We start from the raw sequence: 99,036 nt of genomic DNA on the forward strand, positions 1-99,036 counted from the left end.
TGATCGATCTGCACTACAGCCTGTCCGATCGGATCCGCTATTACTGGCCTGAAGCGCGCATCAGCGCGGCCATTGACAAGCTGGTGGCAAACCTGAGCGGAGTAGCCATTCCGTTGGGTATGCTGAGCCAGTATTTCCCGCTGCAATTCCCACGCCTGATGGCTGGCGAGTGTGCCGGTGACCCACTTAGCCTGATTATCGACAAGATCCAGGAGGTTTTGCGGGCGTATGCTTATGGGTGCGATACCCCTCACCCCAACCCTCTCCCACAGGGAGAGGGAGCTGTCCGGAGTTCTTGATTGGCCCGTGCTGTTTCGGAATCAAGGTGAGTCAGCCGGTGCTAATGATGAATCACTACACTTTCAGCCTAACTCGATCGGTCCCCTCGCCCTCCCACAGGGAGAGGGAGCTGTCCGGAGTTCTTGATTGGCCCGTGCTGTTTCGGAATCAAGGTGAGTCAGCCGGTGCTAATGATGAATCACTACATTTTCAGCCTAACTCGATCGGTCCCCTCGCCCTTTGGGAGAGGGTTAGGGTGAGGGGCAAAATCCCTCTCTCCATTAAATAAAAAAACACCGCAGAAGTTCTCATGCGGTGTTTTTTATTAGCCCAATATCGTTAACCGATAATCAGGTTTCCTGCAGACCCAGCTTCTTCTCCAGATAGTGGATGTTGGTGCCACCATGCTGGAAGTTTTCGTCGGTCATGATCTTCTGCTGCAGTTCAACGTTGGTTTTGATGCCATCGATGATCAGCTCAGCCAGGGCGTTCTTCATGCGGGCAATCGCCACGTCACGGTTTTCACCGTAGGTGATCAGCTTGCCAATCATGGAGTCATAGTACGGCGGAACGGTATAGCCAGCGTAGATATGAGATTCCCAACGCACGCCGAAACCACCAGGAGCGTGGAAGCGGGTGATCTTGCCTGGGCTTGGCAGGAAGGTGTTCGGGTCTTCGGCGTTGATACGGCATTCCACCGCATGGCCTTGCACCTTCACTTCGTCCTGTTTGATCGACAGCGGCTGACCGGCAGCGATACGCAGCTGCTCTTTGATCAGATCCACGCCGGTGATCATTTCGGTAACCGGATGTTCTACCTGGATACGGGTGTTCATTTCAATGAAATAGAACTCGCCGTTCTCATACAGGAACTCAAAGGTACCTGCACCGCGGTAGCCGATTTCCACACAGGCTTTTGAACAGCGTTCACCGATGTAGCGGCGCAGCTCTGGGGTGATCCCCGGTGCTGGTGCCTCTTCGACCACTTTCTGGTGGCGGCGCTGCATGGAGCAGTCACGTTCAGCCAGATAGATGGCGTTGCCCTGGCCGTCTGCCAACACCTGAATTTCGATGTGGCGAGGGTTTTCCAGGTACTTCTCCATATACACCATGTCGTTGTTGAAAGCCGCTTTGGCTTCCGCTTTGGTCATGGAGATGGATTGTTCGAGATCTTTGTCGCCGCGCACAACGCGCATGCCGCGACCGCCGCCGCCGCCGGAAGCCTTGATGATCACCGGATAACCGATGCGCTTGGCGAAGGCACGGTTTTTGTCCATGTCATCGGTCAGCGGGCCGTCGGAGCCTGGTACGCAAGGTACGCCGGCTTTTTTCATCGCGCTGATGGCAGAAACCTTGTCACCCATCAGGCGAATGGTTTCGGCGCGTGGGCCGATGAAGATAAAGCCAGAGCGCTCTACCTGCTCGGCAAAGTCGGCATTCTCGGACAAGAAGCCATAACCCGGGTGGATCGCCACGGCGCCGGTAATTTCGGCGGCGGAGATGATGGCCGGGATGTTCAGATAGCTTTTAACTGACGGGGCAGGGCCGATACAAACGGTCTCATCCGCCAGCAGAACGTGTTTCAGATCGCGGTCGGCACTTGAGTGAACGGCAACGGTTTTGATGCCCAGTTCTTTACAAGCGCGCAGGATACGTAGCGCAATCTCGCCACGGTTGGCGATAACAATTTTATCTAGCATGGTGCGCCTCGTTATTCGATGACGACCAGTGGCTCGTCAAATTCAACCGGTTGGCCGTTTTCTACCAGGATCGCTTTAACCACACCGGATTTGTCCGCTTCAATCTGGTTCATCATTTTCATGGCTTCAACGATGCACAGAGTATCACCGGCGTTCACTTTCTGGCCCACTTCCACGAAGGCTTTCGCGTCCGGGCTTGGGGTGCGGTAGAAGGTCCCTACCATTGGTGAACGAACGATATGGCCACTCATGGCCGCTGGTGCTGCTGGGGTTTCTGCGGCAGCAGGGGCAACGGCGGTGGCCAGAGCAGGTTGCTGCTGCTGGGCTGGCATTGCGTACTGCTGCATCATTGGGTAAGCCTGCACCGGTGCGGCACGGCTGATGCGAACCGACTCTTCGCCTTCAGAGATTTCCAGTTCAGAAATGCCTGATTCTTCAACCAGTTCGATCAGTTTCTTGATTTTACGAATATCCATGAGTGTGATTCCGTACTCTTTTTGTGTAGCAATTAGTGGGTTTTTGACAAACGGCGAACCGCTGCCTGTAAAGCAAATGTGTAGCCATCCGCGCCGAGGCCACAGATCACGCCTACCGCGATATCAGACAGGTAGGAGTGATGACGGAAAGGCTCACGAGCGTACACGTTGGACAGGTGGATCTCGATAAACGGGATCTCTACTGCCAACAGTGCATCGCGCAACGCCACGCTGGTGTGCGTGAACGCGGCGGCGTTAATCAGGATAAAATCCGTATTGCCGCGTGCCTGATGAATGCGATCGATGAGCGCATGCTCGGCGTTGGACTGCAGATGGCTCAGGGTGATATCTAGCGCGAGCGCCTGGTTTTCCAATCCGTTAACAATCTCTGCCAGCGTAGCGCTGCCGTACTTTTCCGGCTCACGCGTCCCCAGCAGATTGAGATTGGGGCCGTTCAGAAGCAAAATGTGAAACTTATCCGCCATTGTGCTGGTATCTCCGGCAATAAAACCATCATCGTAGAAAATAACCCGATGTCACCGATTTGTCACCTGTTACGCGCAGATTTTGCTGCAGCGACAGGCTCAAGGTCGGGCATTATAACGATATCGTGGCAATTCGCAGCTAAATACTGGTCTTATCAGCGAAGATATTCAACCCTAAATCAGCAAACACCCAGTGCCGCTATTGGATTATGAGGGGTAGAACACAGAAAAGTTCCGCGCCCCGGTAGGGGATTTTTACCGTCAATCTTGCCGGTTTTAGCGTGGTTTACGCCACCACGAGCGGAATTTCTTGTAACGCAGAGCTAACAACAGCAGCGCCAGCGAGGCATAAATAAAAGGCTGCGGTGACAACGTTTTTACCGACCAAAGGTAGTGGATCGGTGCCAGGATCGCCACCAGATAGACGAAGTTATGCAGCTTCTGCCAGTTGGCCCCCAATTTACGCTGCGCCCATAGCGTTGAGGTGGCCGCCAGGGCCAACAAAATCAACCAGCAGAGGATACCTAGCGTCAGATAGGGGCGGGTTACCAGTTCGCGCCCCAGCAGGCCTATGTTGCTCAGCCCCAGTTCCAGCGTCGAGTAGCTTACCAGATGCAGCGTTCCCCAGGCAAAACACCACAAACCCAGCAGACGTCGGCAACGGATCAGCAGCGGCTGGCGCGCGTAGCGGGCCAATGGAGTGACGAGCAGGGTGGCCAGCAGTAACTTCAGCGTCATCCTGCCGGTAAAATGCTGGATATCTTTGGCCGGATCGGCACTGAACCAGCCCTGATCGACGGACAGCACCAGCCACAGAAAGGGCAGGAATGCTGCCAGGTAGATGGCAACTTTTAGCCAGGTGATCTGCTTGGGGGTTAAGCGCACTCAGAAGTTCTCCCGTAAATCGAGGCCGTGATACAGCGAAGCCACCTGATCGGCATAACCGTTGAACAGCAGCGTCGGCTGACGTTTCACATCCAGGATGCCGCCAGAACCGATAAAGCGCTCGGTGGCCTGCGACCAGCGCGGATGATCGACATGGGGATTCACGTTGGCGTAAAAACCATATTCGTTGGGAGCAGACAGATTCCAGGTGGTTGGCGGTTGTTCGCGGGTCAGGGTGATCTGCACAATAGACTTGATGCCTTTGAAGCCGTACTTCCATGGAGTGATCAGGCGCACCGGAGCACCGTTTTGCGGTGGCAGCATCTTGCCATACACGCCCACGGTCAACAGAGCCAGTGGGTGCATGGCTTCATCAAGGCGCAAACCTTCGACATAGGGATACTTGAGGCCACCCCCAATAAAGCGATCTTTCTGGCCGGGCATCTGTTCTGGATCGTACAGCGTTTGAAAAGCCACGTAGCGCGCGTTGCTGTTGGGCTCGGCCAGCTTAAGCAGTTTGCCCAGCTCAAAACCGATCCACGGCACCACCATCGACCAGGCTTCAACGCAACGCATGCGATAAATGCGTTGCTCCAGCGGGAATCGCTTGAGTAAATCGTCGATATCCAGCGTTATGGGTTTACCGACTTCGCCGTCGATTTTTACCTTCCAGTCCGTCGTTTTCAGATCGCCCGCGTTGGCGGCGGGATCGGCCTTGTCCAGACCAAACTCGTAGAAGTTATTGTAACCCGAGACTTTTTCTTCAGGCGTAAGCTCCAGTTTGGCTTGCCAGGCTTCGGGCTTGCTGAAGTCCAACGCTTTACCCGGCGGGGCTGGGGGCCGATCGTTACCTTTGAACCATGACAGCAAGTCGGCTTGTGCCTGGGTGGGCAAAGCCAGCGAGGCTGCCGTGATCCCTAACGCCTGGAGTACCTTGCGCCGCTGATAGAACACGCTTTCCGGCGTGACATCGGCTTCGGTCAGTTTTCGCTGTTGTTTCATCTTTTTTCTCCGCAAGTGATGGTGTAAGCATGGCGTGAAAGCCAACTTTCTGCGAGAGGGTGGATGTAAAGAGAGGTAAACGAGAGGTAATTTCTTGTGGTGAATAAGCAGGCGCCGGATGCGGCGCCCAACAGATTACGGGCGGATTTTTACCAGGGTGCGGCCAGTGATCTGATTGTTCATCAGCGCGGTAGCAGCGGCAGGCACGTCTTCCAACTGAATTTCCTGTGTGGCTTGTTCATAGAAGCTTTCTGGCAGAATACCGGCCAGACGTTCCCAGGCGGTTTGGCGACGATGCAGCGGCGTGAGCACCGAATCAACGCCTTGCAGACGCACGTTACGCAAGATAAACGGCATCACGGTAGTCGGCAACTTGTAGCCTCCCGCCAGGCCGCAGGCGGCAACGGTGCCGTTGTAATTCATCTGCGCCAGCACGCGAGCCAGCAATTTGTCACCGACGGTGTCGATGGCGCCAGCCCATAGCTGTTTCTCCAGCGGGCGCGGTGTTTCAATATACTCGCTACGGGGCAGGACGGTTTTGGCACCGAGGGATTTCAGATAGTCGGTATTGCTGTCGCGTCCGCTGATGGCGGTGACGCTATAGCCCAGTGCGGACAGTAGGGCGACCGCCGTGCTACCTACGCCACCGCTGGCTCCGGTGACCAGAACGTCGCCGTCCTCCGGTTTCACTCCACCTTCTTCCAGTGCCATCACGCACAGCATGGCGGTAAAGCCGGCAGTGCCGAGGATCATCGCTTTGCGTTCACACAGCCCTTGTGGCAGCGGGACCAGCCATTCGCCGCTAACGCGGGCCTGTTCGCCCAACCCGCCCCAGTGACTTTCGCCAACGCCCCAACCGGTGAGCACTACGCTCTGGCCTGGTTTAAAACGTGGATCTGTGCTGCTGTGTACCAGGCCGGCAAAATCGATACCTGGCACCATTGGGAAGTGACGAATAATTTTCCCCGTGCCGGTGATCGCCAGGGCATCCTTATAGTTGAGACTGGACCAGTTGACGTCGACCGTCACATCCCCTTCTGGCAACTGCTTACTATCAATATTCTTGACTTGTGCCAGGGTTTTTTCGCCATCTTGTTCCAATAATAATACTCGCATGCATCGCTCCACGTTTTTTCATATATCATATGAATGTATGGTTCAGTATTGTCTGACTATATGCATAATAAAAAAGCCTGTCCTGATAAAGGACAAAAAAATAGTGCTTAATGGTTTTCTTCGTCGGCCAGGCTTGATAGCTTTGTAAAGCTAACCTGATGCTTGGCAAAGAAATTGAAGTCGCTTCATGATTTTTAAATATCAGGGTATTGCGTTGTTTTCAATCGAGCAGGAACGGGGCCTTGGAACATCAAAAGGTGGCTCTTCATTTTATCATCGCGCAGAAGGCACAGGGATGAGATTTACAACCAAACTCTCTGCTCTAATCACCCTGCTCGTCGCATTGGCTATGTTCTTGATGCTGATGGGGTGTTCATACAGTTTCTTTTACGTGACTCAGGAACGCCTCGAGCGCCGTTTTGAAGCCCTGGCCACTTCCATCGATCAGGCAATGCTGCTCCAACCTCTGCAGGCTCAGGATAACTGGCTGCCCTTGGTGATGCGGCCGCTAGGTATCGTTGCGATTCATGTCGATACCGAAACCAGCAACCTTTTCTCCTACAGCCTGCCGACCATCAAAGCCCCTTGGGCATCGCTGGCTGGCTACCGCCAAACCTCGTTAAACATGATGCATCACCCCGGCACCCGGGTGAATGTCACCTACCTCGATCCGTTCGCCAGCGACGTGCGTTCATTACAGTCCACGGCGGCGGTCACGCTGTCGATTGTCATCATGGTGGTGATCCTGCTGTTCAGTTTACGCTGGCTGCGCGAACAAGCAGTAGGTGAAGATCGCCTTGAGCGACGGGCGCGGCGCATTCTCAACGGCGAGCGTGAACAGGTGCTGAAGGGAGACATTCGCGAATGGCCCGCCAGCGTCAGCGGCGCGTTGGATCGTCTGCTGGCCGATTTGGCCGAAGCACGTGAGGAGCGCAGCCGGGTAGATACCTTGATCCGTGCTTTTGCCGCGCAGGATGCGAAAACCGGCCTCAATAACCGGCTGTTCTTTGATAACCAGCTCACGACTCAACTGGAAGATGTCGGGTCACACGGCATCGTCATGATGGTGCGCCTGCCGGATTTCGATACCCTGCGTGAAATTCACGGCAACGCGGCGGTACAGGAGCTGATGTATTCATTGGTCAACCTGCTGTCCACTTTTGTCATGCGTTACCCTGCCGCCTTACTGGCCCGCTATTTCCACAGTGATTTTACCGTTCTGCTGCCACACCGCACGCTGAAAGAAGCGGACGGCATCGCGGCGCAGCTGGTCAACGCGATCGACTCCTTGCCCTCAACAGCGCTGATTGACCGCGAGGCGTTCTTGCATATTGGTATTGTTGCCTACCGCGGCGGGCAGACCACGGAAGAAATCATCGATTACGCCGAACAGGCAACCCGCCACGCCGTACTGCAAGGCGAAAACGGCTGGTACGTCTATGATAGCGATGTGCCAGAGAAAGGGCGCGGCAGCGTTAAATGGCGCACGCTGCTCGAACAGGTGCTGGCGCGTGGCGGCCCTCGTTTATATCAAAAACCGGCGGTGACGGTGGAAGGCGATGTGCATCACCGCGAAATCATGAGTCGGATTTATGATGGCGCACAGGAACTGTTGCCTGCCGAATATATGCCGCTGGTCAATCAGCTTGGGTTGGCGGAAAGCTATGACCGCCAGCAGATGAATCGGATTATTCCTTTATTGGCACTGTGGCCGGAAGAGACGCTGGCGTTTCCACTATGCGTTGATTCATTATTGCAGCGCAGTTTCCAACGTTGGCTGCGCGATACCCTGTTACAGTGTGAAAAAAGTCACCGCAGGCGAATTCTGATTGAACTTGCAGAGGCAGATGTGTGTCAACATATCGACCGTTTGCGTCCGGTGCTGCGATTGCTGACCGGATTGGGCTGTCGTCTGGCGGTTTCTCAGGCTGGGTTGACGGTGGTTAGTACCTCTTATATCAAGTCGTTACCGGTGGAGATCGTCAAGCTTCACCCAGGGTTGGTAAGGAGTATTGACCGGCGGGATGAGAATCAGCTGTTCGTTCAGAGCCTGACCGGTGCCTGCGAAGGCACTCAAGCGAAGGTTTTTGCCGCCAGCGTGCGTACGCGCAACGAATGGCAGACGCTGAAAGAGCGCGGGATCCTGGGTGGGCAGGGGGACTTTTTCGCTTCGCCAGAGCCGATCGATATAGCTCGCAAAAAATATTCGCGTCGATATCGTGTTTAACCTGATGACCGGGCAAAAATTAACGTAGAATGGCCCGTCTTTTCCTGTGGGCGTCAGTAGGTGCTTACCACCGGTGACAATCAGGAAAAATGTTAGATTTTATGAGCTGTGTTACTGCCGTTTGGTACGTTGATTTGGTGGCTAGCTGAGCCTTTGTTGAGGGATATCAGGCCCCATTCGCTTTCCGTGCATTCGGTCACAAATAACGCAGACTAATTTTCACCGAAGTAGGACGTTTTTGCGCCTTGTCGCTGCTTCGTGTGGTTGGTAAAGTAGGCGGATTTTATTTTCCGCCCCCAGCTTGCAGGATTATCCTTTCGTTATGTTTAAGAAATTTCGTGGCATGTTTTCTAATGACTTGTCCATCGACTTGGGTACCGCCAATACCCTGATTTATGTTAAAGGACAAGGCATTGTACTGAATGAACCGTCGGTGGTTGCCATTCGCCAGGATCGTGCCGGTTCACCCAAGAGCGTTGCGGCCGTAGGTCATGACGCCAAGCAGATGCTGGGGCGTACGCCTGGCAATATCGCGGCTATTCGCCCAATGAAAGACGGCGTGATCGCCGACTTCTTTGTCACCGAAAAAATGCTGCAGCATTTCATCAAGCAGGTTCATAGCAACAGCTTTATGCGCCCAAGCCCGCGCGTACTGGTTTGCGTACCTGTTGGTGCTACCCAGGTTGAACGCCGTGCGATCCGTGAGTCCGCTCAGGGTGCAGGCGCGCGTGAAGTCTTCCTGATTGAAGAGCCTATGGCTGCGGCGATCGGTGCGGGTCTGCCAGTATCGGAAGCCACCGGCTCCATGGTGGTTGATATCGGTGGTGGTACCACTGAAGTGGCGGTGATCTCGCTTAACGGCGTGGTGTACTCTTCTTCTGTGCGTATCGGCGGCGACCGCTTTGACGAAGCCATCATTAATTATGTGCGCCGTAACTACGGTTCACTGATCGGTGAAGCCACTGCAGAACGTATCAAGCACGGTATCGGCTCAGCCTATCCAGATGACGAAGTGCGTGAAATTGAAGTGCGTGGCCGTAACCTGGCTGAAGGTGTGCCGCGTGGGTTCACCATGAACTCCAATGAAATTCTCGAAGCTTTGCAGGAACCTCTGACCGGTATCGTCAGCGCGGTCATGGTTGCGCTGGAACAGTGCCCGCCGGAACTGGCTTCCGACATCTCCGAACGCGGTATGGTGCTGACCGGTGGTGGCGCATTGCTGCGTAACCTGGATCGCCTGCTGATGGAAGAGACCGGTATCCCGGTAGTGGTGGCTGAAGATCCTCTCACCTGTGTGGCTCGCGGTGGTGGCAAGGCGTTGGAAATGATCGACATGCATGGCGGCGATTTGTTCAGCGAAGAATAGTGAGCAGCCCCAGAATGGAGGGATCGTAGCGGATGACGGTATTAACCTGGCATCTGGTGCGTTCCCCTTTCTGTTGTCGAGGAACGTGCATAATTTATGAAGCCGATTTTTAGCAGGGGGCCTTCCCTGCAACTACGACTTTTCCTGGCAGTGATCGTGGCGATTGCACTGATCGTTGCCGACAGCCGGCTCGGTACGTTCGTTAAAATACGAAACTACATGGACACCGCCGTCAGCCCTTTTTACTTCTTGGCTAATGGGCCGCGTAAAGTTTTGGACAGCGTATCGGAAACGCTGGCTACCCGCCAACAGCTAGAGCTGGAAAACCGTGCTCTGCGGCAGGAACTGTTACTCAAAAACAGCGATAATCTTCTTCTTGGCCAATTCAAACAGGAAAATGCCCGTTTGCGTGAGCTGTTAGGCTCGCCGTTGCGCCAGGACGAACACAAAATGGTCACTCAGGTGATCTCCACCGGTTCAGACCCCTATAGCGATCAGGTCGTGATTGATAAAGGGTCGGACAACGGGGTGTATGAAGGCCAGCCGGTTATCAGTGATAAAGGCGTGGTCGGGCAGGTGGTGGCGGTGGCTAAAATGACCAGCCGCGTCCTGCTGATCTGTGATGCTTCCCATGCGTTGCCGATCCAGGTATTGCGCAATGATATCCGGGTGATTGCCGCAGGCAGTGGCTGTACGGATGACCTGCAGCTGGAACATCTGCCGGGCAATACCGATATCCGCGTCGGGGATGTGCTGGTCACCTCCGGTTTGGGCGGGCGCTTCCCGGAAGGCTATCCGGTAGCTGTGGTGTCTTCGGTAAAAGTGGATAACCAACGCGCGTATACCGTGATCCAGGCGCGGCCAACCGCTGGCCTGCAACGCTTGCGCTATCTGTTGTTACTGTGGGGCGCCGATCGCAACGGTACCATGCCGCTGCCGCCGGAAGAAGTTCACCGTGTTGCCAATGAACGCCTGATGCAGATGATGCCGCAGGTATTGCCACCGGCCGATGCCATGGGCCCACCGGCTCCGCTGCCCGCTCCTGCTACCGGTACCGTTCAGCCGCCACCGGTGGGGACAACCCGATGAATCGCTATCGCAGCAACGGGCGCTGGATTATCTGGCTGTCATTCCTGGTGGCATTAGTGCTGCAAATCATGCCGTGGCCGGAGCAAATCTACATGTTCCGGCCGTCCTGGCTGCTGCTTATCCTCACTTACTGGGTGATGGCGCTACCCCACCGGGTTAACGTCGGCACCGGGTTTATCCTGGGGCTGATCATGGATCTGATCCTGGGTTCCACGCTCGGCGTGCGTGCGCTAGCCATGGGCATCATCGCCTATCTCGTCGCGTTCAAATTCCAATTATTCCGCAATATGGCACTGTGGCAGCAAGCGCTGATCGTCGTGCTGCTATCATTGGCTATGGACGTGGTGGTGTTCTGGGCGGAGTTTTTAGTGATCAACGTTTCTTTCCGCCCCGAGGTGTTCTGGAGTAGTGTGGTCAACGGCGTGCTTTGGCCGTGGTTATTCCTGCTGATGCGCAAGATCCGCCGTCAGTTTGCCGTACAATGAGGTTATAACGATGTTTTCGCTCTATCTTGCTTCCGGTTCTCCCCGTCGTCATGAACTGCTGACTTTGCTCGGCGTACCGTTCGAAGTCATTCTGACGCATACTGAAGAGCAGCGGCAGGAAGGGGAAGCGGCGGAAAATTACGTTCGCCGTCTGGCGCAGGATAAGGCCAGAGCGGGTGTAACCCTGGCGCAACAGGATTGGCCCGTGCTGGGGGCAGATACGATCGTGGTGTTGAACGGCCAGGTGTTGGAAAAACCGCGGGATGAAGAGCATGCGGCGCAGATGCTGGCGGCCTTGTCCGGGAAGCAGCATCAGGTGATGACCGCCGTGGCGATCGCCGATAAACAGGGCGTTTTATGCCAGTTGGTGGTCACCGACGTGACGTTCCGCGATCTGTCACCACAGGATATCTGCGACTATATCGCCACGGGCGAACCGATGGATAAAGCGGGCGCTTACGGAATTCAAGGCAAGGGTGGTTGTTTCGTCAGAACGATAACCGGAAGTTATCATGCGGTGATGGGGTTGCCGCTGGTCGAAACACATGAGCTGCTCAGTCATTTTGTCGCATTACGAGAGGTAAGAACCGGTTGATGCCACCACTAGATTTCCCGTCGCCGCCATAGCGTGAGCGCAGGAAAGATAAGGGGCAGGCGCTACACCGGCTCTGAGGAGAAAGCATGACAGCTGAGCTACTGGTAAACATTACGCCGTCGGAAACGCGGGTTGCCTATATTGACGGCGGCATTCTGCAAGAGATCCATATAGAGCGCGAAGCCAAGCGTGGCATCGTGGGCAATATCTACAAAGGGCGTGTCAGCCGCGTGTTACCCGGCATGCAGGCGGCCTTTGTCGATATTGGCCTGGATAAAGCGGCCTTCCTGCACGCCTCCGATATCATGCCGCACACCGAGTGTGTTGCCGGTGATGAACAAAAGAATTTCTCTGTGCGTGATATCGCCGAACTGGTGCGCCAGGGGCAGGACCTGATGGTTCAGGTGGTGAAAGATCCGCTTGGCACCAAGGGCGCACGCCTCACTACCGATATCACCCTACCTTCGCGCTACCTGGTCTTTATGCCGGGCGCTGCGCACGTGGGGGTTTCCCAGCGTATTGAAAGTGAAGCCGAACGCGAGCGTCTTAAGCGCGCCGTGGCGGGATATTGCGACGATCTGGGCGGCTTTATCATCCGCACCGCGGCGGAAGGGATCGGCGAAGAAGAGCTGGCGCAGGATGCCGCCTTCCTCAAGCGCTTGTGGACCAAGGTCATGGAGCGTAAAAAGCGTAACCAGACCAAGTACAAACTGTATGGTGAACTGGCGTTGGCGCACCGTATCCTGCGCGACTTTGCCGGGGCGGCGCTGGATCGTATCCGCGTCGATTCACGCCTGACGCATGACCAACTGGTGGAATTTACCGGCGAGTACATCCCGGATATCACCAATAAGCTGGAGCTGTATACCGGCAGCCAGCCGATCTTCGATCTGTATGACGTCGAGAACGAGATCCAGCGAGCGCTGGAGCGCAAGGTTGAATTGAAGTCCGGCGGTTACCTGATCATCGATCAAACCGAAGCCATGACCACCGTGGATATCAACACCGGGGCCTTTGTCGGCCACCGCAATCTTGATGAGACCATCTTCAATACCAACATCGAAGCGACGCAGGCCATTGCCCGCCAGCTGCGGCTGCGCAACCTGGGCGGCATCATCATCATTGATTTCATCGATATGAACAATGATGAACACCGCCGCCGGGTATTGCACTCGTTGGAGCTGGCGCTGAGTAAAGATCGGGTAAAAACCACGATCAATGGTTTCTCTCAGCTAGGCTTAGTGGAGATGACGCGTAAACGCACGCGTGAAAGTATTGAGCATGTGCTGTGTAACGACTGCCCGACCTGCCAAGGGCGCGGAACGGTGAAAACGGTGGAAACTGTCTGTTATGAGATTATGCGTGAGATCGTGCGCGTGCATCATGCTTACGATTCCGATCGTTTCCTGGTCTATGCCTCTGCGGCAGTGGGTGAAGCGTTGAAAAGTGAAGAGTCTCACGCGCTGGCGGAAGTGGAAATCTTCGTTGGCAAACAGGTCAAGGTGCAGATCGAACCGTTATACAGCCAGGAACAGTTTGACGTTGTGATGATGTAATACCCCTCACCCCAACCCTCTCCCATGGGGAGAGGGAGCTGGTACGGTGTTGTGGTTAAGTATGGTGTTCTTGATGTGGCTTAATAATCTGTGATGGTCAGGTAAATTTCTGCAACTGATAACGAACTCTTTCGGTCCCCTCTCCCTGTGGGAGAGGGTTAGGGTGAGGGGCACAAGCGTTAGGTTATATATTTGGTCATTAAGGAGAAATGCGTGAGGCGACTGCCCGGGATCCTGTTAGCCACAGGCGCCATTTTGATTGTTGTTGTGGCGTTGCTGATCAGCGGGTTGCGTCTGGTGCTGCCTGAGCTTAACCACTATCGCCCGCAATTGCTGGAAAAGGTGCAGGCGATCGCTGGGGTGCCCATCGAAGCGGACTTTATCCAAGGCAGTTGGGAAACCTTTGGCCCAACGCTGGAAGCCCGCAATATCCGTTTGGCCCTACCAACAAGCACGCTCCAGATCGAGCGGGTCACGCTGGCGCTGGACGTGTGGCAATCCCTGCTGCATTGGCGCTGGCAGTTCCGCGATCTCACCTTCTACCAACTTCAGCTCGATCTTGACGCGACGCTCGGGGGGGAAGGCAGTAATGGTAATGGCCTTACTCCGAACGGGGTCAGCGATCTGTTCCTGTATCAGCTGGATCACTTTGATCTGCGCAATAGCCGTCTCTCGTTCCTGACCCCATCCGGTTCCCGCGCTGAATTCCACATCCCGCAAATGACCTGGCTCAACAGCTATAACCGCCATCGCGCGGAAGGTCAGATCAGCCTGACCAGCCTGAATGGCCAGCACGGTGCGGCACAGTTACGCCTGGATCTGCGGGATGAGCAGGGGTTACTCAATACCGGTACCATCTATATGCAGGCCGATGATATTGACATGAAGCCCTGGTTCAGCCGCTGGCTGCAAACCAATACCGGCCTGGAAAGCGCCGATTTCAGCCTGGCCGCCTGGCTCAATATCAAAAATGGTGCAATCTACAGCGGGAATGCCCTGCTTAATAAAGGTACCGCCAGTTGGTCGGCGGGTAGCGATCAACACCGGCTGGACGTCGATAACCTGGCGCTGGCACTGAGCCGTGAGGGCAACGGCTGGCAGGTGCATGTGCCGGCCCTGAACCTGAAAACCGATGGCCAAGCCTGGGCACCGGGAACCCTTACTGCGCTGTGGTTGCCGGAAAATACCCAATTTATCGGGCCAAATCAGAGTGAAGAACTCCGTATCCGCGCCACCGGCATCCAGTTGGAACGGTTGGAAGCGTTGCTGCCTACTTTTTCGTTCCTCAGCCCGGAAGTGCTGGAGCACTGGAAAGACTTACAACCTCGCGGCATGCTCAGGGCGCTGGCGCTGGATATCCCTCTGCAACAGCCGGAAAAAACCCGTTTTCAGGCGTGGTGGCAGGATCTGAGCTGGCAACACTGGAAACTGCTGCCGGGCGTTGATCACTTTTCTGGCGCATTAACCGGGGGCGTGGAAAATGGCCGCCTGACGCTGGGGCTGAACAACAGCACGCTGCCTTATGGCGATATGTTCCGGGCACCGTTGGAGATCGGCCGTGCGAGCGGGGCGTTGACCTGGCAAAACAACGCTCAAGGCTGGCAATTGGCAAGTCAAAGTCTGGATGTACAGGCCAAATCCTTGTGGATTAACGGTGATTTCCGCTATCAGCAACCGGCCAACGGCGAGCCTTGGCTGGATATTCTGGCTGGCATCCGTTTGTATGATGCCGCCGATGCCTGGCGTTATTTCCCTGAACCGCTGATGGGTAAACATTTGGTGGATTACCTCAGCGAAGCGATCCAGGGTGGGCAGGTTGATAATGCTTCCCTGATTTATGCGGGTGATCCGCAGCACTTCCCGTATGAAAAGAACGAAGGGCAGTTTCAGGTGTTTGTCCCACTACGCCACGCGACCTTCCAGTTCCAGCCGGAATGGCCAGCGCTGAACGATCTGGCGATCGACCTCGACTTTGCCAACAATGGCCTGTGGATGAACGCGCCGCAAACCAAACTGGGTGACGCGACGGGGAGAAATATTAGCGCCATCATTCCGGACTATCGCAAAGAACGCCTGTTGATTGATGCCGACGTTGCGGGCACCGGACAAGCTATCCACGACTATTTCATGCAGACGCCACTTGATGATTCTGTCGGGGCGGCATTAGATGAGCTGCAGGTAGGTGGTAATGTTAGTGGGCGCTTACATCTGAATATTCCGTTGGACGGTGAGCTGGTTAACGCCAGTGGTGAAGTGACGCTGAACAACAACTCGCTGCTGGTCAAGCCACTGGAGAGCCAGCTAGAGAGAGTGAGCGGCAAGTTCCGCTTCGACAACGGCAACCTGCAGAGCGATACCCTGACGGCCAACTGGTTTGGGCAGCCGCTGACGGTCAACTTCGATACGCTGGAAGGCAAACAGGATTATAAGGTTAACGTTGGGCTGAAAGGCGATTGGCAACCGGCCAAGGTTGAAGGCCTGCCGACAGAGTTTGCCAAAAAGCTGGCAGGCAGCGCCGCCTGGCAGGGTAAGGTGGCGATCAACCTGCCGCATAAAGGTGAGCCGAGCTATGAGATTGGTGTGAATGCCGATCTGAAAAAAGTAAGTAGTCACTTACCCTCTCCCCTGAATAAACCCGCAGGGGAAGCGTTACCCGTTAGCGTAAAAGTGAACGGCGGCCTGCAAGGATTTATGCTCAATGGCAGTGCGGGTAAGCAAAACCACTTCAACAGTGAATGGCTGCTGGCTAAACAACAGGTAACACTGGCACGTGCCGCCTGGCAAACCGGTGGTTCCTCTACCCCAACGTTACCCAAAGATAAATCCCTGGTGCTCAAGCTGCCCGCACTGGATGGCGAGCAATGGCTGGGGCTATTGGCACCGGCGATGAAGCAAAGCAGTGGCGCAGGCAAGGTGGGCAACTTTGTGTTCCCAACCAGCGTAACGCTCGAAACCCCGCAACTGACGCTGGGCGGACAGGCGTGGCATAACCTTCAGCTGGCGGTCTTGCAGCAGTTGGCGGGAACGACCGTCACCGCCAAGGGTAAAGAGATTGATGGTAGCCTGTCGATGCCGGATAGGGGCGTGTGGCGCGCGGATCTTGGCTATCTTTACTACAACCCGCAGTTTGCTAGCGGCGACGGCAGTGCTGGCGCTACCAACCCGTTGGACTCTAAGGAGCGGATCTCTTTCCAGGGCTGGTCTTCACTGATGTTGCGCTGTAAATCCTGCTGGATGATGGGGCAGAACCTTGGCACGGTTGAAGCCGACGTTAAACACGAGGGCGACTCGTTAGTGCTCAGTCATGGTCTGGTAGATACCGGCTATGGCCGTATGAGCGCCACCGGCCTGTGGAAACAGAATGCTCAGGAAGAACGTAGTGCGTTAAAAGGTAAACTGCTGGGCAGCAAAATCGATCGCACCGCCAGCTTCTTCGGCGTGATCATTCCATTAAAAGACGCACCCTACGATATTGATTTTGATCTGCACTGGCATGGGCAACCATGGAAACCGCAGATCAATACGCTCAATGGCACCATGAAGGTCGATCTGGGCAAAGGCGAGATCGACAACGTCGGCGGTGGCCGGGCTGGGCAGCTGTTACGCTTGGTCAGTTTCGATGCCCTGCTGCGCAAATTACAGTTCGACTTCCGTGATACCTTCGGTAATGGATTTTACTTTGACTCCATACGCGGCACTATCTGGGCGAAAGATGGCATAATGCATACAGATAACTTGTTGGTGGATGGGCTGGCGGCGGATATCGCCATGAGTGGCCAGATCGACCTGGTGAAGCGCCAGATTGATATGCAGGCCGTGATAGCGCCAGAGATCTCGGCGACGGTCGGCGTGGCGACCGCGTTTGTGATCAACCCGATTGTGGGGGCGGCGGTGTTTGCGGCCTCGAAAGTGCTGGGGCCGTTGTGGAGCAAGATCTCGTTTATCCGCTATGACATTACCGGCAGCCTGGACCACCCAAGTATTCATGAGGTGTTGCGTAAGCCAAAAGAGGATAAATCGCCATGAAAAATGCTAACGTTGCGTTATTACAGCTGTGTAGCGGTGAGCAGATACGGGACAACCTGGCCCAGATTGAGCAGCAGATCAAGCAGCTCAATCCCGGGATCAAGCTGGTGATGACTCCGGAGAACGCCTTACTGTTTGCCAACTCGGCTGCCTACCGTGAACATGCGGAAACGGAAGGTCACGGGCCGTTGCAGCAGGCGGTGCGCGATATGGCTCGCCGTTACGGGGTATGGTTGCTGGTGGGTTCTATGCCATTGATCAGCCGCGAAGATCCGACACGTATCACCACCAGCAGCCTGCTGTTTGACGATCAGGGGGAAATCCGTGGTCGTTATGACAAACTGCACATGTTCGATGTAGATATCAATGATATCCACGCTCATTATCGCGAGTCAGATACCTATCAGCATGGCCAGCAATTGACGGTGGTTGATACGCCGGTTGGCCGTTTGGGCATGACGATATGCTACGACCTGCGCTTCCCTGGCCTGTATCAGGCGCTGCGCGCGAAGGGGGCGGAGCTGATCTCGGTGCCCGCCGCATTTACCCGCGTTACCGGTGAGGCACACTGGGAGATTTTGCTGCGTGCCCGCGCTATCGAGAACCAGTGTGTGATCCTGGCTCCTGCGCAGGTTGGCCGTCACGGAGCTACCCGTCGCACCTGGGGCCATTCCATGGTGGTAGACAGCTGGGGCAATGTGCTGGCAGAAAACCCCGACGCGGTTTCCGCGCTGAAAGTGCGCGTGAATACCGGCAAGTTGCATACGGTGCGCAAGCAGATGCCGGTGATGCAGCACAACCGATTCCAGCCGACGCTGATTGCGCCGGTTGAAAACTCCTCCAATAAAGAGTGAAAAAATTATGAGCCTGTCGTTTGTCAGTGAGCAGTTACTCGCTGTGAATAAGCTGAGTCATCAAGACCTGTTCTCCGTATTGGGTCAACTGGCCGAACGCCGCCTCGATTACGCCGACCTCTATTTTCAGTCCAGCTACCACGAATCCTGGGTGATTGAGGATGGCATCATCAAAGATGGCTCGTACAATATCGACCAGGGCGTTGGTGTGCGCGCGGTCAGCGGTGAAAAAACCGGTTTTGCCTATGCGGACCAAATCACCCTGAACGCCCTCAACCAAAGCGCACTGGCCGCTCGCAGCATCGTGCGTGACAGCGGCAATGGCAAAGTCCATACGCTGGGTGAGATCGGCTATCAGGCGCTTTATCCTATGCTCGATCCGCTGCAAAGCCTGCCGCGGGAAGAGAAGATCGCGCTATTGCATCGGGTAGATAAGGTGGCACGTGCAGAAGACAAGCGCGTGCAGGAAGTGACGGCCAGCATCACCGGCGTGTATGAACAGATTCTGGTTGCGGCAACGGATGGCACCTTGGCGGCGGACGTTCGCCCGCTGGTGCGTTTTTCCGTCAGTGTGCTGGTGGAAGAAAATGGCAAGCGTGAGCGCGGAGCCAGCGGTGGCGGTGGCCGTTTTGGCTATGACTACTTCCTGGAAGTGGTGGATGGTGAAGTACGTGCCGATGCTTTTGCCAAAGAAGCGGTGCGTATGGCGCTGGTCAACCTCTCTGCCGTGGCTGCCCCAGCGGGCACCATGCCTGTGGTACTGGGCGCGGGTTGGCCGGGCGTATTGCTGCATGAAGCTGTCGGTCACGGGCTGGAAGGTGACTTCAACCGCCGTGGTACTTCAGTATTCAGCGGCCAGATGGGTCAGTTAGTGGCTTCTGAGCTGTGCACCGTGGTGGATGATGGCACCTTGCAAGGCCGCCGTGGATCGCTTGCGATCGATGACGAAGGCGTGCCGGGTCAATACAACGTGCTGATCGAGAACGGCATTCTGAAAGGCTACATGCAGGATAAACTCAACGCACGGCTGATGGGCGTTGCGCCTACCGGTAACGGCCGCCGCGAGTCTTATGCTCACCTGCCAATGCCGCGCATGACCAACACCTACATGCTGGCGGGCAAGTCGACGCCAGAAGATATTATCGCCAGCGTGGAGTATGGCCTGTATGCGCCAAACTTTGGCGGTGGTCAGGTTGATATCACCTCCGGGAAATTTGTCTTCTCCACCTCTGAAGCCTATCTGATCGAAAATGGCCGCGTTACCAAACCGGTGAAGGGGGCCACGTTGATCGGTTCAGGTATTGAGGCGATGCAGCAGATTTCGATGGTGGGCAACGACCTGGCGCTGGACAAGGGCGTGGGCGTGTGCGGTAAAGAAGGGCAGAGCCTGCCGGTAGGGGTTGGCCAACCTACGCTGAAGCTGGATTCACTGACCGTGGGCGGCACGGCGTAATAAGCGCGGTTTTATGTATCAAGCCCTGACCCTCGGTGGGTTGGGGCTAAAGCTAATTACAGCTGGCGCACGATTTATCAAAGAATCAATGTGAAGCCGGATAAGACCCAGCCTGGATTACATGTCTGTATACTCCATATCCTTATGGGGTATGCCATCATCAAGGTATTCGCCGGATACCGTTTTGAAACCGAATCCTTCATAGAATTTGACGAGGTGAGTTTGTGCTGAGAGCTTTATCGCCTTGCCTGGTTCGTCGCCGTGGATTAAGGACATGGTTTTTTCCATCAGCCTGACACCCAATTTCTGACCCCTGACGGAATCATCAACAATCACTCGCGTGATTTTGGCCGCATCCAGAGAATTACCCACATGCAACACTCTCGCGTAGGCGACAAGCTTGCCATCGCTGTATCCGGCAACGTGAAGGGTGCTATTAAGCAGATCCTGTCCATCAATATCCTGAAACGGGCACGTTTGCTCTACGACAAACACTGCCATGCGCAGCGCCAGAATATCATGCAACTGCTGCGCGCTGAGGCTGCTGCCCTTCAATGCCTGCCAGCTTATTTCCATCTTTAACCCCTACTTTGTTTCTTAACCATTAAATTACGGCCTTTCTGGCATTAACGCGTCCGGCTGATGACGGCCAGAATGGTAATGGTGATAACAGCTAGTCGTTCAGTCATCATCATATCATTCCATAACTTAATGAATATACTGAATTTTACGGTGCGATTATCCGGGTGAATAATGATGTTTTCTGACAAAGAGGGTGAGTCTGGGCCGTAGCAACCTGTCTAGACACATCGTTGGGGATCGTTGGTGCCAGCCGTCGCAATAGACAGCAACGTCCCCTGATGATAGTAAAGCGAAATCATCAGTTGGCTAAGCTCTTTGAAGTTAAACGGATCCAATGAGGTCGCTTCTTTGATCTGGTTAAGCCGGTAGGTGAGCGTGTTGCGATGTACCCCAAGTTCCCGCGCCGCGTTTGCCAGTTCGGCATTGTGCGCGATATAGGTACTCAAGGTATTGAGCAGCATTTGACCGGTGCCCAGCATCAGCAATTTATCAATTCTCTGTTTGAAATAAAGGGTGAATGAGCTGCTTCTGGCTTCATTCAACAATCCGCTAAAGGCAAACTGCTGGCCGTTAATGACTCGCGATAGTGGTAACGACTCACGAGCATGTTCTATCATCTCTTTGATCATAAATATCGATTGGCGGAAAATTCCGGCAGAGCCAGACTCTATCCCAATGCCAATAGTGTAATGGCTCAGCTGAGTTTCCATAAATGCGTTAATAGCTTTAACGGTGGCATCGGTCTGGTCGATAGCGGTGATAATTAACAGGATCTCATCATTGCTGAGCAATATTACCCGCTGGGATTTTAAAATATGTGAGAGTTTATTGAGGATGTGATCGATGGTTTGCCCCAATAAATGCCCTCCGGTTTCAATATTGATCAATACCGGCAGCAGGGGTTGAGACAGGTCGATTTCTTGCTGTACCAACTGGTGAAGTATTTCCTTTCCTTTCTCTGTGTCGCCCACTTCCAGATACTGTTTTAGCAGCAGATCCCTGATACGGTATTGCCAGTTCATTTCCCGGATAGCTAAAGACTGTTTAATCAACAGCTCCGCCGCCAGGATGGCCAGCTCGGCGTAACGCGCAATCGCGGCGGGATTGCCACTGATACCTATTACCATAACCACCTGATCATCCACGATAATCGGATGATTGATACCGGGTTGCACATTTTTGTACCGGGCGGCCTGCTGAGCATTTTCTATCGTCATACGCTGGCGGCTTTTTATCACCTCAAATGCCACTTCATGCCGTTCACCGATCCTATGTGGTTCGCCAGAAGCGATAATTATGCCCTGATGATCGATAACATTAACGTTATAATGGATAATACTCATCGCTCGTTTCACAATGGTATTAGCCAGCTCTAAGGTGATCAGCATACTCATACCTTTATGATATAAAACCTCTATTATAGTGAGGGGGGGGGAATATAATATTGAATGTTTCTTGCCAATTTCATGATAACCTTATTCACCCATCAACAGCGCTACGTAGTGAACTTAAAACAATTCAGGCAACTCAATGTGTAAGCCGATGTTTGCCATCCGACCCTCTCTTGGGCAGAGGGCCGGAAATATCTATTGCGCTAACTTAAGAGACTACCTTTCCCGCTCAAACAGCATAGAGATCCCTTGGCCTCCACCGATACACATAGTGGCTAAGCCGGTATTGACGCCACGGCGCTCCATCTCATACATCAGTTTTACAGCGATGATGGCCCCGCTGGCCCCAACAGGGTGCCCCAGCGCAATTGCTCCTCCATTGACGTTCACTTTCGCCGGATCCAACTCAAGATCGTTAATCACCGCCAATGATTGGGCAGCAAAGGCCTCATTTAGCTCAATAAGATCGATATCGTGCACCGACATATTCAACTTTTGCATCAGTTTACGAGTTGCCGGAGCCGGGCCAAAGCCCATGACTTCTGCCTCGCAACCTGCCACTGCCCAGCCTCGGATCACCATCCGAATTGGTAGCCCCAGTTTTTCCGCGTTGGCTCGGGTAGTGACAACTAACGCGGCAGCCCCATCATTGATACCTGATGACGTTGCTGCCGTGACCGTGCCGTCTTTTTTAAACGCCGGTTTCAGCTGCGCATACTTTTCTTTCGGCGTATCCCTTGGATGCTCATCGGTGGCAAACAGACGGCTGTTCTTGCCTTCACGAACCTCCAGCGGCAGGATTTGCGAGGTAAAATGCCCCTCTTTAATGGCTGCCAAGGCTTTTTGCTGACTGCACCAGGCAAACTCGTCCATCGCCTCACGGCTGATGTGAAAACGTTCCGCGACGAACTCGGCGGTCATACCGTTGTGATAAGGGCCTTCCGGCCAGGTTAAAATAGAGACGATGCCGTCTTCCAGCTCTCCGTGCCCAAGGCGATAACCGTAACGAGCCTTGCGAATATAGTGGGGCAGTTGAGTCATATTCTCTGTCCCACAGGCGACGGTGATCTCGGCGTTACCGGTTTGCAGTTCCAGCATGCAATCGACAATCGCTTGCAGACCCGAACCGCACTGGCGGTTTACCGAATAGGACGTCGTTTCGTTTGGTAAGCCCGCGCGCAGTTGGCAAATGCGGGCGATAAAGCCACTTTCCGCGATTTGCCCGACGTTACCTACCACCACCTCATCAATTTGTGCGGGTTGCAGCCCGGCACGGGCCACGGCCTCACGGATCACCGCAGCCCCCAAATCATGCTGGTGCGTATCTTTAAAGCTACCGCCCATGGTGCCGATCGCCGTGCGTACGCCGCTGACGACGACAATGTCATTTGCATTTTTCATTCGATTCTCCTTACAGCACCATGCCGCCGCCGACGTTGATCACTTCGCCATTGATATAGCGTGCCTCGTCGGACGCCAGGAAGGCCACACAATGGCCGACATCAACCGGATCGCCAGCATATCCAGCAGGAATTTTGCCGATCATGATGTCCCAGACTTTTTCCGGCACCCCGCGGGTCATATCGGTTTCGATAAATCCTGGGCAGATGGCGTTAACGGTCACCCCTTTTTTTGCCAGCTCCCGGCAGGCCGTTTTGGTCAGGCCGATCACCCCGGCTTTTGAAGCGGCATAGTTGGCTTGCCCAACATTGCCTAACCAGCTGGCCGAAGAGATATTAATGATGCGCCCGCTGGCACGCTCACGCATCCGCAGGGCGGCTTCCTGCATACAGTGGAAGGTTCCTTTCAGGTTGATATCCATCACCAGATCCCAATTCTCTTCCGTCAGCTTGTGCAACATGGCATCACGGTTAATCCCGGCGTTATTGACCAGAATATCTATCGGCCCCAGCTGCTGCTCGGCAGCAATAAATAACTGGTTAACCTCTTCGCGGTTGGCAATATTACAGGCGATGAAAATGGCTTTATGGCCCGCGCTCACCAATTCGGCAGCGGTTTTATTGCCGCCTTCCTGGTCGACATCACAAATGACTATGGCGGCCCCTTTCTCAGCCAATACCTGGGCAATGCCTCGCCCAAGACCACGGCTGGCCCCGGTGACGATAGCCACTTTATTCTTTAAACACATAGGGTACTCCTTATATTTTAATTCATGACCACACTGAATTAGCGCAGAGATAACAAATATGTTTTTACTGCCTGGCCAGCATTTCCTTCAGACCAAAAGGGGCATCGCAAAATAGTGCCGCGTCCATCTGTTTTAATGAGGGGGAAATAAGCGGCATAAATTCCATTTGTTGTAGGATGTCACGCTCAAGATCGACGCCGGGGGCGATTTCTATCAACATCGGGCCCTGCGCCGTCAGTTCAAACACCGCTCGCTCAGTCACCAAATGCATTTTTTGTTTTTTCTGGCGGGCTATTTCACCGTTATAGGAAATCTGGTTAATCGACCTCACCAGCTTTTTAACCGAGCCCTCCTGCAGGATGGTTAATTGCCCTTGCTGGAATGTCACCTCCAGCCCCTTGGCGGTAAAGGTGGAGCAAAACACCACGTGGTGTGCATTTTGGGTGATATCGATAAACCCTCCAGCCCCGGTACAGCGGTCCCCCATACGGGTGGCATTGATATGCCCGTTAGCGTCCATCTCGCCGGCCCCCATATAGGTAATATCCACACCGGCCCCGTTGTAATAAAGCATCTGCTCCTGATGGTTAATCATGGCGGTCAGGTTTTTGCCGATGCCAAAATCAACCCCGCCGGCCTGTACGCCGCCGTAGATACCTGATTCAACGGTGATGGTGACCGCTTCGCTCACTCCCTCTTCATGGATGATGGTGCCAATAACATCGTTGGGAATACCGGTGCCCAGATTGATCACGCAGTCTGGGGATAGGAATTGGCAAGCGCGGCGGCCAATCACCTTGCGGATGTTGAGCGGGAGCGTTTCCACTTCGCTGGCAGGGGTAATCAGATTGCCGCAATAGGCCGGATCATAGAACCAGGAAGAGGTTTGACGGTGGTCTTGTTCAGGGTCTTCACACACCACAATGGCATCAATAAAATTGCCCGGTACCACGATCTGTTTCGGGTGCAGACTCCCTTTTTCCGCCAGGTTTTTTACCTGGGCTATCACCTTGCCGCCAAAGCGTTTCGCCGCCAGCACGGCCTGCAGGATCTCCAGCTTCATGGCTTCTTCCTCACAGGTGAGGTTGCCAGCGGTATCCGCCGTAGTGCCACGGATGATCACCGTATCCAGCGGGATCGCCGGATAGAACAGATATTCCTCCTCGCGTAGGCTGACCACTTCCACCAAATCAGGCAGGGAGCGGGTCAACGCATTCATTTTGCCGCCTTCCAGCCGGGGATCGATAAAGGTCCCCAGCCCCACTTTGGATAAATACCCGGCCTGACCGGCCGCCATGGCCGTATACAGATGGACAATCTGCCCCTGCGGCAGACAGAAGGCTTCAACCTCATTGGCGGCAATCTTTTCCATCCACTTGGGTGCCAGCCCCCAGTGCGAACCAATAATGCGTTTTACCATGCCTGGCGGAGTAAAATGCTGGTTACCGCGTTCACGATTCGACTGTCCTGCAGAGTGAATATAGGTCAGCCCGTGCGGTGCCTTTGTTTCAAGAAAGCGCTTTTCCAGAGCCTTCAAGATCGACTCCGCAGCCCCAATCAATGTCATGCCGATGGTGCACAGGGTCGAACCGTTATTCACTAACTCTGCGGCCTGCTGAGCCGAAATGACTTTATTTCTCATTATTGCTACCTTACTTCTGTGCGGCGGTGCGCCATGGCACCGCGTTTAGGCTCTATTTCTCAATCACGCTATTCATTGCAGCCGGGGGGCATTGATTGGCCGGTTTATCTTTGCTGCCTGCGGGTTGTTTCACCCGTGCAGCCCCGATGATGGCAAGGGTCTGCAGCACGATGGCAAACCACAGGCCAGCGCTAGGTGACCCGGTTCTATCTTCGAGGAGACCGAACACATAAGGCCCGAAGAACCCACCGGTAATGCCAAGGCAAGCCAGTAATCCCAACCCGCCAGCGAGCATGGGGCCGCTCATCAGCGTGGCTGGGTAGGTAAAGATGATGGATTGCACGACGAAGAACATCGAGGCACCGATACAGAAGCCGATCAGCCCTAATACCGGGCCACCCAGTACGCCAATCAGGAAACCGACGGCCATCGACATAAAGCCGGACACCAGCATGATGCGTGAGCGAGAAGCGGTATTGGCATATTTGGGCAGGAAGAAGCCACCCAAGGCTGCTGCGATCCACGGAATGGCGGTTAGCAGGCCGAGCATCAGAGTGCTCATCTTGCCGTAGCTGTTGATAATGCTGGGCAGGAAATAGGTCAGGCTGTAGACCGAAATCTGATGGGTGAAATAAATCGCCACGATCAGCATGAAGGTCTTATTGGTAAACGCCGTTTTAAAGGAAAACTTCTGGTTCTTATCCACCCCGACCGGTTGCTCTGCAGCCAGCTTGTTTTCAATATACTCAATGTCGGTTTTGGTTAGCCATTTGGCATCGCGTGGTTTATTAGGGAGTACGGCATACACATAAAACGCCAGCAGCACTGCCGGGAGCCCTTCCACGATAAACATCCATTGCCAGCCGTGCAGTCCACCCAGACCATCCAGCATGAGCAATGCGCCGCCCAATGGTGCCCCGACAATATTGGCGATACAGACACCGAGCAGGAACATGCCTACGGCTCTGGCGCGATCTTCACGGCCAAACCAGTAGGTAAGATACAGGATGATACCGGGGTACAACCCCGCCTCTGCCGCCCCAAGCAACAGGCGCATGACATAGAAAGAGGTGGGGCCGGTGACGAAGGCCATACCTGCGGAAATCACACCCCAGGTGAACATGATGCGGGTGATCCAGAATCGGGCCCCGACCCGCGCCATGATCAGGTTGCTAGGGATCTCCATGGTGGAATAAGTCAGAAAGAACAGACCGGCTCCCAACCCGTAAGCGGTAGCGGAAAGCCCAAGATCGATGGACATCGAGGCTCGGGCAATGCCGATATTGGTTCTGTCGATAAAGCTGATGATATAAACAATGATCAGTAATGGCATCAGGTGTTTATATATTTTTGCATTCGTTATTGCCGCCTGGCTTTTCGATGCAATATCTAACGGCCGGTTTGACATGATAATGACTCCTCCTCGTGATGAGGCGATTAAATAGGGTTGCGTTTTCTGCGTTATTATTAGAGGTGCAGATGTTCTGTTATTCTCATGGTGCGCACGTTTCCTGGTGTTGGCGCACTTATTTGACTCAGTTGGATTTCACGTTGCCTGCGTCAATTTTTGTCGTAATGCTAATTTATCGATTTTGCCATTGGCGTTTTTCGGTAATTCCGCCGCAAAGACGATTTTTGATGGTATTTTAAATTTGGCAATCTTATTTGAGAGCCAATGAATAATATTGTCACTCACCAAGGGTTTATTCCTTTGTGCCACAATAAAGGCGACGGCTTCTTCTCCGTAGATTTCGCTGCTGCTGGGAACGATGGCAATCTCCTTGACGCCAGGATAATTCGAGATCAGGTTTTCCACTTCAATGCAGTATATTTTCTCACCACCGCGGTTGATCATGTCCTTGCTGCGATCTTTGATATACAGGTAGTTATCCTGATCGAGGCAGGCGATATCGCCGGTGTAGAACCAGCCGTCGTGGAAGAACTGCTGATTGGCCGCCGGATTCTTCCAGTACTGGCTCATGACCACCGGCCCTTTCAGCCATAGATGGCCAATCTCACCGGCAGCAAGCACCTGGTGATGATCGTCGCGAATTTGGCAACTCAGGCCGGGAATGGGTAAGCCAGAACTGCCTATCTTATCGCTGCTGCGCACATCGAGTGGGAAAATGCTGGCCGGTGAAGAAGTTTCTGTCAGTCCATAGATCGGTCTGATTTCCGTGGTTGGGAACAGTTGTGCGAGCCTTTCGATAATTCCCACGTTCAAATGCCCGGCACCGCAAGCGATCATCCGTAAGCTGGAGTAGTCGCCCGCTTGTGGATACTTTTCCGCTTCTTGCAACAGTAGGATAAACACCGTTGGCGAGCCATGCAGGAAGGTAATGTGATGGTTACTGACGGTTTTTAAAATCTCTTCTGCATTGAATCTTTGCTGCAAATGCAGCGTGCCGCCAAGATGAATAAATAGGCAGAGCAAAGCCGATAGGCCGGTAATATGGCAGATAGGGATCGGCAGGATGGCGCTGTCTTGTTCGGTTAACTTAAGAGCTTGTTGGTAAGCCGTGATAGCCGCAATAAAGTTACCGTGAGTGAGCGCCGCTCCTTTTGGGGAGCCAGTGGTGCCGGAAGTATAAATAATCGCGGCAATGTCATCCGCTACGATGGCGGCAGGCTCTACGGGTTGGATCACCTTTTGGTCATCTGCATTACTCAGCATCAGTTGCCAATCGGCCAGTGACACCACCTGGCTTTGTTGCACGGGTTCCAGCGTCGCCATCCACGGCTGACTGTTGGGATCGTAGAAAACCGCCTTGGCATTAACACTGGACAGGATGATATGGCTGTCTTGCGATTTTAACTTGGTGCTTAACGGCACCACGATAATCCCCAATGCCATTGCCGCATAAAACAGCGAGCAGAATTCAGGTCGGTTACCCAGAGCCAGAACGATCACATCGCCTTTGGTGAGGTTAAAACTCTCTTTCAGACAGGCGGATGATAAATTAACATTATGATTTAAATGGTTATAACTGTATTTATGGCCTTCAAAGAACAGGGCGGTATGCTCAGTTCGGCGCTTAACGCTCTGCTGTAAACTCTGATAGAGGTGTGTGATTTTTGCCTGCTGCATAGGTTGCCCCTTCACCGACATTTACTGATGGTGGTGAGTATAGGGAAAGGCAACGGTGCAAGAATGCGCAAAATTTCACATCTTTCTTCGGCAAACAAGGCTGACGCTTTGTATAAAATGCCAACCCAGGGAGGGCAAAAAAATCGATGTTATGACGAGCTGGTTAGCAAATGTTATCGAAAATGATAAAAATTATGATGAAAAAGGTGAGTTGCGGGTTTTGCTTTTATGCATCTGCATAAAAGAGGGGGATGACGCTCGGGCTAATCCCCAGCGTCAGGGTACCGGTTAGTTCAATATTGATTGGTGCCTTGCGCACCGCCATCACGTCACATGGGTAACCGCACAAGGATCGTATGCTGGTGGAGAAGTGCCCCCCTAAGCCTATTCATATCTATGGCCGAAAAACGCGAGCCGTTCGGCCACAAATCATGCGTACTTAATTAACCGCCAGCCGCAAAGCCAAATTATGCGGATAGGGGTCAAAGTATTTTTGCGTCAGCAGGTAGCTGTCTGGGTATTCGCCCAGATAATGCTTCAGCAGCGTCAACGGCGCGAGTATTGGCAGCAACCCCTCGCGATAGTGGAGGATCACGTTATTCAGCTCGCCGCGCTGACGTGAGTTCAGCTGGTTACGAAAATACCCTTGAATGTGCATCAGCACGTTGGTGTGGTTCTTGCGCGAAGCGGGTTTTCTTAAGATCGTCATCAGTTTTTCGCGATAAGCCACGAAGAATGCATCCAGGTCTTCCCACTCGTGCAACGAGGCGACAAACGGTCCAATTTCTCGATAGCCCGCTTGGTGGTGCGCCAGCAGTTGGAGCTTGTACCGGCTGTGGAAGTCCAGCAGCGCATGGCGGGTCAGGCCGTTGGCCTTCAGGGTGTTCAACTCGTGCAGAGCGAAGATGCGCTCGACAAAGTTTTCCCGCAGCACCGGGTCGTGCAGGCGGCCATCTTCTTCGACCGGTAACCACGAGTATTTCTCCAGCAGCGCCCTGGTAAAGACGCCCACGCCCTCTTTACGCCCGCGATTGCCCTTTTCATCGTACAACCGCACGCGTTCCATACCGCAGCTCGGCGATTTTGCGCAGACGATAAAGCCCGATAGTTCGTCCAGATGTGAGAGATAGGAATCCGTGAATTCGGCCATTTTCTCCGTCATATCGTCGTGTGGCGCTTGGCTGAAGTGCAGCCGGAAATCCCCTTCGGTGGTCTGGACCAGGCGCAGGGCAGGACGGGGAGAGGGCAAGCCGATGGCCATCTCCGGGCAGATGGGTTTGAAGGCCACCCACTGCGCCAGCCCGTCCATGACAAAGCTCATGCGTTTATGTCCGCCGTCAAACCGTACGGTCGAGCCGGTTAAACATCCGCTGATCCCAATGACGGGTTGCTTATTCATGTCGCGATCCTCTTACTGTTCTTTTCGGGTGAAGAAAAGCGTCACCTGCCCGACAGTGATACCGAATTTCTTCATCTCTGTTTTATTAAAAAGATGCGTGTCATCCTGCAGGTACATCCAGTCATCAAAGTGAAGCAGCCAGGTACTGCCATTGGCTTTCACGTTCATGCTGTAACGCCAGTTAAAGGCATTGCCCTCCGCCACGCCACTGGCCACACCTTCAATATCGCCTGCGGTGCCTTCGTAGCGATTGTTGCCGACGCGCCGGATATGCCACACCCGTTGCTGCTTCTCGCCATCGTCATAGACAAAGTGTTCATTTAGCGTCAGCGTGTCGCCGATGACGTTGCCAGTGATTTCCACATGGAAGCGGCGCAGCTGTTTTCCGCTGCGGTCCTGTACCATGCCCCATGCCTCGGTTTTCCCCTGGAAGTAGTGGAAGATATCGAGCGGCGGTTGTTGATGCCGGTAGTCGCTGATGTCTGTACTACAACCCACCAGAAGCATCATCAGCGCCAGGCCAAGTGTCAGAATGCGTTTCATTTTTCACCTCCGATCAACTGCTGACGTAGTTCGGGATATTGCGTGTGTGGATCGAGCCAGATGGCCAGAAAGTTGGTACTGAAGGCTGCAGACTGGCTGGAGCCGAGCGGGGTAAAGCTTTTTTCTGCCGCCGAGGCGCGATACCAGAACTGCCCCTGCTTACCTTTAAGAACAAAGGTAAGCTGTGAGCCCGGCGTGACGTCCGGCCAGAGTGACTGCAGCATGCGCAGCCAGGCTTCGCTTTGTGGTTCGCGCTCCAGGATACCCTGCGCCTGCCACTGGTCACGGGTGGCTTCGACCAACTGGTCGCGATCGATGTCGCGTTTGTAGGTAATAATCAGCGCCTGATCCTGCTCCGGCCCGTGATACCGACCATCCGGCGTGCTCAACTGGGAGGTATAAACGGTAAACGGCCCCCATGTGAGGCTGGCATCACCCACTTTGCGCCAGCTTAACCAGTCGGCGGCATGGGCGACGGGCGTGATAGCCGCCAACCACAGCAGCATCAGTAAAGAGGTTCTCATTGTCGCCTCCCCGTCAGAATATGGAACAACAGCATCAGAACCAGCCAACCCGGCGCCATCCAACTGACGACGATCCAGGTCGGCTCCCGGAAGGTCATGGCGCCCAGACGTTCGCCAATCACATACGCTACGGGACCGCCAACGGTTGCCAGCAGAGCCAGCATCCATCCCGGCAGCGTGGTCGTGAGGGTCAAGTGGGTCCAGACGGTGGCGAACATCAGCCACAGCGCCATCATCCACAGGGGTAACAGAGCATCGCTGTTAAAACCGATCAGCCCCGTCAGCACCCAGAGGGCATCCATACCGCAGCCCGCCGCGGCCAGCAGCAGGGCGTAAACACGGTGTGCAGGCGACAGCATCAGACAGGCCAGGATCGCCAGGGCGAGCCACAGAAACAGGCCGCGCTCGCGAAACAACACTACCAGCGTCCAGTAGAGATCGAACGCGAGAGCCATCAGTACGACCTGCACAGAGCGGTTCATACGCGCTCTGCGGTCAGTTGCACCACGCTGATGGTGCGTGCGTTAAAACCGGCTTCGCAGTAGCCAAAGTAGTAGAGCCACATACGGCGGAACCTTTCATCGAAACCGAGCTTTTCAATGTCTTGCCAGGCGTGCAGAAAACGCTGCCGCCAGTGCGTCAACGTGCGGGCATAGTCTGGCCCCATATCGAATAGATTACGGACGACAAAATCGGTATGACGCGTCATCAGTTCACTCATTGCCGTGATGCTAGGTAGGAACCCGCCGGGGAAGATGTAACGCTGGATAAAATCGACGCTTTTGCTGTAGTCGCGGTAGCGCTGATCCTGAATGGTGATGGCTTGAATCGCCATTTTTCCACCCGGACGCAGGCGCGCCTGACAGGTGCGGAAGAAGTCAGGCAGGTAGCGTTTACCCACGGCTTCAATCATCTCAACCGATACCAGTTTGTCGAACTCTCCGGTCAGGTCGCGGTAGTCGCACAGCAGAACCTGTACTCTGTCCTGCAATCCCGCGCGGCCTATCCGCTCTGAAGCCCAGATGTACTGCTCCCTCGACAGCGTCGTGGTGGTGACGCGGCAGCCGTAGTGACGGGCGGCGTATTCCGCCATCGCCCCCCAGCCGGTGCCAATTTCCAGCAGGTGATCGCTTGCGGTCAGCGCCAGCTGTTCGCACAGACGCGCCATTTTTGCCTGCTGGGCCTGGGAGAGAGCCTGGTCTTCGGTGGTGAACAGCGCACTGGAGTAGAGCAGATCTTCATCGAGAAAGTGCGCATAGAATTCGTTACCCAGATCGTAATGGGCAGCGATGTTTTCCCGCGCCTGTTTGCGGTAGTTACGCCGCGTCCAGTGGCGAAGCCGCTCCAGGGGCTTGCCCAGCAGGCGAAAGCCACTCTCCAGCCTTCCCAACACCTTGCCGTTGAGGGCCAGGATCTGCAACAGCGGGGTTAATTGATGCGTCTCCCACTCACCCTCCATCCAGGATTCGGCTGCGGCAAGGCTGCCGCCGGTGAGCAGACGCCAGTAAACACCCGGCGCGAGGATTTGCACTTCAGCACGCAGCGCGGAAGACTCATCGCCAAAATGGAGAGTCTGCCGTCCTTCACGCACGGTGAGCGAGCCCTCGCGGATACCGCTCAGCAAACGAAAGAGTAGCCAGCGCGCGATACGGGCGTTACGAGGGATATCGGATTCAAGCGCAAAGGCAGGATCGGTCATGAGCGCTAACTCCTTCTGACGGGATGGTTGTACAGCGGCACGCGTTTAAGCCACAGCCGTAACGCTTGCCAATAAATCGCCAGGACGGTTTTCAGGGTCATCAGCGGTATGCGCAGCAATATCGATCTCAGGGTCGCACGCGTAAGGTGCTCACGGCGAAGCGCAAGCGTGGCGTCGAACACCTTCGAGTCCTGATGATTTTCGATATGCATAAGCAGCGTTTTACCGGGGGCGTTGAAGCGCCAGTGATAGACCATATCCATCGGATTAAACGGGGAGACATGGAAGGCTTTCGGCTGCGGGCGAGCCGCCTGGCCATCCACCGCGTAATAATGGCGCTCGTTCCACGGGGTGTTGCGCACTTCGGCCAGTACCCAGCGCAGGATGCCCGTACTGTCATAGCAGTAGTAGAGATTGATCGGATTAAAATGGAAGCCGAAATAACGAAGCTGGGTCAGGAGCATGACGCGGCCATCGGGACGTTCCCCGGTCAGGGTTTGCAACTGGTCGAGGGCGTTCTCTTTAAGCGGTGTGCCGAGTGGGTAATCCGCATCATGGAAGGCGGCCGCGGCAAATCGATTACGGCGGATCCCCGCCGACGGTAGCGCATCCAGCTCGTCCAGATCGATCCAGGCCATAAACACGTTATAGCGAAAATGGTGTGATTTCGGCTGGAAGCGACGATGGCGTAACACACCCTGGTAAAGGCAGCTGTTCATCTTACAGGTTCTCCCCTGCAGCGATCCCTTTCACCACGTCCAACGCGCTGCGTACCCCATCCTCGTGAAAACCGTTGTACCAGTAAGCTCCACAGAACCAGCTCCGTTGGTGGCCGTTAATCTCGCCGCGGCGCGACTGGGCGCGCCAGCTTTTCGGGTTGAACATCGGGTGCTCATAGACAAAGCGTTTCCAGACGTAGCGCTCGTCCACCGGCGTTTCCGGGTTCAGGGTGACGCAGAACAGGGGGCTACCCTCAGGTAACCCTTGTAAGATATTCATGTTGTAGGTGACGCAGGCGCTGGCCTGGTCCCGTTCGCTCAGGCGATAGTTCCAGCTTGCCCAGGCACGCTCGCGCACCGGCAACCAGCGTGGATCGCTGTGCAAAACCACCTCATTATGCTGCCAGCCAATATCGCCCAGCACCTCGCTTTCCGCAGGAGTAGGATGAGCAAGCATCGCCAGCGCCTGTGAGGAATGGCAGGCGAAGATCACCTGGTCAAATGTGTGGCTCGATTGCGCAAGCTGGATTTCAACGCCCCCGTTGTTACGGATGACCTGCTGCACCGGTGCGTTGAGGTGTAGGGTCAGGCGGTCACCCAACTGGGCCAAAATGGCGCGTACGTACTCGCGAGATCCGCCGGGCACCACATACCACTGCGGACGTTGGGTAACGTCCAGCAGGCCGTGATGCTCAAAGAAGCGCAAAAACAGCGGAAGCGGGAAGCGGCGCATCTCCTGCAGCGACGAGGACCAGATGGCAGCCCCCATCGGCAGGATATAATGACGCGCGAAAAACGCGCTGAAGCCGTGCTGTTCGAGAAAAGTCTCCAGCGTGGCGTTTTCGTTAACATCGCCCGCCAACGCCTCTTTTGCCAGGCGGTTGAAGCGCACGATATCTCGCAGCAGCCCCCAGAACGCCGGATTAACCAGGTTACGACGCTGTGCAAACAGCGAGGTGAGGGTGTGGCCATTATACTCAAGCCCGCTTTGCGGATTATGCACGGAGAAGCTCATCTGCGTTTTTTGCCCGCTGATGCCCAGCTCGCTGAGCAGACCCATAAAGCGCGGATAGGTACGGTCATTGTAGACGATAAACCCAGTATCGATGGCATACGTGCCCTGCGGCGTGGTGACATCTACCGTGGCGGTATGCCCACCCACCGTGGGTTCCGCTTCGAAAAGTGTGACCTGATGATGTCCGGCCAACCGCCAGGCACAGGTGAGCCCTGCGATACCGCTACCGATAATGGCGATGTTCATGAGCGAACCATCCTGCGCAACAGCCTGCGCTGAAGGAAATTCGGGAGCCCTGAAAGCAGCTTCATGACCAGGCTGAATCCGTTGGGAAAGGCGATGTGCTTTTTCCCTTTCGCCAGCCCGCGACGGATCGCCTTTACGGCATCGTCGACGCTCACCTGGCCGGGCATGGCAAAATCATTTTTACGGGTAAGTGGTGTATCCACAAAGCCCGGTGAAACCACCGTGACGGCAATGCCTTTGGGTTCCCAGTCAAGGCGCAGGCTATTGGCAAACCAGGTGAGGGCGGCTTTTGACGCGCCATACGCCTCTGCTCGTGGGAACGGCAGCCAGTGTGCCATCGAACTGACCAGCGCCACGCGACTTCCTGGAAGGAGCTGGGCCTGCAGTGCGGCCAGACAGTTCACTGGCCCCAGGAAGTTGGTACTCATCACACGTTCCACCAGCGCGGCATCCACCACACCCTGCTCCAGGTATTCGCAGGTTCCCGCACAAAGAACGATCAGATCGGCAGTGCAATCTGCAAGCGCCAGACGGCAGGCCTCCCTGTCCGTCATATCGAACACGCGTAACGTGATATTCGAGCTGTACTGTTGCAGGGCTTCCAGCCTGGCCCGGTCTCGCCCGCAGGCAATGACGTGGCAGCCGTCATCGGCCCAGGACGTCGCGAGCCCGGCGCCAATGCCGGAGCTTGCGCCGGTGATGAGGACGGTCATCATGAGCGCATTCTCCTTTTTACACTTCGCACCGCCCAGCCAAGAAGGGGAAGATGCTCGTAAATCATCTCCCCGGCATCGTAGTAATCGCGCTGGAGAATAATCAGGTTGTCCTGCACCTCGACAATTGAGCATCCTGCGAGGACTAGTGTTTCTCCCCCTGAAATCCGCGGGTGAGACCAATGCATTGCCCAAGTTACGGCAAAACGATGGCCTTCGCAGAGGGGGGTATCGATGGTAAAGCTGCAATGCTTTACGTTGGCCAAGAGATGAGTGAAGTAACGCTGGATCGCCAAAAGACCCTGATGTTCACCAAACGGGTCGCTCAGCCTGGCATCAGCATGATAGATCTCCGCCAACGCAGATGGCGGCTGGTTATCCAGCTTGCTGTAGTAATCAACAAACCTGTTGATGATGGATGGCATAGAGCTCATGAGCCTCACCTGGAAGTGAACAACGTAGCGTTATTGCATAGTTAAAACTTACACAATTATTTCTATTTGTCCAACTTTGGGGGGGTGATAATTATTTTCTCAGTAGCGTCAACGTATTAAGTTTGCATGCTCATGCGGTTAACTGCGCAACATGAGCATGCTTTATCTTTAACTTCCTTTGTAGGTAGAGTATCCATACTGACTTAACAGCAGTGGGATGTGCAGTTTTTCATTGGTCTTGGTGACGGTGAACATCACCGGGATCTCTGGGAAGAACGACGTTTGCTTCTGTTGGTGGAAATAGTCACCGGTTTTGAAGGTCACTTTGTAAATTCCCGGCTGCATATCCTGGTCCTGTGGATATAGCGATTTAATGCGCCCGTCTTCGTCCGTTTTACCGCTAGCCAGCGTTACCCAGCTGTTTTGCTGCTCTTTTTCAAGCGTGACGGTGACATTCGGCGAGGGAATACCTGTCTGTTGGTTCAGAATATGGACGCTCAGCGTGCCAGATGGGGCACTGAATGCGGCAGGAGCCATTGCCAGAGAGGTTAACAGAATAAGACCGGTCGCTTTTTTCATCATGATTTCCTGTAGGGGTTAAAACAAACAGGAAAAAGGTAGCATCCCGGTAAAAAATTAATATTCAAACTTTTGTGATAATTAACCGAAGATCAACGTCAAAGTGTAATGACCTCGAGAGACATCACCTGTTGTTGCCACAATTCAATCTGTTGTTTGCGGGCGGGGGTGAGTTTGCCAGTCATGACCAGTAGCCATTTTCGTTCAGGAAACAGCTCCGGAGCCAGACTGGCAGGCGGAACGGGAAGGACATCAATGTGCTGTCCTTGACCCGTACGCTTGAGCGCTTCCAGCCAGATTTCACACGGGTCTGACAGGTACCAGCCGGTGATCAGATAGTTATCCCCTGCCGCTTTCTTGTCCCTTTCGAGGCAAAATGAGGTATAGGATATGATAATGCCATCCAGGATCTCGCGCAGGGTCATCATCGCCGGGATATTGGCAGAGACTTTACTGCGCAGCGGGCGCAGCACTTCCGTGACCAACTCCGGGCGAGGGTATTCGCGGCCAGAGGCGTAAATCTGCTGGCGCAGCGCTTCGATTTTTCCCTCTTTAAGCAACTGCAGCATTTTCTCCTGCAGAGTGAGCCAGTTGTTTGTAGGGCCTTCTGCTGGGCGAGCGAGCAGGGGTTTTACCTGGCTGATGGTGACCCCTTTTTTCACCCAGTCGAGAATTTTGAGTGCCTGCTGGACATCATCATCGCTGTACTGGCGATGCCCACCATCGGTGCGCATCGGTTTAAGCAGGCCGTAACGACGCTGCCAGGCGCGTAATGTGGTTGCGTTTATTCCGCAAAGCCGGGCAAATTCGCCGATAGAGTAAGCCATGAGAGACATCCGATAACAAAGAACACTTTCAATATACTACGCATAATGCCGGTTTGAATGAAGTGTCGGGCGTTTGCACGACACTTTACTCCCAACCGTGCCTCAAACCTCAACTTCACCAATTCTTTGCAACGCATCGACAATCAGATCCCAAAAGGCGGTTTCATCAAGCTTCACTGCCACCTGGGTATGGCAATCCGCCGGGGCCGGGAAGCGGAAGTCCGCGACCGTCATTCCCAGCGTCAGGGTACCGGTCAGCTCAATATCGATGGGCACCTTACGCACCGTCATCACGTTGGGGTTGATCACATAGGCGACCGCGCAGGGATCGTGTACCGGTGGCGAAGTGAAACCCTGCGCCTGCTTATACATATGGCCGAAGAACTCGAGCAGTTCGACGACAAATTTCGCAGGACCGGTGCCAATGGCAGCGATGCGCGCGCTAACTTCTGGCGTGGCCAGCGCCTGATGCGTCAGATCCAGCCCAACCATGGTTAACGGCCAGGGTTCGTTGAACACGATATGCGCGGCTTCCGGATCGATTTTGATATTGAATTCAGCCACTGCGCTCCAGTTACCTACGTGGTAACCGCCGCCCATCAGCACCACTTCCTTCACGCGTGTGGCAATGCGGGGCTCTTTGCGCACCGCCATGGCGATGTTGGTCAGGCCAGCGGTGGGCACCAGCGTTACGGTGCCTGGTGGGTGTGCCATGATGGTGTTAATGATCAGATCGACGGCATGGATATCGGCCAGTTGCAGCGTGGGTTCCGGTAGGACTGGCCCATCAAGGCCCGATTCGCCGTGGATGTCGGGGGCGACTTCAATTTGCCGTACCAGAGGCCGCGAACAGCCAGCGGCAAAGGGCACGCCGGTGATGTTGGCAATGCGAGCCACAGCCAGCGCATTCCGCGTGACCTTCTCCAGCGTCTGGTTGCCGACGACGGTGGTTACGGCCAGCAGTTCAATATCTGGGTTGCCCCATGCCAGCAACATCGCGATCGCATCGTCATGCCCCGGGTCGCAGTCCAGTATGATTTTCTTCATGATTTTTCCTGATGCAGGGGAATTTTTTCGAGCATAACCTAGAGGCGGGCAGAGGGGTATGACCAGCGGGCCGTTTTGTTAACGTCATCAAAGGATTGAATAAATCTGCCCCAGAAGGGGCAGATGGCTGGCTTAGTCCTCCAGCTTCAGCACTGGCTCTCTCTTCAGCACTACGCGCAGCACGAAGTAATACACGATGCCGATCGCCAGCCAGCTAAGGCCGAGGATCTTGGCTTCGATATCCATCTCGTACAATACAAAAGCGATGATAGACAGACCAACCAGTGGGAACAGCAGATGTTTTACCCAAGCCTTGGACTTCTGGCGGATGATGTAGTGGTTAATCACCGACAGGTGCAGGATCAAAAAGCCCATCAGCGCCCCGAAGTTGACCAACCGGCTCAGGTTGTCGATGCTGCCGTTGAAGTACAGCCCGGAACCGAGGGAGATCACCGCGACCAGCAGGGTGCTGACGTAAGGGGTTTTAAAGCGTGGATGCACCTTTGCCAGGATCTTCGGCAATTGGCGGTCACGCCCCATGGCGAACAGAATGCGGGAGATGGCGGCCTGCGCGACTAACGCATTGGCAATCCCCCAGGAGAGCGCCGTCGCCCAGATGGTGGCCTGCTTTAACCAGGAGCCGCCCGCCAGATTGGCGGTATCGTAGAACGCGGTATCCAGGTTAGTGAAGTTTTGGCCCGCAGCCAAATCGGCGGCAATCCAGGTTTGCAGGATAAACAGCGATCCTACCAACAGCAGCGCATACAGCGAGGCTTTCCCCACGGCATCGGCCCCGCCTTTGCTCTCTTCGGACAGCGTTGAAATACCGTCAAAACCCAGGAACGATAGCACTGCAATCGACACCGCACCCATCACCAAGGGTAGGCTGAATTTCTCGGCGTTGTAGAGCGGGTTCAATGTCAGACCACCGGCACCTTCACCGGAATAGAGTGCCGTCAGGCCCATCACCACAAAAATGGTCAGGATGACGATCTCTGCCACCAGGATGTAGCGGTTGGCCTTGGCGGTGAACTGGATCCCCACCAGATTGATCGCGCTGTTGATCACGATGAAGGTCACGATCCATACCCAGGCGGGTACTTCTGGCAGGATCGGACCGAGCGCCGCCGCGCTGACGATATACAGCAGCGAAGGCACCAGGATGTAATCGAGCAGGATCAGCCAGCCGGCAAAGAAGCCGACGGTTTCATGAATGCCGCGCTGGGCATAGGCATAGACCGAACCGGAGACCGGGAAAGCGCGGGACATTGACCAGTAACTCATGGCGGTGAAGAACATCGCCACCATGCCGATCAGATAGGCCAGCGCCACCATGCCCTGTGCACCTTCCCACACGTAGCCAAACACGCCAAACGGCGCAATCGGCACCATAAAGATCATGCCGTAAATCACCAGATCTTTCAGGGTGAGGGTGCGGTGCAGTTCCTGCTTATAACCAAATTGTTCTACAGACATGGCGCTATCCCTAATCCAGCTGGATGTTTAACTGCTCGGCAACGCTGCGTGGCAGCGCGAAACGGCAGGTTTTCAGCGGATCGACCACCTGACAGATTTGCAGATCGCCGGTGATGCTCAGCAGATTGATGGCGTCGGCCAGCGAGACCTGGCTATAGTCCGCTACGAAGTGTGCCATATTGCGCGTTGCCAATTCGGCCGCTTCGTCCAGCGTTTTGGCGGATGCCAAGGTATATAGCGTATCGGCGGTGCTCATCATCGGGGTTGGCAGCGCGCGGTTTTTGACTACGCTCAGGTTCACCACCACTTCGCCGGGAATTTCCAGCCCGCATACCGAGACTTCACCATCGCCCATGGCGGCATGCAGATCGCCGAGTGCAAACAGCGCACCGGGAACGTTAACCGGTAGCCACAGCGTGCAGCCTTCGGTGATGATTTTGCAGTCCATGTTGCCGCCGTGGGCATCTGGTGTGCCACAAGAGATAGGTTCTTCGGCCGGGGCGACGCCAATCACGCCGATCATCGGCTTTAACGGCCAACGCACGCCGCCGGGGAGCAGTGCGAAGCCGTCTTCCAGCGGCACAGTGCGGATCTGCGGTTGCTGCAACTCATCGCCAATGACGCCCAGGCCCGGAGCCGTGACCATGACTGCCTGATGGCTGGTTGGGGTAATACGCTTAATCTCTACCCGCAATACATCGCCGGGGTTCGCATCTTGCACGTAAACCGGCCCGGTAGCCGGGTTGATGCGGCTCCAGTCCAGTTCGGTGAAGGCGGCCTGTTCGGAGGCGATTTGATCTTCGAAGCAGTCACAGGTTTCAAAAAAAACGTCGCTGCCGCTGGCAACGGTAGCCACAGGGGCGTTATCGCGCGACATGGCATATACCAGGTGTGTGCGGGAGATCTTTTCCATGGTGATTCCTATAATGAATAATGGAGCCTGGTTTTTATTATTTATGGCAATAATGATAATTGGGCGAACCTGCGCCAATTCATCAATAAATCACACCCGCAGGGGCGTAAGCAAGCACGCGAAAGCGGTAGGAGAATGGGCACTTTTGTTGGATTGGCAGGATATGCTTCAAACAATTATCACGGTGGTTTATTACCCGCAACTATGGCGGAAACTTCCGCATAATCGATCGGTTACCCCGAATGAATACAGCAGAGTTCTCAGTAGAGAATGGGAATCAAATGAAGGTAAATACTTTCGATAATTGGCATTAATAAAATGAGCAATCGGTTTTATAGCAGTAAACGCTATATATCGGCTATAACAAACTTGTTACCCTGAAGTGAACTCCAGGGTAATGGTGAGCTTCAGCGATAGCCCTGATACACTTCCGCCACGCGTTTAAAGTATTCCGTCAGGTAATTGATACACACCTGCACCTTGAGCGGCAGTTTGTCCTTCTCGGTGTACAGTGCGTAAACCGGGCGGGGTTCTGAATGGTAACGCTTGAACAGGATCTCAATCTCGCCGCGTTTGATCTCTTCGATGACCCACATCAGTGGCGCATAGGCAATCCCGGCCCCGGCCTTGAGCCAGCGGATCATGGTTTGTGAATCGTTGGTCACGAAGCGCCCCTGAGGGGAAATGCGCGTGCTAATGCCTTCGGGAGCCATCAATTCAAACTCACTGTCTGGCCGTACGCTGTATTCCAACCAGGAAAAATTCACCATATCCGCCGGTTTTTGCGGTGTCCCGTGTTGAGTCAGGTAGCTTTTGGCGGCACAGACCACCATCGGCATCGAGCCCAGGCGTTTGGAAAACAGGCTGGAATCCTGCAGTTCGCCGGTGCGGATCACCACGTCCAGGCCGTCGGCAATCAGATCCGGGGCCGGAATGCCGGTGACCAGATTAACCGTCAAACCAGGATATTCTTGCAGCATGTCGGCGGTCATGGTTGCCAGAACGTTTTGCGCCATAGTGGAGGAACTGCCGATACGCAGTGTGCCTATGGGCGTATTGTTCAGCGCATAAAGCTGCTCATGGACCTCGGCGGCTTCCTGCAACATGCGGCGGCAGCCCTGATAGTAGATTTTACCGGCTTCGGTCAGGCCGATACTGCGCGTGCTGCGGTTAAGCAGCTTCACCTGTAGATCATTTTCCAGTTTGGACACTGTCTGGCTGATGGATGAAACGCTCATGTCGAGCTGGCGTGCCGCCGCGGTAAATGACCCACATTCAACGACTTTGGCAAACACGGACATCCGTTTTAGTCTTTCCATTGTTCACTCTGGCTTAAAAGTGATTTAGATCACAGATTGTAGATGAGTTGATAGTAAGCAGGCTAATATAACGCGTCGGGTGTAAAGATCTTCTGAACGCTTGAGCGTGGTCAGCCATGCCGCGGTATACTGCCGTGGCTGCGCGATCCCTCCGGTCATCCATACATTCCCTCTCGCGGAAGCCTGCTGTTAGCTTAACCCTTTTTCAGGTTTATGGCCTGGTCAACTACCAGATCATAACGTTTGGCGTCCGTGCGCTAGAATGTAAATAGAATGTGAAATCAGCAGGGAAAACCCCGGTGCAGTAAACAATTAAGGATAAAGTGATGAGTTTGCTTCCGGTTATGGTCATTTTTGGACTGTCGTTCCCACCGGTATTTTTTGAGCTGTTAGCGTCGTTGGCCCTGTTCTTCGTCATACGCCGCCTGTTGCAGCCGACCGGGATTTACGATTTTGTCTGGCATCCGGCGCTGTTCAATACCGCGCTGTATTGCTGTTTGTTTTATCTGATTTCGTGTCTTTTCGTTTGAGGCTGCTGTGAAAACTCTGTCATTAAAAATAATCCGCATTGCGATCACCTTGCTGCTGGTCCTGCTGGCAGCTATCGCCGTGTTCAAGGCTTGGGCGTTTTACACCGAGTCGCCGTGGACGCGTGATGCCAAATTCACCGCCGACGTGGTGGCGATTGCTCCGGACGTCAGCGGTTTGCTGACCGACGTGCCGATCACCGACAACCAACTGGTGAAACAGGGCCAGGTCCTGATGGTGATCGACCAGCCACGTTACCAACAGGCACTGGCCGAAGCCAACGCCGATGTGGCCTATTATCAGACGCTGGCGGCCGAGAAGAAGCGTGAAGCGGGCCGCCGTGTGCGCTTGGGGATCCAGGCGATGTCACAAGAAGAGATCGACCAATCCAATAACGTGCTGCAAACCGTGCAGCATCAGTTGGCCAAGGCGATCGCCGTGCGCGATCTGGCGCAGCTGGATCTGGAACGAACCACGGTGCGTGCGCCAGCAGACGGTTGGGTCACCAACCTGAACGTCCACGCGGGGGAATTTATCACCCGTGGTTCTACCGCGGTGGCGCTGGTGAAGAAAAACAGCTTCTATGTCATCGCCTATCTGGAAGAAACCAAGCTTGAAGGGCTGAGCAAAGGCGATCGTGCCGAGATCACCCCGCTGGGCAGCAACCGCATTATGCACGGCACCGTCGATAGCCTGGCCGCAGCGGTGAATAACAGCAGCAGCACTCCAAACAGCAAAGGTCTTGCATCGATCGACAGCAACCTGGAGTGGGTGCGTCTGGCACAGCGTGTGCCGGTGAAAATCATCCTCGATGAGAAAGATCAGCAGCACTCTTACCCGGCGGGCACCACCGCGACTGTGGTCATTACCGGCAAGAACGATCGTAGCATCGACAGCGGCTCGCCGTTTATCCGGCTGATGCATCGGTTGCGCGAGTTCGGCTAATGAACAACCCAACCTTTCTGCGGCTGCGGTTTGCCTGCAAGCTCAGCTTTGCGATCGTCTTTGCCCTGTTTGTCGGTTTCCACCTCAATCTGGAAACCCCGCGCTGGTCGGTGCTGACGGCGGCCATTGTGGCTGCCGGCCCGGCCTTTGCCGCCGGAGGGGAACCTTTCTCTGGTGCCATTCGCTATCGTGGCTGGCTGCGTATTATCGGCACCTTTATGGGCTGTTTTGTCGGTTTGCTGATTATCGTTACCTGTGCGCGTGCACCGGTGGTGATGCTGATGCTGTGCTGCGTCTGGCTGGGGGTCTGTACCTGGATCTCCTCGCTGGTGAAGGTCGAAAACTCCTACGCCTGGGGGCTGGCGGGCTACACGGCACTGATTATCATCGTCACCTCCGCAACCACCACCACTTCACTGCTGGCCGCGCCACAGTTCGCCGTAGAGCGCTGTAGCGAGATCGTACTCGGTATTCTCAGTGCGATACTGGCCGACCTGCTGTTTTCCCCACGTTCGATCAAACAGGATATCGATCGCGCGGTGGATCAGCTGTTGGTGGGGCAGTACAAACTGATGCAGATGTGTATCAGCGACGCCGGGAAAGAGGATATCGACCGTGCCTGGAGCGATCTGGTAAAAAGCACCACCGCCATCAACGGGATGCGCAGCAACCTGATGTTGGAGTCGTCACGTTGGCAGCGGGTCAACAGCCGCTTGCATGCGCTGCATACGCTTTCGCTGACGTTGATCACCCAGGCCTGTGAAACCTACCTGATTTTGCTCAATCATCCGGAGGCGGTGAAGGAGAATATCCGCGAGCTGCTGATGGTCCCGGCGGAAACCGCGCAAGAAGTGCATAAACGCCTAAAGCTGGTGCGCCAGGTGTTGGCAATCAACCGCAGTGATGAACATCTGCAAACGGTCACCAGTTGGGTTGGCGCGGCGACGCGCTATCTGTTGGTGGCAAAAGGTGTGCATACCAACAGCGGTATCAACGCGGTAGAAAACGAGATACTGGCCGGAGAAGTGGTGGTGAAAAGGCCCTCAGCGGAAGGCCACCATGCGATGATTAACGGGCTGCGAGCCTGGGCGGCGACCTCAATAGGTTGCCTGTTTTGGCTGTGGACCGGCTGGACGTCCGGCAGCGGCTGTATGGTGATGATCGCCGTCGTGACCGCATTGGCGATGCGTACGCCAAATCCGAAAATGACGGCACTCGACTTTATGTTGGGTGTACTTATGGCGTTGCCGCTCGGTGCGCTGTTTTACATGTTTATCTTGCCTGAAACCCAGCAAAGTATGTTCCTGCTGTGCCTGAGCTTGGGCATCATGTCCTTTGTCATCGGTATCGAAGTGCAGAAACGCCGTTTGGGATCGTTGGGCACCTTGGCGAGTACCATTAACATTATCGTGTTGAGCAACCCGATGAGTTTCCATGTCTCCTCGTTTATCGACAGCGCCATCGGCCAGATTATCGGCTGTTTTGTGGCGATGATCGTACTGTTCCTGATCCGTGATACCTCCCGTGAACGTACCGGCCGCACGTTGATGAATCAGTTGGTCAGCAGCGCCGTTTCGGCGTTGACCACCAAGGCGGCACGCCGTAAGGAAAACCATCTGCCCGCGCTCTATCAGCGCCTGAACCAACTGCTGATGATGTTCCCGAACGACATTGCCAAATACCGGCTGGCGCTCAACCTGATTATTGCCCACCAGCGGATGCAGATGACCGAGATCCCGGAACGGGAAGAGCTTTCGGTGTTCCACAAGCAGATCCGCAGCACCGCCGACCACGTGGTCACCGCCAAGAACGATGTGAAGCGGGCTTACTACTACGATCGGTTACTCAAAGAGATGAATGAATATCAACAAAAGCTGGTGGATAACCTCGCTCCGCTTAGCGTCACCGGGCCGGTAAAACGCCTGGCCGATATGCTGCATCGCTACCGTCACGCGCTGATTGATTGATATCTTCAGCTTCCCATCAAACCATCGGGTATATACTGAGCATGTTTACGTCCCCCGGCACGGGGGGCTAAAATGCACGCAGGAAGGCTTCATTACCCATAATAATTCCGTATCAATTGCGGCTTTTGCTCGGGCGTCAGGCCTTTTAGATGCGAAATGGTTACATCTTGGTCATCTTTGATTCATTAATTTTTGCTATATATGCAGGGACAGTATGAATAAACGTACGCTTATTGCGATGTTGATTGCTTTGGTGGTGGCGGGGTTCAGTGCGCTGCATAGGGATGGCGATCGGGCTATTACCAACGTTTCAACCCCAGCGGCAGAGAGCATTGAACAACTGACGCAGCAGCAGCGGGTGGTCAGCTATGTGCAACAGCATCAGCGCCTGCCGGACTACTACATCACCAAAAAACAGGCACGTGAACAGGGTTGGGATGCGGGCGACGGTAATCTGTGTAAAGTATTGCCGGGCAAGGCCATTGGCGGCGACCGTTTTTCCAACCGTGAGGGGCAGTTACCTACCGCCAACAACCGGGTATGGCGCGAAGCGGATATCAACTACCAATGCGGCCGACGCGGTGCCGATCGGCTGTTGTATTCCAGTGACGGTCTGATTTATGTCACGCGCGACCATTATAAGAACTTCATGCGGATGGAGTGAGCCGATGGGGAAAATAGAGTTCGATTTTAACCAGATAGCGGACTTGCCAGCGTTCTATCGCCACTTTGCCGAGCGGTTTGCATTGGGTGAAGGATTTGGCGCCAACCTGGACGCGCTGTGGGACGTGGTGACCGGCGACATCAGCCTGCCGGTCGAGATTGAATTTCTCAATCTCAACGCCCGCAGCAAACGCCGCTTTGGTGCCATTATTCTGTTGTTTGAAGAAGCGGAGGAAGAGCTGGAGGGCAACCTGCGGTTCAATATCCGTGAAACGAGCAGCGCAGCGATGCATCAGCGGGGATGAACGGGGTCCATCCCGCAGCGATGCCGCTGACGATCACTGTTGTGCCTCGGCCAGCTCTCGCAAGTACTGGAAGATTTGGCGGAATGATTTTGGCGGCTTGTTAGCGGCCTGCTCTTTCTGCGCGTTACGTATCAGGGCGCGTAACTGCTGGCGATCGGCCTGTGGATACAGATCCAGCACGGACGGGATCGCGTCATCACCCTCTGCCACCAAGCGATCGCGCAGCGCTTCCAGCTTGTGGAACAGCGAAACCTGTTGGTTATGGCGGTTCTTCAGCTTGTCGAGCGCGGTCTGGATTGGTTCGACATCGCGAGCACGCAGCATTTTGCCGATCAGTTGGATCTGGCGGCGGCGGCCTTCTTTCTTGATCTTCTGCGCCAGTTCGATGGCGGCACGCAGATCTTCATCCAACGGGATGCGTTCCAAGGCGTTTTTACCCAGTTCAACCAGTTCGGTTCCCAGGTCTTTCAGCGCTTCGGCATCACGTTTAATTTCACTTTTACTGACCCAGATAATCTCGTCATCGTCCTCGTTTTCGTTCTCCGGGACTTCGTCGAGCCAGTCTTCAGGCTGTTTGTTCATGGTAGGCTCCGTTAAAAAGAGGCTAATCCTAACAGGTTGCCGGCTTTATGCGAAATTCCACGCGGTTCCTGTTAGACTCAAAAGTACATCGGGCTGTGGCCAGCGGGCGCAGCCTGAAATTATTTTGGCGCGTTATTGCGCGCAAAACCATGCCGACACGGCACTTTTCTCAACGATTTTCTGATTAAGTATGGCCGATTGATGAAAGTAGTCACCCAAGTTGCAGAGCAGCGCAAAGCGCTGGAACAAGCCGTTTCACAGGCACTGGAGCTGGCACGCGCCGGTTCCGATGCGGCAGAAGTTGCCGTGAGCAAAACCACCGGTATCAGCGTCAGCACCCGTTTCGGTGAAGTGGAGAACGTCGAATTCAACAGCGACGGCGCATTAGGCATTACCGTCTATTATCAAAACCGTAAAGGCAGTGCCTCTTCCACCGATCTTAATCCGGATGCCATTGCCCGCACCGTGCAGGCGGCGCTGGATATCGCTCGTTACACTTCACCAGATCCCCATGCTGGCCCGGCGGAAAAAGATTTACTGGCGTTTGACGCGCCGGATCTGGACCTGTTCCATCCCACCGAGCTGGATGCCGAACGCGGTATCGAGTTGGCAGCCCGTGCCGAGCAGGCTTCGCTGGCAGCCGATAAGCGGATTACCAATACCGAAGGCGGCAGCTTCAACAGCCATTACGGTATCAAGGTCTTCGGCAACAGCCACGGCATGCTACAAAGCTATTGCTCCAGCCGTCACTCGCTCTCCAGCTGTGTGATTGCCGAGCATGATGGTGATATGGAACGGGATTACGCCTACACCATTGGCCGAGCTATGGGCGATATGGCCAGCCCTGAGTGGGTCGGCCAGGAATGTGCTCGCCGCACGCTGGCACGTCTTTCCCCACGCAAGCTGTCAACCATGAAAGCGCCGGTGCTGTTTGCCTCAGAAGTGGCAACCGGTCTGTTTGGCCACCTGGTTGGGGCTATCAGCGGCAGCAGCGTCTATCGCAAATCTACCTTCCTGCTGGATTCGTTGGGTAAACAGATCCTACCGGAGTGGATGACCATTGAAGAACATCCGCACTTGCTGAAAGGGCTGGCGTCCACGCCATTCGACAGTGAAGGCGTACGTACCCAACGCCGCGACATCGTCAAAGACGGCGTGCTGGAAACCTGGCTGCTGACCAGCTACGCGGCGCGTAAACTGGGGCTGCATAGCACCGGCCACGCGGGCGGGATCCATAACTGGCGCATTGCCGGTCAGGGCGATGACTTTGCCGGCATGCTCAAACAGTTGGGCACCGGTCTGGTGGTCACCGAACTGATGGGGCAGGGCGTCAGCGGTATTACCGGCGATTACTCACGCGGGGCTTCTGGCTTCTGGGTAGAAAACGGTGAGATCCAGTATCCAGTCAGCGAGATCACCATTGCTGGCAATCTGAAGGATATGCTGCGCAATATCGTCAGCATCGGCAGCGATATCGAACTGCGCAGCAATATCCAGTGCGGTTCCGTGCTGCTGCCGGAAATGAAGATCGCAGGGCAGTAATACCCCTCACCCAAACCCTCTCCCACAGGGAGAGGGAGCTGTCCAGAGTTCGTGGTTGGTCCGTACTGCTTCGGAAAGTCGGGAGTAAGAACAAAGAAAGCAAGGTATTACGCAGAGCAATCAATGAACTCGATTGGTTCCCTCTCCCTTTGGTAGAGGGTGAGGGCTGATATGCTCCTCCCAACTCCCCGCTTCAACCTTCCTTACAAATATCAGGTATCGGTTTTACCGTTCCATGCCTATGTTTATAACGGGTTAACTAAAACAATAACTGGAAGGTGAGCATGAAGAAGACATTGAAAGTGTTGGCAGCACTGACGCTGCTGGGAGCCAGTTCATGGGTGATGGCAGCCGAACTGGCCGATGACATGGATACCTTGGCCGCCAATTACAAAATTGTATTGAAAACCGACTCCACCGATACCTTCAAGCAGAGCCTGCAGAATATGCGTGCTGCGGCTATGGATGCCCAGAAGGGCACACCGCCGAAGCTGGAAAGTAAAGCGCCAGACAGCCCGGAGATGAAGGAGTTTCGTCAAGGGCTGGCGACGCTGATCGGGCAGATCGATCAGTCAATGGCGCTGGCGAATCAGGGCAAGCTGGAGGACGCGCGCAAGGTGGCTGAGGGCTTCAAGCAAACCCGCGATGCCAATCATAAGAAATTCCGCTAAACGTCAGTAATGCTTGGTGACCGCCGATGGCGGTCATTGCTATCACCCCAGATAAGAAGACGGCGCCAGCCCTAATACCCGACGGAACATCGCCGAAAAGGCCGCACTACTCTCATAACCCAACTCGATTGCCACCTAGGTAACGCTGTTGCCCGCCGCCAGACGTGCCAGCGCCAATACCACACAGGCTCGTTGACGCCACTGCGAAAACGACATCCCGGTCTGCTTGCGGAAAAAACGGCTAAAGGTGCGCAGGCTCATATACAGGCTGGCTGCCCAAAGCCCTGGTGGCGCGTGGGCGTCTGGCTGGCGTAAAAAGGCTTGGCACAGAGCGCTGAGCCGGGGATCTTCCGGCAGGGGAATATGCAGCGGCAATGCCTGCATCTGGGCAATCTCATGCAGCAGCAGCGCCACCAAAGCCCCATCCCGCCCTTCCTGCTGATACACCAGCGGCATATCAACGGCAGCCATCAGCAACTGACGCATCAGCGGGGTTACGCTCACCACTTGGCACACCTCGGCGATGGGCGCGATCAGCGCGTCCGGCTCGATATACAGGCTGCGAGTGCTCACTCCCATCATCCTGACTTCATGTGCGACCTGCGGCGGGATCCAGACGGCGCGCTGCGGTGGCACCACCCAATTTCCCTGCCGGGTAAATACCTGCATCACGCCGGTGGCACCATACAGTAGCTGCGCGCGCCGGTGGCTATGCAAGGGCAGTAGATAGTCCGGTGGATAGTCGGTGCCAATGACAATTACCGATCTTGGCGTGTGGTCGAGGGAATCAATGGCGATATTGCGCATAGCCTGCCTTATCATTTTGGCCGAAACGCTATGATAGTTGACCGATGATAGTGTGCAAGCCATAAGGAGGCCGCCTATCCTGCTAGCTGACCAACGACATTGAGGAGTTGCAGGGTGATGGCAGATATTTTACTGGTGCTGTTTACCGGCTTTTTGACCGGCATGACCACCATTCTGTTTGGTTTTGGCGGTGGTTTTGTGGTGGTGCCCTTCGTCTATCATGTGGTTTCCGCCTCCGGTAATCATGCCGATCAGGCGATGCATATTGCCGTGGCCACCTCGGCGGCGGTCATGATTTTAAACGCCAGCTATGCCAGCGTTACCCAGTGGCGCAGTGGCAATATCCTGAGTGAAACCATCACTCCGCTGATCTTTTATATCGGCGCGGGGGCGGTCATCGGTGCCTTTGCCGCGATGCAGCTTGCAGACTCCGCCATTCGCGGGCTGTTTATTCTCTATATGATGGCGACCATTGCCGATTGTCTGCTGCGCAAAGGGTTCCTGACCAAACCCGCCAAGACGGCGTTATCCAAGACGACGGTGTGGGTCGGTGGGCCATTAATTGGCGTGATTGCCGCTATGCTGGGGGTTGGGGGCAGCGTGATGACTGTTCCACTGTTACGCCGTCAGGGTTATGACATGAAGCACTGCGTCAGTGCGGCCAATCCGCTATCGATCCCGGTCGCGGTGGTGGCGACGGTTTTGTATAGCTATCTCGGCATGGGGAAGGTGAGCGGACCGCATTATTTCGGCTATGTGAATCTGTTGATTTTGGGGTTACTGCTGGTGGCGGGTATCGCGGGGATCGTGTTTGCCAAACGGGTGTTGCCCTGCGTAGATGACAGGCTACACGCCAGAATTTACGTGTTGCTGCTGGTGGTGGTGCTGATCGCGATTTGCCTGTAAAGAGGCAAACAGGGCGGCTGAATGGCCGCCCGGAAACCTGACTTAGCGGTGATACTCGCCCGCAGCCTCAGGTTGATACAGCAATTCCAGCACTTCAATGCGGGCTTCTTCGCCGTTTGGCAATTGCCAATTGATCTGTTTACCCACGTGCATTCCCAGCAGTGCTGCACCCAGAGGTGCCATCACCGACAGCTGTTCAGCGCTGTCTTTGAGAGAGGCAGGGTAAACCAGCGTGCGCACATGTTCTTCTGAAGTATGCAGATCGCGAAAACGTACGCGGCTGTTCATGGTGACGACGTGTGCAGGGATCTGCGATGCCGGCACAATGTCAGCGCGATCCAGTTCAGCGTTCAGCGCGGCGGCGACGTCAGTATTGGCAAAGGCTGGCTGTGCCAGTAGCGCATCCAGGCGTTCCGCATCCAGCTCATTAATGGTAATGGTTGGTTTGGTCATTCCACTCTCCAGTCCAATCAAAGGGCGCCCTTTCTGCGCCATAAATTCGGAAAACAACACAAAAGCAACACCCCCGCACCTTTGGGAGCGGGGGTGTGAAAAATGTCGGTTTGTCCTACTGATAGTAGGCTGTTAGGGCCGGAAAAGAAAGAGATCTCGATCACGAAGTTTTTTGCGCCGCGATGCTAACTGGCAACTCTGCGTTGCAAACTCTTTTTGCAATCTCATTTACTTAGCGTAAAAACCCTCGATTTTGCGAAATGGATCCCCTAGCGTCACTTAATTTCCAGTTCGAACTGGAAAAAAACGCGCTACACAAGCAATGCCCCAAGGGTTAGGGTAAAGACATCAAAGAAAGCGGGTAAAGGTAAAGCGCTTTACCGTTAACGGATAAATAGCTGGATCCAGAGGTGACTGCAAAGTGAATGACGGAACTGCTTCGGTAAGTAACAGGGAACAGACTGACATCAGTGAGGCCGCAGCGATTACCACTCAACTGCTGGCCGATATTACCACCATGTTGGGTGAAGAGAATATTTACACCAATGCGGTGCAACAACAAATGTTGGAATCCCATATCCGCGCGATGGTGTTGCGCTCAATAACGGGTGAACCCTTGCCGGAAGTTGATAAATCACTGTTTGATGAAATTTCTGCCGGCTCAATGCAACTGGCAGAGCGAGTGGTAAATAAGTTTGCCACGCTACCGATTGAAGAGGCGTATCTGCTTTCGGTTCATTTTGAAGTGGCTAAAGATAACGACCAATAACGTTTAATTATTTAACATTATTCAGGAGAAAAACCCCATGGGACAAATTACCGTAGTGATCGGCGATCGGCTGGGTAAAGGCCAGAAAGTAGGCCAAGGCGTTGAAAATGCAGGTGCCAAGGTGATTGTGATCCCTGGCATGGCGGCGGATATGAAGTTGGGTGACGTGATGAAAGCAGAGAATGCGCAACTGGGCATTTCTTTCTGCGGCAGCGGCGGCGCTGGGGCGATCACCGCACAAACCAAATATGGTTATAAATCCAGATATGGTATGCGTTCTATTGAAGAAGGCGTGACGGCAATTAACGAAGGCTGCAATGTATTAGGCTTTGGCTTTATGGATAAAGAAGAATTAGGCCAGCGGCTAGTGGAAGCGTATGTCAAAAAATACGGCAATCCGTAATGAAAGAGACTTATACCACCTCGGTTAACGTGGAGGGCAAAGGCGATAGTAAAGCTAAAGCCTTTGCCGGTGCATTAGCGAATGTACAGGGCGTGATTTTAAAATCCACCAATAATGTTCTGCTGCGTATCGAACCGCAGGATGTCAAAATAGTAAAGGCGGAAGAGAGAACCACCAAAGAAAAATTTCTTTTCTTCTTCCTGGCGCGTGAAAGAAAAAGCTATGCCGTTTCATTAGAAATAACCGTGAACGTGACGATCATCAATACCGAAAAGGTGGTCTTCACCCAGAAATAAAAACGTTATATCCGTCGTGTTTCAAGCTATAGCCGCTAGGGCTGCGTCTTGGGATCCACTGGGCATGACATAAGAAGGATATTCTGATGTTTTTAATCATCTTATTTAAGTCGATTATTATCGGCGGGCTGGTTGGCGTCGGTGTAGGGGCCGGTGCCGCACGTATGTTCCACGCACCGACGACGCAGGGTATGGGAGCGTTCCGTACCTTGGGTGAGCTGAACTCCTGCGAAGGCGATCCGGCTTCTCATTTCTCATTTGGTCTGGGCTTCTTCTTCAACGCCTGGGCGTCTTCTGTGGCGGCGGGGGCCTTCACGCAGGACGTTGACCATCGCATCATTCCTAACTGGGGCGCAGCAGCCCTGATGATCAAAAACCGCAACGTTGCGGAAACCATGCACGATCCAAAAAAGATGGCCATCGCGTGCGGGATCATCGGCATTTTGGTCGTGGCCTTCCTTAACACCACCGCTTCGGCAGTGCCTGCGGCCTTGCAGGTTACGGCCATCAAAGTCTTGGTTCCAGCGGCCAACCTGCTGGTGAACACCGTCATGCCGGTGATCTTCTGGCTGGCGGCGATTGAAGCGGGCAAACGTTCTGGCTTCTGGGGCACCATCTTCGGTGGTCTGGCACAGCTGATTATGGGTAACGCCGTACCGGGTCTGGTGCTGGGTATCCTGATTGGCAAGGGCGTTGAGGAAAGCGGCTGGAACAAAGTCACCAAAATCATGATGGTGGCGATTGTGCTGCTGTTCGTGCTGAGCGGCTTCTTCCGCGGCTTTGATATGAAAGTTCTCGAATCCTTCAGCCTGGGCGTGCCTGGCTGGCTGGATGCCATTCATAACACCCTGAGCGGAAAATAAGGAGCTGAATGATGGAAGCACAAGCAGACAAAGGCTTCTGGTATGCCGACTGGTCGTTCCCGATTTTTGTTGGCCTGCTCTCGTCCGGCGTGTTTGCCGGGACACACATGTATTACCTGTATGGCATAGGCGCGTTTAACGAAGTGGCTTTCGTTTCCATGCTGCGTGCCGGGATGGACACCGGGGTTTACGGTGCGGTGGCGGCGTTCGGTGCCAGCTTCCTGTTTGCCCGTATTATCGAAGGTTCTCTGGTAGGGATCCTGGATATTGGCGGGGCGATCCAGACCGGGGTTGGCCTTGGTGTTCCTGCGCTGTTGCTGGGGGCGGGGATTGTTTTCCCGGTAGCCAACTTTGCCGCCTCGCTGGTGACTGGCCTGGTCATTGGCCTGGCGATTGGTTACCTGATTATCCTGGCGCGTAAATTTACCATCAATCAGAGCAACTCCACCTACGGGGCGGACGTGATGATGGGGGCCGGTAACTCTTCTGGGCGTTTCCTTGGGCCGTTGATCATCCTGTCTGCCATGGCCGCGTCGATCCCGATCGGCCTGGGTTCCCTGCTGGGTGCGCTGCTGTTCTATATCTGGGGCAAGCCGATCACCGGCGGCGCGATCCTGGGGGCCATGATCTTGGGGGCATTCTTCCCGGTAGCCATTTCTTAATCAAGTCCCAAACCCTGGGTCACCGCCCAGGGTTTGGCAAGGAGTAGCGAAGCATGTATGACCTAATCATCCGGCGCGCCAGGCTGGTGGACGACACCCTGGCCGATGTGGCTATTGAGGCGGGTAAGATCGCCGTCGTCGGGCAGTTGGCGGCCGATGCCAGCGCCCACAAACAACTGGATCTGGAAGGAAACTACCGCCTGAGCGCTGGCTGGATCGACTCTCACGTACACTGTTATCCCTCTTCACCGATTTATCATGACGACCCGGACCTGGTGGGCGTGAGCAGCGGCGTCACCTCGGTGGTGGATGCTGGTAGCACCGGTACCGACGATATCGATGAATTCTATGCCCTGACGCGCAGCACCAAAACCAACGTCTTTGCCTTCCTCAATATCTCGCGTATCGGTCTGCTAAGGCAGAATGAACTGGCTGATATGGCGGATATCAATAAGCAGCAGGTCAAGCAGGCCATCGACGGCAAGCCGGGATTTGTCATTGGTATCAAGGCGCGTATGAGCAGCAGCGTCGTGGGCCAGAACGGCACCAAACCGTTGGTGTTGGCCAAAGAGATCCAGCAGGAAAACCAGCAACTGCCGCTGATGGTGCATATTGGCAACAACCCGCCGGATTTGGACGAGATCGCCGATCTGCTGACCCAGGGCGACATCATCACTCATTGCTACAACGGTAAACCGAACCGCATTCTGACCCCGGCAGGCACGCTGCGCGAGTCGATCCAACGCGCGTTAAAACGTGGCGTGTTACTTGATGTAGGCCACGGCTCGGCCAGCTTCAGCTTTGAGGTTGCCCGCCAGGCCATCGCGCTGGGGGTCTTCCCGCACACCATCAGTTCCGATATCTACTGCCGTAACCGTCTGGCTGGCCCCGTGCACAGCCTGGCGACGGTAATGTCCAAATTCTTTACCGTTGGGCTTTCTCTGGCGCAGGTCATTGGCTGCGTGACGGAAAATGCCGCTGCGGCGTTGCGCCTGACCACCAAGGGGCAGCTGAAACCCGGCTTTGATGCCGACCTGACCATTTTTGATCTCCGCCAGGGGCCGCAGGTGTTTGCCGACTCCGAAGGGGAGTCCGTGAATGGCGAACAACTGTTGGTGCCGCTGGCTGCTGTGGTGGCCGGGGAAGTCCTATTAACCGAACAAGGAAAAGCCGCTCATGTCTTCAGTCTATGAAAAATATAACTTAAAGCAGGTGATCAATACTTCCGGCCGCATGACCATTCTCGGCGTTTCTACGCCACGCCAGGAGGTGATTGATGCTGTGGATTACGGCCTGAATCATTACTTTGAAATCAAGGATCTGGTCAATAAGACCGGCACCTATATTGCTGGCCTGCTGAATGTGGAAGACGCGGTGATTGTTTCCTGCGCTTCTGCCGGTATTGCCCAGTCGGTGGCGGCGGTGATCGTCAAAGATAACGCCAACCTGTTGGTCAACCTGCATTCCGCTACGGTGAACGAGCCGCGCGAGATCGTGTTGCCGCGTGGCCATAACGTCAACTTTGGTGCGCCGGTGGATACCATGGTCGCCCTCGGCGGCGGCAAGGTGGTGGAAGCAGGTTATGCCAACGAATGTTCCCCTGAACAGATTGAAGCCTGCATCACCCCGCAGACCGCGGCCATTCTGTACGTCAAGTCTCACCACTGCGTGCAGAAAAGCATTCTCTCCGTCGAACAGGCGGCCGTGGTGGCACGTAAGCATAACCTGCCGCTGATCGTCGATGCCGCTGCCGAAGAAGATTTGATGTGTTACTACCAGATGGGGGCCGATCTGGTGATCTACAGCGGTGCCAAGGCTATTGAGGGGCCAACCAGCGGGCTGGTGATCGGCAAGAAGCAATACGTAGAGTGGGTGAAGCAGCAGTCAGGCGGTATTGGCCGGGCGATGAAAGTGGGCAAAGAGGGCATCCTCGGCCTTACGCAGGCTATCGAAAGCTACCTGACGTCGGAGAAAACCACCGGTGCGCAAATGGTAGAGCGCATGACGCCGTTTATCAGCCAACTGAATACCCTGAATGGCATCAGCGCCAAAACCGTCTGGGACAGCGCAGGGCGCGATATTGCCCGCGTTGAAATCACCTTTGATGAAGCGGTGTTGGGGATGTCGACTGTGGAAATCGTCCAGCGGCTGAAAACCGGTGATATCGCCATCTATTTCCGTGGCTACAAGGCCAACGAAGGCAAGATTGAGGTGGATGTCCGCAGCGTGAACGAGCAGCAACTGATGACCGTCTTTACCTGTATTAAAAATCTGTTTACGGAGAATCAAGCATGAAGCTGAAGCCTAATTACTATAAAGACCGCGTTTGCCTCAACGTGCTGGCTGGCTCAAAAGCCAACGCGCAGGACATCTATAATGCGGCACAGGGGCACGTGCTGGTGGGCGTTCTTTCCAAAAACTATCCAGACGTTGAGAGTGCCGTGGCGGATATGTCGCGTTATGCACGCCTGATCGAGAACGCGCTTTCCGTAGGCCTGGGGGCTGGCGATCCCAAGCAGTCGAATATGGTCAGCCTGATCTCCGAGCAAGTCCAACCGCAGCATGTGAACCAGGTGTTTACCGGCGTCGGTGCCAGCCGTGCATTGCTGAAGCAAAACCAAACTGTGGTGAACGGCCTGGTCTCCCCGACCGGCCGCGTGGGCTGGGTGAAGATTTCCACCGGGCCGCTCAGCGCTCATGCAGCGGATGGCATCGTGCCGGTAGAGACTGCCATTGCGTTGTTGAAGGATATGGGCGGCAGTTCGATTAAGTATTTCCCGATGGGCGGCCTGAAGCATCAGGACGAATATGAGTACGTGGCGAAAGCCTGTGCCGAGCATGACTTTATGCTGGAGCCGACCGGGGGCATCGATCTGGAAAACTTCGAGCCGATCCTGGAGATTGCGTTGAAAGCCGGTGTGAAGCAGGTGATCCCGCATATCTACAGCTCCATTATTGATTCCACCAGTGGCGATACTCGCCCGCAAGATGTCAAAACTCTGCTGGAAATCACCAAGCGGCTGGTGGGGTAAACCCGCGGCCCCTCACCCCAACCCTCTCCCACAGGGAGAGGGAGCTGGTACGGAGTTGTGGTTAGGTGTGGTGAAAACAGTGGCATGTTCGATTTGATGCGGCGGTTGGATACTGGAGTTAAGTTATGGCACGTTCGGTCCCTCTCCCACAGAGAGAGGGGGCTGGCACGGAGTTGTGGTTAGGTGTGGTGTAAAGCAGTGGCATGTTCGATTTGATGCGGCGGTTGGATACTGGAGTTAAGTTGTGGCACGTTCGGTCCCTCTCCCACAGAGAGAGGGGGGCTGGTACGGAGTTGTGGTTAGGTGTGGTGAAAACAGTGGCATGTTCGATTTAGTGGCATGTTCGATTTGATGTTGCGGTTGGATACTGGAGTTAAGTTGTGGCACGTTCAGTCCCCTCTCCCTTCGGGAGAGGGTTAGGGTGAGGGGCATCTTTTTGTCCCTATCTATCGGTCAAAAGGATAACTATGCGAAACTGGCAGGCTTCGAAATTACGAATCGCTCCGCTGTGGAGCGCGCTGTCCCTGGCGTTGTTGGCTATCGCCAGCCCGGCGTTACATGCTGAGGATGCAATGAAACCCACGTCGTCTCATTTTGCCTATATTGGTACCTATAACCCGAACGGTGAGGGGGTTTATCGCATGCAGGTGGATGCGAAAACCGGGGAGCTGAGTGCCAAGACGCTGGTCAGCAGCCTGCCTAATCCGGCCCAGTTGGTCACCGATGCCAAAGGACAGACGCTATACGTTGCCAGCGAGGTGGCAGATTTTAATGGCACCCAGCACGGGGGCATTGTCGCCTATCGCATCAACCCACAGGACGGCAGCCTGACGCCGCTTAATCAGGTGGATTCACAAGGTGCGGGGCCGGTTTACCTTTCTCTGACGCCGGATGGCCGTCATTTGCTGGTGGCTAACTATGTCAGCGGCAGCGTTGCGGCGTTCCCGATCGACAACGAAGGCAAGTTGGGTCCAGCCAGTTCTGTGCAACAAGATATTGGCCCTGCGGGCGCGGCCAAACCCGCCGCCGCGGTGGAAGGCAGCTTTGCCATCAGCGATCACAGTGGCCCGCATGCGCATATGATCGCCAGCGATCCGAGCGGCAAGTTTGTGTTCTCTACCGATCTGGGGCTGGATCGTATCTACCAGTGGCGTTTCGATGCCGCCAGCGGCAAGCTGACGCCGAACGATCCGCCGTGGATCGCCGCCTCTTCCGCCGGAGCCGGCCCGCGCCACTTCATATTTCATCCAAATGGTAAAATTGTCCTACTAATCAATGAGGAAGCATCTACACTAACCAGCTACCGCTTTGATAGCCAAAAGGGGACACTGAAACAGTTACATGCAGTTTCAACGCTGCCTGCCGATTATAAGGGGACCAGCTTTGCCGCTGGCATTGCCTTGGCTGCGGATGGTAAAAATCTGTATGTCGCCAATCGCTTGCACAACAGCATTGCGCAGTTCAGCGTAAGCGATGAGGGCGAGCTGAAACCGGTGGCAGAGACCTGGACGCGAGGTGATTATCCGCGCACCATCACCCTGGATCCGAGTGGCCGTTATCTGTATGCCATGAATCAGCGTAGCGATAACGTAACCCGCTTTAGCGTAGACCAGCTCAGCGGTAAGCTCAGTTTTGTTGAAGGCTACACCCCGGTGGGCAGCCCTTCACAAATGGTGTTCTTGCCAGCTGCGAAGTAACCAGTTGCCCGCCTGACCCCTTAGGCGGGCACGTTCATAACGGAAAGAGAATGGTGAGATTTCCCTACCCACGTTTGGCATCGCTGTTCGATGCCTTGCAGTCCGAAACGTTGCCGCAGGACGAGCTGGCAAAGCGTTTTGCCGTGTCTACCCGCACGGTACGCGCCGATATCACCGCGCTGAACGATATTCTGGAAAGTTATGGTGCGCAGTTTGTCCACAGCCGCGGGGCAGGATATCGCCTGCAGGTTGATGATGAGGCCCGGTTTAGCGCACTCCAGCATCGGGAACGTAAACAGCACGCCACGCCGCGCAGCGCGCAGGAGCGGGTGCATTATCTGTTGATTCGCTTTTTGACCTCAGCCTTCTCGATGAAGCTGGAAGATCTGGCCGATGAATGGTTTGTCAGCCGGGGTACGCTGCAAAACGACATGGCTGAGGTGAGGGAGCGTCTGGCGCATTACCAGTTAACCATCGAGACCAAGCCGCGCTACGGTATGAAGCTGTTTGGTGCGGAAATGGCGATCCGCTCCTGCCTGACCGATCTGTTGTTTCAACTGCATCTGGCGGATGCGGAAAACCCATTGCTGAACAATGACATCCTCCATCAGCCGCAGGTGCTGACCTTTGCCGGACTGCTGCACCCATTGCTGTCGCAATATGCCATTCGTCTGACCGATGAGGGTGAGCAATACCTGATCTTCTACTGTGCCGTGGCGCTGCGGCGTATCATGGACGGCTATCCGCTACAGGATTTTGACGTGGAAGACGGTGATGATGCGGTGCGCAAAGCGTCAACCTGGCTGGCGAGTGAATTGAGCAAGGCCACGGGCAAAGAGATTGCGGCGGCGGAAGAGGCCTATTTGCGGGTCAACATCGCTGCCAGAAGAGTGCAGGAAGTACAGCCGACCAAAATCAACGCCGATGACGAAGAGGCGCTGGTGGATTACATCCTGTCCTACATCAACTCGCACTATAACTACAACCTGCAGAACGACAAGCAGCTGCGGGCCGATCTGCTCACCCATATCAAAACCATGATCACCCGGGTGAAATACCAGATCAATATCCCGAACCCGCTGTTGGCCAATATCAAGCAGCATTATCCGATGGCCTATGATGTGACGCTGGCGGCGGTATCGAGCTGGGGTAAACACACGCCTTATACCCTGAGCGAGAACGAAATCGGCTACCTGGTGCTGCATATTGGCGTCGGCCTGGAGCGGCACTACAACATTGGCTATGAGCGCCATCCGCAGGTGATGCTGGTGTGCGATACCGGTAACTCTACGGTGCGGATGATCCAGGCCCAGATTGCGCGCAAGTATCCGCAACTGGTGGTGACGCGCATCGTTTCGCTGCGTGATTACGAAATTCTCGCCAGTATCGACGAAGATTTTATCATTTCCAATGCGCGTATCAGCGAGAAGAACAAGCCGATTGTGGTGATGTCGCCGTTCCCAACGGAGTATCAGCTAGAGCAGTTGGGCAAGCTGGTGCTGGTCGATCGTACCAAGCCGTATATGTTGGAAAAATTCTTTGATGCCAGCCACTTTATGATCGTCAACGAGCCGTTAACGCAGGAGCAGCTGTTTAGCAAAGTTTGCGCTCAGTTGGAGCAGGAAGGCTATGTGGGCAGTGATTTCTACCCTTCGGTCGTTGAGCGGGAGGACATCGTTTCTACCCTGCTGGGGGAGGGGATTGCTCTGCCGCACTCTCTGGGGCTGTTGGCGAAAAAGACCGTTGTGGTCACTCTGCTGGCACCACAGGGCATTCCGTGGGGAGAAGGTGAGGTGGCACACGTCATTTTCTTGCTGGCAATCAGCAAAAACGATTATGAGGAAGCGATGGCGATCTACGATCTGTTCGTCACCTTTGTGCGCGAACGTTCGATGACCCGCCTGCTGGGCAGTGACAATTTCGACAGCTTCAAAGCGGTAGCGTTGGACTGCCTGAGCCGCATTTAACGGCTTCCCCCTCTGAAGGCAGAGGGGGAGCACCGCATTAATCGTCTTTCTTCTTGCCGAATATCTTCATCAGCGCGCCGACGATCAGCCCCAGGGCGATGCCGCCTAAAATCCAGTCAACCAAACTCATTGTTGTGCTCCTGCGATCCTATAGTTCTGATTATATTATCATTCAATCAAGAACGCCCCATCGATCATTACTCTCCGTTGCTCGGTAGTGTAGCTGAGCCAGGAATTCTTGCTGTTGGACTTCTCCAGTACGATGGCCAGTTCCGCCTTGCTAAGGGATAGCTCGTCCTGCCAGAACGGGGCGATGGCGTGGCGGGTGATAAAGTCGATCAAAAAGCGCGCCGGGCTGTCCTGCTCTTCAGGGAATAGCCGCAGGGCCAGTTCGGTCATTAATGCACGTTGTTGCGGCTGCTCGCTTTCCCCCAGCAATTCAAGAAACGGCAGCAGCAGGCGGCCGCACACCTGGCCGTGGTGGTAATCACGCAATGCCCCTATCTCACCCGCGATGCCGTGGATCACACCTAAGCCAGCCATACTCAACGTCAGGCCACCCAGATAGGAAGCCTGCATAATCGCTTCGCGGGCCTCATCGCTCTGTTTCAGCACCGGCCAGGCGCAAAGGAAGTGATGGATACCGCTCAACGACATCTCGCGCGACAGGCTGCTGGCGGTCTTGGAAAGGTAGGCTTCAAACAGATGGGTGAAGGCATCGATAGCGCAATAGGCCAGTATGTGGTCTGGCGCTCCCTTCAGCAGGTCAGGATCGAGGATCGCCACCTGCGGCACAAAGTTATTATGCCGCAATGAGGCTTTCACCTTGGTGACCTGAGTATCGGTGATCACTGCGTTTTGCGTTACCTCGCTGCCGGTGCCTGCGGTGGTAGGAATGGCGATCAACGGCAGCGTTGCGCCACTGATTTTGCTGTCACCCACTTTTTCCATGTAACGCAGGGTTGGCAGCGGGTGTTCGATCAGGGCAGCGAACGCCTTGGCGGCATCCAGCACGCTACCTCCACCGATGGCGACCACTCTTTGCACTTGGCCTCGCCAGCGTGCCACCCATTGGTCGATTTCCTGCGGGGAGGCCTCATGGGCGACAATTTCTCTGCCCACCAGCAACGGCGTCAGCGCCGGGGCCAGTTCAGCATAGAGGGGACCGTTAAGAAACGATCGGCAGGTGAACAGCAGCGTAGTTTGCGACTCGGCCTGGAGCAGTGGGATCAGTTGTTGGATGCTGCCCTTGCCAAACCAGGCCTGCCGGTTGGCGATCATCAGACTAGTGGTCATGCTCTCTCCTTGGCGCATTTGGGCATCGAAACCACAGCATAATTCAGCCTGGCTAGGCGAACCAACGCTTTTCCGTCGCTTAACGCGAAATTGTTAAGATATTAATCAACTCTAATTGTGTGGTTAATCGTTGCAGGGGCCTAACTTGTGATTTGATTAACATGTAAACAGCAATACCCTTGCATTCTGGCCAATTGAATGCTTTTTATAGCTTATTGGCCCAATGTCGGTCGCTGATACGTTGCGAAAAGTTGATTGTTAATTTGTTAATGATTTCGGGGGCGAAATGAATATTCAGGTCGAAAGATTATCGGCGGTGATCGACGCAGTAGCGAGCCGCCAATTCTATGCCAGCCTCCTGGTTTATCTGGAGGGCTTCTTCGCCTTTGATAATGCCATCGTCTACGCCTTCGAATATGGTCAGGCACCGCGCTGTCTGATGAAAACCGAGAAAGAAAACAGCGATGCGGTAAACCAGATTTACCAGCAGGGTGCTTACCTTGAAGATCCCTTTTACCAGGCGCTGAACGGCGGCGGCCATGGCGATGTATTTACGCTGCGGCAACTGGCTCCCTGTGGTTTTTACCAAACGGATTACTACCGTAACTTTTACCGTAAAACCGGCTGGCACGACGAGGCAGGCGTATTGCTGCAACTGACGCCGGAACGCGGACTAGGCATCTTTTTCGGCTCGGCTCGGCAAACGGTCGGCGTGCGTTATCCCCAACTGGCTGACCTGCGTGGCGCGTTGACGCTGGTAAAAAGCGTGGCGCGGCTGCATGGGGAAGTGGTGGTTGCCGCTAATGTGCCCACTCCCTCCGCCCCACTGGTAGATAGCGCAGCCCAGGCGCGCTATGCGTTAAGCCCGCGTGAGCGTGAGATCGTCGATCTGATCCTGAGCGGCAACGGATCGCAGCAGATCGCCGAACGGCTGTTTATCAGCCTGGGCACGGTAAAAAATCATCGTAAGAATATTTACGGCAAGCTGAATATTGGTTCTCAGGCCGAGTTGTTCAGCCTGTTCTTGAGTACCCCCCTGCGCCGTACGGCATAATGTTAAAAAAGTGTTGCGAATATCCCTAAAGGGACATAGCCGCCTGCCCACGCTCTGCTGATAATCCAGGCTAAGGCAATGGGTAAAGGGAGTGCAGCAATGAATAATCAAATCGAATCGTTAACCTACTACGCGGCGACCAAGAAATACGATCTGCGCTTCCCCACGCTGGAAGAGGATCTGGATGTTGACGTGGTGATCATCGGCGGTGGCTTTTCTGGCATTAATACGGCGCTGGAACTGGTGGAAAAAGGCATCACCAATATTGCTATTCTGGAGGGTCGCCACCTGGGCTACGGCGGGACGGGCCGCAACGGTGGCCAGGTGATGGCCGGGATCGGCCACGATCTGGAGAAGATCAAACGTCACGTTGGCCCGGCAGGGTTAGAAACCATCTTCAAGATCAGCAACCTTGGTGCCGGGATTATCCGCGAGCGGATTAAAAAGTACGCCATCGACGCCGATTTCTGCTTTGGTTATGGCTATCTCGGCAGCAACGCCAGGCAGGAAAAGACCCTGCGTACCTGGCTCAAAGAGTTCAAAGCAGTCTCACCGGATGAAGAGATCGAACTCTATACCGGCTCCGAAGTGAAGCAGGTGGTGGGATCTGATGCTTATACCTGTGCGTTGAAACACATGGGGGGTGGCCACGTTCATTCGCTCAACCTGCTGTTAGGGGAGGCCCAGGCGCTAAGTGGTTACGGGGTGAAAATCTTCGAAAACAGCAACGTGCTGAATGTGGAATATGGCCCGCGCATTACCGTGCGTACCGCCATGGGATCGGTACGCGCCAACAAGATGCTGTGGGCATGCAACGGCTTCCTCAACGGCATGGATCCCTTTATCTACAAAAAGACCATCAATACCTACGCCTTCCAGTTAGCGACAGAACCGCTGTCTGACGAGCTGATCAACCAGATCAGCCCAATCCGTGGGGCTTACAGCGATATCCGGCCGGTGATCGACTATTACCGCGTCACCAACGAGAACCGCCTGCTGTTCGGCAGCGCTACCCGGCTGGTCGAATATATTCCTTCAGACCTGAAGGCCTGGAACCGCAACTTGATGCTGAAAGTGTTCCCGTATCTGAAGGACGTGAAGATCGACCTGGCCTGGGGCGGGCCGCTGTGTTGCAGCGCCAACCTGTTCCCGCAGATCGGCACCCTGCCGCAGCACGATAACGTGTTTTACGTGCAAGGCTATTCCGGCTTTGGGGTGACGCCGAGCCATATCGTTTGCAAGGTGTTGGCGGAAGGAATGAGTGAGGGATCCGATCGTTATGACCTGATGAGTTCGATCCCGCACGTGGATATTTTTGGCAAAGACAAGCTGCGCCGTGTGATGACCACCGCGGGTAAAGTTTGGCACCAGACTTCCGGCTACTGGAAGGGGCGTCGTTAGTTCTGACCCCCTTATTACTGATCTAAAAGGAAAAAACCATGAAACCATTACTGCTTAAGCAAGCGCTCCCAGAACTGCAACAGATTGGCAGCGTCAGCAACCTGGGGGCCACGGTGGTCGCCGGTGAACCTAACGTCGGCGTGGCGATGATTTTTGGCGCCCCAACGGACAACCTGAACTGTGGTGTCTTTAGCTGCACCCGTGGCACCTTCGTGATGGAATACCCGTTTGCGGAACATGCCACGGTGTGGGAAGGCACGGCAACGCTGACCAATGAGAACACCGGCGAGTCGGTAAAGTATCAGGCCGGGGATTCCTGGTTTGTTGAGAAGGGCACCCCGGTACGCTGGGAAATCACCTCCGATCGTTTTGTGAAGCATTATCTGGCGATTGTCGAAGGCTAACCCGCAAGGAGGGCGATGCGATGACGGATATTACACTATTGCCACAGGTCACGGCTTTTCTGGACCGCCAGCAGGGCCATTATATTCATGGGCAACCCGTAGCCGGGGCAGGCGTAGAAAGGTTTGCGGTGGTTAACCCGGCCACCGGGCTGGCTATCGCACAAGTGAATGAAGGCGGCCAGGCTGAAGTCGATGCGGCGATGCAGGCGGCCTTTGACGCTTTCCACGGTAGCTGGGCGCAGGTTTCGCCATTAGAGCGTGGAAACTGCCTGACGCGTCTGGCCGATCTGCTGCAAACCCATCGAGAGGAACTGGCGCAGCTGGAAAGCCTGTGTTCCGGCAAAACCATTCAGCTGTCTCGCGGGCTGGAAATCGATATGGCCTCGCAGTTCCTGCGTTATTTTGCCGGCTGGTCGAGCAAAATCAGCGGGGAAACGCTGAACGTTTCATTGCCTTCCTTCCAGGGTGAGCAATACAGCGCATTTACCCGGCGTGAGCCGTTGGGCGTGGTGGTCGGCATCATTCCGTGGAACTTCTCGATCATGATCGCCATCTGGAAGCTGGCTGCGGCGCTCACCTGCGGCTGTACGGTGGTGCTCAAGCCGAGTGAATACACGCCGCTAACCATGCTGCGGGTGGCTGAGCTGGCAACGCAAGCGGGCATCCCGGCTGGCGCACTCAACGTGATCAACGGTTCGGGCGCTCGTCTTGGCCCTATGCTTATCGCCCATCCACGCTGTGCCAAAGTGACCTTCACCGGCTCGGTGCCTACCGGGATCGCGGTGGGGAAAGCGGCGATGGAGCAAGGGATTGTGCGTACCACGCTGGAACTGGGGGGTAAGAATGCCGCCGCGTTTCTGGCGGACGTCTCGGTCGACAAGATGGTCGACGGGATTATCGAGGCGGGTTACCTGAATCAGGGCCAGATCTGTGCCGCAGCGGAACGTTTCTACCTGCCTGCCAGCCATATCGACGAGGTATTGGCAAAGCTGACGCAGCGCTTGGCAGCCATGAAGGTGGGCTCACCGCTGGATGAAAGCACGGAAGTGGGGCCGTTGGCCAACGAGGCACATTACCGCAAGGTACTGGCGCTGTTTGACAAGGCACGGGCTGATGGCAGCCAGATCGTCTGCGGCGGTCAGGCGTTGGCAGGTCCTGGCTTCTTTGTTGCGCCGACGGCGATCCGCGCTAATGGGCCGCATGATGCGTTAATGCGTGAGGAGACCTTTGGCCCGGTGGGCACTTTCCTGGCCTATGAGGATGAAGAGCAGATGATCGCCATGATCAATGATTCGCCTTATGGTCTGGCCGCCAGCCTGTGGACTAACGATCTCAGCAAGGCGATGCGCATGATCCCGCGGATTGAAGTGGGCACCTTGTGGATCAACATGCACACCTTCCTCGATCCGGCGTTGCCGTTCGGTGGGGTGAAATCGTCGGGGATGGGTAGAGAGTTCGGCAGTGCATTTATCGAACATTATACCGAGTTGAAATCGGTGATGATGAGATATTGACAGCTAGACGGGCGCAGCTTGCAGCGCCCTACAATAGTGAGGTTATTTGTCGGGGGATCAGTCTTCGTCGAAGCCTGAGTTGAACAGCTCAATCACTGCTGCCAGCGCCTGTTCTTCCTGCGGCCCGGTGGCTTCTATTTCGATCTGGCGGCCCTGGGCGGAATCCAGCATCAGCAGCGCAATTACGCTGCTGGCTTCCGCTTCGGTGCCGCTGTCATTACGCAGCAGCACTTCGGCGTCAAAACTCTGCACCAGTTCAAACAGCTTCATCGCCGGGCGTGCATGCATGCCCAGCTTGTTCTTGATCTCAACCGTCTGTTTGACCGTCATTGTTGTTTACGCTTTTCCAGTGTGCGGTGACGTGATTGCACGTTCTTGCCGCGTGAACGGAAATAATCTGCCAACTGTTCAGCCACGTACACCGAACGGTGCTTACCGCCGGTACAGCCAATGGCGACCGTCAGATAGCTGCGGTTGTTGGTCTCCAGCATCGGCAGCCACTGTTCCAGATAGCTACGGGTCTGGTAGATGAAGTTGTGCACTTCGGTGTGGCGATCGAGGAACGAGGCCACGGGCTTGTCCAGGCCGGTCATCGGGCGCAGTTTAGGATCCCAGTGCGGGTTGGGCAGGAAACGGACGTCGAACACGTAATCGGCATCAATAGGAATGCCGTGCTTGAAGCCGAAGGATTCGAACACCATCGTCAGCTCGCGTTCGCGTTTGCCCAACAGACGGGTACGCAGCATTTCCGCCAACTCGTGCACCGACATTTCCGAGGTATCGATGATCAGATCGGCACGGGAACGCAGTGGCTCAAGCAGATCGCTTTCTTCATCGATCGCGCTTTCCAGCGACAGGTTCTTGGCAGACAGAGGATGCAGGCGACGGGTGTCGCTGTAGCGGCGGATCAGGGTGTTGCGATCGGCATCAAGGAACAGCAGCTGCGGCGTGAAGCTCTCCGGCAGTTGGGTCATTGCATATTCAAACACTTCCGGCGATTCCGGCATGTTACGGACGTCGATGCTTACCGCAGCGGAGCTATTACGTTCGGCCAGCGTCTGGGCCAGCTGTGGCAACAACACCACGGGCAGGTTATCAACGCAGTAAAAACCCATGTCTTCCAGCGCCCGCAAGGCGACGGATTTCCCCGAACCGGAACGGCCGCTGACAATCATCAGCACCATGTGGTAACTCCCCTGGCATCTCAATGGCGCTCATCGCCACCGTTAGGATCTAGTATCCGGGCCACGGCCCGGATATATCGTGAGTAAAACAGTAGCGTTTTCATGGCGGAAAGTCACGCCAGCCGCTGGTTACTCGGTGATGATCTGATACAGCTCTTCGTCGCTCAGCGCTGCGCGCAGGCGGCGGCATACGGTTTTGTCGGCCAGCCGTTTGGCGACCAGCGACAGCGTATGCAAGTGAGTTTTACATTGATCGGCAGGTACCAGCAAGGCGAACAGCAGATCGACCGGTTGATTATCAATGGCATCAAAGGCGATAGGTTGCTCAAGGCGGATAAACACGCCAACGGCCCGCAAAGTGTCCTCTTCCAGTTTGCCGTGTGGGATCGCGATACCGTTGCCGATACCGGTACTGCCCATACGTTCCCGGGTGAGTACTGCGTCAAACACCACCTGTGAAGGCAGGTTAAGCTGCTTGGCCGCCAGCTCGCTGATAATTTCCAAAGCCCGTTTCTTGCTGGTGCAGTGTACCGAGCTTCTGGTGCACTCGATGTTTAACACCGAGCTTAATTGCATTATTTCGTTGTTCATCTCATCTTCACTTAAAACCGCGTCCTGTCGCTTTATTGCAAGCCTGCTTTACCATTGGAAAGTAGGCTTGCGCTGATAACCTTCATGAAACGGTTTTTCGCCTGTTTAACCCTGATGGCTTATCGGCGCATACCCATACAGGTGCTGCGCCGAGGGTTGCCGTGTAGCCAATACGACTACGATGCGGGCCATTACGCATTGCATAACGGTCCAGAATGTCAGTGTTGCTTTAGTTTGTCTTTATGTTTGTTCAATTGACGCGCCAGTTTGTCGATCAGGCAGTCAATTGCGGCATACATATCTTCTTTTTCCGAGGTGGCGTGCAACTCGCCGCCATTCACATGCACCGTTGCTTCCGCAATCTGCTGCACTTTTTCCACACTGAGTACGACATATACCTGGTTAATGCGGTCAAAATACTGCTCGAGTTTGGCAAACTTGGTGTTGACGAACTCACGCATTGGTTCGGTGATTTCGACGTGGTGTCCGGTAATGTTGAGCTGCATAATGTCTTCCTTCTCTATAGAGGTCAAACCAACTGTTTACGCTGGTTGGACGGCGGGATGGACAAAGACTCTCGGTACTTGGCAACGGTGCGCCGCGCCACCATGATCCCCTGATCGGAAAGCATCGTGGTCAGCTTGCTGTCGCTAAGCGGTTTGGCAGGGTTTTCCGCCGCGATCAATTTCTTCACTAACGCCCGGATCGCCGTAGAGGAGGCTTCGCCACCGCTGTCGGTATTCACATGGCTTGAGAAGAAATACTTCAATTCGAAAATACCACGCGGGCTGTGCAGGAACTTCTGCGTCGTCACGCGTGAGATTGTCGATTCATGCATTTCCACGGCCTGGGCGATATCCGCCAGCACCATGGGCTTCATAAATTCTGCACCCTGTTCAAAGAACGCCTCCTGCTGTTCGACAATACAGCGGGTCACCTTGAGCAGCGTGTCGTTCCGGCTTTCCAGGCTCTTGATCAGCCACTTCGCTTCCTGCAAGTTGCTGCGGATATACTGGCCGTCGGCATCGTTGCGCACCGTATTGCCCAGTGCCGCATATTGCTGGTTGATTTTCAGCCGTGGGATGCTGTCTGCATTAAGCTCCACCACCCACTTATCCTGCACCTTGCGCACCAGCACGTCCGGGATCACATACTCGGATTCCCCGGTATTGATCGACTGCCCAGGGCGCGGATCGAGCGAGTGGATCAACACCATCGCTTCTTTCAGTGTATCTTCTTTTAAGCGAGTTGTTCGCATCAGGCTGCGAAAGTCGTGGTTGGCCAGCAAATCCAGATGCTCGCTGACGATCAGGCGGGCTTCCGCCAGATAGGGCGTGTCTTTGGCGTACTGGGAAAGCTGGATCAACAGGCAGTCACGCAGATCGCGCGCCGCGACGCCGACCGGATCAAAACGCTGTACGCGCTTCAATACCGCTTCGACCTCGTCCATCGTCACATTATCGTCACCCATACTCTCCAGAATGTCTTCCAGCGGTACGGTGAGATAGCCGGTGTCATCGACGGCGTCGACGATCGAGGTGGCGATGGCGGCGTCGGTGTCAGAGAACGGCGTCAGATCCACTTGCCACATCAGATAGTCCTGCAGCGTTTGCGTGGTTTCGCCCTGATAGACCGGAAGTTCGTCATCGCCATAGTCGGTACCGGTGCCGGAAGGGGTACCGGCGGTATAGATCTCATCCCAAGTGGCATCCAGAGGCAGCTCTTCGGGCATGTCCTTCTGTTCCAGCGCTTCGCGGGTGTCTAGCCCTTCGGTCTCGACGCTTTCTTTGGTGTCGATCTCTTCGTGCTGGTCTTCGGTCTGTTCAAGCAGCGGGTTGCTCTCTAGTGCCAGTTGGATCTCCTGCTGGAGCTCAAGCGTGGACAGCTGCAACAGGCGGATCGCCTGCTGAAGTTGGGGGGTCATGGCCAGTTGCTGGCTGAGCCTGAGTTGCAAACCTTGCTTCATAATCTTCTGCTACTTCCGTTAACGGCGGCCTGTTGGCCTGCCGCTGGAACCTACAGGCGGAACTCTTCGCCCAGATAAACGCGTTTCACCTGCTCATCGGCCAGGATGGCGTCCGGCGTGCCGTGGGCAATCAGCTTGCCCTGGCTGACAATATAGGCACGTTCACACACGTCCAGCGTCTCGCGCACGTTATGATCGGTGATCAGCACGCCGAGGCCACTGTCACGCAGGTGCTCGATGATTTTCTTGATATCGATAACGGAAATCGGGTCAACCCCGGCGAAAGGCTCATCCAGCAGGATAAATTTTGGGTTGGCGGCTAACGCACGGGCAATCTCCACGCGGCGGCGTTCACCCCCGGAAAGCGATTGGCCCAGGTTGTCACGCAGGTGGGAGATATGAAACTCTTCCAGCAGCTCGATAGCCCGATCGTTGCGCTGCTCACTGGTGAGATCGTTGCGGATCTCCAGCACTGCCATCAGGTTGTCGTAAACACTCAGGCGGCGGAAAATCGACGCTTCCTGCGGCAGGTAGCCGATACCGCGGCGTGCGCGGGCGTGCAGCGGCAGAATACTGATATCTTCGTCATCGATTACGATGCGCCCGGCGTCGCGCTGAACGATGCCAACCACCATGTAGAAAGTGGTGGTCTTACCGGCACCGTTTGGCCCCAGCAGGCCGACGATCTCGCCAGATTTCACTTTCAGGCTCACGTCTTCAACGACTTTGCGGCCTTTGTAGGCTTTCGCCAGGTTTTCTGCGATGAGTGTTGCCATAAGTAATTAGTTACTCTTCTTTTGACCGTTTTTGTCTTGCAACTGTGATGGCACCAGAACCGTGGTCACGCGTTTGCCTTTATCGCTGAACGCCTGCATCTGCTGCTGTGGCACCAGATAGGTAATACGGTCGCCTTTCACGTTGCTATCGAGCTGTTCAAGATAGGCGTTGCCGGTGAGGGTGATCAGCTGCGGCGCGACGTCGTAACGAACTTTCTGCGCATGGCCTTTCACTGGCTTGCCGTTGTCCTGCATCTGGTAGAAGGTTACCGGATTACCGAACGCTTCAATATAGGTTTTGTTCTGATCGCCACCCGGGCGCGTGACCACGACCTTGTCGGCCTTGATCTCGATGGTGCCCTGCTTGATCACCACGTTGTCGGTAAAGGTGCTGACGTTGCTCTGCATATCCAGCGACTGTTTCAGCGAGTCGATACTTACCGGTTGGTCAGAATCGGATTTCAACGCCAATGCGGGGGAGCTGGCGGTCAAAACGAGGCTGACGATCAACAGATTACGGAGTTGGCTTTTGGTTCTGAATTTCATAGTTGGTCTTGACCTTATCAATCAGCTCAGCGGTTTTGTTCCGCAGATTGCCACGCATTTTCATGCCGTTAGAGGTGAAATTCGTGCCGAACAGGGTCACTTCATCATCGGAAGAAACGTCCTGGGTGACCAGATTAATCTGGGCATTATCGGTTTTAATTTTTTCCAGCTGTGAGGTGGTTGTCAAACTGTTCACCTCCACGTGGCCGTACAGATACAGCATGCGGTTTTTGGTCAGCTTGGCGCGATCGGCGCGTATTGACCAGGTGGCCACGGCATGCTCATCAAACAGCGTCATCACCGGCTGGGTAAACCAGCTTAACTCATCGGCGGTGTAATATTTAACCTCTTCTGCCACCAGTTTGTAGCTTAGCTGCCCGGCCGGGTTGTACACCACGGTCACGGTATGCTGGCTCTGATAGGTCGGGTCTTGGTTGTTGACCGGAACCGAACTGCCGTCATCGCTGAAATCGGCCATGTTCCAGCCAATCAGCGCCAGCGCGATCACGGTCAGCAAGAGGGTGATCCAAAGTTTGGTTTTACTCATATTGACAGCCCTTTGGCGTCCTCCAGCTTGTTTTGCGCCAGCAGGATCAGGTCGCACAGCTCGCGCACCGCACCACGGCCACCGTTGATACGGGTGACATAATGGGCACGAGGTAACAATAATGGATGCGCATCGGCCACTGCGACGGCCAGACCGACTTCGGCCATGACCGGCCAGTCGATCAGATCGTCGCCGATGTAGGCGATTTCATCTGGCACCAGGGACAGTTTATCCAACAGTTCACGGAAGGCCAAAAGCTTATCGGACTGTCCTTGATACAGATGGGTGATATCCAACGTTTTTGCCCGGTCTTCCAGCAGCTTGGCCGAACGCCCGGTGATGATGGCCACCTCGATACCCGAGGTTTTCAGGCAGCGGATGCCGTAGCCGTCACGGACGTTGAAGGCTTTCAGCTCTTCACCGTTATTGCCCATGTAGATCAGGCCGTCTGACAGCACGCCGTCGACATCACAAATCAACAGACGGATTTTCCCGGCGCGGGCCATGACTTCTTCAGCTACCGGCCCGTAACAGGTTTCAACCAGACTCATGCAGTTGGTTCCTTTCATTAAACGACGCCAGCGCGCAGCATGTCATGCATATGTACCACACCCAGCAATTGGTCGCCATCGGCAACCAGCACGGCGGTGATATGGCGTTGCTGCATCAGATTGAGCGCATCGACCGCCAGCAGGTTCGGGCGCACCCGGATACCGCCCAGCGTCATGACGTCGGTGATGTTGGCATTATTCAGATCGATGCCCATATCGAACACCCGGCGTAAGTCACCATCGGTAAAAATACCGGCGATTTTCATCAGATCGTCGCAGATTACCGTCATGCCCAGGTTTTTACGGGTGATCTCCAGTAGCGCGTCGCGCAGCGAGGCTTCGGGGCTGACGTGCGGAATTTCGTCACCGCTGTGCATGATATCACTAACGCGCAGCAGCAGGCGGCGGCCCAATGCTCCGCCAGGATGAGACAGGGCAAAATCTTCCGGGGTAAAGCCGCGGGCCTTCAGCAGCGCTACGGCTAACGCATCGCCCATGACCAAGGTGGCGGTGGTGCTGGTGGTAGGGGCCAGACCCAGTGGGCAAGCTTCCTGCGGTACCTTGATGCACAGATGCACGTCTGCCGCCTTGCCCATCGAGCTTTCCGGGTTATTGGTCATACAAATCAGTGGGATCTGCTGGCGTTTCAACACCGGGATCAGCGCCAGAATTTCGTTCGACTCACCGGAGTTGGAGATCGCCAGCACGATGTCCTGCGCCGACACCATACCCAGATCGCCGTGGCTAGCCTCCGCCGGATGCACGAAGAACGCTGGGGTTCCGGTACTGGCCAGCGTGGCGGCAATTTTGCAGCCGATATGGCCGGATTTGCCCATACCCATGACCACGACTTTACCGCAGCATCCGGCGATCGCTTCACATGCCCGGGTAAAATCTGCATTGATGTACCGATCGAGCTGGGCCAGGCCATCACGCTCAATCTGAAGCACTTCTTTGCCGGCCTGCTGAAAGTCAAAGCCCGGTTGCAACTGGTTAGATGACATACTCATTCTCAACGGTTAGCCGAACGTACTGAAAGGGTTAAAGAACAGCACTGCAAGATACGCAATAAAGCCACATAATAACAGAGCTCCCGCCAGATGACCGATACGATGTTTGCGGCCAATACACAGCGCGGCAAGCAGGATACCGGCCGCCAGCATCACCCAGTAATCGCGCTGGAAGGCTGCGGGATCGATACTGCCCGGTGATAGCAGGGCAGGCACGCCCAGCACGATCACCGTGTTAAAAATCGTCGAGCCGATGATATTCCCTACCGCCATATCATCTTCGCCTTTTAGTGCTCCAGCGATCGAGGTGGCCAATTCGGGCAGGCTGGTGCCGATGGCGATAATCGTCAGGCCAACCACCAGTTCACTCAGGCCAAAGTAGTGGGCAATCACCGAAGCGTTATCGATGATCATCCTTGATGACAGCGGCAGAATAATGAAGGCCAGCACCAGCCAGAGAATGGCTACGGTGTTGCTGCTGTCCTGCGGCAGTTCGGCGAGTTGCTCCACCGTCAGGCTGTCGTTGCCTTCACGTTGCGCCAGCCTGGCGATTTTCAGCATCAGCAGAATAAAACCGGTGGCGGCCAACAGCAGCAGCACACCATCGAACCGGCTCAGGGTGTTATCCATCAGCACGTAGCCGCACAGCAGGATAACCCCCAGCATCAGTGGCAGTTCACGCCGTAACACTTCGGAGCGAACCGACAGCGGATGTATCAGGGCTGCCACCCCCAGGATCAGTAAAATATTGGTGATGTTGGAGCCAATCACGTTACCCACCGCCAGGTTGGTCTGCCCATTGAGGGCGGCGGTGACCGACACAATCAATTCTGGCAACGAAGTGCCTATACCGACTATCGTCATGCCGATAATCAACGGGGGAACTCCCAGCGAGCGGCTAATCACTGCCGCACCATAAACCAATCTATCTGCCCCATACACCAGTAAAAATAAACCAACGATCAACAGCACTATCGCGAGAAACATTCAGGGTCCTATATTGGGTATAATCCCGGTTCGTTGGTTAAAGGCCATCATCGGCCAGCTTGCACACCCCTCGTTGCACATAACAACGAATTTTCCCGGTAAAAGGTCGAACCACATAAGACTGCGACTAATCCTGATGAACTGGCTTTGTAGGGGCGCCGCATGCTGCGCCCTCAGAAACATTCTCAGTTTGTCATCAGTCAGAATTTATTTTTTTGCGTTATTTCCTAATTTTGACCGTCTGGAGCCTAAAAGTAAAACCTATGGCATCATTGGTAGCGCATTGAGGGTAAGTTTCGGTAAAAATAGGACGTATCGCCCCTATTGCTTTACCATCACGGATGATTTGGCAAAAAAATAGCCTGTACAGGATCAATAAACATGCACCAGAAGGCAGATAATCTGGTCGAAGTACGCGGCATGAGCTTCTCTCGCGGCGATCGGCTGATATTCGAAGACATCAACCTGACGGTTCCCCGTGGCAAAGTGACGGCCATCATGGGGCCGTCCGGCATTGGTAAAACCACGCTGTTACGCCTGATTGGTGGCCAGTTGACCCCGGACTGTGGCGAGATCTGGTTTGATGGGGACAACATCCCGGCGCTGTCGCGCCATCAGCTGTATGAGTCACGCAAAAAGATGAGCATGCTGTTTCAGTCGGGAGCGCTGTTCACCGATCTGACGGTATTTGAGAACGTGGCCTACCCGTTGCGTGAGCACAGCCGCCTGCCAGAGCCAATCCTGCGCAGCACGGTGCTGATGAAACTGGAAGCCGTAGGGCTACGCGGCGCGGCAGATCTGATGCCGAACGAGCTTTCCGGCGGGATGGCCCGGCGAGCTGCCCTGGCGCGTGCCATCGCGCTGGATCCGACATTGATCATGTTCGACGAACCCTTCGTTGGCCAGGATCCGATCACCATGGGCGTGCTGGTCAAGCTGATCGATGAGCTGAATAACGCGCTCGGGATCACCTGCATCGTGGTATCCCATGATGTGCCAGAAGTCTTGAGTATCGCGGATTACGCCTATATTGTGGCGGATCACCATGTGATTGCCGAAGGCTCGGCAGCACAATTACAGAACAATCCTGATGCGCGAGTGCGTCAGTTTCTGGATGGTATTGCCGATGGGCCGGTACCATTCCGTTACCCGGCCGGTGATTATCAGACAGAGCTTTTAGGGGAAGGGAGTAAATAACCTCATGTTTTTAAAGGCGTTAGCGTCGTTAGGACGCCGTGGCATCAACACCAGCGCAGCCTTTGGACGCGCCGGGTTGATGCTGTTCCACGCGCTGATCGGGCGCCCGGAGCCGCGTAAACAATGGCCGCTGCTGCTCAAACAGCTCCACAGCGTGGGCGTTCAGTCGCTGCTGATCATCATGGTTTCCGGCTTGTTTATCGGCATGGTGTTGGGGCTGCAAGGTTACATCGTCCTCACCACCTACAGTGCCGAGGCGAGCCTGGGTATGATGGTGGCGTTGTCATTGCTGCGTGAGCTGGGGCCGGTAGTGACCGCTCTGCTGTTTGCTGGCCGCGCCGGTTCGGCTCTGACGGCCGAAATCGGTCTGATGAAGGCCACCGAGCAGATCTCGAGCCTGGAAATGATGGCGATCGATCCACTGCGGCGTATTGTTGCCCCACGTTTCTGGGCCGGCCTTATCAGCATGCCGTTGCTGACGATTATTTTCGTGGCCATCGGCATCTGGGGCGGCGCAATTGTCGGCGTGGACTGGAAAGGGATCGACAGCGGTTTCTTCTGGTCAGCGATGCAAGGGGCCGTTGAATGGCGTCAGGATTTACTTAACTGCCTGATCAAGAGCGTGGTGTTTGCCATAACCGTTAGCTGGATTGCGATCTTCAATGGTTACGATGCCGTACCGACCTCTGAAGGGATTAGTCAGGCAACGACAAGGACCGTGGTACATTCGTCACTGGCGGTGTTGGGATTGGATTTCGTGCTGACTGCACTGATGTTTGGGAACTGATTTGATGCAAACGAAGAAGAGTGAAATCTGGGTTGGGGCGTTTATGCTGATTGCGCTGTGCGCCATCATCTTCCTCTGCCTCCAGGTGGCCAATATTAAATCGATCGGTAATGAACCGACTTACCGTATCTACGCCACCTTCGATAATATCGGTGGTTTGAAAGCGCGTTCACCCGTGAAGATTGGTGGGGTGATGATTGGCCGGGTTGCGGCTATCTCGCTCGACCCGAAGACCTACACGCCACGAGTGGCGCTGGATATCCAGCAACAGTACAACCAGATCCCGGACACCAGCTCGCTGGCGATCCGCACCTCCGGCCTGCTGGGGGAACAGTATCTGGCGCTGAACGTCGGTTTTGAAGATCCTGAGATGGGCACGGCTATCCTTAAAGATGGTGGGACCATTCAGGACACTAAATCAGCCATGGTGCTGGAAGACTTGATCGGCCAGTTCTTGTACAAGAGCGGAGGTCAGGATAGCCCGAACTCACCGGATGCCGCTGCTGCACCTTCGGCACCGGATGCCGCTGCGCATTCCGCTACCACTCACTAATCGAGGAAACCTGCATGTTGAAACGTTTTTTAATGGTTGCCCTGCTGGTGGTTGCACCGCTAGCTAATGCGGTCGATCAGACTAACCCATACAGCCTGATGCAAGACGCTGCGCAGAAAACCTTCACCCGCCTGAAAAGCGAGCAGCCAAAAATCAAGCAGGATCCTAACTACCTGCGCACCATCGTGCATGAAGAGCTGATGCCGTTCGTGCAGGTGAAATATGCCGGTGCGTTGGTTCTGGGCCGTTACTACAAAGACGCTACGCCTGCCCAGCGTGAAGCTTACTTCACCGCCTTCCAGGCCTATCTGGAGCAGGCGTATGGCCAGGCGTTAGCCATGTATCAGGGCCAGACCTATCAGATCGAACCGGAACAGCCTCTGGGCAATGCTGATATCATCGCGATCCGCGTGACCATCATCGATAAAGGTGGCCGCCCGCCGGTGCGTCTGGACTTCCAATGGCGCAAGAACAGCAAAACCGGCCACTGGCAAGCGTATGACATGATCGCCGAAGGCGTCAGCATGATCACCACCAAGCAGAATGAGTGGGCATCGACTCTGCGCCTCAAAGGCGTAGATGGTTTGACTCAGCAGTTGCAAGCGGCCGCCAAACAGCCGATCACCCTGGATCAGAAAAACTGATGGCCGCAGCGCTGAGCTGGGTATCACAACAGCAAACGCTGGTACTGAGCGGTGAGCTGGATCGTGAGACATTATTGCCGCTGTGGCAGCAACGTGAGACGCTGTTGGCAGATAAAACCGTGATTGATGTGGCTCAACTGCAGCGCGTGGACTCTTCCGGTCTGGCCCTGCTGCTGCATTTACGTGAGCAACGGAGCCAGCAGGGAATTGAGATAAAAATTTCCGGCATTACCGATCGGTTGCAAACGCTGATCACGCTCTACAATTTGTCAGCAATAATGCCTGTCGAAACCGCTAGTTAGCCACATTTTTGGCTGTTCGGCCGGGAAAAATCAGTTAAAGGCCCCTGTTGCTCAGGGGCTTTTTCTTTGGTTTAAGAAAGCGGCGGATTCCACTAAGATAGACGCCAAGAAGTCGCCCCGGGTGACTATGATCCTTCGATGCAGAATTGGATACTATGGAAAATAGCGAAATTAAAGACGTGCTGATGAAGGCGCTGGCACTGGAAGAAGCGCATGTGACCGGCGATGGCAGCCATTTTCAGGTGATTGCCGTGGGTGAACTGTTCGCCACCATGAGCCGCGTCAAGAAACAGCAGGCCGTCTATGCGCCGCTGATGGAATACATCGCGGACAACCGCATTCATGCTTTGTCGATCAAGGCATATACCCCAGAAGAGTGGCAGCGGGATCGCAAACTCAACGGATTTTAAGGCTGTTTGCCCTGCGGGCAGGCAGCTCAGAACAGATAACAGAGAGTAGTTAAATGGATAAATTTCGTGTGCATGGCCGGACCCGTCTTAGCGGTGAAGTGACCATTTCCGGGGCGAAAAACGCCGCCCTGCCGATCCTGTTTGCCGCCTTGCTGGCGGAAGAGCCTGTCGAACTGCAAAATGTCCCGAAGCTGAAGGACATTGACACCACCATCAAACTGCTCAGCCAGTTGGGTACCAAGATCGAGCGCAATGGTTCGGTCTATGTTGATGCCAGCGGCGTGAATGAGTTTTGTGCTCCCTACGATCTGGTGAAAACCATGCGTGCCTCCATTTGGGCATTGGGGCCACTGGTAGCGCGCTTTGGTCGTGGCCAGGTATCGCTGCCAGGTGGTTGTGCCATCGGCGCACGTCCGGTTGATCTGCACATTACTGGCCTGGAGCAGCTAGGTGCTGAAATCAAACTGGAAGAGGGCTACGTCAAGGCCTCTGTGGAAGGGCGCCTGAAGGGTGCACATATCGTGATGGATAAGGTCAGCGTAGGTGCGACCGTCACCATCATGAGTGCTGCAACCCTGGCGACTGGCACGACCATCATCGAGAACGCGGCACGTGAGCCGGAAATCGTCGATACCGCCAACTTCCTCAACACGCTGGGTGCCAAAATCAGCGGTGCAGGCACGGACAGGATCACCATCGAAGGCGTTGAGCGCCTGGGTGGCGGGGTTTACCGTGTACTGCCAGACCGTATCGAAACCGGTACCTTCCTGGTTGCCGCTGCCGTTTCCGGTGGCAAGGTGCTGTGCCGCAATACTCGTCCAGATACGCTGGATGCGGTGTTGGCCAAACTGCGTGAAGCCGGGGCCGATATCGAAGTGGGTGAAGACTGGATCAGCCTGGACATGCATGGCAAACGCCCGAAAGCGGTAACCCTGCGTACGGCTCCACACCCTGGTTTCCCAACCGATATGCAGGCGCAGTTCAGCCTGTTGAACCTGGTTGCGGAAGGGACCGGTGTGATCACCGAGACGATCTTCGAAAACCGCTTTATGCACGTGCCTGAGCTGATCCGTATGGGCGCACACGCAGAAATCGAGAGCAACACCGTGATTTGCCACGGCGTAGAGCAGCTTTCTGGTGCACAGGTGATGGCGACCGATCTGCGTGCCTCTGCCAGCCTGGTATTGGCGGGTTGTATTGCCGAAGGCGTAACGGTGGTGGATCGTATTTATCACATCGACCGTGGCTACGAGCGCATAGAAGACAAATTACGTGCGCTAGGTGCCAATATCGAACGTGTGAAAGGCGAGTAATCGACAGTTTTAGCCTGTTTGTGCGAATAAAGCCCGGCGAGCCGGGCTTTTTGCTGACTAATTATTATCTTCCGGGAACTCACCCACCGCCATATGCAGCGTAATACGTTGCCCATCGCGCAGCACCACCACCGGGATCTCCGTCCCAGGGCGGATCTCCGCCACCTGGTCCATCGTCTCCAATACCGAAACCGCCGGTTTATTATCGACGTTAATGATGATGTCATTAATATGGAACCCCGCATTGGCGGCCGGGCCGTTAGGGGTGATTTCGGTCACGATGATCCCCTGCAGGCGATCGATGCCGGTTGCCGAGGTGCGCACCGGGATAATCTCTTTGCCCTGAATACCAAAGTAGCCGCGGATCACCCGGCCATCACGGATCAGCTTATCCATGATCTTGGTCGCCAGCTCTACCGGGATGGCAAAGCCCAGCCCCTCTGGCGTTTCACCATCGGTGATCTTGTCGTAGGTCAGCGTGTTGATGCCCATCAGCTCACCCAGGGAGTTAACCAGCGCACCGCCGGAGTTACCCCGGTTGATTGAAGCATCGGTTTGCAGGAAGGTTTGTCGCCCGGTGGTGCTCAGGCTGATACGCCCGGTGGCGCTGATAATGCCCTGGGTAACGGTTTGCCCAAGGTTGTACGGGTTACCGATCGCCAGCGCCACATCACCGATGCGAGCGGGGCGTGCGGTATTGATTGGGATCACTGGCAAATTGCCCGGATCGATTTTCAGTACGGCCAGGTCGGTCAGGCTATCGGAGCCGACCAGTAACGCCTCATAGCGGCGGCCATCTTGCAGTACGGCGGTGATCTGCTGGGCGTCTTTGATCACGTGGCGGTTGGTAATGATGTAGCCGCGATCGTTCATGATCACACCGGAACCCAGGGAGAGCACGTTGGTCGCGCCGCTGATGTTGCGGTTGTAAATGTTGACGACGGCAGGGGCAGCCCGGCGCACGCCGGTGTTATAGCTGGCCGGCGTTTGATCGCTGGTATTCTCAGATTTGCTGGCGAATATGTTATTGGCAGAACGCAATACGGGCAGGGCGGCCAGCAGTATACCGGCAACGACCAAACCAATAACAATAGAACGCAAGAGCTTAGCAAACATAGAGTTTTAGTTAGTGTTGAGGAAGATGAACGGAGGATAGCACGAGTTAACCGGGCGCAGTATGCTGGCGCGCCCGGTTTCGCAACAAATTAACGCAGCAACAGATAAATGTTTTCGTCGCCACGTACGATGTTCAACGCCATCACCGCCGGTTTAGCCTCAAGCAGTTTACGCAGTGCGTTGATGTTTTCAACGCGCTGACGGTTGACGCCGATGATCACATCTCCTTTCTGCAGGCCAAACTGCGCCGCCGGAGTGCCTTTATCCACCTTGTCGATCTTCACGCCTTTATCACCGTTTGGCAGCGCACCGTTGGTGAGGGAGGCACCTTGCAGCGCAGGCGACAGCGTTTCGGCATTGGTTGATACGCTTTCGCTGTTATCCAGGGTGACGGCAACGTCCATGGGTTTGCCTTCACGCAGCAGGCCTATTTTAACGGTCGTGCCCGGTGCGGTGGTGCCCACTTTGGCACGCAGCTCGGCAAAGCTGCTGATCGGCTTGCCATCCAGGGAGACCAGAATGTCACCGGCTTTGATCCCGGCTTTGGCTGCGGCGGATTTTGGCATCACTTCGCTGACGAAGGCCCCGCGCTGGGCATCCGTATTGAATGCTTTCGCCATATCGGCGGTCATTTCACTGCCTTTGATGCCCAGTAGGCCGCGCTTCACTTCACCAAACTCAATCAGCTGCTTGCTTAGGCTCTGTGCCATGTTACTTGGAATGGCGAAGCCGATACCGATGTTGCCGCCACCCGGTGCCAGGATTGCGGTGTTGATACCGATCAACTCACCGTTCAGGTTCACCAGCGCGCCGCCGGAGTTGCCACGGTTGATGGAGGCATCGGTCTGGATGAAGTTCTCCAACCCTTCCAGGCTCAGGCCGCTACGGCCCAGTGCGGAGATGATGCCGGAGGTTGCCGTCTGGCCAAGGCCGAACGGATTACCGACGGCTACGGCGAAGTCACCAACGCGCAGTTTGTCGGAGTCGGCGATTTTTACCGCCGTCAGGTTTTTGACATCGCTGACCTGCAGGAGGGCAATGTCAGACTGCTCGTCACGGCCAATCAGCTTGGCGTCATATTCGCGGCCATCATTGAGCTGCACGCTGATCTTGTCGGCGTTGTTGATGACGTGATTGTTGGTGAGGATGTAACCCTTCGCCGCGTCGATAATCACACCGGAACCCAGCCCTTCAAACGGGCGAGTGCTTTCTTTCGGTGTAGGCATGTTCGGGCCAAAGAAGAATTTAAACTGCTCTGGCAGCTGTGGCTGGCGTTGTACCTGGGTGCCTTCTACACGCACGCTAACTACGGCGGGCAGCACTTTTTCCAGCATCGGCGCCAGGCTTGGCAGCGACTCACCAGCAACGGCGGCAGGCATGGCTGCGTTGGCTGCCGGGACAGAGGCAAATGCCAGGCTAATACTCATTGCTAATGCACTAAGAAATAAAGATCTTTTCTTCATTGGTTATAGCTCTCTCAAAATCTGCCGGTGAAATTTTTTACGATACTGCCATAGCAATACCATTTGTGCAGTCTAGGACAATGAATTTACGCGAAAAGTTCACTTAATCGTCAAGAGTAAGCATAGTCAGTGCGGGGAATTAGGGACGAACAAAGTGAACAACCCGTGGGAACACCCCACGGGTCAGTATAACGGGGATCAATTATCGCGTGGTGCGCCGCGCAGCAGGCCGGAGGCCCCTTCGGAATAGTCACGTGGCATTTCCACTGGCGCCTGATCGTTATCCGCTTCCGCTTCGGTCAGACGATAGCGGAACGGGTTGTCCTGCATCGGCAGATCCGGCAGCAGGTTATTGGAGCTTTTCGCCATATGTTGATACAGCTGGCGATAGTCGCGCGCCATGTTATCCAGCAGTTCGGCACTGCGGGCAAAATGGCCAACCAGCTCCTGACGGTACTCTTCAAGCTCGGTTTTGCTTTTATCCAGTTCCTTTTGCAGCACCTGTTGCTGACGTAATTTACTGTTACCAAAACGCATCGCTACCGCACCGATCACGATACCGACCACCAAACCAATCAGCGCATACTCCCAGGTCATGATGACTCCTATTTTGACTTCGTTGTTCCGCAGGGATTTTTCACTTAATAATATCCACTATAACCGTTAACCTTGTCCGAGTGGAATCCTGATAAGCCAATACCTGCAGTTTGCAGGGGTTTTCTTGGGGCATAACGCCGATAAATGTGGCGATCAGGGTGGGAAGCGGCCGCCATCCGCCGCGAAAATTGGATAAATAAATTCTCAGCGTTGTTAGGGATTGCGAATACATGCAGGCACAGTCACCGTTATCACGCTACCAGCAGGCGCTGGATGCGGGGGAATATCAGGCCGATGCGGTTCAGCGCCAGGCCGTCACGCAGTTGGATCAGATCTATCAGGCGTTGCAGCAGGTACCGGCTCCCGCTAACGCTGGCAAGCGCCGTAACCTGCTTAGCCGTTGGTTAGGTAAGAGTGAGGAAACCACCTCGCAGCGGCCGGTACAGGGGCTGTATATGTGGGGCGGCGTTGGCCGGGGTAAAACCTGGCTGATGGACCTGTTTTTCCACAGCCTGCCCGGCGATCGCAAACTGCGGCTGCACTTTCACCGCTTTATGCTGCGGGTGCACGAAGAGCTGACGGAGCTGCAAGGGCAGGAAAACCCGCTGGAGATCGTCGCGGACGGCTTCAAGGCGCAAACGGACGTGCTGTGTTTTGACGAGTTCTTTGTCTCCGACATTACCGACGCCATGCTGCTGGCAACGCTGTTGCAGGCGCTGTTCGCTCGCGGTATTACGTTGGTGGCTACCTCTAACATTATTCCGGACAACCTGTATCGCAACGGGCTGCAACGCGCACGCTTCCTACCGGCGATCGATTTGATCAACGAGTATTGCGACGTGATGAACGTAGATGCGGGCATTGATTACCGGTTACGTACCCTGACGCAGGCCCATCTGTATCTGACCCCGCTCAATCAGCAAACGCAGAACACGATGGATCACATCTTCCTCAAGCTGGCGGGTCACGTCGGGGAAGAGGCTCCAGTGCTGCAAATCAATCACCGGCCAATGCCCACCTTGCGTGCGGTGGAAGGGGTATTGGCGATCGATTTTCATACTCTTTGCGAAGAGCCGCGTAGCCAACTGGATTACATCGCGTTGTCTCGCCTCTATCACAGCGTGATGCTGTATAATGTGCGCATTATGGGGCCACTGAAGGAAAACACCGCCCGCCGCTTCCTGGCGTTGGTGGACGAATTCTACGAGCGCCACGTCAAACTGGTGATCGCCGCCGAAGCTTCGATGTTCGAGATCTACCAGGGTGAACAGCTGAAGTTCGAGTTTCAGCGTTGCCTGTCCCGCCTGCAAGAGATGCAGAGCGAGGAGTATCTGAAGCTGCCTCATCTGCCGTAAACGACGTTCGGGCCTGGCTTCCAGGCCCAGTTTCGTCCCCGATTATCGCTGCCAAATCGGTCCCCCGTGCTAAATCCGTTTTCCCGCTAAAAACAGGTCGACCTTTGTGAGCGACTTCTCTATAATCTTGCGACCCCACGTTACAACAAAGTTTTTTTCCCAAAACTTTGTATAGTGCCGGCAATGGCTATTCGAAGGGGTAGGTTTGCTGGACTTGATGGTCGTGTGAGCCTCAACTGTTTTCGAGCGTTGGGTGAACACCTACGTGTAACTAAATTATTGGGTAAGCTTTCTAATGAAAACTTTTACAGCTAAACCAGAAACCGTAAAACGTGACTGGTATGTTGTTGATGCAGACGGTAAAACTTTAGGCCGTCTCGCTACTGAACTGGCTCGTCGTCTGCGCGGCAAGCATAAAGCGGAATACACCCCGCACGTTGATACCGGTGACTACATCATCGTTCTGAACGCAGAAAAAGTTGCTGTAACCGGCAACAAGCGTACAGACAAGGTGTATTACCACCACACCGGCCACATCGGTGGTATCAAGCAAGCGACCTTTGAAGAGATGATTGCCCGCCGTCCTGAGCGCGTGATTGAAATCGCGGTTAAAGGCATGCTGCCAAAGGGTCCGTTGGGTCGTGCAATGTTCCGTAAACTGAAAGTTTACGCGGGCACCGAGCACACTCACGCGGCACAGCAACCGCAAGTTCTTGACATCTAATCGGGATTATAGGCAATGGCTGAAAATCAATACTACGGCACTGGTCGCCGCAAAAGCTCCGCCGCTCGCGTTTTTATCAAGCCGGGCAGTGGTAACATCGTTATTAACCAGCGCAGCCTGGAACAGTACTTCGGTCGCGAAACTGCCCGCATGGTAGTTCGTCAACCGCTGGAACTGGTCGACATGGTTGGTAAACTGGATCTGTACATCACCGTTAAAGGTGGTGGTATTTCTGGTCAAGCTGGCGCTATCCGTCACGGTATCACCCGTGCACTGATGGAGTACGACGAGACTCTGCGTGGTGAATTGCGTAAAGCTGGCTTCGTCACTCGTGACGCGCGTAAAGTTGAGCGTAAGAAAGTCGGTCTGCGTAAAGCACGTCGCCGTCCGCAGTTCTCCAAGCGTTAATTTCTTCTGCTTCGGCAGGACGATTTACGCGAAAAACCCGCCTCTCCGGCGGGTTTTTTTATGCCTGCAATTAGATTAAACTTCATTTAAATCAGTTTGTTATGTGATAAATCAACGCATAATCACCACAAAACAGTCAAAATCTGGTAAACTATCATCCACTTTTGCGCCTGTTCGCCGTGCAGTGCTGTCAGTCTACCTCCGAGGCCGTTTTCCAGACCTAAGGTTTATCTGTGAGCTGCGGGCTTGCGGTCACGATTATTCAGGATAGCAGCCTGAGATACCCAATCAATTTCACGTCGCAGCCAGGCGGCAACAACGCAATGGCTCGTGGAGTGATGGGTATTTGGCTATTCGCCGTATTTTCTAGATAACTTGGAGGTTTTCATGGCTGTCGCTGCCAACAAACGTTCGGTAATGACGCTGTTCTCTGGCCCGACCGACATCTTTAGCCATCAAGTACGTATCGTACTGGCGGAAAAAGGCGTCAGTGTCGAGATCGAGCAGGTAGAACCCGATAATCTGCCGCAGGATCTGATCGACCTCAACCCATACCAAACGGTACCGACGCTGGTCGATCGCGAGCTGACGCTGTATGAATCCCGTATCATCATGGAATACCTTGATGAGCGTTTCCCTCACCCGCCGTTGATGCCGGTGTATCCGGTGGCACGTGGTGAAAGCCGTCTGATGATGCTGCGTATCGAGAGAAACTGGTACACGCTGATGTACAAAATCGAGCAGAGCAACGGCCAGGAAGCTGAATCAGCACGCCGTCAACTGCGCGAAGAGCTGCTGGCGATTGCGCCAATCTTCGGCCAGACCCCGTATTTCATGAGCGAAGAGTTCAGCCTGGTAGACTGCTACCTGGCCCCGCTGCTGTGGCGTTTGCCGCAACTGGGTATCGAACTGAGCGGTGCCGGCTCCAAAGAGCTGAAAGGCTACATGACCCGCGTCTTCGAGCGTGATGCATTCCTGGCCTCTCTGACCGAAGCCGAGCGCGAAATGCGCCTGCAGACTCGGGGCTAAGCATCATGGATATGTCTCAGATGACCCCGCGCCGTCCTTATCTTTTGCGGGCATTCTATGACTGGCTGTTGGATAACCAACTGACTCCGCATCTGGTCGTGGACGTGATGCGCCCAGACGTGCAGGTTCCGATGGAGTTTGCACGCGATGGTCAGATTGTGCTGAACATTGCTCCGCGTGCCGTAGGCAACCTGCAACTGGGCGATGACGAAGTGACCTTCAACGCACGCTTTGGTGGCGTTCCTCGTCAGGTGCTGGTGCCAATGGCGGCCGTGCTGGCGATTTATGCACGGGAGAACGGGGCCGGTACCCTGTTTGAACCGGAAGCCAAGTATGAAGATGAAGGGGCTTTCGAAGGGCTGGAAGAGGTGTCTACCCCTGCGGGTAGCCTGATGTCAGTGGTTGATAGCGATCGTCAGGATAGCGTTGAAGACGATAACGGCCCTGATGATGAGCCGCCTCAGCCGCCACGCGGTGGTGGCCGTCCGGCGTTGCGTGTCGTGAAGTAAGCTACGGCAGGCAGGGAAAAAGGTGCAACTCAGGTTGTGCCTTTTTTATTGCCTGTAGATCGGCAAGTTGGGTATCCGGAAGGTAAAAGCAAAGGGCCGGCGTGCCGACCCTTTGGGAGAACGTAGAAGTGTAAATCACACTTCCAGATAACACATGATGCCTTCGGCAGCTTTGCGCCCTTCGGCAATCGCGGTAACCACCAGATCGGAACCGCGAACCGCATCGCCACCGGCGAAGATCTTCGGGTTGCTGGTCTGGAAAGCATTATCGACCGATTCCGGTGCCACGATGCGGCCCTGCTTGTCCAACTGCACGTCGTGCGCAGCCAACCAGTCCATCTGGTGCGGGCGGAAGCCAAAGGCCATCACCACCGCATCGGCGTCGATCACGTGCTCAGAGCCTGGCACCTGTTCGGCAACCTGGCGGCCATTGGCATCCGGGGCACCCAACTGAGTACGCACCATCTTGACGCCAGCGACGCGCCCCGCGCTGTTAAGCTCAATGCTCAGCGGCTGCAGGTTGAACTGGAACTCGACCCCTTCCTCACGCGCATTCTTCACTTCGCGTTTGGAACCCGGCATATTCGCTTCATCCCGGCGATAGGCACAGATGACCTGAGTCGCGCCTTGACGAACAGAGGTACGCACGCAGTCCATGGCGGTGTCACCACCACCCAGCACCACCACACGCTTGCCTTCCATGCTGACATACGGCTCGTGCTGTTCTGGCTGGTAGCCCATCAACTGCTTGGTATTGGCGATCAGGAACGGCAGCGCATCGTACACGCCTGGTGCGTCTTCGTTCTCCAATCCACCACGCATCGATTGGTAGGTACCTACGCCGAGGAACACCGCATCGTATTCGCTCAATAGTGCATCCATGGTGATGTCTTTACCGACTTCGGTATTGAGCTGGAACTCGATACCCATCTCGCTGAAGATGCCGCGGCGTTTTACCATCACCTCTTTTTCCAGCTTAAAGGCCGGGATACCGAAGGTCAGTAAACCGCCGATCTCTGGATGACGATCGTAAACCACCGCTTTGACGCCGTTACGGGTCAACACGTCGGCACAGGCCAGGCCCGCCGGGCCAGCGCCAATAACGGCCACCCGCTTACCGGTTGGGTGCACGTGGGACATATCCGGCTTCCAGCCCATCTCGATGGCTTTATCGCTGATGTAACGCTCGATATTGCCGATGGTCACCGCGCCAAACTCATCGTTCAGGGTACAGGAACCTTCGCACAGGCGATCTTGCGGGCAAACGCGGCCACAGACTTCCGGCAGGCTATTGGTCTGGTGTGCCAGATCCGCAGCCTCCATGATGCGGCCTTCATTCGCCAGCTTCAGCCAGTTCGGAATATAGTTGTGAACCGGGCATTTCCATTCGCAATAGGGGTTGCCGCAGGACAGGCAACGGTCGGCCTGTGATTTCGCCTGGGTTTCCGAAAAGGGTTCGTAGATTTCTACAAACTCAATTTTGCGGATCTTCAGCGGTTTCTTTGGCGGATCAACGCGCTGCAGGTCGATAAATTGATAAACGTTCTGACTCATTCAATGACCCCTTACTGCGCCTGAACCCGCAGCTCGGCTGCGGAACGACTACGGTGACCCAACAATGCTTTGACATCACTGGACTTCGGTTTGACCAGCGCAAACTTCGGCGCCCATACCGGCCAGTTAGCCAAGATCTCTTCTGCCCGCGATGAACCGGTCAACTGCACGTGTTCGGTGATCAAACCGCGCAGGTGCTCTTCATGGATCGCCAGTTGATCAACGTCCAGCACTTCCACCAGTTCCGGGTTGACGCGTTTGCGGAACTCGCCGTCTTCGTCCAGTACATAGGCGAAGCCGCCGGTCATGCCTGCACCAAAGTTGATGCCGGTCTTGCCCAATACGCAGACGATGCCACCGGTCATGTATTCACAGCCGTTATCGCCAATGCCTTCAACCACGGTAATTGCCCCGGAGTTACGCACGGCGAAACGCTCCCCAGCACGGCCTGCGGCGAACAGCTTGCCGCCGGTTGCGCCGTACAGGCAGGTGTTGCCGATGATGCTGGCCTCATGGCTGCGGAAGGCAGAGCCCACCGGAGGACGCACGGCGATACGGCCACCGGCCATGCCTTTACCGACGTAGTCGTTGGCATCGCCGGTCAGGGTCAGCTCAACGCCGCCGGCATTCCACACGCCGAAGCTCTGGCCTGCGGTACCGGAGAAATGCGCCTTGATCGGATCGGCGGCCATCCCTTGGTCGCCATGCAGCGTGGCAATAGCCCCTGACAAGGTCGCGCCGACGGAACGATCGGTGTTACGGATATCGAAATAGAAGGTCTTGCTGTGCTTGGCCTCGATATGCGGTTGCGCCTGTGCCATCAGCTCCTTGTTCAGCACGCCCTGATCGAACGGCGGGTTGCTGCTTTCGGTGCAGTGCAGGGCTTTGCCCGCGTGTGGCGTGGCGGTTTTCAGCAACGGCGACAGATCCAGCTTGTTCTGCTTGGCGGAGATCCCGTCGAGCTCGGTCAGGAACTCGGTGCGACCAATCAGATCGACCAGTTGGCTGACGCCCAGCGTAGCCATGATCTCGCGGGTTTCCCGAGCGATGAACTGGAAGTAGTTGGTCACGCGTTCTGGCAGGCCGTGATAGTGATCGCGGCGCAGTTTTTCATCTTGAGTTGCCACGCCGGTCGCGCAGTTGTTCAAGTGGCAGATACGCAGGTATTTACAGCCCAGTGCGACCATCGGGCCGGTGCCGAAGCCAAAGCTCTCTGCCCCCAGAATGGCAGCCTTAACAATGTCGACGCCGGTTTTCAGGCCACCATCCACCTGTAGGCGGATTTTGTGGCGCAGGCCGTTGGCTACCAGCGCCTGCTGGGTTTCCACCAGGCCAAGCTCCCACGGACAGCCAGCGTACTTAACCGATGACAGCGGGCTTGCACCGGTACCACCGTCGTAACCGGCAATGGTGATCAGATCGGCATAGGCTTTCGCTACGCCGGTGGCAATGGTGCCCACGCCCGGCTCGGAAACCAGCTTCACCGAAATCATTGCCTTCGGGTTCACCTGTTTCAGATCGAAAATCAGCTGTGCCAAATCTTCAATCGAATAGATATCGTGATGTGGCGGAGGCGAGATCAGGGTAACACCCGGCACCGAATAACGCAGTTTGGCGATATACGGCGTGACCTTATCACCAGGCAACTGACCACCTTCACCCGGCTTGGCACCTTGGGCGACCTTTATCTGGATCACGTCGGCGTTCACCAGATAGGCAGGTGTCACACCGAAGCGGCCAGAGGCTACCTGCTTGATACGGGAAACCTTGTTGGTGCCGTAGCGCGCCGGATCTTCACCGCCTTCACCGGAGTTGGAGAAACCGCCCAGGCTGTTCATGGCAATCGCCAGCGACTCATGGGCTTCCGGGCTGAGTGCCCCGATGGACATGGCGGCGGTATCAAAGCGTTTGAACAGCGATTCGGCCGGTTCAACCTGATCGACCGGGATTGGTGCGCCTTTCGGGGTGATCGCCAGCAGATCGCGCAGTGTGGCAATCGGGCGCTCGTTCACCAGCTTGGCATAAGCCTGGTAATCGCTGTATTCACCGCTGTGCACCGCTTTTTGCAGCGAGTTCACCACGTCTGGGTTATACGCATGGTATTCGCCGTTGTGGACGAACTTCAGCAGGCCACCTTGATCCAGCGGCTTGCGTTTCAGCCAGGCGCGTTTGGACAGGTTTTGCAGATCTTGCTGGAAGTCGCTGAAGCTGGCACCGCCGATGCGGCTGACCACACCCTGGAAACAGAGATCGGACAGGTCACGGTGCAGGCCGACGGCTTCAAACAGTTTGGAACAGCGGTAAGAGGCGATAGTCGAGATGCCCATTTTGGACATGATCTTGTACAGCCCTTTATTGATGCCGTTGCGGTAGTTGAGCATCACGTCGCGGTATTTCTTGTCGATCGCCTGGCTATCGACCAGCTTGGCCAGCGTTTCATAGGCCAGATACGGGTAGACAGCGGTAGCACCGAAGCCCAGCAACACGGCGAAGTGGTGCGGGTCGCGGGCGCTGGCGGTTTCAACGATGATGTTGGCATCGCAGCGCAGGTTCTTGTCCACCAGACGGGTCTGGATCGCCCCCACCGCCATTGGCGCGGGTACTGGCAGACGCTGGTTGCTGATGGCACGGTCGGACAGTACCAGCAACACTGCGCCGTCACGGACTTTACGTTCCGCTTCGTCGCACAGGGCATGGATGGTCTGCTCCAGATCCTGCTCCGCTGGATCGAAGGTCAGATCGAGGGTGTCGGCACGATAATATTCGCCTTCCAGCGTAGTGAGCTGCTTGAAGTCTGAATACAGCAGGATTGGCGATTTGAAGCTCAGGCGGTGGGCCTGGCCTTCGGCTTCGCAGAATACGTTCATCTCCCGGCCGATGCTGGTAGCCAGAGACATCACGTGGGCTTCACGCAGCGGATCGATCGGCGGGTTGGTGACCTGAGCGAACTGCTGGCGGAAATAGTCATAAATGATGCGCGGACGGCTGGAAAGCACGGCGAACGGGGTGTCATCCCCCATCGAACCGGTAGCTTCCTGGCCGATCTCGCCCAGTACGCGGATCACCTGGTCCAGCTCTTCGCTGCTGTAGCCGAACTGCTTTTGGTAGGTTTCCAGTGTGGCGTCATCCAGCTCGCGGCTGCCCACCTGATCTTCCGGCAGGTCTTCGAACGGCACCAGACGTTTGACGTTCTTCTCCATCCACTCTTTATACGGGTGGCGGCTTTTCAGATCGTTGTCGGTTTCGGCGGAGTGCAGGATCTTGCCGCTGCGGGTGTCGATCACCATCAGCTCGCCTGGCCCGACGCGGCCTTTTTCGATGACTTCATCCGGCTGGTAATCCCAGATGCCGACTTCCGAGGCGCAGGTGATCAGTTTGTCTTTGGTGATGACGTAGCGCGCTGGACGCAGACCGTTACGGTCCAGGTTACAGGCGGCGTAGCGGCCATCGGACATCACGATGCCTGCCGGGCCGTCCCACGGCTCCATGTGCATCGAGTTGAAGTCAAAGAATGCGCGCAGATCGGTGTCCATATCCGGGTTGTTCTGCCAGGCCGGTGGCACCAGCAAACGCATGGCACGGATCAGATCCATACCGCCTGCCAGCAACAGTTCCAGCATGTTATCCAGCGAACTGGAGTCGGAGCCGGTTTCGTTAACGAAAGGCGCAGCGGCTTGCAAATCAGGGATCAGCGGGGTCTGGAACTTGTAGGTACGAGCACGTGCCCACTGGCGGTTACCGGTGATGGTGTTGATCTCACCGTTGTGCGCCAGATAGCGGAACGGCTGTGCCAAAGGCCAGCGCGGCACGGTATTGGTTGAGAAGCGCTGGTGGAACAGGCAGATGGCCGATTCCAGCCGCAGATCGGCCAGATCCAGATAGAAGCGTGGCAGATCGGCTGGCATGCACAGACCTTTGTAGATCGTCACCAGGTTGGAGAAACTGCACACATAGAAGCTGTCGTCCTGGACGCGCTTCTCGATACGGCGGCGGGCCACAAACAGGCGGCGTTCCATATCGCGTGGACGCCAGCCCGCAGGGGCGTTCACGAAAATCTGTTCAATACGCGGCAGGGAAGAGAGGGCGATTTCACCCAGAACGTCCGGGTTGGTAGGAACTTCACGCCAGCCGACGATCGACAGCGTTTCGTTCTGCAGCTCTTCTTCAACAATGCGGCGGCTGGCACGGGCTTCCTCTTCGTTCTGGCTGAGGAACATCATGCCAACGGCGTAGTTCTTGGCTAAACGCCAGCCGCGCTCTTCCGCCACCATGCGGAAAAAGCGATCGGGCTTTTGCAATAACAGGCCGCAACCGTCGCCAGTCTTGCCGTCAGCAAGAATTGCACCACGGTGTTGCATACGGGCCAGTGCGTGAATAGCGGTCCTCACCACTTTGTGGCTAGGTTCGCCTTCTATGTGGGCGATCAGGCCGAAACCACAGTTGTCCCTCTCATGGGATTTATCGTACAGCATATCAGTGAACCTCCCCAGGCTCTGTGTGACTCTTACAACCCACTGCGAAGGGCCTGCTCAATTTCAGGCAGAAGTCCAATCAGCAAGGTTAATATCGCCAATCTGCTTTTCCGCCCTCCATCAATGGCCTCTCGTGACGGTTCTCACAAGTGGTAAATGACTTGTTTTAAGAGGGAGTCTTAAATTACTGCATAATTATGACGAGACGTTTGCCCGTCCAGAAAGCTTCCAGCGGACCTCCAACTTAGCGAGAAAGAATACGCAGGTCAAATATGGGCTTAACAGGGATTTTGATGGCTTGCATGAGGTTTATGATGATGAAAAATAAGTTTTTTCAGACCTTTTTGGTGCGATGGAAAGGCAGGGGAAGTGCCGCAAAAATGTGAGCTGTCTCACTATAGTGCAATGCCTGAATCTCTGCACCATGCTAGTGCTGGCGGCAATGCCAGAATTTTATTCTGGTAAATTTACATTTATTGTTGTTTATAACTATTTTTCATCGCTTTGTCATAAAGCTGTTAATAGCGCACTGAGGATTAGAAACTTTCATCGAGATAAAAATGATTTTATTTGCACTAATAATGAATAGTTATGCCTACGGCGGCCTTTGGGGAAAAGCGTTGATCCCTGTCATCGCGGGAAAAGCCGTTTCTTAATAGCATAACGGCCTTCAAACACAGAGAGACACCAAGATTATGCAGTTGCCGCAATTAGTCAATATGTTTGGTAGCGATCTTCAGCGCCGTTATGGGGAGAAGATCCACAAACTCACGCTGCACGGTGGGTTTAGCTGCCCAAACCGCGACGGCACGCTGGGGCGCGGCGGCTGTACTTTCTGCAACGTGGCCTCTTTTGCCGATGAGCAGATGCAGCAGCAAAGCATTGCGGAGCAACTGGCCATTCAGGCGCAGAAAGTTAACCGGGCCAAGCGCTATCTGGCCTATTTCCAGGCCTATACCAGCACCTATGCCGAAGTCGAACTGTTAGCCAACATGTACCGACAGGCGCTGACGCAGGCTGAGATGGTGGGTATCTGTGTCGGCACCCGGCCAGACTGCGTGCCAGAGGCGGCGCTCGATCTGCTGGCAGGCTACCGTGAGCAGGGCTTCGAGGTGTGGCTGGAGCTGGGGCTGCAAACGGCGCACGATAAAACGCTAAAGCGTATCAACCGTGGCCACAATTTCTCCTGTTACCAGCAGACCAGCCGCCTGGCGCGGGAACGCGGCCTGAAGGTATGCAGCCACCTGATCGTTGGCCTGCCTGGAGAGACTCATCAACACCATTTGGCCACGCTGCAAGCGGTGGCTGAGAGCGGGGTAGACGGCATCAAGCTGCACCCGCTGCATATCGTCACCGGTAGCACCATGGCACGAGCCTGGCAGGCGGGGCGTTTGCCTGAGCTGTCGCTGGAGGATTACGCATTCAGCGCCGGGGAAATGATCCGCCATACGCCGAAGGAGATTATCTACCACCGCATCTCGGCCAGTGCCCGTCGGCCCACCCTGTTGGCACCATTATGGTGCGAAAACCGTTGGAACGGCATGCAGGCCGTCGGCGGCTATCTTCAGCGGCATGGTGGCCAGGGTTCGGCTTTGGCCGCAGACCAGCAATACCTGCCTTAAAACCCCGTTCTCAGGTTGCGAATTGCAACCATTCCCACAGTTCACAGTAAGGTTTCTTATCTTAACCGCATTTTACGGTATGATTTGAGAGATTATGTCTGTTGGGAATGGCTCATGAAGCAAATCCGGGTGTTAGCCCAGTACTACGTTGATTTGATGGTAAAACTGGGGCTGGTGCGCTTTTCACTGTTGCTGGCTTCAGCGCTGGTGATACTGGCGATGGTGGTGCAGATGGCGGTCACCATGCTGCTGCGTGGTGAAGTGGAAAGCATCGACGTGGTGCGATCCATTTTCTTCGGCCTGCTGATCACGCCGTGGGCGGTTTACTTCCTTTCGGTGGTGGTGGAGCAACTGGAGGAGTCGCGTCAGCGCCTGGCTCGGCTGGTGGATAAGCTTGAGGAGATGCGCAATCGCGATCTCGCGCTGAACCAGCAGATGCAAGAGAACATCAGCCAGCTCAATCAGGAAATTGCCGACCGTATCAAGGCGGAACAAGATCGCCAACAGGTGATGGATAAGCTGACCGAAGAGATGGAGCAGCGCGAACAGGCACAGGTAGAATTGGGCCAACAATCGGCATTGCTACGCTCTTTCCTTGATGCCTCCCCCGATCTGGTTTACTACCGCAACGAAGAAAAAGAGTTTTCCGGCTGCAACCGGGCGATGGAGTTGCTGACCGGCAAGAGTGAAAAACAGCTGATTGGCCTGACCCCCTTTGATGTCTACAGCAAAGAGATCGCCGAAAAAGTCATCGAAACCGATGAGAAAGTCTTCCGCCACAACGTCTCCCTGACCTATGAACAATGGCTGGTGTACCCAGACGGTCGCAAGGCCTGTTTTGAACTGCGCAAGGTGCCGTTTTACGACCGCGTGGGCAAACGTCACGGGCTGATGGGCTTTGGCCGCGATATAACCGAGCGTAAGCGCTACCAGGACGCGCTGGAGAATGCCAGCAGGGAGAAGACTACCTTTATCTCAACGATCAGCCACGAGCTGCGTACGCCGCTTAATGGCATCGTCGGCCTGAGCCGTATTCTGCTCGATACCGAACTGAACGATGAACAATTGAAGTATTTGAAAACCATCCACGTCAGCGCTATCACCCTGGGTAATATTTTCAACGACATCATTGAGATGGATAAACTCGAGCGGCGTAAGGTCCAGTTGGACAATCAGCCGGTCGACTTTACTGGCTTCTTGGCGGATCTGGAGAACCTCTCTGGCCTGCTGGTGCAGCCGAAAGGGCTGCAGTTCGTGATGGAGCCCGAGTTACCGCTACCGGAGAAAATCATTACGGACGGCACGCGCCTGCGGCAGATCCTGTGGAACCTGATCGGCAACGCGGTGAAATTCACCCAGCAAGGCCAGATCGTGGTGCGTGTCAGGCGCGAAGAGCAGGAACAGATCGTGTTTGAGGTTGAAGACTCAGGCATGGGGATCCCGCAGGATGAGCAAGACAAGATTTTCGCCATGTATTATCAGGTCAAAGACCAGAACGGCGGGCGTCCGGCGACCGGCACCGGCATCGGTCTGGCGGTCTCCAAACGGCTGGCGCAGAGTATGGGCGGAGATATCACGGTAAACAGCGTGCAAGGGCACGGTTCTTGCTTCACCTTGACCATCAAGGCGCCTGCGGTGGAGGAAGTGGTCAATGAGGTCCAGGCGGTGGAAGAAATGCCGCTACCTGCGTTGCATATCCTGCTGGTGGAAGATATCGAACTGAACGTGATCGTGGCCCGTTCGGTGTTGGAGAAGCTGGGCAACAGCGTTGCGGTAGCGATGAACGGCCGCGATGCGTTAGCCATGTTCGACCCGGACGAATTCGACCTGGCCCTGTTGGATATCCAATTGCCGGACATGAGCGGGCTGGATATCGCCCGTGAGCTGCGCGAGCGTTATGCGGGGCGCTCACTGCCGCCGTTGATTGCGTTGACAGCTAATGTACTGAAAGACAAGAAAGAGTATCTTGAAGCGGGCATGGACGATGTACTGAGTAAGCCGTTGTCGGTACCGGCCTTGACCAAGATGATCAAACATTACTGGGATCATCAACCCCAACATACCACAAAGAAAACGGAGCAAAAGTCGATGCAGATTAATGAATCGTTATTGGATACCGCAATGCTGGAGCAGTACATGGATCTGGTGGGGCCGCAGCTGATCCATCAGAGCCTGGCAATGTTTGAACAGGTGATGCCGGGGTATCTGGCGGTGCTGGATTCCAACATGACCGCGAAGGATGAGAAAGGGATCACCGAAGAAGGGCACAAAATCAAGGGTGCCGCTGGCTCCGTCGGACTAAAACATCTGCAACAGCTGGCCCAGCAGATCCAGACGCCAACGTTACCAGCCTGGCAAGACAACGTGCAGGAGTGGGTCGATGAGCTGAAGCAAGAATGGCGCAATGATGTGGCGGTGCTGCGAGCTTGGGTAGAGAACGCTGAAAAAAAATGACCCCAGCCGAGGCCGGGGTGCGCGAATATTGCGCCAACACCAGGGAAATCATTAACCTGCGTATTGGTTTTTAGCGTTCTGGTAGAGCAGGTGGTACAAAATTCGTATACATCATACAGCGAACAACATAGCAAATGTAAGCGCTCTTGTTAGAAGAATCATTAAAATATGTGATGTAGTTAGTATTTGTCGCCTCTGGGCCTGCCTTTACCGGCGGTCCTGGCTGGGAGAATGTCGATGAAACAGGTCGCTGTAGTGCTGAGTGGTTGTGGTGTTTATGACGGGGCAGAAATCCATGAGGCGGTGCTCACCTTGCTGGCTCTGGATCGTGCCGGTGCGCAAGCGGTTTGCTTTGCACCGGATAAGGCACAACTGCATGTTATTAATCATTTATCCGGCGAGGAAATGCCAGAGAATCGCAACGTTTTACTGGAGTCGGCACGCATCGCTCGTGGCAAAATTCAGGCGCTTTCGCTGGCCGATGCCGAGCAGTTGGATGCCCTGATTGTGCCCGGTGGATTTGGTGCGGCGAAGAATTTGAGCAGCTTTGCCACGCAAGGTGCGGAATGTTCAGTTGATCCCGATTTGTCTAAGCTTATTCGAGAAATGCATAAGCAAAACAAACCAATGGGTTTTATGTGCATTGCGCCAACGCTGTTGCCGAAAGTTTTCGATCAACCGTTGCGATTGACCATTGGTAACGATCCCGATCTGGGGGAAGTGATTGATGCCATGGGCGGTGAGCCGGTGATCTGTCCGGTAGATGACATCGTGGTTGATATTGAAAATAAGGTTGTCACGACCCCGGCCTACATGTTGGCCCAGTCGATCGGCGAGGCGGCGCAGGGAATTGATAAGCTGGTATCACGAGTGCTGGATCTGGTGGAATGATAAGGTTTTCTCGTAAATCGTGGATTGTTCGCCTGTGGTTTTGGTTTAAACGAGGCGTTCTTGCGGTTATTGGCCTGTGGCTGGCGGGGATCATTTTGTTCGCTTTTCTGCCGGTGCCGTTTTCTGCGGTGATGGTGGAGCGGCAGCTCGGTGCTTGGCTGAGCGGGGATTTCGGCTATGTGGCGCATTCCGACTGGGTAGCGATGGATGATATTGCCCCCTCGATGGCGCTGGCAGTGATGGCGGCAGAAGATCAGAAATTCCCCGACCACTGGGGGTTCGACGTGGCGGCCATTGAAAAGGCCATCAGCCACAACGAAAAGCGGCCAACGCGCATCCGCGGTGCTTCTACCCTTTCTCAGCAAACGGCAAAGAACCTGTTTTTGTGGGACGGGCGTAGCTGGGTGCGCAAAGGGTTGGAAGTTGGGCTAACGGCGGGTATTGAGCTGGTTTGGACCAAGCGGCGAATTTTGACGGTGTACCTGAATATCGTCGAGTTTGGTGACGGCATCTTCGGCGTGGAAGCGGCGGCTCAGCACTTTTTCCACAAGCCGGCAAGCCGCCTGACGGCATCTGAAGCTGCCCTGCTGGCGGCAGTGCTGCCTAATCCACATCGTTTCAAGGCCGGTGCTCCTTCGGGGTACGTAACCCAGCGCCAACAGTGGATTATGCGCCAGATGCGCCAGTTGGGTGGGGAAGGATTTCTCCAGGCGAACGATCTTAAGTGATGGCCCCTCACCCCACCCCTCTCCCATAGGGAGAGGGAGCTGAACGGAGCGCGTGCTTGCTCCGTGCGGCTTCGGAAAGTCGAGCTTAGGAAGAAAGATAGGACATGACTCGGAAGAATCAATG

General features: G+C 55.1%; 95 protein-coding genes and 1 pseudogene (1 of these 96 only partly in view). 48 read left to right on the plus strand and 48 right to left on the minus strand.

The window, feature by feature from the left end; genetic code table 11:
* Nucleotides 1–299, plus strand: the 3' end of a protein-coding gene (gene gatZ, locus N6G83_RS37865) for a tagatose-bisphosphate aldolase subunit GatZ (RefSeq protein ID WP_260524118.1). Its footprint begins 1,012 nt before the window's first position; the window shows 299 of its 1,311 coding nt (coding positions 1,013–1,311); its start codon lies off the left edge, out of view; it ends in the stop codon at nt 297–299.
* A 330-nt stretch (nt 300–629) separates the two neighbouring features.
* Here the strand turns inward: gatZ and accC are convergent, their stop codons facing one another.
* The 6 genes from accC to N6G83_RS37895 all read right to left on the minus strand — a co-directional run bounded on the left by accC (nt 630) and on the right by N6G83_RS37895 (nt 5,943).
* Nucleotides 630–1,979 (minus strand): acetyl-CoA carboxylase biotin carboxylase subunit, encoded by a 1,350-nt coding sequence (accC, locus tag N6G83_RS37870; RefSeq protein ID WP_021180772.1) that lies wholly within the window; start codon nt 1,977–1,979, stop codon nt 630–632.
* Between the two features lie 11 nt (nt 1,980–1,990).
* Entirely contained in the window at nt 1,991–2,455 is a 465-nt protein-coding gene (gene accB / locus N6G83_RS37875; RefSeq protein WP_024527970.1) for an acetyl-CoA carboxylase biotin carboxyl carrier protein, read from the minus strand.
* Nucleotides 2,456–2,487: 32 nt separating this feature from the next.
* A complete protein-coding gene (gene aroQ / locus N6G83_RS37880) occupies nt 2,488–2,940 on the minus strand; it encodes a type II 3-dehydroquinate dehydratase (protein WP_024527969.1) in 453 nt (150 codons plus the stop codon).
* A gap of 276 nt (nt 2,941–3,216) precedes the next feature.
* Nucleotides 3,217–3,825, minus strand: coding sequence for a protein-methionine-sulfoxide reductase heme-binding subunit MsrQ (gene msrQ / locus N6G83_RS37885; RefSeq protein ID WP_024527968.1), 609 nt, complete (start codon nt 3,823–3,825; stop codon nt 3,217–3,219).
* The gene (msrP, locus tag N6G83_RS37890) at nt 3,826–4,827 is read right to left on the minus strand and encodes a protein-methionine-sulfoxide reductase catalytic subunit MsrP (RefSeq protein WP_024527967.1); all 1,002 of its coding nucleotides are present in this window, start codon (nt 4,825–4,827) and stop codon (nt 3,826–3,828) included.
* A gap of 135 nt (nt 4,828–4,962) precedes the next feature.
* Nucleotides 4,963–5,943, minus strand: coding sequence for an MDR family oxidoreductase (locus tag N6G83_RS37895; protein WP_024527966.1), 981 nt, complete (start codon nt 5,941–5,943; stop codon nt 4,963–4,965).
* A 295-nt stretch (nt 5,944–6,238) separates the two neighbouring features.
* On the opposite strand from N6G83_RS37895, the gene csrD reads away from it, so the two are divergent.
* The 9 genes from csrD (at nt 6,239) to tldD (ending at nt 19,594) form a co-directional block, all read left to right on the plus strand.
* On the plus strand, nt 6,239–8,170 hold the full coding sequence (csrD, locus tag N6G83_RS37900; protein ID WP_024527965.1) for an RNase E specificity factor CsrD: 1,932 nt from the start codon (nt 6,239–6,241) through the stop codon (nt 8,168–8,170).
* 322 nt (nt 8,171–8,492) lie between these two features.
* Nucleotides 8,493–9,536 carry a rod shape-determining protein MreB gene (gene mreB, locus N6G83_RS37905; protein ID WP_021180765.1) on the plus strand — a complete coding sequence of 348 codons (1,044 nt, stop codon included), beginning with the start codon at nt 8,493–8,495 and terminating at the stop codon, nt 9,534–9,536.
* Nucleotides 9,537–9,632: 96 nt separating this feature from the next.
* The gene (gene mreC, locus N6G83_RS37910) at nt 9,633–10,625 is read left to right on the plus strand and encodes a rod shape-determining protein MreC (protein ID WP_024527964.1); all 993 of its coding nucleotides are present in this window, start codon (nt 9,633–9,635) and stop codon (nt 10,623–10,625) included.
* Entirely contained in the window at nt 10,622–11,110 is a 489-nt protein-coding gene (gene mreD / locus N6G83_RS37915; RefSeq protein WP_024483772.1) for a rod shape-determining protein MreD, read from the plus strand. The genes mreC and mreD overlap by 4 nt, the downstream gene beginning before the upstream one ends.
* Nucleotides 11,111–11,120: 10 nt before the next feature.
* Entirely contained in the window at nt 11,121–11,705 is a 585-nt protein-coding gene (locus N6G83_RS37920) for a nucleoside triphosphate pyrophosphatase (RefSeq protein ID WP_211135803.1), read from the plus strand.
* A gap of 86 nt (nt 11,706–11,791) precedes the next feature.
* A complete protein-coding gene (gene rng / locus N6G83_RS37925; protein WP_021180761.1) occupies nt 11,792–13,261 on the plus strand; it encodes a ribonuclease G in 1,470 nt (489 codons plus the stop codon).
* Nucleotides 13,262–13,474: 213 nt separating this feature from the next.
* Entirely contained in the window at nt 13,475–17,287 is a 3,813-nt protein-coding gene (gene yhdP, locus N6G83_RS37930) for an AsmA2 domain-containing protein YhdP (RefSeq protein WP_211135804.1), read from the plus strand.
* Nucleotides 17,284–18,141 (plus strand): deaminated glutathione amidase, encoded by an 858-nt coding sequence (nit1, locus tag N6G83_RS37935; protein WP_024527961.1) that lies wholly within the window; start codon nt 17,284–17,286, stop codon nt 18,139–18,141. Before yhdP ends, nit1 begins: the two co-directional genes overlap by 4 nt.
* A 7-nt stretch (nt 18,142–18,148) precedes the next feature.
* Nucleotides 18,149–19,594 (plus strand): metalloprotease TldD, encoded by a 1,446-nt coding sequence (tldD, locus tag N6G83_RS37940; protein ID WP_024527960.1) that lies wholly within the window; start codon nt 18,149–18,151, stop codon nt 19,592–19,594.
* Nucleotides 19,595–19,711: 117 nt separating this feature from the next.
* On the opposite strand, the gene N6G83_RS37945 is transcribed toward tldD, so the two are convergent.
* The 22 genes from N6G83_RS37945 to aaeR all read right to left on the minus strand — a co-directional run bounded on the left by N6G83_RS37945 (nt 19,712) and on the right by aaeR (nt 41,899).
* Nucleotides 19,712–20,170: a GNAT family N-acetyltransferase gene (locus N6G83_RS37945; RefSeq protein WP_024527959.1), complete on the minus strand. Its 459-nt coding sequence runs from the start codon at nt 20,168–20,170 to the stop codon at nt 19,712–19,714.
* Nucleotides 20,171–20,394: 224 nt separating this feature from the next.
* Nucleotides 20,395–21,564 carry a sugar diacid recognition domain-containing protein gene (locus tag N6G83_RS37950; protein ID WP_211135805.1) on the minus strand — a complete coding sequence of 390 codons (1,170 nt, stop codon included), beginning with the start codon at nt 21,562–21,564 and terminating at the stop codon, nt 20,395–20,397.
* 219 nt (nt 21,565–21,783) lie between these two features.
* Entirely contained in the window at nt 21,784–22,968 is a 1,185-nt protein-coding gene (locus tag N6G83_RS37955; RefSeq protein WP_024527957.1) for a thiolase family protein, read from the minus strand.
* Nucleotides 22,969–22,978: 10 nt separating this feature from the next.
* Nucleotides 22,979–23,716 (minus strand): 3-oxoacyl-ACP reductase FabG, encoded by a 738-nt coding sequence (fabG, locus tag N6G83_RS37960; RefSeq protein WP_211135806.1) that lies wholly within the window; start codon nt 23,714–23,716, stop codon nt 22,979–22,981.
* Between the two features lie 64 nt (nt 23,717–23,780).
* The gene (locus N6G83_RS37965) at nt 23,781–25,358 is read right to left on the minus strand and encodes an acyl CoA:acetate/3-ketoacid CoA transferase (protein WP_211135807.1); all 1,578 of its coding nucleotides are present in this window, start codon (nt 25,356–25,358) and stop codon (nt 23,781–23,783) included.
* 52 nt (nt 25,359–25,410) lie between these two features.
* Nucleotides 25,411–26,766 carry an MFS transporter gene (locus N6G83_RS37970; RefSeq protein ID WP_186580594.1) on the minus strand — a complete coding sequence of 452 codons (1,356 nt, stop codon included), beginning with the start codon at nt 26,764–26,766 and terminating at the stop codon, nt 25,411–25,413.
* 138 nt (nt 26,767–26,904) lie between these two features.
* Nucleotides 26,905–28,446 carry a class I adenylate-forming enzyme family protein gene (locus N6G83_RS37975; RefSeq protein ID WP_211135809.1) on the minus strand — a complete coding sequence of 514 codons (1,542 nt, stop codon included), beginning with the start codon at nt 28,444–28,446 and terminating at the stop codon, nt 26,905–26,907.
* Nucleotides 28,447–28,885: 439 nt separating this feature from the next.
* On the minus strand, nt 28,886–29,845 hold the full coding sequence (locus tag N6G83_RS37980; RefSeq protein WP_065684770.1) for a YbgA family protein: 960 nt from the start codon (nt 29,843–29,845) through the stop codon (nt 28,886–28,888).
* Nucleotides 29,846–29,857: 12 nt separating this feature from the next.
* Nucleotides 29,858–30,388 carry a DUF3833 domain-containing protein gene (locus tag N6G83_RS37985; RefSeq protein WP_024527950.1) on the minus strand — a complete coding sequence of 177 codons (531 nt, stop codon included), beginning with the start codon at nt 30,386–30,388 and terminating at the stop codon, nt 29,858–29,860.
* Nucleotides 30,385–30,912 carry a hypothetical protein gene (locus tag N6G83_RS37990; protein WP_211135810.1) on the minus strand — a complete coding sequence of 176 codons (528 nt, stop codon included), beginning with the start codon at nt 30,910–30,912 and terminating at the stop codon, nt 30,385–30,387. The genes N6G83_RS37985 and N6G83_RS37990 overlap by 4 nt, the downstream gene beginning before the upstream one ends.
* On the minus strand, nt 30,909–31,394 hold the full coding sequence (locus N6G83_RS37995) for a DUF2878 domain-containing protein (RefSeq protein ID WP_211135811.1): 486 nt from the start codon (nt 31,392–31,394) through the stop codon (nt 30,909–30,911). Before N6G83_RS37995 ends, N6G83_RS37990 begins: the two co-directional genes overlap by 4 nt.
* The gene (locus N6G83_RS38000; RefSeq protein WP_211135812.1) at nt 31,391–32,611 is read right to left on the minus strand and encodes a cyclopropane-fatty-acyl-phospholipid synthase family protein; all 1,221 of its coding nucleotides are present in this window, start codon (nt 32,609–32,611) and stop codon (nt 31,391–31,393) included. The genes N6G83_RS37995 and N6G83_RS38000 overlap by 4 nt, the downstream gene beginning before the upstream one ends.
* 5 nt (nt 32,612–32,616) lie before the next feature.
* The gene (locus N6G83_RS38005; RefSeq protein ID WP_211135813.1) at nt 32,617–33,330 is read right to left on the minus strand and encodes a DUF1365 domain-containing protein; all 714 of its coding nucleotides are present in this window, start codon (nt 33,328–33,330) and stop codon (nt 32,617–32,619) included.
* Between the two features lies 1 nt (nt 33,331).
* The gene (locus N6G83_RS38010) at nt 33,332–34,591 is read right to left on the minus strand and encodes an NAD(P)/FAD-dependent oxidoreductase (RefSeq protein WP_211135814.1); all 1,260 of its coding nucleotides are present in this window, start codon (nt 34,589–34,591) and stop codon (nt 33,332–33,334) included.
* Nucleotides 34,588–35,307 (minus strand): SDR family NAD(P)-dependent oxidoreductase, encoded by a 720-nt coding sequence (locus tag N6G83_RS38015; RefSeq protein ID WP_211135815.1) that lies wholly within the window; start codon nt 35,305–35,307, stop codon nt 34,588–34,590. Before N6G83_RS38015 ends, N6G83_RS38010 begins: the two co-directional genes overlap by 4 nt.
* Nucleotides 35,304–35,738, minus strand: a complete 435-nt coding sequence (locus tag N6G83_RS38020; protein ID WP_121607954.1) for a nuclear transport factor 2 family protein — start codon at nt 35,736–35,738, stop codon at nt 35,304–35,306. Before N6G83_RS38020 ends, N6G83_RS38015 begins: the two co-directional genes overlap by 4 nt.
* 168 nt (nt 35,739–35,906) lie before the next feature.
* Entirely contained in the window at nt 35,907–36,317 is a 411-nt protein-coding gene (uraH, locus tag N6G83_RS38025; RefSeq protein ID WP_211135821.1) for a hydroxyisourate hydrolase, read from the minus strand.
* Nucleotides 36,318–36,415: 98 nt separating this feature from the next.
* Entirely contained in the window at nt 36,416–37,144 is a 729-nt protein-coding gene (locus N6G83_RS38030) for a MerR family transcriptional regulator (protein WP_024527942.1), read from the minus strand.
* A gap of 102 nt (nt 37,145–37,246) precedes the next feature.
* On the minus strand, nt 37,247–38,191 hold the full coding sequence (locus N6G83_RS38035; RefSeq protein WP_024527941.1) for a nucleoside hydrolase: 945 nt from the start codon (nt 38,189–38,191) through the stop codon (nt 37,247–37,249).
* Nucleotides 38,192–38,323: 132 nt separating this feature from the next.
* Nucleotides 38,324–39,667: an APC family permease gene (locus tag N6G83_RS38040; protein WP_024527940.1), complete on the minus strand. Its 1,344-nt coding sequence runs from the start codon at nt 39,665–39,667 to the stop codon at nt 38,324–38,326.
* 10 nt (nt 39,668–39,677) lie between these two features.
* Nucleotides 39,678–40,580, minus strand: a complete 903-nt coding sequence (locus N6G83_RS38045; protein WP_211135816.1) for an acetamidase/formamidase family protein — start codon at nt 40,578–40,580, stop codon at nt 39,678–39,680.
* 407 nt (nt 40,581–40,987) lie between these two features.
* Nucleotides 40,988–41,899 (minus strand): HTH-type transcriptional activator AaeR, encoded by a 912-nt coding sequence (gene aaeR, locus N6G83_RS38050; RefSeq protein ID WP_024483740.1) that lies wholly within the window; start codon nt 41,897–41,899, stop codon nt 40,988–40,990.
* Nucleotides 41,900–42,225: 326 nt separating this feature from the next.
* Between aaeR and aaeX the strand changes: the two genes are divergently transcribed.
* The 5 genes from aaeX (at nt 42,226) to N6G83_RS38075 (ending at nt 46,307) form a co-directional block, all read left to right on the plus strand.
* Nucleotides 42,226–42,429, plus strand: a complete 204-nt coding sequence (gene aaeX / locus N6G83_RS38055) for a p-hydroxybenzoic acid efflux pump operon protein AaeX (protein WP_021180732.1) — start codon at nt 42,226–42,228, stop codon at nt 42,427–42,429.
* Between the two features lie 7 nt (nt 42,430–42,436).
* Nucleotides 42,437–43,372 carry a p-hydroxybenzoic acid efflux pump subunit AaeA gene (gene aaeA / locus N6G83_RS38060; protein ID WP_211135817.1) on the plus strand — a complete coding sequence of 312 codons (936 nt, stop codon included), beginning with the start codon at nt 42,437–42,439 and terminating at the stop codon, nt 43,370–43,372.
* Complete coding sequence (gene aaeB / locus N6G83_RS38065) at nt 43,372–45,339, plus strand: p-hydroxybenzoic acid efflux pump subunit AaeB (protein WP_074031520.1); 1,968 nt, start codon at nt 43,372–43,374, stop codon at nt 45,337–45,339. The genes aaeA and aaeB overlap by 1 nt, the downstream gene beginning before the upstream one ends.
* A 214-nt stretch (nt 45,340–45,553) precedes the next feature.
* Entirely contained in the window at nt 45,554–46,003 is a 450-nt protein-coding gene (locus tag N6G83_RS38070) for a ribonuclease (RefSeq protein ID WP_024527936.1), read from the plus strand.
* A gap of 4 nt (nt 46,004–46,007) precedes the next feature.
* Nucleotides 46,008–46,307 carry a barstar family protein gene (locus N6G83_RS38075; protein ID WP_024527935.1) on the plus strand — a complete coding sequence of 100 codons (300 nt, stop codon included), beginning with the start codon at nt 46,008–46,010 and terminating at the stop codon, nt 46,305–46,307.
* 33 nt (nt 46,308–46,340) lie between these two features.
* Here the strand turns inward: N6G83_RS38075 and yjgA are convergent, their stop codons facing one another.
* A complete protein-coding gene (gene yjgA, locus N6G83_RS38080; protein ID WP_021180727.1) occupies nt 46,341–46,889 on the minus strand; it encodes a ribosome biogenesis factor YjgA in 549 nt (182 codons plus the stop codon).
* Between the two features lie 201 nt (nt 46,890–47,090).
* On the opposite strand from yjgA, the gene pmbA reads away from it, so the two are divergent.
* Together pmbA and cybC are read left to right on the plus strand one after the other, a co-directional pair.
* On the plus strand, nt 47,091–48,431 hold the full coding sequence (gene pmbA / locus N6G83_RS38085) for a metalloprotease PmbA (RefSeq protein ID WP_024483736.1): 1,341 nt from the start codon (nt 47,091–47,093) through the stop codon (nt 48,429–48,431).
* 284 nt (nt 48,432–48,715) lie between these two features.
* Nucleotides 48,716–49,102, plus strand: coding sequence for a cytochrome b562 (cybC, locus tag N6G83_RS38090; RefSeq protein ID WP_065684754.1), 387 nt, complete (start codon nt 48,716–48,718; stop codon nt 49,100–49,102).
* A gap of 42 nt (nt 49,103–49,144) precedes the next feature.
* Here the strand turns inward: cybC and N6G83_RS38095 are convergent.
* Nucleotides 49,145–49,909, minus strand: a pseudogene (locus N6G83_RS38095) (AraC family transcriptional regulator).
* A gap of 117 nt (nt 49,910–50,026) precedes the next feature.
* Between N6G83_RS38095 and N6G83_RS38100 the strand changes: the two are divergent.
* Entirely contained in the window at nt 50,027–50,815 is a 789-nt protein-coding gene (locus N6G83_RS38100; protein ID WP_211135818.1) for a sulfite exporter TauE/SafE family protein, read from the plus strand.
* A gap of 42 nt (nt 50,816–50,857) precedes the next feature.
* Here the strand turns inward: N6G83_RS38100 and rnk are convergent, their stop codons facing one another.
* Nucleotides 50,858–51,268 (minus strand): nucleoside diphosphate kinase regulator, encoded by a 411-nt coding sequence (gene rnk, locus N6G83_RS38105; protein WP_021180723.1) that lies wholly within the window; start codon nt 51,266–51,268, stop codon nt 50,858–50,860.
* A 466-nt stretch (nt 51,269–51,734) separates the two neighbouring features.
* On the opposite strand from rnk, the gene N6G83_RS38110 reads away from it, so the two are divergent.
* The 10 genes from N6G83_RS38110 (at nt 51,735) to N6G83_RS38155 (ending at nt 60,957) form a co-directional block, all read left to right on the plus strand.
* Nucleotides 51,735–52,037 (plus strand): glycine dehydrogenase, encoded by a 303-nt coding sequence (locus tag N6G83_RS38110; RefSeq protein ID WP_373368397.1) that lies wholly within the window; start codon nt 51,735–51,737, stop codon nt 52,035–52,037.
* A gap of 37 nt (nt 52,038–52,074) precedes the next feature.
* Nucleotides 52,075–52,440, plus strand: coding sequence for a glycine-rich SFCGS family protein (locus tag N6G83_RS38115; RefSeq protein ID WP_021180720.1), 366 nt, complete (start codon nt 52,075–52,077; stop codon nt 52,438–52,440).
* Nucleotides 52,440–52,736, plus strand: a complete 297-nt coding sequence (locus N6G83_RS38120) for a DUF4312 family protein (protein ID WP_021180719.1) — start codon at nt 52,440–52,442, stop codon at nt 52,734–52,736. The genes N6G83_RS38115 and N6G83_RS38120 overlap by 1 nt, the downstream gene beginning before the upstream one ends.
* A gap of 86 nt (nt 52,737–52,822) precedes the next feature.
* Nucleotides 52,823–53,599 (plus strand): DUF4311 domain-containing protein, encoded by a 777-nt coding sequence (locus tag N6G83_RS38125; RefSeq protein ID WP_021180718.1) that lies wholly within the window; start codon nt 52,823–52,825, stop codon nt 53,597–53,599.
* Between the two features lie 11 nt (nt 53,600–53,610).
* Nucleotides 53,611–54,261 carry a DUF4310 family protein gene (locus N6G83_RS38130; protein WP_024483730.1) on the plus strand — a complete coding sequence of 217 codons (651 nt, stop codon included), beginning with the start codon at nt 53,611–53,613 and terminating at the stop codon, nt 54,259–54,261.
* A gap of 53 nt (nt 54,262–54,314) precedes the next feature.
* The gene (locus tag N6G83_RS38135) at nt 54,315–55,454 is read left to right on the plus strand and encodes an amidohydrolase/deacetylase family metallohydrolase (protein WP_211135819.1); all 1,140 of its coding nucleotides are present in this window, start codon (nt 54,315–54,317) and stop codon (nt 55,452–55,454) included.
* Nucleotides 55,438–56,556 carry a DgaE family pyridoxal phosphate-dependent ammonia lyase gene (locus N6G83_RS38140; RefSeq protein WP_211135820.1) on the plus strand — a complete coding sequence of 373 codons (1,119 nt, stop codon included), beginning with the start codon at nt 55,438–55,440 and terminating at the stop codon, nt 56,554–56,556. The genes N6G83_RS38135 and N6G83_RS38140 overlap by 17 nt, the downstream gene beginning before the upstream one ends.
* Nucleotides 56,553–57,293, plus strand: a complete 741-nt coding sequence (gene dagF / locus N6G83_RS38145; RefSeq protein ID WP_024527928.1) for a 2-dehydro-3-deoxy-phosphogluconate aldolase — start codon at nt 56,553–56,555, stop codon at nt 57,291–57,293. Before N6G83_RS38140 ends, dagF begins: the two co-directional genes overlap by 4 nt.
* A 467-nt stretch (nt 57,294–57,760) precedes the next feature.
* Nucleotides 57,761–58,990 (plus strand): lactonase family protein, encoded by a 1,230-nt coding sequence (locus N6G83_RS38150; RefSeq protein WP_211135754.1) that lies wholly within the window; start codon nt 57,761–57,763, stop codon nt 58,988–58,990.
* A gap of 50 nt (nt 58,991–59,040) precedes the next feature.
* Nucleotides 59,041–60,957 carry a transcription antiterminator gene (locus N6G83_RS38155; protein WP_173408623.1) on the plus strand — a complete coding sequence of 639 codons (1,917 nt, stop codon included), beginning with the start codon at nt 59,041–59,043 and terminating at the stop codon, nt 60,955–60,957.
* A gap of 168 nt (nt 60,958–61,125) precedes the next feature.
* Here N6G83_RS38155 and N6G83_RS38160 read toward each other — a convergent pair whose 3' ends face one another.
* Nucleotides 61,126–62,253, minus strand: a complete 1,128-nt coding sequence (locus N6G83_RS38160; RefSeq protein WP_211135755.1) for an iron-containing alcohol dehydrogenase — start codon at nt 62,251–62,253, stop codon at nt 61,126–61,128.
* A 286-nt stretch (nt 62,254–62,539) separates the two neighbouring features.
* Here N6G83_RS38160 and N6G83_RS38165 point away from each other — a divergent pair, with 286 nt between their 5' ends.
* From N6G83_RS38165 to N6G83_RS38180, 4 genes are all read left to right on the plus strand, one after another.
* Nucleotides 62,540–63,307, plus strand: coding sequence for a helix-turn-helix transcriptional regulator (locus tag N6G83_RS38165; RefSeq protein WP_065684746.1), 768 nt, complete (start codon nt 62,540–62,542; stop codon nt 63,305–63,307).
* A gap of 99 nt (nt 63,308–63,406) precedes the next feature.
* On the plus strand, nt 63,407–64,708 hold the full coding sequence (locus N6G83_RS38170) for an NAD(P)/FAD-dependent oxidoreductase (RefSeq protein WP_211135756.1): 1,302 nt from the start codon (nt 63,407–63,409) through the stop codon (nt 64,706–64,708).
* A gap of 38 nt (nt 64,709–64,746) precedes the next feature.
* The gene (locus N6G83_RS38175) at nt 64,747–65,112 is read left to right on the plus strand and encodes a cupin domain-containing protein (protein WP_021806963.1); all 366 of its coding nucleotides are present in this window, start codon (nt 64,747–64,749) and stop codon (nt 65,110–65,112) included.
* A 20-nt stretch (nt 65,113–65,132) separates the two neighbouring features.
* Entirely contained in the window at nt 65,133–66,626 is a 1,494-nt protein-coding gene (locus tag N6G83_RS38180; RefSeq protein WP_024530615.1) for an aldehyde dehydrogenase family protein, read from the plus strand.
* 57 nt (nt 66,627–66,683) lie between these two features.
* On the opposite strand, the gene npr is transcribed toward N6G83_RS38180, so the two are convergent.
* The 11 genes from npr to N6G83_RS38235 form a co-directional block, all read right to left on the minus strand.
* Complete coding sequence (npr, locus tag N6G83_RS38185; RefSeq protein WP_021180705.1) at nt 66,684–66,956, minus strand: PTS phosphocarrier protein NPr; 273 nt, start codon at nt 66,954–66,956, stop codon at nt 66,684–66,686.
* Nucleotides 66,953–67,810, minus strand: a complete 858-nt coding sequence (gene rapZ / locus N6G83_RS38190) for an RNase adapter RapZ (protein WP_021180704.1) — start codon at nt 67,808–67,810, stop codon at nt 66,953–66,955. The genes npr and rapZ overlap by 4 nt, the downstream gene beginning before the upstream one ends.
* A gap of 129 nt (nt 67,811–67,939) precedes the next feature.
* Nucleotides 67,940–68,401, minus strand: coding sequence for a PTS IIA-like nitrogen regulatory protein PtsN (ptsN, locus tag N6G83_RS38195; RefSeq protein ID WP_024483720.1), 462 nt, complete (start codon nt 68,399–68,401; stop codon nt 67,940–67,942).
* 218 nt (nt 68,402–68,619) lie between these two features.
* Nucleotides 68,620–68,907, minus strand: a complete 288-nt coding sequence (hpf, locus tag N6G83_RS38200; protein ID WP_024483719.1) for a ribosome hibernation promoting factor — start codon at nt 68,905–68,907, stop codon at nt 68,620–68,622.
* Nucleotides 68,908–68,930: 23 nt separating this feature from the next.
* A complete protein-coding gene (gene rpoN / locus N6G83_RS38205) occupies nt 68,931–70,367 on the minus strand; it encodes an RNA polymerase factor sigma-54 (protein WP_021180701.1) in 1,437 nt (478 codons plus the stop codon).
* A 50-nt stretch (nt 70,368–70,417) separates the two neighbouring features.
* On the minus strand, nt 70,418–71,143 hold the full coding sequence (lptB, locus tag N6G83_RS38210; RefSeq protein ID WP_021806959.1) for an LPS export ABC transporter ATP-binding protein: 726 nt from the start codon (nt 71,141–71,143) through the stop codon (nt 70,418–70,420).
* 6 nt (nt 71,144–71,149) lie between these two features.
* The gene (gene lptA, locus N6G83_RS38215) at nt 71,150–71,689 is read right to left on the minus strand and encodes a lipopolysaccharide ABC transporter substrate-binding protein LptA (protein WP_021180699.1); all 540 of its coding nucleotides are present in this window, start codon (nt 71,687–71,689) and stop codon (nt 71,150–71,152) included.
* A complete protein-coding gene (gene lptC / locus N6G83_RS38220; protein ID WP_024530618.1) occupies nt 71,658–72,236 on the minus strand; it encodes an LPS export ABC transporter periplasmic protein LptC in 579 nt (192 codons plus the stop codon). Before lptC ends, lptA begins: the two co-directional genes overlap by 32 nt.
* Nucleotides 72,233–72,787, minus strand: coding sequence for a 3-deoxy-manno-octulosonate-8-phosphatase KdsC (gene kdsC, locus N6G83_RS38225; protein WP_024530619.1), 555 nt, complete (start codon nt 72,785–72,787; stop codon nt 72,233–72,235). Before kdsC ends, lptC begins: the two co-directional genes overlap by 4 nt.
* Before the next feature lie 17 nt (nt 72,788–72,804).
* Nucleotides 72,805–73,791 carry an arabinose-5-phosphate isomerase KdsD gene (kdsD, locus tag N6G83_RS38230; RefSeq protein ID WP_024530620.1) on the minus strand — a complete coding sequence of 329 codons (987 nt, stop codon included), beginning with the start codon at nt 73,789–73,791 and terminating at the stop codon, nt 72,805–72,807.
* Nucleotides 73,792–73,806: 15 nt separating this feature from the next.
* Nucleotides 73,807–74,784, minus strand: a complete 978-nt coding sequence (locus N6G83_RS38235) for a calcium/sodium antiporter (protein WP_021806956.1) — start codon at nt 74,782–74,784, stop codon at nt 73,807–73,809.
* Between the two features lie 381 nt (nt 74,785–75,165).
* Between N6G83_RS38235 and mlaF the strand changes: the two genes are divergently transcribed.
* From mlaF to murA, 7 genes are all read left to right on the plus strand, one after another.
* Complete coding sequence (gene mlaF / locus N6G83_RS38240) at nt 75,166–75,981, plus strand: phospholipid ABC transporter ATP-binding protein MlaF (protein ID WP_024530621.1); 816 nt, start codon at nt 75,166–75,168, stop codon at nt 75,979–75,981.
* 4 nt (nt 75,982–75,985) lie between these two features.
* Nucleotides 75,986–76,768, plus strand: coding sequence for a lipid asymmetry maintenance ABC transporter permease subunit MlaE (gene mlaE / locus N6G83_RS38245; RefSeq protein ID WP_021180693.1), 783 nt, complete (start codon nt 75,986–75,988; stop codon nt 76,766–76,768).
* Nucleotides 76,769–76,772: 4 nt separating this feature from the next.
* Nucleotides 76,773–77,321 (plus strand): outer membrane lipid asymmetry maintenance protein MlaD, encoded by a 549-nt coding sequence (gene mlaD / locus N6G83_RS38250; protein WP_024530622.1) that lies wholly within the window; start codon nt 76,773–76,775, stop codon nt 77,319–77,321.
* A 14-nt stretch (nt 77,322–77,335) separates the two neighbouring features.
* Nucleotides 77,336–77,965 (plus strand): phospholipid-binding protein MlaC, encoded by a 630-nt coding sequence (gene mlaC / locus N6G83_RS38255; protein WP_024530623.1) that lies wholly within the window; start codon nt 77,336–77,338, stop codon nt 77,963–77,965.
* The gene (mlaB, locus tag N6G83_RS38260) at nt 77,965–78,267 is read left to right on the plus strand and encodes a lipid asymmetry maintenance protein MlaB (RefSeq protein WP_024530624.1); all 303 of its coding nucleotides are present in this window, start codon (nt 77,965–77,967) and stop codon (nt 78,265–78,267) included. Before mlaC ends, mlaB begins: the two co-directional genes overlap by 1 nt.
* A 155-nt stretch (nt 78,268–78,422) precedes the next feature.
* On the plus strand, nt 78,423–78,677 hold the full coding sequence (ibaG, locus tag N6G83_RS38265) for a BolA family iron metabolism protein IbaG (protein ID WP_021180689.1): 255 nt from the start codon (nt 78,423–78,425) through the stop codon (nt 78,675–78,677).
* A gap of 53 nt (nt 78,678–78,730) precedes the next feature.
* Complete coding sequence (gene murA / locus N6G83_RS38270; protein WP_021180688.1) at nt 78,731–79,990, plus strand: UDP-N-acetylglucosamine 1-carboxyvinyltransferase; 1,260 nt, start codon at nt 78,731–78,733, stop codon at nt 79,988–79,990.
* Between the two features lie 57 nt (nt 79,991–80,047).
* On the opposite strand, the gene degS is transcribed toward murA, so the two are convergent.
* The 3 genes from degS to zapG form a co-directional block, all read right to left on the minus strand.
* A complete protein-coding gene (degS, locus tag N6G83_RS38275) occupies nt 80,048–81,106 on the minus strand; it encodes an outer membrane-stress sensor serine endopeptidase DegS (RefSeq protein ID WP_199062757.1) in 1,059 nt (352 codons plus the stop codon).
* Nucleotides 81,107–81,195: 89 nt separating this feature from the next.
* Nucleotides 81,196–82,569 (minus strand): serine endoprotease DegQ, encoded by a 1,374-nt coding sequence (gene degQ / locus N6G83_RS38280; protein ID WP_024530626.1) that lies wholly within the window; start codon nt 82,567–82,569, stop codon nt 81,196–81,198.
* Nucleotides 82,570–82,767: 198 nt separating this feature from the next.
* A complete protein-coding gene (gene zapG / locus N6G83_RS38285; protein ID WP_024530627.1) occupies nt 82,768–83,166 on the minus strand; it encodes a Z-ring associated protein ZapG in 399 nt (132 codons plus the stop codon).
* 230 nt (nt 83,167–83,396) lie between these two features.
* Between zapG and zapE the strand changes: the two genes are divergently transcribed.
* The 5 genes from zapE to sspB all read left to right on the plus strand — a co-directional run bounded on the left by zapE (nt 83,397) and on the right by sspB (nt 87,191).
* The gene (gene zapE, locus N6G83_RS38290; RefSeq protein ID WP_074031534.1) at nt 83,397–84,521 is read left to right on the plus strand and encodes a cell division protein ZapE; all 1,125 of its coding nucleotides are present in this window, start codon (nt 83,397–83,399) and stop codon (nt 84,519–84,521) included.
* Nucleotides 84,522–84,816: 295 nt separating this feature from the next.
* Complete coding sequence (gene rplM / locus N6G83_RS38295) at nt 84,817–85,245, plus strand: 50S ribosomal protein L13 (protein ID WP_021180678.1); 429 nt, start codon at nt 84,817–84,819, stop codon at nt 85,243–85,245.
* 15 nt (nt 85,246–85,260) lie between these two features.
* A complete protein-coding gene (gene rpsI, locus N6G83_RS38300) occupies nt 85,261–85,653 on the plus strand; it encodes a 30S ribosomal protein S9 (RefSeq protein WP_024530629.1) in 393 nt (130 codons plus the stop codon).
* Nucleotides 85,654–86,040: 387 nt separating this feature from the next.
* Entirely contained in the window at nt 86,041–86,682 is a 642-nt protein-coding gene (sspA, locus tag N6G83_RS38305) for a stringent starvation protein SspA (protein WP_024483694.1), read from the plus strand.
* Between the two features lie 5 nt (nt 86,683–86,687).
* Entirely contained in the window at nt 86,688–87,191 is a 504-nt protein-coding gene (gene sspB / locus N6G83_RS38310) for a ClpXP protease specificity-enhancing factor (protein ID WP_024530630.1), read from the plus strand.
* A 135-nt stretch (nt 87,192–87,326) separates the two neighbouring features.
* Here sspB and N6G83_RS38315 read toward each other — a convergent pair whose 3' ends face one another.
* Both N6G83_RS38315 and gltB read right to left on the minus strand, forming a co-directional pair.
* The gene (locus tag N6G83_RS38315; protein WP_024530631.1) at nt 87,327–88,745 is read right to left on the minus strand and encodes a glutamate synthase small subunit; all 1,419 of its coding nucleotides are present in this window, start codon (nt 88,743–88,745) and stop codon (nt 87,327–87,329) included.
* Nucleotides 88,746–88,756: 11 nt separating this feature from the next.
* The gene (gene gltB, locus N6G83_RS38320; protein ID WP_024530632.1) at nt 88,757–93,217 is read right to left on the minus strand and encodes a glutamate synthase large subunit; all 4,461 of its coding nucleotides are present in this window, start codon (nt 93,215–93,217) and stop codon (nt 88,757–88,759) included.
* Between the two features lie 695 nt (nt 93,218–93,912).
* Here gltB and N6G83_RS38325 point away from each other — a divergent pair.
* The 4 genes from N6G83_RS38325 (at nt 93,913) to mtgA (ending at nt 98,912) form a co-directional block, all read left to right on the plus strand.
* Nucleotides 93,913–94,839, plus strand: a complete 927-nt coding sequence (locus N6G83_RS38325; protein WP_024530633.1) for a TIGR01212 family radical SAM protein — start codon at nt 93,913–93,915, stop codon at nt 94,837–94,839.
* Nucleotides 94,840–94,953: 114 nt separating this feature from the next.
* The gene (gene arcB, locus N6G83_RS38330; RefSeq protein ID WP_074031537.1) at nt 94,954–97,293 is read left to right on the plus strand and encodes an aerobic respiration two-component sensor histidine kinase ArcB; all 2,340 of its coding nucleotides are present in this window, start codon (nt 94,954–94,956) and stop codon (nt 97,291–97,293) included.
* Between the two features lie 237 nt (nt 97,294–97,530).
* Entirely contained in the window at nt 97,531–98,184 is a 654-nt protein-coding gene (elbB, locus tag N6G83_RS38335; protein WP_211135758.1) for an isoprenoid biosynthesis glyoxalase ElbB, read from the plus strand.
* The gene (mtgA, locus tag N6G83_RS38340; RefSeq protein WP_029711779.1) at nt 98,181–98,912 is read left to right on the plus strand and encodes a monofunctional biosynthetic peptidoglycan transglycosylase; all 732 of its coding nucleotides are present in this window, start codon (nt 98,181–98,183) and stop codon (nt 98,910–98,912) included. The genes elbB and mtgA overlap by 4 nt, the downstream gene beginning before the upstream one ends.
* The last annotated feature ends 124 nt before the right edge of the window (nt 98,913–99,036 follow it).

Source organism: Serratia sp. PL7 (assembly GCF_945957435.1).

Excerpts from the sequence above, each read along its gene's own strand:
- accC (WP_021180772.1), bottom strand. The coding sequence starts at position 1,979 with ATGCTAGATAAAATTGTTATCGCCAACCGTGGCGAGATTGCGCTACGT.
- accB (WP_024527970.1), bottom strand. The coding sequence starts at position 2,455 with ATGGATATTCGTAAAATCAAGAAACTGATCGAACTGGTTGAAGAATCA.
- aroQ (WP_024527969.1), bottom strand. The coding sequence starts at position 2,940 with ATGGCGGATAAGTTTCACATTTTGCTTCTGAACGGCCCCAATCTCAAT.
- msrP (WP_024527967.1), bottom strand. The coding sequence starts at position 4,827 with ATGAAACAACAGCGAAAACTGACCGAAGCCGATGTCACGCCGGAAAGC.
- N6G83_RS37895 (WP_024527966.1), bottom strand. The coding sequence starts at position 5,943 with ATGCGAGTATTATTATTGGAACAAGATGGCGAAAAAACCCTGGCACAA.
- csrD (WP_024527965.1), top strand. The coding sequence starts at position 6,239 with ATGAGATTTACAACCAAACTCTCTGCTCTAATCACCCTGCTCGTCGCA.
- mreB (WP_021180765.1), top strand. The coding sequence starts at position 8,493 with ATGTTTAAGAAATTTCGTGGCATGTTTTCTAATGACTTGTCCATCGAC.
- mreC (WP_024527964.1), top strand. The coding sequence starts at position 9,633 with ATGAAGCCGATTTTTAGCAGGGGGCCTTCCCTGCAACTACGACTTTTC.
- mreD (WP_024483772.1), top strand. The coding sequence starts at position 10,622 with ATGAATCGCTATCGCAGCAACGGGCGCTGGATTATCTGGCTGTCATTC.
- N6G83_RS37920 (WP_211135803.1), top strand. The coding sequence starts at position 11,121 with ATGTTTTCGCTCTATCTTGCTTCCGGTTCTCCCCGTCGTCATGAACTG.
- rng (WP_021180761.1), top strand. The coding sequence starts at position 11,792 with ATGACAGCTGAGCTACTGGTAAACATTACGCCGTCGGAAACGCGGGTT.
- nit1 (WP_024527961.1), top strand. The coding sequence starts at position 17,284 with ATGAAAAATGCTAACGTTGCGTTATTACAGCTGTGTAGCGGTGAGCAG.
- tldD (WP_024527960.1), top strand. The coding sequence starts at position 18,149 with ATGAGCCTGTCGTTTGTCAGTGAGCAGTTACTCGCTGTGAATAAGCTG.
- N6G83_RS37945 (WP_024527959.1), bottom strand. The coding sequence starts at position 20,170 with ATGGAAATAAGCTGGCAGGCATTGAAGGGCAGCAGCCTCAGCGCGCAG.
- N6G83_RS37950 (WP_211135805.1), bottom strand. The coding sequence starts at position 21,564 with ATGCTGATCACCTTAGAGCTGGCTAATACCATTGTGAAACGAGCGATG.
- N6G83_RS37955 (WP_024527957.1), bottom strand. The coding sequence starts at position 22,968 with ATGAAAAATGCAAATGACATTGTCGTCGTCAGCGGCGTACGCACGGCG.
- fabG (WP_211135806.1), bottom strand. The coding sequence starts at position 23,716 with ATGTGTTTAAAGAATAAAGTGGCTATCGTCACCGGGGCCAGCCGTGGT.
- N6G83_RS37965 (WP_211135807.1), bottom strand. The coding sequence starts at position 25,358 with ATGAGAAATAAAGTCATTTCGGCTCAGCAGGCCGCAGAGTTAGTGAAT.
- N6G83_RS37970 (WP_186580594.1), bottom strand. The coding sequence starts at position 26,766 with ATGTCAAACCGGCCGTTAGATATTGCATCGAAAAGCCAGGCGGCAATA.
- N6G83_RS37975 (WP_211135809.1), bottom strand. The coding sequence starts at position 28,446 with ATGCAGCAGGCAAAAATCACACACCTCTATCAGAGTTTACAGCAGAGC.
- N6G83_RS37980 (WP_065684770.1), bottom strand. The coding sequence starts at position 29,845 with ATGAATAAGCAACCCGTCATTGGGATCAGCGGATGTTTAACCGGCTCG.
- N6G83_RS37985 (WP_024527950.1), bottom strand. The coding sequence starts at position 30,388 with ATGAAACGCATTCTGACACTTGGCCTGGCGCTGATGATGCTTCTGGTG.
- N6G83_RS37990 (WP_211135810.1), bottom strand. The coding sequence starts at position 30,912 with ATGAGAACCTCTTTACTGATGCTGCTGTGGTTGGCGGCTATCACGCCC.
- N6G83_RS37995 (WP_211135811.1), bottom strand. The coding sequence starts at position 31,394 with ATGAACCGCTCTGTGCAGGTCGTACTGATGGCTCTCGCGTTCGATCTC.
- N6G83_RS38000 (WP_211135812.1), bottom strand. The coding sequence starts at position 32,611 with ATGACCGATCCTGCCTTTGCGCTTGAATCCGATATCCCTCGTAACGCC.
- N6G83_RS38005 (WP_211135813.1), bottom strand. The coding sequence starts at position 33,330 with ATGAACAGCTGCCTTTACCAGGGTGTGTTACGCCATCGTCGCTTCCAG.
- N6G83_RS38010 (WP_211135814.1), bottom strand. The coding sequence starts at position 34,591 with ATGAACATCGCCATTATCGGTAGCGGTATCGCAGGGCTCACCTGTGCC.
- N6G83_RS38015 (WP_211135815.1), bottom strand. The coding sequence starts at position 35,307 with ATGATGACCGTCCTCATCACCGGCGCAAGCTCCGGCATTGGCGCCGGG.
- N6G83_RS38020 (WP_121607954.1), bottom strand. The coding sequence starts at position 35,738 with ATGAGCTCTATGCCATCCATCATCAACAGGTTTGTTGATTACTACAGC.
- uraH (WP_211135821.1), bottom strand. The coding sequence starts at position 36,317 with ATGAAAAAAGCGACCGGTCTTATTCTGTTAACCTCTCTGGCAATGGCT.
- N6G83_RS38030 (WP_024527942.1), bottom strand. The coding sequence starts at position 37,144 with ATGGCTTACTCTATCGGCGAATTTGCCCGGCTTTGCGGAATAAACGCA.
- N6G83_RS38035 (WP_024527941.1), bottom strand. The coding sequence starts at position 38,191 with ATGAAGAAAATCATACTGGACTGCGACCCGGGGCATGACGATGCGATC.
- N6G83_RS38040 (WP_024527940.1), bottom strand. The coding sequence starts at position 39,667 with ATGTCTGTAGAACAATTTGGTTATAAGCAGGAACTGCACCGCACCCTC.
- N6G83_RS38045 (WP_211135816.1), bottom strand. The coding sequence starts at position 40,580 with ATGGAAAAGATCTCCCGCACACACCTGGTATATGCCATGTCGCGCGAT.
- aaeR (WP_024483740.1), bottom strand. The coding sequence starts at position 41,899 with ATGGAAAGACTAAAACGGATGTCCGTGTTTGCCAAAGTCGTTGAATGT.
- aaeX (WP_021180732.1), top strand. The coding sequence starts at position 42,226 with ATGAGTTTGCTTCCGGTTATGGTCATTTTTGGACTGTCGTTCCCACCG.
- aaeB (WP_074031520.1), top strand. The coding sequence starts at position 43,372 with ATGAACAACCCAACCTTTCTGCGGCTGCGGTTTGCCTGCAAGCTCAGC.
- N6G83_RS38070 (WP_024527936.1), top strand. The coding sequence starts at position 45,554 with ATGAATAAACGTACGCTTATTGCGATGTTGATTGCTTTGGTGGTGGCG.
- N6G83_RS38075 (WP_024527935.1), top strand. The coding sequence starts at position 46,008 with ATGGGGAAAATAGAGTTCGATTTTAACCAGATAGCGGACTTGCCAGCG.
- yjgA (WP_021180727.1), bottom strand. The coding sequence starts at position 46,889 with ATGAACAAACAGCCTGAAGACTGGCTCGACGAAGTCCCGGAGAACGAA.
- pmbA (WP_024483736.1), top strand. The coding sequence starts at position 47,091 with ATGAAAGTAGTCACCCAAGTTGCAGAGCAGCGCAAAGCGCTGGAACAA.
- cybC (WP_065684754.1), top strand. The coding sequence starts at position 48,716 with ATGAAGAAGACATTGAAAGTGTTGGCAGCACTGACGCTGCTGGGAGCC.
- N6G83_RS38100 (WP_211135818.1), top strand. The coding sequence starts at position 50,027 with ATGGCAGATATTTTACTGGTGCTGTTTACCGGCTTTTTGACCGGCATG.
- rnk (WP_021180723.1), bottom strand. The coding sequence starts at position 51,268 with ATGACCAAACCAACCATTACCATTAATGAGCTGGATGCGGAACGCCTG.
- N6G83_RS38115 (WP_021180720.1), top strand. The coding sequence starts at position 52,075 with ATGGGACAAATTACCGTAGTGATCGGCGATCGGCTGGGTAAAGGCCAG.
- N6G83_RS38120 (WP_021180719.1), top strand. The coding sequence starts at position 52,440 with ATGAAAGAGACTTATACCACCTCGGTTAACGTGGAGGGCAAAGGCGAT.
- N6G83_RS38125 (WP_021180718.1), top strand. The coding sequence starts at position 52,823 with ATGTTTTTAATCATCTTATTTAAGTCGATTATTATCGGCGGGCTGGTT.
- N6G83_RS38130 (WP_024483730.1), top strand. The coding sequence starts at position 53,611 with ATGGAAGCACAAGCAGACAAAGGCTTCTGGTATGCCGACTGGTCGTTC.
- N6G83_RS38135 (WP_211135819.1), top strand. The coding sequence starts at position 54,315 with ATGTATGACCTAATCATCCGGCGCGCCAGGCTGGTGGACGACACCCTG.
- N6G83_RS38140 (WP_211135820.1), top strand. The coding sequence starts at position 55,438 with ATGTCTTCAGTCTATGAAAAATATAACTTAAAGCAGGTGATCAATACT.
- dagF (WP_024527928.1), top strand. The coding sequence starts at position 56,553 with ATGAAGCTGAAGCCTAATTACTATAAAGACCGCGTTTGCCTCAACGTG.
- N6G83_RS38150 (WP_211135754.1), top strand. The coding sequence starts at position 57,761 with ATGCGAAACTGGCAGGCTTCGAAATTACGAATCGCTCCGCTGTGGAGC.
- N6G83_RS38155 (WP_173408623.1), top strand. The coding sequence starts at position 59,041 with ATGGTGAGATTTCCCTACCCACGTTTGGCATCGCTGTTCGATGCCTTG.
- N6G83_RS38160 (WP_211135755.1), bottom strand. The coding sequence starts at position 62,253 with ATGACCACTAGTCTGATGATCGCCAACCGGCAGGCCTGGTTTGGCAAG.
- N6G83_RS38165 (WP_065684746.1), top strand. The coding sequence starts at position 62,540 with ATGAATATTCAGGTCGAAAGATTATCGGCGGTGATCGACGCAGTAGCG.
- N6G83_RS38170 (WP_211135756.1), top strand. The coding sequence starts at position 63,407 with ATGAATAATCAAATCGAATCGTTAACCTACTACGCGGCGACCAAGAAA.
- N6G83_RS38175 (WP_021806963.1), top strand. The coding sequence starts at position 64,747 with ATGAAACCATTACTGCTTAAGCAAGCGCTCCCAGAACTGCAACAGATT.
- N6G83_RS38180 (WP_024530615.1), top strand. The coding sequence starts at position 65,133 with ATGACGGATATTACACTATTGCCACAGGTCACGGCTTTTCTGGACCGC.
- npr (WP_021180705.1), bottom strand. The coding sequence starts at position 66,956 with ATGACGGTCAAACAGACGGTTGAGATCAAGAACAAGCTGGGCATGCAT.
- rapZ (WP_021180704.1), bottom strand. The coding sequence starts at position 67,810 with ATGGTGCTGATGATTGTCAGCGGCCGTTCCGGTTCGGGGAAATCCGTC.
- ptsN (WP_024483720.1), bottom strand. The coding sequence starts at position 68,401 with ATGAACAACGAAATAATGCAATTAAGCTCGGTGTTAAACATCGAGTGC.
- hpf (WP_024483719.1), bottom strand. The coding sequence starts at position 68,907 with ATGCAGCTCAACATTACCGGACACCACGTCGAAATCACCGAACCAATG.
- rpoN (WP_021180701.1), bottom strand. The coding sequence starts at position 70,367 with ATGAAGCAAGGTTTGCAACTCAGGCTCAGCCAGCAACTGGCCATGACC.
- lptB (WP_021806959.1), bottom strand. The coding sequence starts at position 71,143 with ATGGCAACACTCATCGCAGAAAACCTGGCGAAAGCCTACAAAGGCCGC.
- lptA (WP_021180699.1), bottom strand. The coding sequence starts at position 71,689 with ATGAAATTCAGAACCAAAAGCCAACTCCGTAATCTGTTGATCGTCAGC.
- lptC (WP_024530618.1), bottom strand. The coding sequence starts at position 72,236 with ATGAGTAAAACCAAACTTTGGATCACCCTCTTGCTGACCGTGATCGCG.
- kdsC (WP_024530619.1), bottom strand. The coding sequence starts at position 72,787 with ATGAGTCTGGTTGAAACCTGTTACGGGCCGGTAGCTGAAGAAGTCATG.
- kdsD (WP_024530620.1), bottom strand. The coding sequence starts at position 73,791 with ATGTCATCTAACCAGTTGCAACCGGGCTTTGACTTTCAGCAGGCCGGC.
- N6G83_RS38235 (WP_021806956.1), bottom strand. The coding sequence starts at position 74,784 with ATGTTTCTCGCGATAGTGCTGTTGATCGTTGGTTTATTTTTACTGGTG.
- mlaF (WP_024530621.1), top strand. The coding sequence starts at position 75,166 with ATGCACCAGAAGGCAGATAATCTGGTCGAAGTACGCGGCATGAGCTTC.
- mlaE (WP_021180693.1), top strand. The coding sequence starts at position 75,986 with ATGTTTTTAAAGGCGTTAGCGTCGTTAGGACGCCGTGGCATCAACACC.
- mlaD (WP_024530622.1), top strand. The coding sequence starts at position 76,773 with ATGCAAACGAAGAAGAGTGAAATCTGGGTTGGGGCGTTTATGCTGATT.
- mlaC (WP_024530623.1), top strand. The coding sequence starts at position 77,336 with ATGTTGAAACGTTTTTTAATGGTTGCCCTGCTGGTGGTTGCACCGCTA.
- mlaB (WP_024530624.1), top strand. The coding sequence starts at position 77,965 with ATGGCCGCAGCGCTGAGCTGGGTATCACAACAGCAAACGCTGGTACTG.
- ibaG (WP_021180689.1), top strand. The coding sequence starts at position 78,423 with ATGGAAAATAGCGAAATTAAAGACGTGCTGATGAAGGCGCTGGCACTG.
- murA (WP_021180688.1), top strand. The coding sequence starts at position 78,731 with ATGGATAAATTTCGTGTGCATGGCCGGACCCGTCTTAGCGGTGAAGTG.
- degS (WP_199062757.1), bottom strand. The coding sequence starts at position 81,106 with ATGTTTGCTAAGCTCTTGCGTTCTATTGTTATTGGTTTGGTCGTTGCC.
- degQ (WP_024530626.1), bottom strand. The coding sequence starts at position 82,569 with ATGAAGAAAAGATCTTTATTTCTTAGTGCATTAGCAATGAGTATTAGC.
- zapG (WP_024530627.1), bottom strand. The coding sequence starts at position 83,166 with ATGACCTGGGAGTATGCGCTGATTGGTTTGGTGGTCGGTATCGTGATC.
- zapE (WP_074031534.1), top strand. The coding sequence starts at position 83,397 with ATGCAGGCACAGTCACCGTTATCACGCTACCAGCAGGCGCTGGATGCG.
- rplM (WP_021180678.1), top strand. The coding sequence starts at position 84,817 with ATGAAAACTTTTACAGCTAAACCAGAAACCGTAAAACGTGACTGGTAT.
- rpsI (WP_024530629.1), top strand. The coding sequence starts at position 85,261 with ATGGCTGAAAATCAATACTACGGCACTGGTCGCCGCAAAAGCTCCGCC.
- sspA (WP_024483694.1), top strand. The coding sequence starts at position 86,041 with ATGGCTGTCGCTGCCAACAAACGTTCGGTAATGACGCTGTTCTCTGGC.
- sspB (WP_024530630.1), top strand. The coding sequence starts at position 86,688 with ATGGATATGTCTCAGATGACCCCGCGCCGTCCTTATCTTTTGCGGGCA.
- N6G83_RS38315 (WP_024530631.1), bottom strand. The coding sequence starts at position 88,745 with ATGAGTCAGAACGTTTATCAATTTATCGACCTGCAGCGCGTTGATCCG.
- gltB (WP_024530632.1), bottom strand. The coding sequence starts at position 93,217 with ATGCTGTACGATAAATCCCATGAGAGGGACAACTGTGGTTTCGGCCTG.
- N6G83_RS38325 (WP_024530633.1), top strand. The coding sequence starts at position 93,913 with ATGCAGTTGCCGCAATTAGTCAATATGTTTGGTAGCGATCTTCAGCGC.
- arcB (WP_074031537.1), top strand. The coding sequence starts at position 94,954 with ATGAAGCAAATCCGGGTGTTAGCCCAGTACTACGTTGATTTGATGGTA.
- elbB (WP_211135758.1), top strand. The coding sequence starts at position 97,531 with ATGAAACAGGTCGCTGTAGTGCTGAGTGGTTGTGGTGTTTATGACGGG.
- mtgA (WP_029711779.1), top strand. The coding sequence starts at position 98,181 with ATGATAAGGTTTTCTCGTAAATCGTGGATTGTTCGCCTGTGGTTTTGG.